This is a genomic window from Chryseobacterium sp. A301, from assembly GCF_054489425.1.
Genome location: NZ_JBTMWY010000002.1, coordinates 345588 through 460930, shown reverse-complemented (window position 1 = coordinate 460930; position 115343 = coordinate 345588). Strand labels below are relative to the sequence as shown.

The window sequence follows — 115343 nt, the reverse complement described above, 5'->3', positions numbered from 1 at the left end:
TCATATGAACCAACCGCCCGAAATTATTCCGGACACCATTTCTTATCTGTTGGTAATGGCCTTTACGATCCTTCCTTTTATGGCCTTCCAAACTCTACGTGAAGTTTCAGAAGGGCTCGGATACACCATTGGGGTCACCAAGGCCACGATCATTGCGAATGTGATCAACATTGCCTTGAACTATGTCTTTATCAAGGGTATGTTTTTCTTCCCTGAGATGGGCGTAAAAGGCTCAGCACTAGCCACGCTAATTGCAAGGATTTTCATGATGGTGTTCTTATATTATGTTCTCTTAAAACATTCTACCACGAAACGCTATATCAAGGATTTTAGAATTAAGTTAAGTGAACTTAAAACCACGATGTTTCAAAAAATGCTTAAAATCGGTCTGCCGACCGCTTTTCAAATGTTTTTCGAAATCACCGCCTTTGCGGGTGCTGCGTTTATTTGCGGGCTAGTGAGTGCAAAAGACATTGCTTCCCACCAAATTGCCTTAAGCATGGCTTCCTTTACCTTCAACCTTTGTATTGGGTTTTCGGTCGCCTCTACGATCCTCGTAGGACGTAAGTTTGGGGAGAGAAAATTTGTAGAGCTACGCGCCGTAGGAATCAACAATCTCAAACTCTCTTTCCTTTTCATGCTCCTTTGTGGACTTTTCTTTGTGGTTGGACGAGATGTGTTGCCTACCTTTTTCACAAAGAAGGAAGATGTCGAAGTTATTCAACTTGCCTCTAAGCTTATGATTATTGCGGCTCTCTTCCAACTCTCCGATGGAGTTCAAGTCACGGCACTTGGTATTTTAAGAGGGATACAAGATGTGAAAATCCCAAGCTATCTTACCTTCTTCGCTTACTGGATTCTTACCATTCCCCTGGGATACTTTTTATGTGTGACTCTTAACATGGGCGCATGGGGTATGTGGATCGCTCTTGGGTTTGGTCTCACCGTCTCGGCCGTTCTCTTAGTGTACCGATTCTTAAAGCTCTCGCAAAATAGGATTTCTCACTAAGCCCTACTTTGCAAAAGAACGGGTCTTAATTTCCACTTCGCTTGTTCGTAGAGAATAGGCGGCATATTTTTTGTAAATTTCAGCCAAATAATTCACCATGCAAGTTGACATTCGAAGATTAAATGTAGACGATTACGATAGCTTAATAGAGGTAATGAAAAAGTCTTATCCTGAAATGCGGGACGATGTTTGGGACAAGCGAAACATTCAAAAATTAACCTCCATCTTTCCTGACGGTCAGCTCTGCGTGACGGTCAATGGTAAAGTAGCTGCCGCCAGCCTTTCGATTATCGTACAATACGAGCTCTATGGCGATGACCATACCTATGCGGAAATCACAGGCAACTCTAGCTTCAACACGCACTACAATTCAGGTAATGTCCTGTATGGAATTGAAATGTTTGTAGATCCCGAGTACCGATCCTTGCGACTAGGAAGAAGGCTGTACGATGCCAGAAAAGAACTCTGTGAAAACCTGAACTTAAAATCCATTGTCATTGGAGGAAGAATTCCGAACTACCATGAGCACATGAAGGAGCTCACTCCAAGACAGTACATACAAAAGGTTCGTAAGAAAGAAATCTACGATCCTGTACTTACCTTTCAGCTCTCCAATAGTTTTCAGCCGATCCGCATTCTTAAGAATTACTTGCCAGGAGACAGTTCCTCGCAAGACAATGCAGTCCTATTAGAATGGAGCAATATCTATTACAGCAAAAGGCCGAACACGATGCAAGACAGCGTGGTAAGACTGGGCCTTGTCCAGTGGCAAATGCGCCATTTCCCTACCATTGAAGCGTTCTACGAACAAGTGGAATTCTTTGTCAATGTCATGGGCGATTACAAATCGGATTTCGTGCTGTTTCCTGAACTTTTCAATACCCCTCTGCTCGCTCCTTTCAACCATCTCTCAGAAAGGGAAAGTATGCTTGAACTTGCCAAACTCACAGAAGAAATCAAAAAACGAATTTCCGAGTTTGCCATTAGTTATAATGTCAATATTATTGCGGGGAGTATGCCCTTAGAAGAGAACGGAGAGATCTACAATGTATCCTATTTGCTTCATCGCGATGGGAAAGTGGATGAGTATAGAAAGATCCACATCACACCCAACGAAAAAAGGTGCTACGGAATGAAAGGCGGAAACGAAATAAAAGTCTTTGACACTGATTGTGGAAAGATTGGACTTGCCCTCTGCTACGACGTAGAGTTCCCAGAACTCCCAAGGCTTTTAGCCGATATGGGCATGAAAATCCTTTTTGTCCCTTACCTTACCGATACGCAAAATGCCTACACCCGTGTAAGGCACTGCGCGGCCGCTAGGGCGATTGAAAACGAATGCTATGTGGCCATCGCGGGATGCGTTGGAAATTTACCGAAGGTAAACAACATGGACATCCAATACGGAAAAGCGGCCGTGTTTACCCCTTCCGATTTCCAGTTCCCTTCGAACGCGCTTAAAGGAGAAGCAACCGCCAATACAGAAATGACCTTGATTGTAGATGTGGATCTAAATCTTTTAAAAGAACTGCATCACAACGGAGCCGTGCGCACATTAACCGATCGAAGACAGGATCTCTACCAAGTGAATTTAACTAAAAATCCAGAGTCCTTGTAAACCAAGAACCCTGGATTCGTTTCTTGACTTCCGAACTTTTTTTAATCGTTCTTGTAACTATCTTATTTCGTGCTTATTGTTGAATTTTTCATCACCAATTTGGGTGACGCAAGGCGCTTTTTTAGGTATATTTGTGAATGATTATATGGAAAAAGAAGACACCTTATTTATATCGGAAAATTTTTTAGCATCTTCTTTATAAATAATAGGCTTAAACTTTTCTTTATTTAACGGATAGTCCTCTAACAAATATTTTCTATTAATAGGATTAGAAGACCCATAACCGTAAGTAGGTTCTTTACTCAATAAGATGTGGTAATTTATCACTATAACATACCGTAAGATAACCAAGGTTTGATTCAAATAAACCGGTTTTAGGTTTTGTCATCCCATAATATTTACCGGGTATTAGATACATTGGTTGATTTGAAAAAGGAATGGTTTTGTTCAAACTCTATAAACAAGCGTACTATAGCACATTCCACTACAATCAGTATTTTTAAATAGATTTCCTATATAATCTATGTTTTTTAGGACCTCTTAATGGATCTGATGATTAAAGTTTGTAAACTTCAACACGTCTATTCGTGTAGTTTTTATATCCAAGAGAATGTCCTGCTCGTTACTATCACCGATGTATTACAGTGACTAAACATCATTTCAATTTCGTTAGTAGGAATCTTCAAAGTCGCTTAGATAGCCCGTTGTGCGACATTGATCATTTTACTTGCATGAGGTCGATATGATAAGAATATAATTATATTCAGGTATATGTATTGTGAATATTAAATAATTTGTAGATTTACCTTGCATATTTCAATTTAGCGGTCGCTTTTAAAAACTATCCGTGAGCTTCTTCAATATGGGACACGATGCTTTAAAGAATTTTGTAGAAAAACAAAAAACACCATAATGAAAAAGATATTATTATTGTTATTGTTAAATTTTTGTTTATTTAGCTGTTACTCTCAAAAATCGAATTCAGATATAGTATATTTTTTGCCCAGTTCTGTCAATGATATACTTAATGGAGAACTTCAAAAAAGAACCATCAATAAAAGAGAAATTTATTTAGTTTTAGATAAAGAAGATGCAGATACTTACATAATATATCTAAATGAACTCTCGAATTCCTCAGAAAACATTTGGGTTGAATATAGTAATAGATCTGTTTTTTTACAAGGAAAATCAATCCCACTTTATTTTTATTCTGATGAATATTTTTCGTTTGCGGAACGAGGGGATAAAGTTTTAAAAAAACTTGGAACGGAAGAAACTATAAAGAAAAGCATAAGTAATAGAGAGAATTCTTTTAGAGTCAAATTTAAACTTAACGGAGAAATCGTAAAATAATAACAAAGAAGCCACTCAATGAGTGGCTTCTTTGTTATTACAGTTAAAAAGAGGCTTAAAGAATCGCTTCTCTCACTCGTGTAAGTCTTTCTAAAAGTCCATCGAGCAAATCCAATTGAAGCATGTTGGCTCCATCCGATTTGGCTACGCTTGGATTTTTATGCGTTTCAATAAAGATTCCGTCTGCGCCCACCGCAATTCCTGCTTTGGCAATTGTTTCGATGAGTTCGGGACGTCCTCCGGTCACTCCTGAACTTTGGTTGGGCTGTTGAAGGGAATGCGTTACGTCCAAAATCACGGGTGCGTAGTTTTGCATCACGGGAATTCCACGGAAATCCACCACCAAATCTGAATACCCAAAAGAGTTTCCTCTTTCAATGATGGCCATTTTTTCATTTCCAGACTCTTTTACTTTGTCCACCGCAAATTTCATGCTCTCTGGAGATAAGAATTGACCTTTTTTAAGCGTGACACATTTTCCCGTCTTGGCGGCTGCCACGACAAGATCCGTTTGTCTTACTAGAAAAGCCGGAATCTGTAATACATCCACATACTTCGCGGCAAGGCTCGCATGGTCAATCTCATGAATATCCGTGGTGGTAGGGATCTTATAGTGGTCTCCTACTTTTTTGATGATTTCAAGCGCTTTTTCATCGCCGATTCCTGTAAATGAATCGATACGGCTACGGTTTGCTTTCTTGAAACTCCCTTTAAAAATATAAGGAATTTTATACTTATCACTGAGTTCCATAACTCTCTCTGCGATTTCAAAGGCCATCTCTTCTCCTTCGATGGCACAAGGACCTGCGATGAGAAAAAAGTTTTTTGAATCTTTATGCTTGATCGTACCTAAAAATTGAATCATAGGGTGTGTTTATTTCATTTTTGGAGCGCTTATCTTAGGGCTCTATTGTCGTTAATTGTTTACTTATCTTCTCTATTGTACTTCGATTTCTTGTCGTAACCAGCGTCTTTATAGCGCGCCTCGCAAGACTTTTGGACACTCTCGAATCGACGGTTGAATTCTTAGGAACCTGCCAATACAAGTGATTGCGCGATACCTGAAGGGTTTCCCCTTCTAAAAGGGTTTGGTCCTTCACCTGCCCCAAAAGCCACTCTCCACTTTCTTCACTCAAAACCATATAGGTATGGAGCTGTTCACTTGGTTCCAGCGGATCGCTTTGAAGGAGAGAGTCAATTTCCTGTTTTGTGTAGAGAAACACCTCGGTTTGAAAATCAAAATTTTCTTTAAGGCGGTTTTCCAAAAAGCTCTTTAGCTCTGATTTAGGCAGTGAACTTAAAAACAGTACGTTACCTGAGGCCAATACGGCTTTCACATTCCTCACGTGCTCTGCTTCAAAAGCTTGAACCAACGCCTGCATTTTTATCCTTGAACCCTGCACATTAATGGCTCGAAGAAAGGCGCAGTATGGAACAAGAGATTTCATCAGAAGTTTTAAAAGTTAGGCATCAAAGTTTATACCCTGCAAAAATAAGGCTAATTTTGGAAAGTGACGCTAAGGAGCCCAAAATAGAAATTGCCCAATTGAAAACACATTTCAAATTGGGCAACTTCCTAAGTAAGTCAATTGAATTTAGGGCGCTATTACTGGGTTAATTGCATAAGCTGCGTTTCAATTTGTTTCAATTTTTCAGGACCATAGGTCGAGTCATAAGGCTTAAAAGCCTCAAATAGATAGTGGTAGAAAGGAATTATATTCTGAAGCTTATCCGCTTCACTGTACGCTTTCTCTTTCCCCATGGCTTCTAAATTTTTCATAAGAGCCGAGTAACGCTTATCGATTGGCGTAAGCCCTTTAACCAAATTGTCATAGGCTTTTTTACTCTCACCCCTCGCTTCGTAGGCTTCGCTGACTGCGCTCACAACCATCGAATATTCCAAAGGTTTGGTACGCAAAGAACGGCCTGCAAAACGCTGTTCCTCTTTAGAAAGACGGGTATAGTAATCGTATTCTTCAAAAATTCCTTTGATTAAGTCCTGAGCTAGGGAGAGTCCCTTTTGGTCTTGTCCTGCGAGAATATACCCGTAGACTAACGTACTTAATGAACGTGGATCGTTATACTTTTGAACTGGAATTTCCGCTGAAGCGAGATCGAGTAGTTCAATCGCTTTGGCTTTTTGTCCCGAATTCACAAGCGCTTCTGAGGCCCGACCCACAGAATTTCTGTAGCCTATGATATTCTGCGTGCAAGTCTCATCAAAATGCACGGAGAGATCTTTGAAGTTCCCCCAACGGTAATTTTTGACAATGGAATAAAGGGACTCACCATCTACTCTACCAATCTCACCCGTTCCACTTTCAGGTGTATGTATAGGAACCAATCGATAGGAGAATCCGTCGTATTGCAAATACTCATTTAAATAGAATATGTTTTCATTGTCATATACGCCTCCTGTGGAGAAATTGATTGGACGCTTCCAATCAAAATTGGCAAGGATATCCAGCATCATCAAATTGTTTTTAAACAAATTGGTTCGCGTATAATCGATTGTAATCTCACTCACGATTTTGTCCTGATCCTGAGGCTTTACAATCCCACTTTTCAGTACGTTTTGTTTGTTCACTGGAATCACCAATTTAGAAACCGGAAGGATATTGAATCTTTCGTATTTGCTTTCTCCAAAAAGAAGTTTCAAGATCGCCTCTTTTCCAGGGGATTTTTGTTTTAAAAAGGCAAGCGCCTCTTTAATAGGCATGGAGTCCATGTCTTTGAATTTCTGAAACTCTTGCATCTCAGCGCTCGAAAGTCCTCTGGCTCCGGGATCGCTCAGCAAATCTTGCCACATGTCTTTGCGCATGACATAGATTTGATCGTTTACGCCTTCGCGGTACTCCGCATGGGTCAGAGTAGAGGGAATCGGCATCGAGTTGTAGGTTCTTCTTTTGACTTGGTCAATATTCCAGGGAGTCGAAAGCAAGGTGAAATTAACCACTTTCACATCGTCTCTAAAGCGTTCAGTTTCTTGGATTGCCCACACAGGATAGGTATCGTTGTCACCATAGACAAACAGAAGTCCATTGTCTGGGAGACTCTTCAGGGTGGAATAGGCAAAGTCATACGCCGCGGAACGACCGCTTCGGTCGTGAGATGCATAATTCTGGAATCCCATCATTGCCGGAACTCCTAACAAAACCACGCCCCCTACGAGCACGGCAGCTTTGGATTTAACTCTCTTTTGCAATTCAAAAAGAATCGCTCCTGCGCCCAGACCAATCCAAATGGCAAAGGCAAAGAAAGACCCGACCATGGCGTAGTCCCTTTCTCTTGGTTCAAAAGGTTTCACCCCGGTATAAAATATAATGCCCACGCTTGTTAAAATGAAAAGCGCAAGAATGGCATAAAAGCGACCAAAATCCTTATTCAATTGAAAATACATCCCTAGCAGTCCTAGAAGAAGAGGCAAGAAATAAAATGCCACTGTACTTTCGTTTTTGTATTTCGCAGGCACTTGGTCTTGGCTTCCCCAAAGTGCATTGTCAATAAAGGAGATACCGGAGATCCAGTTTCCTCGGTTGTTCTCCATATGGCCTTCAAGATCATTCTGACGACCTACAAAATTCCACATTAAGTAACGAACAAAATAGAATCCATTTTGAAAAGTGACAAAATAATCAAGATTTTGGGCAAACGAAGGTCTTTGCACATTGATTAGGTTATAAGGCTTAATTTGAAGATAGTCGTCTACCGTGATTTCGCCACTATCGTACTTCGCTCTTAGCTCGTCAAAAATCTGATGGGCTTCTTGAGAATCCGCGTAATCAGGATTGTCGAAATTAAAAGTAAAGTCTGGCGCTCCGTACATGGAGATATAATTAGCCATGACATCCTTATCGTCGTTAAACATACGAGGCATAAGGGAGATATGATCGGGAGAATACACGTAATTAAAACGTTCCCCTACTTTTCTATAGGAATTTGTGGATTCATCTTTTTCATAAACGTCTCCCGTTTTGTTTTGCTTGTAAGACCCGTCCTCATTTTTGGCCATGCCATCAAAATCAAGTGCTTGGGTGTAATTTTGCCCTTTGAATAGAGGCCAATCGCCGTACTGTACTCGGTTGTAATAATCGAGCATTCCAATGGCGTTGTCAGGATTGTTTAGATTCATGGGCGGGTTCGCGTTGGCACGAATTGGAATTACAAGCCAGCAAGAAAAACCAACAATCATGAAAACCACCGATAGCGCAGTGGTTTGAACGAGCGAGGATGTTTTTCTCGCAAACTTTACGACAAAATAGCCTCCTCCGAGCAAAAGCAAAAACGCAATCAGTGTACCGGAGTGAAAAGGAAGTCCAAGTCCGTTCACTGTGAAGATTTCAATTTTTCCGAAAAGACTCATCACCGCAGGGAAAATCAGCTTAAACACGAAAATAAGCACCCCTAGAGTGATTAAATTGGCGTAGAGAAAACTCTTCCAGGTGAACTCATAGTTTCTCGTATAGTAAATAAGGCAGACGGCAGGAATCACGAGCATGGCCATCATATGCACACCCACGGACAGCCCAACGGTAAAGGCAATTAAAATGAGCCATCGCTCATTTCCTTTCTCGCCATACTGAGACTCCCACTTGGTGATCAACCATAAAATCAGGGCTAAAAAGAGAGAAGCCATCGAATAAACCTCTCCTTCGACCGCTGAAAACCAAAACGTATCGGAAAAAGCAAAAGCTAAAGAGCCTACAAGTCCAGAGAAAAGGATGGTGATTTGCTGATTGAGTGAAAGAGTGGCGTTCTCTTTGCTTATAATTCGACTGAGCAAATGAGTCACAGTCCAGAAAAGGAAAAGAATGGTAAGGGCTGAGAAAAGAGCAGACATCGCATTAATAACGAGAGAATAATTGGCTCCATCCCCTAAGGCGAACATCGCGAAGACCGCTCCTACCAATTGAAAGAGTGCAGCTCCCGGTGCGTGGGTTACTTCTAGTTTCACAGCGGAAGAAATGTATTCTCCTGTGTCCCAAAAGCTAAACTTTCTCTCCATTGTAAGAAAGTAAGTAAGTAAAGATACCCCAAATACACCCCATCCTAAGACCGTATTCCAAGTCTTAAACGTCCAGTTTTTCATTCTTATATATTAATGATGCGAAAATAGGATTTTTTATCTTAAAAGCGTGAGTTCTTGCTCCCTAAATTTATGTCTATAAGCGATTCTTAAGACTTCTATTCTCTCGTATACATCCTGTCAAGTGCATAGGTTTGCTTGGGAAAAGAAAGGACAACGTTCCCCTAAATCAATAATTTTTCGTATTTTTGCCCATGCTTTTTAGCACCATTTAAAATGACAAAAGTTTACAATAACATTCTGGAGCTGATTGGGAAAACACCCTTGGTGAAACTTAATCATGTGACTGAAAACACGCAGGCTACTGTCTATGCAAAGATTGAAGCTTTCAATCCGGGACATAGTGCAAAAGACCGCATTGCGCTTCATATCATTGAGAACGCAGAAAAGAAAGGACTTCTAAAAGAAGGATCTATTATTGTGGAAACAACCTCCGGAAACACGGGATTTTCCGTAGCCATGGTAAGTGTCGTGAAAGGATACAAGTGTATTCTTGCCGTGAGTGACAAAACCAAACCTGAAAAAATCGCATTTCTTAAGTCCCTAGGGGCCGAAGTACACATTTGCCCTGCAAATGTCGCTCCTGAGGATCCAAGATCGTATTATGAAGTGGCCAAACGCATTGCGAAAGCCACTCCGAATTCTATATACATAAATCAGTATTTTAACGAACTCAACACAGAGGCACATTACCTCACTACCGGTCCTGAAATTTGGGAACAAACCCAAGGAAAGATCACGCATCTTTTTGCTTGTACTGGAACAGGAGGCACCTTAACGGGTACGGGAAAATATTTGAAAGAACAAAATCCAAACATCAAGGTAATTGGTGTGGATGCTGTAGGCTCTATTTTAAAAGGCTATTTTGATACAGGGAAAATAAACCCTGAAGAGATTGGTCCCTATCAAATTGAAGGTATGGGAAAAAATTTAATTCCCGGCGCTCTCCTTTTTGATCAAATTGATTCCTATGTTCGCGTCAACGATGAGGACTCTGCGTACCGCACGCGAGAGATTGCTCTGCGTGAAGGCATTATGGGAGGCTATACCACGGGAGCCGTAACGCAAGGCTTTTTGCAGTATTGTGAGGAGAATGATTTACGCTCTACGGATCTTGCCGTTCTAATATTTCCAGACCACGGTTCTCGCTACATGACCAAAGTTTATAGCGACGAGTGGATGCTTGAGCAAGGCTTTCAAACTACGCTTGAGACCAGTGCCGATTCTCCCCTTGCACCGGAATGTGCAGACTAAGAGAAAAACGGGGTTAACTCTCAGGTCTTTGCCCTAGCAAAAGACCAAAAAATATGTAAATTTTCAGTAACTTTGAAACTTAATAAATTACTCAATTAATGGTAGATATATTTGATCGCATCGAGCAGAATCCTGGACCTCTAGGACAATTTGCAGATTATGCAGAAGGATACTTTATTTTCCCAAGACTAGAAGGGCCGATTGGACCTAGAATGAAATTTCAAGGACGGGAAGTTATTTTTTGGTCGGCGAACGACTATTTAGGACTTTGTAACCATCCCGAAGTTTTGGAGGCAGATGCAAAAGCAGCTGCACAATACGGAATGTTTTACCCAATGGGCGCTAGAGCCATGTCTGGGGAAACAGATCAACACTTAGAATTAGAAAGAGAACTTGCTTCTTTCATTAAGAAGGAATCCGCTTACTTATTAAACTTCGGATACCAAGGAATGGTTTCCACGATTGATGCTCTTTTATCAAGACACGATGTTGTCGTATACGACGCTGATTCTCATGCCTGCATCGTAGACGGTGTGAGACTTCACATGGGGAAAAGTTTTACCTTTAAGCACAACGATATGGCAAGCTTAGAGAAAAACCTAGCCAGAGCTACGAAAGTGGCCGAAGAGCAAGGCGGTGGAGTTCTTGTCATTACGGAAGGTGTTTTTGGAATGAGAGGACAGCAAGGAAAACTAAAAGAAATATGCGCTCTAAAAGAAAAGTTCAGCTTTAGACTCTTGGTTGACGATGCTCACGGGTTCGGAACCTTAGGGGCTACCGGAGCGGGAGCGGGCGAAGAACAGGGATGTCAAGATCAAATTGATGTGTACTTCTCTACCTTTGCTAAGTCAATGGCAGGATTCGGCGCTTTTATTGGAGGGAATAAAGAAATCATCCGTTACCTTAAATTCAACCTTAGATCTCAAATCTTTGCAAAATCCCTGACCATGCCTATGGTTATTGGTGGACTTAAGCGTTTAGAACTTTTGAGAACGAGACCGGAAATTAAAGCGAAATTATGGGAAAACGTAATCAAACTTCAAACGGGTCTTAAAGAAAGAGGATTCAATATTGGAGAAACCAACACTTGCGTAACTCCCGTAATGATGCAAGGTTCCACAGTAGAGGCTACTCTACTAGTGAAAGACTTAAGAGAAAATTTCGGAATTTTCACTTCCGTAGTAATCTACCCTGTAATTCCAAAAGGAATGATTCTTTTAAGATTAATTCCAACTGCATCTCATACAGATGCTGAAATCAATGAAACACTTGCTGCATTTGAAGCCATCCATAGCAAACTAACCGACGGATACTACAAACAAAAAGCAGAATTAATAGAGAAGCAAAACTTATAGTTTTAAACCTTGTAAACTTTTTTAAAGTACTATACAAAACCGTTTGAAACTATTCAAACGGTTTTTTTACGTCTATAAACCAAAACCAAATTAATATGAACAATCTAATTGTAAACAAAAACGACTATGCAAAGATTTTCCAATGCATCAGTTCTGCAAAACAAGACGGCAGCATAAAACCAGCGGAAGCAGAACAACTATCCAAGGAACTAAAATCTGCAAAACTTGTAGATCCCAAGGATGTTCCATCGGATGTGATCACGATGAACTCTGTAGTGAAATTCCATTTTGCAAATGCAAAAACGCAAAACGAAATCAAACTCGTCTATCCAAGTCAAGCCAATATAAAAGAAAAGAAAATTTCTATTTTCTCAGCTGTAGCCATCGCACTGATCGGATACAAAGTAGGCGATGAAATCGATTGGCAGCTTCCTTCAGGATCCACTAAGATTATCATTGATCAAATTATTTACCAACCGGAAGCGGAGGGTGATTACGAAGCGTAAACTTCGAGTTAGAAAATCACCTAGCTTTCACATAGCAAAAGACCCCTACAATAAGTAGAGGTCTTTTTTGTGTTTATACTCTTTTAAGCTTAGTCAGCTAGAATAATTCCTTTTTCATGATTGAATTCCACGACACCGCTCTTGATCTCGTAAGAGAAGACAGAGTCTTTCTCATTCTCTTTCGTGAAATATTTAGCAAACTCATCGCTAATTTCATTCGTATAAAGTTTGATCTTACCAAACCCTAAAGAAGAAACGATGGCTGCGTGATTCTTCATGATATGAAACTCACCTGCTTTTCCAGGAAGTAAAACGGATTTCACTTCTCCTTCAAATACAACGAACTCTGGAGTTAAAATTTTAATATTCATACGTTTTTGCTTTGGGCTTTAAGCTTTAGGCATAAAGCGCTTTTAACTTCTTACGCTTCTGCAAGCATTTTCTGACCTGCTTCGATCGCTTCCTCGATGGTTCCTTTAAGGTTAAAGGCCGCTTCTGGATATTGATCTAACTCTCCATCAATAATCATATTGAATCCTTTGATGGTGTCTTTGATGTCTACAAGAGCTCCTTTAAGACCTGTAAACTGTTCTGCTACGTGGAAAGGTTGAGATAAGAATCTCTGAACTTTTCTTGCACGGTTTACAGAAAGTTTATCTTCTTCTGAAAGTTCTTCCATCCCAAGAATTGCAATAATATCTTGAAGTGCTTTGTATTTCTGTAGAATTTCTTTTACTCTTTGTGCACAATCGTAATGCTCAGCTCCTAAGATCTCAGGAGTTAAGATTCTTGAGGTAGAAGCAAGTGGATCAACCGCTGGATAAATACCAAGGGAAGCAATTTTTCTATCAAGTACGGTGGTTGCATCAAGGTGGGCAAACGTTGTTGCCGGAGCCGGGTCGGTAAGGTCATCCGCAGGTACGTAAACCGCTTGTACAGAAGTAATCGATCCGTTTTTAGTAGAAGTAATTCTCTCTTGCATCGCACCCATTTCAGATGCTAAGGTCGGTTGGTATCCTACCGCAGACGGCATACGTCCTAGAAGGGCAGAAACTTCGGAACCTGCTTGAGTGAATCGGAAAATGTTGTCTACGAAGAAAAGTACGTCTCTTCCTTGACCTTCTCCATCTCCATCTCTAAAGTACTCAGCAATGGTAAGACCCGAAAGCGCTACACGAGCTCTTGCTCCTGGAGGTTCGTTCATCTGACCAAAAACGAAAGTACATTTTGAATCTTTCATTTCTTCCAGATTCGCTTTGGATAGATCCCATCCGCCTTCTTCCATAGAATGCATGAAATCGTCTCCGTATTTTATAATGCCTGATTCTAACATCTCTCTAAGCAAGTCGTTCCCTTCACGGGTTCTTTCTCCTACTCCAGCAAAAACGGAAAGTCCTCCGTGTCCTTTTGCGATGTTATTAATTAATTCCTGAATTAGTACGGTTTTCCCTACTCCAGCACCACCAAAGAGTCCAATTTTACCCCCCTTTGCATAAGGCTCTACAAGGTCAATAACTTTAATCCCTGTAAATAGTACTTCTGCAGAAGTGGTCAATTGGTCAAATTTAGGAGCTTCTCGGTGAATTGGAAGTCCGCCTTCTTTTGAAAGGGAAGGAAGTCCATCAATGGCGTTACCCACCACGTTGAAAAGTCGACCGTATACCCCTTCGCCTGTCGGCATGGTAATTTGATTTCCTAGGGCGATCACTTCCTGTCCTCTTTGAAGACCGTCCGTAGCATCCATTGCGATGCATCGTACAGAATCTTCACCGATGTGTTGCTCTACCTCTAGAATCAACTTTTCACCGTTTGAATAGGTCACCTCCAGCGCGTCATAAATATTGGGAAGCTCTTGAGCATCTCCAAAAACAACGTCGATTACCGGACCAATAATTTGAGAAATTTTTCCTTTAATTTGGTTTGCCATTGCTAAATTTTTTCTTGAGTGCAAATATAATGATATTTAACAGATTTGCAATTTCAATTTCCAAGATTTTTATCATGATTTTTATCTGCTCCTTCTTTTCTTAAAAAGCAAAAAATCAAAGTACTGACGATTTTGCCTGGGTCTTCCAACGGGTCTCGCGCATTCATGGTTTGAAGCTCATTTCAATTTATTACTTTTGCACCTAAATTAAATCGCTTGGAAGTATACCAAAATATAAAGGAGAATATGAGCAGTGGCCCTGTGGCACTCTCTCTTGGCATGTTTGATGGAGTTCATTTAGGGCATCAGTCCATTATAAAGAAACTTCAAGAACGCGCCGAGTCTCGCCAATTAAGAACTGGTATTCTCACATTTTGGCCGCACCCAAGACTCGTTTTTAATCCCAATGATTCTTTAAAACTGCTTAGCACCTTGGAGGAAAAATGCCATCGATTCGAAACTCTAGGGATTGATTTTCTCCAAATCCAAGACTTTTCTCCGGAATTTAGAAACCTAAGCGGTACCGAATTTGTCGAGGAAATCCTCGTGAAACGGTTAAAAGTGAAACATCTTATCGTCGGATACGACCATGTCTTTGGAAAAAACCGCAGCGGAAATTTTCAACTTCTTGAATCGCTCGCTCCGAAATTAGGTTTTGAAGTCGAACAAATGGAAGCCGTAAACCTTCATTTGGAAACGATTTCTTCGACTAAAATTAGGGAAGCATTAGAAGAAGGAAAAATTGGGCAGGCCAATGCCATGCTAGGGTATGACTACAGTCTCACGGGAACTGTGGTTCATGGAAAAAAACTAGGACGTACCCTTGGCTACCCTACTGCAAATTTCGAGGTGAGTCCCCTAAAACTCCTTCCCCAAAAAGGCGCCTACATTGTCGAGGTTTTCCATAAAGGAATACCGCACAAAGGAATGCTCAGCATCGGAACGAACCCTACGGTTGGAGGAGAGCGTCTCACAGTGGAGGTCAATCTGCTTGACTTTAACCAAGATCTTTACGGACAGCAACTGGAAGTGCATTTTAAAGAATTTCTTCACGAAGAAATAAAATTTGAAGGCCTTGAGTCACTAGTAGAAAAACTAAAAGAGGACGAACGTAAAACCAGAGATTTTTTCCTGGATTAAAAGGTTTTATTTAATTCCAGTACAACATGCCTTGGTAGCAGCTTTTGCGTATAAAGACTTTCACTTATTTTGGTTAAGGAGTAACGCTGAATCTCGTTTGTATTTAAAAGATTGTTTCCTCTTAAAAACAGATTCAGTTAATCCCTTACCCTTCTAAAATCCCTTCCCTGTCCTTACGGCTTAGCGAATTGAAAATCAACTCATAAGAATGGTCTATTAATTTAAATAACAGGTCGCTTGGGACGCCTTCTGGCTCTACAGAATTCCAATGGGTCTTGTTCATATGGTAGGCCCCCTTAATCTGACTATAAGATTCCCGTAGCTGCTCGCTCCAATCTGGAGCGGTCTTAACCGCAAAGCTTAAAGGAACGGCATCAAGTGAAAGAAGCAAAAACATTTTTGTTCCGACTTTAAAGACTAAAGTGGTTTGATTAAAAGGAAAACTTTCGCTGACTCCCTTTTTTCCGAGACAATACGTGCGAATCTGTTCTGCATCCATAGTGACGTAATTTTGAAATTATAGTTTAAGGGCAGTGGCTCAAAATGTAATTCAAAAGTAGTAAATTCGGTACTTATACCAAGAAAAAAATGAAAGCACTTGTAATCGGCGCCACGGGCGCGACCGGTAAAGATTTAGTGGAGCAGCTACTAAGAGATCCTGATTTTGATTCCGTCCATGTTTTTTCTAGAAGACCTTTAGACTATACGGATCCAAAACTCCATGTAGAGATCGTTGACTTTGAAAAACCACAAGCTTGGAAGTCCCTACTTCAGGGCGAAGTGGCGTTCTCCTGTCTTGGTACTACACTTAAGGCTGCAGGAGGAAAACAGGCGCAACGTAAGGTCGATTTTGAATATCAACTCAACTTTGCAAAAGGATGCAGAGAAAACCACGTCCCACACTTTGTTTTAATCTCTTCGTACGGAGCGAATGAAAATTCAAAACTTTTCTATTCAAAAATGAAAGGGGAATTGGAACAGGAAATCCGCTCTTTACACTTTGAAAAACTTACCGTTTTTCAACCGGGCATGCTAGAGCGTAAAAAGAGCGATAGACCCAGTGAAGTTTTGGGTGCCACGGTTCTTAAATTTCTCAATCGATTGCATTTACTGCAAAAGCTAAGACCCTTAAAAACAAGCACCCTTGCACAAGCGATGGTTCATAGCACCAAAATAAAATCCAGTGGAGAATCGGTCATCTCTCTAGGATCCATATTTAGCTTTGCTAAAAAGCCATAAAAAAGCCTTCCATTTTTTGGAAGGCTCTTAGTATAGATAGACAAAGTGCTCTATTATAAGTGCTTCGTAATCGCCTGGTCCGTAGGTTTGGTCGTACTAATATAAGTATCCACTAGTTTTCCATTTTCGTCTAGTAAGAATTTTGTAAAATTCCATAGAATGGTGGTATTCTTTACCCCATTGAGTTCTTTTTCCGTCAGGTATTTAAAGATAGGGGCTGTGTCGTCTCCTTTTACAGAAACCTTGGCAGCCATTGGAAAGGTTACTCCAAAATTCTTTTCGCAAAATGCACCAATTTCTTCGTTCGTTCCGGGCTCTTGAGAACCGAAATTATTTGCTGGAAATCCTACCACCACAAGTTTATCCCCATAGGTTTTGCTTAAGGTTTCTAGATCGGCATACTGAGGCGTAAATCCACACTCAGAGGCCGTATTGACAATCAGAATATTTTTGCCTTTAAAATCAGCAAAATTAATCTCACCTCCGTCAAGGCTCTCTACTTTAAAGTCATATATTGTTTTTCCCATCTGCTCTTTGGTTTTTTCCTTTGATGTTTCGCTTTTCTGGTTCATGCACGACTGCACAATACTCAAGGCGGACAACAATAAAATAAATACTTTTTTCATCGTTTCCTTATTTTTAGGTTTCTACTAATCCGTTTTGAATTAGAATTTAAATGCAGAGGCTGGAATCTCCTTATTCACCTCTATTTTTGTAATGAGCATTACATAATCAGACTGCTCACCTTCGGTTTCACTCGCAATACGATGTGCAAACAGCAAATTGCCTACCTTTTCATAATCCGAATACAAAAGAGTTTCGTCTTTCTTTTCTTCTTTTAAAAGCATGTAGGTTTTCGTATCAAAATAATACACCGTGCGGTTCACATTCTTCAGTAGCTCGACTTTATAACAGTACTTATCCCCTACCTTTTCTTTCCCTAAATACTTGGCTTGAAACCCCTTGTTTTCAAAATCAATAAAATCATTATCAAAACTCTCAGGGCTATAGCTTGGATACTTCTGAAGCTTGTTTGCCGCGTAATTCATCGCATACCCGTCCTTTCCGTCGTACCCTTCAATGGCCATGTTCTTCTTACCAATGGTAATCATGGTTTTGGTTAAATTGGGTCTCTGTTGATAGATCCGAATCGGATACTCATCTTTGATTCCTAAGGTGACTTTTCCAGAAAGGATCACAGAGTTCAATAACTTCCAATTGCGAAGACCTCCGGAGAGCTCAATATTTTTTTCAATAATTTCCTTGCCTGTTTGTGAAAACGCAAATTGTGAGAAACTCACAAAGAGAACAAAGAGTATTTTATAGAGTACTTTCATATTTGATTAATGACCAAAGATAAAATATTTTATTTAAAACGGGTTGTTTTCCTTCCTAGAACTTAAGAGGGCTCTCGCTTTTTCTAAGTCCTCAGGTACGTCAATCCCGACGCCTACAAAATCGGTTTCTACCATCTTTATTTTCATACCGTGTTCAAGGTACCGAAGACACTCGATTTTTTCTGAAATTTCAAGGGGTTTCTGCTCCAGCGAGGCAAAGGACAGAAGCGCCTGTTTTCGAAAGGCATACACCCCTACGTGCTTGTAATAATGGACTTTTTCACTTCGTTCTCTTGGAAACGGAAGAACCGACCGACTAAAGTAAAGGGCGTACCCTTTTTCATCCGTAATGACCTTCACATGGTTTGGATTTTCAATATCCTCCCACTCTTTCATCTCAATTTTTAGCGAAGCTAAAGAGATTTCTTTATTCGCATCCTTCTCAAAAACAGAAATGAGTTGTTCAAGAGGACCTGCTTTCAAAAAGGGTTCATCACCCTGCACATTGATCACAATATCACAGTCTAAATCCTTAATCGCTTCTGCAATGCGATCACTACCGGTTTCATGCTCCCCTGTGAGCACCGCATTTCCTCCGTGGGAAACAATTTCCTCATAGATAAGGGGGCTGTCCGTGGCCACATGAACCTGATCAAACAGTCCTGTCTCCACCACGTTCTGATAGGTCGTTAAAATAACAGACCGATCGCCTAGTTTTTCTAAGAGTTTGCCTGGAAAACGGCTCGCCTCATAGCGAGCGGGGATCACTGCAATGGTTTTCATAAATAGAAATTTTAAAATAGGGTGCGCACTTTGCGCACGATCGATTGAATATAAACTTAGCTCAATTTAGAAAGTGCCGCTTCCAATCGAGGAAAGAGCTCTTTAATTTGCTCAAGGCTTAGCCCTCCAACCGAGGCTCTAAACCAGGGCATCTCAGGGCTCGCGCCAAAGGCGGAGAAAGGAACCAAGGCTACGCCTGCGTTTTCTATTAGATAGAAAACCAAATCGCTGGAAGATTCAATCAAACTACCGCTAGGCTGCTTCATTCCTATATAATCAAGCTTCACTGTTAGGTACAAAGCTCCCATCGGCTCAATACTGTCCGTCGAAAATCCTTTTTCTTTAAGCGTTTGAATTCCCCCGTGAAGCGTTTTAAGACTTTCATTTAATTTGCCCTTATACTCCTCTACATAGGTATCTACTTTTTCACTTTCATTTAGAAACTCACCCACCGCTTTCTGTTCAGGTTTAGGTGCCCAAGCTCCCACGTGACCTAACAGAGCTTTCATTTTGGAAATGACTTCGCTCGGACCAAAGCCCCATCCCACGCGAAGTCCAGTGGCGGCAAAGCATTTGGAACTCCCATCAATAAAAACGGTGTACGCACGCATTTTTGGATTGAGCGATACAGGGTTAAAATGAGTTTTATCAAACGTGAGAAGGGCATAAATCTGATCGTACAAAAGATAAAGAGGCTTTTGATCTGAAGATCTTGATTCGTTTTCTTTCACGACCAACTCACAAATTTCTTCCAATTGTGATTTCGAAAACATAGTTCCTGTCGGGTTCAATGGAGAACAAAGTGCTAAAAGGGTCGCGCCTTTTAAATGCGGCTCTAGCTCACTCGCGGTAGGGAGAAAGAAATTTTCTTCTGAGGTTTGAATTTCAATTTTTTCCGCCTGGGAAAGGTAAGAATAATGATTGTTGTTCCAGGAAGGAACCGGATAGACCACCTTATCCCCTGGATCTACTAACGTTTGAAACGCTGCATAAATTAAAGGTCTTGACCCTCCGGCCACTAGAATATCCTCTGGACTGTAGTCTAACCCATAACGAGAATCTAAATCTCCAGAAATGGCCTCTCGGAGCTCCTTTACTCCGTTTGCAGGAGGATAGTTTGTCAAATTATGATCGTACGCAATTTCAATCCTTTCTTTTAAAAAACTAGGAATGGGATACAAATCCGAATTAAGGTCTCCAATCGTTAAATTGGCGATATCGGCCCCTTGGGCTTTCATTTCATTCACTTGATTTCCAATCTTAATGATTTCCGAGCCGATCAAATGGGCGGCGAGTCGAGATACTTTCACTTCTTTAGGGATTTTGTTTTGTACTACTTTCTATCTTTTGACTAACACGTTTACTTTTTACTCTCTTCATTCTGAAATTCTAAAAAAGGCAGGTTAAGCCCTATCCTATTCTAAATCAATTGATTAATCTATAAATTTCAGGCTTTCAAAAATACAAAAATAATTCTGAACCGAGAGGTCATTCCTAGTGTTTAGCCCTCAGATTTATCAAAAAAATACGGTCTTCAGTTAAGAAGACCGCTCTTTTAAAAATCATTTACAGATTTAAGTCTGTTTTTATTTCTTGCAATTTAAGTTCTAAATTTTCTATTTTAGAGTTAAATTCTTCTTTCTTATCCAAGGTATCTTTTAGCGAAACATAGAACTTAATTTTAGGTTCGGTTCCTGAAGGTCTCACGCAGACTTTGGTTCCGTCCATCGTATAATAGATAAGTACATTGCTCTTTGGAATCCCGTCCATTGGACCGGTTTTCCCAGTGGATACCCGAGTGCAGCTCTGAGACTGAAAGTCTTTTATTTCTTCCACAGGAGAACCGGCAAGCGTTTTTGGAGGATTCTCACGGAACTCACGCATCATTTCTTGAATTTCTAAGGCTCCTTGTTGCCCCTTCTTTACAACGTTTATTAGTCCTTCGTAGTAAAGGCCAAGATCCTCATAAATTTCAATTAGGTATTCGAACATTGTGGTCCCTCTCGATTTGCACCAAGCGGCAATTTCACAGGCCAAAAGGATGGATCCACAGGAATCTTTGTCTCTAACAAAGTCCCCCGTCATAAAGCCGAAACTCTCTTCGCCTCCACAAATAAATTTCTCCTCTCCCTCGTGATCCCGAATCATTTTTCCAATCCATTTGAATCCGGTGAGTCCCACTTTGCAGTCCACTCCAAATTTCTCTGCAATGTCAAAGAAAATATCCGAGGTTACAATGGTGGAACCAATGAATTCTTTGCCTTTAATCTTGCCCTTCTTTTTCCATTGTTCTAGGATGTAATAAGTAAGGATTGTATTGCATTGGTTGCCATTGAGAAGTTGCATTTCTCCTTCTAAATTTCGAACGGCAATGCCTAATCGGTCTCCATCCGGATCCGTTCCAATGACGATGTCTGCATTGGTCAATTTCGCTAAATCTAAAGCCATTTCTAAGGCTGCAGGTTCTTCAGGATTTGGACTTTTCACCGTTGGGAAATTCCCACTAGGAATCATCTGTTCTTTGACTAGGTCTACTTTCTTGAATCCCACCTTCTCTAAGGCTTGGGGAACGGTTGTATAGGTCGTTCCATGGATAGAAGTAAAGACGATGTTTAAATCTTCAAAGCCTACTTTTTGGTAAATGGAATTCTCTATACAGGCCTTTATATAAGCCTCGTCCGCGGTTTCATCTTGCCATTCAATTAAGGCGTCGTTTCCACCAAACTTGATTTCATCAAATTTCACAGAGTAAACTTCTCTTATAATCGCTTCGTCATGCGGAGGTACGATTTGAGCTCCGTCATTCCAATATACTTTGTAGCCGTTGTATTCAGGAGGATTGTGCGAAGCGGTAAGTACGATACCTGCATTACAGTTCTTATTTCTTACCGTAAAGGAAAGCTCAGGTGTCGGTCTGTGCTCTTTGAACAAAAGCACTTTAATTCGGTTGGCCGTTAAAACATCCGCTACGAGTTTTGCAAATTCTTTTGATTTGTGACGTACGTCGTACGCAATCGCTACTTTGATTTCTTCCGAAGGAAATTGCTCGTGCAGGTAATTGGCAAGACCCTGTGTGGCCTGCCCAAGCGTATAGCGGTTGAGACGATTGGTCCCTACCCCCATGATACCTCTCATGCCTCCGGTTCCAAATTCTAACTCTCTATAAAAACTATCTTCTAAATCCGGAGAATTGGAATCAATAAGTGCCTGTACGAGTCCTTGGGTCTGAGCATCAAAAGGATCGCTCAGCCATAATTTTGCTTTTTCCAATGTTGTCATATCACTTGGTTTTTTAATTTAACTGCTTTTGCTCTACTTGAACCGTGGATTCTTTCTTCAAGGCTGTGGTAGGCGTATTGTAATACAAAAGCTTTGTCGTGTTTTTAATCTCCCCTTTCAAGGTATCCACAGCGTGCACCTCGACATAAGGACCGTTTTGAGCCTCTAGTTTTAGCGTACCAATTTCAAAATAAGGAGCAATGATGTGAGCCGTATCTTGAATCTTAATTTGCGCTAAATTCGAGGAACCTGAGAAATTGGCTCTCGCCAAACTGCTCATATCAATAGAAGTATTTGAAAATTCCAGCGCTCCAATAAATTTGGCTTGGTCTTTTAATTTCAGCGCTAAGGACTCCCCCTTGATGGCGCCTGAAATGGAAAGCTCCACTTGATCTCCCACTTCAATAGAGGTTGGCACAGAGGACGAAAAGATCGTTATATTGTAAAAGTCTCCTCCTTTTGTTTCTCTCTTTTCTTTGATGGAGAGCGCCCCGTCGTTTTGACTAATGTCTAAGTTTTTGATGAAGTTCCCGTAGGTTTCAATATAGATTTCATTCGCGCTGTTTCGAACATAAAACACACGAAATTTCCCATCCAATTCAAGTGTTTTAAAACTTTCGATTGGAACTTCTTTACTTTCTAAATCGCCTTTCGGTGAAACCTCTCCACAGGCGCTTAGAAGTAGCAGTAGGATCAGATAAAATGGACTGTTTTTCATTTTAGATTACATCTTCAATATGGTAATTTTCGTGATCTCGGTTGGTTCGGATCAAAAGTTCGCCAAGGAAACCTCCAATAAAAAGTAAGGTTCCTAAAGTCATCATGGTAAGGGAAATATAAAACCATGGATTTTGGGCAATTAAGCTCCCATAAATTCCTTTGGAAACATTAATCAATTTGGAGATACCTAGCCCTAAAGCGCTAAGCAGTCCCACCACAAACATTAGAGTTCCCAAGGCTCCGAAAAAGTGCATCGGTCTTGCTCCAAATCGACTCATAAACCATAAGGTGATTAAGTCCAAAAAGCCTCGAATGAAACGTTCGGTCCCAAATTTAGAGACTCCGTAAGGCCGAGCTTGGTGCTGAACCGGTTTTTCCGTAATGTTCCTAAACCCTGCATTGGCTGCGAGGACCGGAATGTACCTGTGCATATCTCCATGCACGTCAATGGTTTTCACTACTTTTTTTCGATAGGCTTTTAATCCGCAATTAAAATCATGCAAATTGACGCCTGACACTTTTCTTGCCGCCGCATTAAAAAGCTTGGAAGGCAGATTTTTAGTCATCACGTTGTCGAACCTCTTTTTCTTCCAGCCGGAAACAATATCGTATCCCCCTTCGAGAACCATTCGGTAGAGTTCCGGAATTTCCTCAGGGAAATCTTGCAAATCCGCATCCATGGTGATCACGACATCCCCTTCGACCCTTTGAAAAGCCGCATGCAAAGCCTGCGATTTTCCATAGTTTTTGGCAAAACGGATTCCGTGCACCTGGGGGTGCTGTATTTTAATATTTTCAATAATGCTCCACGAAAGATCCGTGCTTCCGTCGTCTACAAACCACAGTTCATAGCTAAGATTTTCAGTGCGGCAGACCGTGTCGATCCGTGTAAAGAGTTCCTCTAGGGAATCTTCTTCATTGAGTAGCGGAATTACTAGAGACAGATTCAAACGATAATATTTAGAATTTAACAAGCGATTAAAAAACTTGACTTACGCAAATTTACGCATAAGTTCTCGTTCTGAAAAAAGATCCAAAAAATAAAGAAAACAAAAGGAAAAAGGCGCAGTAGCCAGCAAAAACATACCCAAAGTATTTCATGGAGAACATATCTTCCCCTACTTGTCTTTTGTTTTCAATCCGCTCTTTCCCTTGAGCGTACTTCTTTTCAATGTCTTTCATCTCCTCACTCTCGGGTTTAAAGACATTCTTTCCTTTGTTGTATTCTTCATCGAGTGAGCGTTCAAAGCTCTCGATGTATTGGTAATTTAAAAGATCCTTACTGTCTTTATCCACATAATTTAAGTACACAAAAATAGAGGCAATGGAAAGCAGACCGCCTACGAACATAGGCATGAAGGCTCTTCCATAGGCTTCCTTAAAACTTACCTTCTCTGAGTTTTTCACAAAGGTAGTGACGGAGAAAAAGGCCCCTAAAGCAAAGACAAAGGGTAAGAAAAAAGCACTAAGTGTGATCGAAGTTCGGTAGTAATTGATGTCTCGAAAAAATATATTGGTAATGAAAAAACCGATCATGACGACGATAAAGAGCATGAATCCAGTGGTATAAACATTTTTGAACATAAAGTGATATAAGAATTGATTAATAATTTTGAATGGATATTTTGAATTTTAAATAATTGCCTTATCTTTGCACTCGGCAAGTCCTACACAACCAGCTCCTGAGAATCCTCCAGGGCGGGAACGCAGCAAAGGTAATTGGTTGTAGCGGTGTGATGTAGATCGCTTGCCGTTTTTTTATGCCTATACCTCAAAACTTTCCCCTACTTTAGGCAAAATAAGTTCCACCCCTTTTTCTTTGAAACTAGCCTGAGCCGACTCATGGTTAATTTTAATTGCATCAAACGTATCAAAATGACATCCGATCACTCGGGGCGTATTTAAGAGTTCTGACGCAGCAAAACTAGCTTTGTTCGCGCACATGGTATAATGCGACCCAATCGGAAGAATAGCGGCTGTAATCGCTCCGAACTCTCTTGGGAAGATGGCCATATCTGCCATCACGCCCGTATCGCCCGCAAAATATAGATTTTTGCCTTCGTATCGGAACATATACCCACAAGGTACTCCTCCATACGATCCGTCCGGAAACGAGCTCGTATGCTGCGCAGGAAGCATCGTGATCTTTAGATCTTCCAGCTTTGCAGAACCGCCCAAATTGATGTCAATTTGGTTTTTGCTTTTGAAATAATCGCAAATTTCAGGTTGTCCTATGACCACAGCCTCAGGATACGCCTTTAAAACTTTGTCTACATCCGCGATATGGTCCCCATGCGCATGGGTAATTAAAATGTAATCGATTTTTTGGTTCTCAAGTTGAAAACCTGAGAGCTTCTCTTGAAACGAATAAAAAGGATCGCTTAAAATTACTTGGTCTTTGTAGGTAAACAAAAAGCAATTTTGTCCTAAAAATTGTATTTTCATTGTATTTATTTTTAGTTCACTCCCTTGATTTTAAAAGCCAAAAAAGTGAACGCAGTATTAATTAAAAAAGGTGAGCCCTGCCGCTAGTAAAATACTTACGGTTAGGGTCTGAATGCCCAATTGTTTTAGGAACGGATCAAGTTCCTCTGGGGATTTGGTTTGCAAAATGCGTCGTCGTAAGGCCGCCATAGGAAAGAGCATAATCATGACGATAAATGCATAATATTGGCCTTTTTCGTGGAATTGATTGAGCATCAAAAACACCAAAATAAGAATAATTGGCAGTTGCAAAAGAACCATTTCGTAGACCATTGCGTAGCGATACCCAATCTTCTGAGCAAAGGTCTTTTTTCCTGAAGCTTTGTCGCTCTCAAAATCCCGCATGTTATTTAAATTCAATACCCCTGTGGCAAGCAGGCCAATGGCCGCTGCAGGCACAAGTACATCGTAGTCAAAGGATTTGGTGAAAAGGAAGTAACTTCCCATTACGGCCACAAGTCCAAAAAACAAAAAGACCATCAGATCCCCAAGTCCTAAATATCCGTAAGGCTTCTTGCCTACTGTATATCCGATGGCAGCAAGTATAGAGGCCACTCCAAGTCCCAAAAAGGTATAGAACTCTTGGTTGAGTCCATAGCGCCAAAAGGCCTGATATAAGAGTGCTAGCGTCGCCAAAAGCGAAAGTGCCGCCAAGACGATCACCGCTTTTTTCATTTGGTCGGCTGTAATTTTTCCCGAACCTACAGCCCTTGCTTCTGCTTTCGAAGAGCGAAGTGCATCGGTTCCCTTGATGCCATCGCCGTAGTCGTTGGCAAAATTCGATAGAATTTGATAAAGGAGTGTGACGAGTAGTGCAAGTGCAAACAGGCTCCAATCCCAAAACTCTCCTCTTTCTTCCAAACGCCATTTGGCGATAAACGAGCCCACGATAATTCCACTCACCGACAAAGGAAGTGTTCTTAGACGTGCAGCTTTAATCCATTCTGTCATTCTTGTATTCTCTACTTAAAAAGTTTTTTTTATGAAATCCATTGGTCTTTACCAAAGTCAGGATCTCTTTTTTCTAAAAAGGCATTTCTTCCCTCCTTGGCCTCATCGGTCATGTATGCAAGACGTGTGGCTTCGCCAGCGAATACCTGCTGTCCCACCATCCCATCGTCCGTTAAGTTCATTGCAAACTTAAGCATGCGAATCGACATTGGGGATTTTCCTAAAATCTCTTGAGCCCACTCATAGGCTGTAGTTTCAAGCTCAGCATGAGGAATCACCTTATTCACCATACCCATTTCAAAAGCTTCCTTAGCACTGTAATTGCGTCCAAGGAAAAAGATTTCTCGGGCTTTCTTTTGACCTACCATTTTAGCTAGGTAAGCCGAACCGTACCCTCCATCAAAACTAGTCACATCGGCATCGGTTTGTTTAAAAATAGCATGCTCTTCACTCGCCAGCGTTAAATCGCAAACCACGTGCAAAGAGTGCCCTCCTCCTACGGCCCAGCCGTTGACCACAGCGATCACGACTTTGGGCATAAAACGAATAAGTCGTTGTACTTCTAAAATATTGAGTCGGTGTCTACCGTCTTCTCCTACATAGCCTTTTTGGCCTCTGGCTTTTTGATCTCCTCCACTGCAAAATGCATGGCCTCCGTCTTTGGGACTGGGACCTTCTCCAGTGAGCAAAACGACTCCGATAGACGGGTCTTCTGAGGCATCAAAGAACGCCTCATAAAGCTCTGAGGTCGTTTTTGGTCGGAAGGCATTGCGAACCTCTGGTCTGTTAAAAGCAATGCGGGCTACCCCACCGCTTTTCTTATACGTGATGTCCTCAAACTCCTTCACAGTTTTCCAATTCGTCATGTCGATAAATTTTTGGTAAAAATAGGCAAAAGAAGACCAATTTAAAAGAAGAAATCCATGCAAAAGAGCTTCGCAAAAGAAAAAAGCCTTAGAACGATAGCTCGTAAGGCTTTCTATATGGAGAATCCCACTTAACCATGGACTAAGACCTTTACTTTCCTGAGAACTCTATTGAGTGCGTAAAAAAGGGCCTATTCCTACCCAAAGGAAGGGATTCGAAGGCAGAGCGCGCCTTAAGGGCAGCTCCTATTTGGATTTTTTTCGATTCACAAAATAATACACAGGCAGACCTGCTAAAATGAGCAAAAATCCGGGCCATGTATACTGAGGTTTATAGAGGATAAGTAAGATACAGAATGCAGATCCAATCAAGAGGTAGAGAATCGGAGTTACGGGGTAAAGCCAGGCTTTGTATGGACGTGGAAGTTCTGGTTTTTTATAGCGAAGGTAAATGACCCCAAAGACCGTAATCATATAGAACAGCACAATGACAAACGAAATCATATCAAGAAGATCCCCATACTGCCCCGAGAGGGCAAGCACAGAGGCCCAGGCACCTTGCATCCACAACGATTTGCCCGGAACATCAAAACGGTTGTTTTCTTTCGCAGATTTGAAGAAAAGACCGTCTCTTGCCATGGATTGATACACCCGCGCACCTGCGAGCACAAGTCCATTAATGCATCCAAAGGTGGAAATCATGACCAAAAGGGCCATGACCACAGTTCCGCCGGTTCCAAGCATGACTTCAGCCACGGCGACAGCAGGTCTATTTTTATCCGCAAAGGCCATTCCATCGCGGTCTAATGCATTTAAGTACACAAAATTCACAAGCAAATAAAGCACCATCACTGCGCTGGTTCCAATCACCATCGAGCGTACTATATTCACCTTTGGGTTTTTCATCTCCCCCGACATAAACGTTACGTTTTCCCAAGCAACCGAACTAAAGACTGAGCCTACCATTGCAGCTGCAATTGCGCCCATTAAAGCCATTCCGCTAATGGGTTTCCAGTTTGTGGAAATTAAATCGTTTCCAACCTGCTCTCCTAAATTTTGAAAGGCATTCCATCCCATACTCAGGTTTTCCGTCCAATGGGAGTTTTTAATAAGCAAGAACCCAAAAATAATGATTCCCACCAGGGCTAAAATTTTACTCGCGGTAAATACATTTTGCAGAAGCTTTCCGTTCTTTACGCCTCGCGTATTGATATAAGTAAGAAATAAAATGACGACGATCGCAAGAATTTGAACGTAAGTAATTCGAAAGGTTCCACTTTGAAACAAAGGATCAGAATCGTTCAGTGCCGGAATTAAATAAGCGGTAAATTTTCCAAAAGCCATGGCCACTGCAGCAATCGTACCGGTTTGAATCACGGTAAAAAGACCCCATCCGTACAAGAATCCCGTCCTTTTGCCAAAAGTTTCCGTCATGTAGGTGTACTGCCCGCCCGCTTTAGGAAACATAGAAGAAAGCTCTCCGTAAGAGATTGCAGCCGAGATGGTCATGATCCCCGTAATCACCCATACGACGAGAAGCCAATAGCCGGAACCCAAATTTCTCATCATATCGGAACTGACGATAAAAATCCCACTCCCGATCATAGACCCCATCACGAGCATGATTCCGTCCCACAGCTTTAATTGTTTTTTCATAAAATTAGTTTGGAGACGTAAATATATCAAATAATTAAAAAAATAGGCATGGTGACTTCTAAAAATTTAACTATTTTTGCCCCACCATGAAATATATTGAAAGTAAACTAATCATTTTACTCTTGGGCCTGAGTACCTTTGTACTTGCGCAAAAGGTGGATTCTTCCAATTTAATTCCCTCCAAATCAGTACAAAAAGGCCAAACTTTTGGTGAAAAAGTAGGTTCTTCTCCTCGTACGCAATCCTTAAACTCTATTCAACAAACGGTTAAAGACGGAAAATCCAGCAAAAAAATAACCCTTCAGGGTGAAGTCACTCAGGTTTGTGAAAACAAAGGGTGTTGGATCGTCATTAAAACTCCAAAAAATGAAAAATTCTTAGTCCAGATGAAAGATTATGGTTTTTTCGTGCCTCAAGACATTCAGGGTAAACAGGTCTTATTAGAAGGAATTGCACAAGAGAGACAGCGCACGAAAGAAAGTGCTAAATCCAGCGACTCTACGCAAATCCGAATCCTGGCTAGCGGCATTGAAGTCGTCGACTAACCGATTCATTCTTTAGATGATTTCAAAATCCATTGGCTCGTCTAACTTCGGGTACTTTCGAGAACTTTTGAATTTCTTCCCTGTGCAATCGATTTCCACCCATCCCTTTTTCGAACTGCAATCTCCCACTTCTACTACGATGGGAACAAACGAAATATCTGGATTCTCTTCCTTTTTGACTTCTCGGTATTGAACTGCAATGTCGAGTATGCACTCGTAAGAGGTCTCTAATTTCACATTTCGATAGATAAGGTCATAGTGGGACTCTTTATTCTCTGGAAGCTCAAAATATGCTTCATATCCTTCTGTACTCCCTTTTAATTCCGCTATGAGTTGTAAAGCATAATAGAGGGCGATGGTATAATACTTTCTCGTTTCTTTTCTTAAGTAATCTCCCTGAAAATGTCCTCCTTCAAACAAGATCGTAGGAAGCCCCATCTTAGTGAAATTATCCCCCGTGGAACTCGGATAAAATTCATCGTTGTAGCGTGCCACTTGATTAGGAAGTAATCCTTGCATTAACTTTCCAAGTTCTGCGATGACCGCCATGGCCTTTTTTCTTGTAGGAGTAACCTCTCTTTCTTTATTCTCTGCAGGTGCAAGAAAACTTAGGGTTGCGGGGTGCACTCCGTCTGTGGAAAATAGGGTTCTTTGTTCATGTAGATTGAGTCCATAATCATAGGATCCGCTTTGCGCAATCATGCGCAAAATAGGAAACTCAAGACTTGAGTTGTATAAATAATCTCTATTTAGATCAATATCGAGTGCATTTCGTCGTGTCCAACGCAAAGATCCGTCAGGATTTAGCATCACGATGAAATCTAAGGTAATTCGAGAAAAAAGATCCTGTTTGAGGGCAGGAAGCTCCTGTAAAGTAAAAAGCATATCAAACAGCGCATGCGTTGAATTGCTCTCATTTCCATGCATTTGCGACCAAGCAAGCACACGAGTTCTTCCGGTTCCTAAGGAAACTTTATATATCGCTCTTCCCTCATGCGAGACTCCCACCTTCGATCGTAAACCGCTCAGATTCTCCTGTAGGAATTTTTCTACACTCTCGGGCGATATATAGCGATTAGGGAAATTAGGACAGGGGCGATAAAAGGATTCAAAACTCATGGTCATTCAATTTACAAAAATCAAAAATAGATTTTTTTTAAGTTTCCACAATGATTAACATTCCTAAATTAATCAAACAGGTCAAAATGTCAGAATGTCTGTGGATAATTTTGTGGATTGCATTAAATTCAATTCAACATTATCAATCTATTTAATTTCAAATAGTTACATTCTTCTATTAAATACTTACTTCATATTTACTTTAAGTGTTTATAACTTGTATTCTCCCCGTTTTGGAGTTATTAATTTAAACGTGCAAGCTTGTAAACTCCCTTAGTACTTCGATACTGTGTACATTTGTAAATTATTATAAAACTGAGTTTTTCAGTATCTTTGCCGTTATAATTAATTCTATGAACAACGAACTTTTATTTCTGGGAGGATTTCTTCTCTTCATTTTATTTATTCTAGCCATTGACCTAAACATGGGTCGTAAATCAGAAGGAATCGTCACGATGAAAAAAGCGGGTCTTATGAGCTTTTTCGTTGTGCTTCTTTCTATGGGGTTCTATTTTCTATTGACCACATACGGTCACCTACTCCACGGCATTGATTCCATGCAACAATTGCAAGAAGTCATTATAAAGCATAAACATCCCATTAAAATCATTCCGGGCAATTTTGAGCATTCCTTACAGCTCTACAATCAAAACCTAGGCTTAGAGTATCTAACAGGGTACATTGTGGAATACGCCCTTTCTGTAGATAATATATTTGTGATGATCCTAATTTTCTCCGCCTTTGGTGTAGCAGAAAAGAACTACCACCGTGTTTTGTTCTGGGGCATCTTAGGAGCTATTGTCCTACGTTTCATCTTTATCTTCATCGGAGCAGCGCTTATCGCCAAGTTCGGATGGATTATGTACGTATTTGGGGCCTTCCTTGTGATCACAGGAGTGAAGATGTTCTTAGAGAAAGACCAAGAGGATAAAATCGACCCTGAAAAGCACCCTGTGGTTAAATTCGCCAACAAGTATTTTAAGGTTCACAATCAGTTTGTAGGGCATAATTTCTTTGTCGTAATCGATGGAGTTAAGAAAATGACTCCCCTATTCCTGGTTCTATTAATCATAGAAGCCACCGATTTAATCTTCGCTGTGGATAGTATCCCTGCGATCTTCTCAGTAACCCACGACCCGTACATCGTGTTCTTTTCGAATATATTCGCCATTATAGGACTTCGATCTATGTTCTTCCTTCTAGCTGGAATTATCGACAAATTCAGATTCTTAAAAGTAGGACTCTCTTTCCTATTAACCTTTATTGGACTCAAGATGATCTTTCATCATACGCTTGAAGAATGGGGCTTCCAAACCTTCCATTCCTTAATCATTATCGTCTCGATTCTAGCGTTAAGCATACTTGCATCTCTGATATTCCCAGACCAGAAAAAGCAGCGTAAACTTAAGTACGATCCAGAGAATGATGAGAATTTCCGCCACTAATTTACAATTACAGATTACGTAAATATAGTAAAACCAATGCTTTAAGCGTTGGTTTTACTTTTGTAACTTGTGAATCTCTCCACCTGATTACATTTGTATTTTAATATTGTAAAAGATTGTTTTACATTTGTAATTAGTAAAAAAGCAATTGTTATGAGCTTAAATGAGAGAATTTCTGAAATTATTGAGTACACTCAGCTTTCTCCTTCTGAATTTGCAGATGCCGTGGAAGTTCAACGCTCCTCCATTTCCCACATTACCTCGGGACGAAACAAACCCTCACTCGACTTCTTAATGAAGGTGAGAGAAAAATACCCGGAACTCCAATGGGAATGGCTCATACTGGGCGAAGGCGAGATGCTCGCCCCTACGAAACCAGAGCAAGATCAAGGCGAGATTGAGGCCCCTTCAACCCCATCGATGCCTGATTTATTTGCTTTAATTAATGATGAAAACTTTGGAGTGACCGAGTCTGAAGACCGTATTTTGCCCTCGTCCTTTCCAAACCCTCAAGTAGAGAGAGCGCCAGAATCGCCTAAATCGCCTACTAGTTCACTCGGTTCCCTTTTAAACGATTCTCAGCCATTAGACGAGAAGCCTCGTGAAAACGAAGCGCAACCCTCTAATAATGAACCAAATAGAGTTAAAAGAATTGTGCTATTCTATGAAAATGGAAAATTTGAGAGTTTTGAGCCGTAAGTTAGGCTGCTTTTTTACACTCTCTTTTCTAAGGAAATACCTAAATATAAAATAGACCAAGTTTTCACTTGGCCTATTTTTAATCTGCTTTCACAGAGCTTTATGATCTAGATTTGTGTTTCTTCTATTTTGAGTTAGTCGAACTGCATCTCTGGAACGTCTCCTTTGATGATTAGCTTCGCCTCAGTGGCTGCAATCACTTCCTCCACTGACACCCCAGGAGCTCTTTCTAAGAGCACAAGTCCCTCGGAAGTCACTTCCATCACTGCTAGGTTAGAAACAATCTTTTTCACGCATCTTACGCCGGTAAGGGGCAGTGTACAATTCTTTAGTACCTTACTCTCTCCTGCTTTGTTAGTGTGCATCATCGCTACGATAATGTTCTCGGCGGAAGCCACCAAATCCATGGCACCTCCCATTCCTTTAACCATTTTCCCAGGAATTTTCCAATTGGCTATATCCCCCGTTTCTGAGACTTCCATAGCCCCCAAAATTGTTAAATCAACCTTTTGACTTCGGATCATTCCAAAACTAAAAGCGGAATCAAAAAACGAGGCTCCAGGAAGCGTAGTAATGGTCTGTTTTCCCGCATTAATTAAATCCGCATCTTCTTCCCCTTCTCTTGGAAAAGGGCCCATTCCTAGGACTCCATTCTCACTTTGAAATTCAACATTCAGATCTTTAGGGACATAGTTTGCCACTAGGGTTGGAATTCCAATGCCTAGGTTGACATAGTATCTATCTTCTACCTCTTTCGAGATTCGTTGTGCAATTTGTTCTTTTGTAAGCATTAGACCTAATCTTTTCGGGTGGTACGTTGTTCGATTCTTTTCTCAAATTGAGCTCCTTGGAAGATCCTTTGAACCATAATTCCTGGAATGTGAATCTCATTGGGATCTAGTTCACCAGGCTCCACAAGCTCTTCCACTTCGGCAATGGTAATCTTCCCGGCACCGGCCATTGGAAAATTAAAATTACGAGCGGTTCCTTTAAAGATAAGGTTTCCTGCATGGTCTCCTTTCCAAGCTTTCACAATGGAAAAATCCGCTTCAAACGCATGCTCTAAGATATGCATTTTACCATTAAACTCTTGGACCTGTTTCCCCTCAGCTACTTCCGTACCGTAGCCGGCAGGTGTATAAAAGGCAGGAATTCCGGCTTGAGCCGCTCTGCATTTTTCAGCAAGAGTTCCCTGTGGAGTGAGTTCTACATCCAATTCTCCACTTAGCATCTGACGCTCAAACTCTGCGTTTTCTCCTACATAGGAGGCTATCATCTTTTTAATTTGTTTTTTCTGCAGCAGTAAGCCTAATCCAAAATCATCAACCCCAGCATTGTTTGAAATGCAGGTTAAATCTTTAATACCCGATTCCACTAAGGCGGCTATGCTATTCTCTGGAATGCCGCACAGTCCAAAGCCTCCTAGCATGAGGGTCATACCGCTTTGGATATCCGCCGTGGCCTCTTTTGCATTGTTAACTCGTTTATCAATCATTGTCTTTACTTTTATTGTGCACTCCAGCGGCCATCTAAGGTAAAGGCCGATCAGGAAACTGCACTTGCGTTATCTGTTGCTAAAAATACGCATAAGTCTGCAATTTTCTCTATAGGAACGAAACTTTTTACAGCTTGCTTCTTTAGCATGATCTCTTCTACCACCTTGGCCTCGGACATTTCGTGGGGTTTTACTTGGTCTTTTATCTGCCCTTCCACTTAAGGAGTTTATGCATACCCAGGGCAAATGGCATTTGCCGTCATCTTGTAATTTACTCCCTCCATAGCCCATGTACTGACGATAGATTGATAAAGCGTACCAACTCTTGGGCTTTCTTCGCTGCTGTAAGTAGCTATGTTGAACAAGAAAATACCACTGTAGTGACCGAAAAGTGGTTCGTTCCATTTTGGAACTAACCACTCAACACGGTGCTATTAAGGAACAAAGTTGACAATCCTGCCTAGGGTTTAAAGCGTAGTTTGAAAGAAAGTTTTCTTAATAGAAAAGGTATATAACCAAACTCCTTATTTCAAAAAAAATGCTACAATATTGAATTAAAGAATTTTATTTAGGACATGATTGAAATTAAAACGAATAAATATAAGTAGACTCACAATAAATAGTTGCAGAATTAAAATTTTGTTGTATTTTTGCAACCTGTTAACCAACCTCTGACGAAGGACGTGCATGTTGCTTAGCTTTGACATATTTTTTTTATTAAAAAATGGATTTATTACAGTACGTACAAGACAAGTACATTACAAAAAAAGAATTCCCAGAATTCAAAGCCGGTGACACCATCACTGTGTATTACGAAATTAGAGAGGGTGCTAAAACAAGAACTCAGTTCTTCAAAGGAACCGTAATTCAATTAAGAGGAACCGGAGGTACCAAAACATTTACCATTCGTAAGATGAGTGGTGAGGTTGGAGTAGAGAGAGTTTTCCCACTTAACCTTCCTGCACTTCAAAAAATTGAAGTAGACCGTAGAGGTAAAGTAAGAAGAGCTAGAATCTTTTACTTCAGAGATCTTAGAGGTAAAAAAGCGAGAATTAAAGACGCTTCTTACAAAAAGAAATAAGGTAATTCAGACTACAACGATAGAAAAACCACCTAAGCTTCACGCTTTGGTGGTTTTTCGTTTAATAGTACTCTGGAAGTTTCCACAAATAAAAAGTCGCCCAAAAATAGGCGACTTTCTATATATAGTTTAGAGAAAAGGTCTTAGATCGGTTTCACCATTTCTAGGAACCACTCTTTTACTTCTCCATTTAGATGGGAAGAGAGTTTTTTAGAAACCCATCTATGGTACTCATTTAACCACTCAATTTCCTCCTGAGCCAATAGATCTTTTTGAATCGCACTGGTAAAGAAAGGACAAATCGTAAGAGTTTCAAACTCGTAAAACTCTCCAAAGGCGGTTGTTTCGGATTTCTTCACTGCAATTAGGTTTTCATGACGAATCCCGTACTCATTCTCAATATAGAGTCCCGGTTCGTTTGACACGACCATTCCTGGAATTAGATCTTGAAAATTCATATCCTTACGGATGTTTTGAGGACCCTCATGAACATTCATGAAACTTCCAACTCCGTGTCCGGTACCGTGGTTGTACTCCTTCCCTTCCATCCATAATGGAAGTCTTGCAATGGCATCCAAATGCACGCCTTTCGTTCCTTTTGGGAATTTCACGCGAGAGAGTCGGATCATTCCTTTTAGCACAAGAGTACTGTCTCGTTTGTACTGCTCACTTACCTCTCCTAAAGGAAATGTCCTAGTAATGTCCGTGGTTCCTTCTAAGTACTGACCTCCGGAATCAACTAAAATACTTCCTTTGGCCTCTACAATCTCACTTGCAGTTTCAGAAGGTGCATAATGTGGAATGGCGTCATTGCCTTTGTATCCCACAATACTTCCAAAACTAATTCCCACAAAATTCTCCCCTTCACTACGGAAACCTTGTAGTTTTTGAGCAATCGAATATTCACTCATTACCTCTGTTCCTACAGACGTTGTAAGCCAGTGTAAGAACTTAACCATCGCCACACCGTCTCGAACCATCACGGTTCTAAACCCTTCTAGTTCGGTTTCATTCTTGATGGCCTTCATTAAGTTTCCAGGAACTGGAGCTTTAAGGATTTCATTTCCTTCTAAGGCCACAAAAATAGCTTGGTTGCTGTTTGGAGAAACCAAAACCGATTTCCCTTTTTGTGACTTTAAGTACGGATAAAATTCTTCGTAAGGTTTAATCTCTACTGAAGCTGCTTGCAGGTGGTTTCTTACTTCCTGATCCACTTTCGATTCGTCTACAAATAGATAAGCGGAGTCTAGAGAAATCACAACGTATCCTAGGAAAACAGGATTGCATTCTACATCACTTCCTCTTAAGTTTAAGGTCCAAGCCACATCGTCCAAACTGGAAATCACATGCAGATTTGCATTTTGCGTTTCCATTTTCTGACGAATCGCGCTCAATTTATCTTCTACACTTTGGCCTGCGCGCTCTAAAGGATGCACAAAAACGGGGTTTTTGATTTCTTCTCCTCGCTCGGTCCAAACGGCATCTAACAAAGGAAGGTCCACAAGGGTAATTCCTTTGTCTTTTAAGCCTTGGCTCATTTCCTCCCAGCTGCTATTGGCGGCTGCAAAGGCGTTCGTGGCAACCACTCCTCCTTCTTTCACTTCCTGTTTAAGCCACGTAACATAATCGGGAACTCCATCCGCTCCCATTTTCATCAATTCAAAATCAGATCCTTTCAGCTCCTTAGGGGCTTGGATAAAATAACGTCCGTCCGTCCAAACACCTGCCTTGTCTCTAGTAAGAACCGCAAATCCTGCGGATCCTGTAAACCCAGTGAGCCATGCACGTTCTTTCCACTGCTCAGGCAAATATTCGCTCATGTGTGGATCTGCGGAAAACACCACAAAGGCATCGATATTTTTGGCTTCCATCTCCTTGCGAAGCAAAGCCACTTTTTCTTTTGAAGTCATATTCTTTAAGTATTAAAACGTTAAAGTTACGGAATTTAGTTTTTTTAATCCTTTTCAAGAAGACCTTTTTTCACAAAGCATGGAGATGAATTCAAAAAGCAAATTGCGTAAAAGCTCGACTACAAGCGCAGTGTAAGGGTTTTATTTCAAATATTTTTAATATCTTCATCAAAAATTTAATTAATGAGGAATTTTACACGAATTATGACGGTTTCCCTATCGCTTACGGTAGGCCTCGTAGCAGCTCAGAATCAGCAGGCTATGGTGGATCAAATCATGAAAGAAACCTATGAAAACTCTCAACTTGAACCCCTTGCGTTTGAGTTACTAGACGGGATCGGCCCTAGACTTGTGGGAAGTCCAAAAATGCAACAAGCCCACGACTGGGCAGTAGCCAAGTTCAAGACTTGGGGCATTGAGGCTAAAAATGAGCAGTGGGGAGAATGGAAATCATGGGAAAGAGGAACTTCCTCTGCTACGATGGTGTATCCCTACACAAAATCTCTAGAAGCTATGCAGCTGGCTTTCAGCCCTGCAACCAGCTCAAAAGGAGTGACTGCGGAAGTCATCATGCTTCCTGTATTCAAAACCAAAGCGGAATTCGAAAAATGGCTTCCCCAAGTAAAAGGAAAACTTGTGATGGTATCTCAATACCAATCAAGCGGTAGACCCGATTACAATTGGAAAGAATTTGCAACCGAAGAATCTTACAAGGCTTACCAAGAAAGAACTCGCGCAGAAAGCAAAGCATGGAACGAAAGTCTTGCGGTTTTAGGACTCTCATGGAGAAGTCTTAACAAGCCTTTTGAAGAGGCTGGTGCTGCAGGTCTTGTGTGGAGCAATTGGAGCCGCGGATTTGGGGTGAATAAAATATTCTCAGCAGGAACGAAAAAAATCCCTGTAGTAGACGTCTCTTTAGAAGATTACGGACAACTTTACCGTATGCTTCAAAATGGGATTACTCCAAAACTTAACATCGTAACTTCAAGCAAAGACCACGGAATGGCACCGACATTCAACACCGTGGCTGAAATTAAAGGAAGTGAAAAACCAAATGAATATGTGATTCTTTCTGCCCATTTTGACTCTTGGGACGGAGGAACTGGAGCGACCGACAACGGTACGGGTACCATTACTATGATGGAGGTAGCCCGTATTCTTAAAAAATACTACCCGAACCCAAAACGTACCATTATCGTAGGATTATGGGGAAGTGAAGAACAAGGCCTTAATGGATCAAGAGGCTATGTATCGATGCACAAAGACAAAATGGACGGTATCCAAGCGGTGTTCAACCAAGACAACGGAACGGGAAGAGTTCAAAACGTAAGTGGACAAGGTTTCTTAAATGCTTACGATTATTTAGGACGTTGGTTTAGTGCAGCGCCTTCCAAATTGACCCGAGACATTAACTTTACCTTCCCAGGAACTCCCGGCGGCGGAGGAAGTGACCACGCTTCTTTCGTAGCGGCTGGCGCCCCTGCTTTTATGCTAGGATCTCTTAACTGGGCGTATGGAAGTTACACTTGGCATACGCAAAGAGACACGTACGACAAGATCGTATTTGACGACATCAAAAACAACGTCGCTCTAATCGCAATTTTGACTTACATGGCAAGCGAGGATCCTGAAAAGTCTTCCAACCAAAAAATCAACCTTCCAGTGAACCCTAGAACTGGGAAACAAATGGAATGGCCAAAAGTATCAGAACCTACCCGCAAAGGAGGTCTTGACTAAATTTAAATTTTCTATAGGTCCGTCTGGTTTTTAAACTAGGCGGATTTTTTTGTTTTACCCCGCACGGGATATAAAAAAGCAAGGCCATTCACGGCGTTTCTCATCCGTAGAAACTTTGTCTTTCCACTTAAATCCCTTAACTTTGTACATACTCAAATTTTAATCTAAAAATCAATAAAAATATGTCTAAAGCTATTTCTCAGGTGCCATTCGCAGTGAATGAACCGGTAAGAACTTACGAACCGGGTTCTCCGGAAGTAAAATCACTCATTGCTACCTACAAAAAAATGTGGAAAGAAAAAGTGGCAATTCCAATGATTATTGGTGGAAAAGAAGTGACTACCAAAACCGAGGTAAAAATCTCTTCTCCTCAAGACCATAAGCACAATCTTGGATTCTACTATGAGGGGAACATGAAGCATGTAGACAGTGCCATTAAAGCAGCTCTTGATGCGAAAGAAAAATGGAATGCTCTAGGGTGGGAACACCGCGCAGCGATCTTCTTAAAAGCAGCCGATTTACTTGCAGGACCTTACCGCGATAAATTGAATGCAGCGACCATGATTGGTCAAGGTAAAAACGTACACCAAGCGGAAATTGATGCGGCTTGTGAATTTATTGACTTCCTACGTTTCAACGTAGAATTCATGACTGAACTCTACAGCGAACAGCCTGTTTCTGACGAAGGAATTTGGAACCGTTCTGAATACAGACCGTTGGAAGGATTTTGTTTTGCAATTACTCCTTTTAACTTTACTGCTATCGCTGGGAACCTTCCAACCTGTATGGCTCTAATGGGAAATGTAGTGGTCTGGAAACCTTCCAACATGCAAATCTATTCTGCAAAAGTAATTATGGAGGTGCTTACGGAAGCTGGTCTACCTGCTGGAGTAATCAACATGGTCTTTGCAGACGGAGCAGATACCGCTAAACGCGTTCTTTCTCACCCAGACTTTGCTGGACTTCATTTCACTGGATCCACGCCTGTTTTCCAAAGCATGTGGAAAATGATTGGGGAAAACATCCACCAATACAAAACCTACCCTAGAATCGTAGGAGAAACCGGAGGGAAAGACTTTGTAATGGTTCACCCTTCTGCCAATGTAGAAGCCGTGGCAACAGCCCTTGTAAGAGGTGCTTTCGAATACCAAGGTCAAAAATGTTCAGCTGCTTCACGAGCGTACCTTCCTAAATCTTTGTGGAAAGACGTGAAAAAAGTAATGGACGCTCAATTAAAGACTATCAAAGTGGGATCTCCAGAAGATCCATCGAACTTTGTCAATGCAGTGATTGATAAAAAATCCTTTGACAAATGTGAAGGGTATATTGAGAGAGCTAAAAAATCAAAAGATTCAAAAGTTATTTTCGGAGGGAAATGCGATGGTAAGAAAGGATGGTTTGTAGAACCTACCGTGATCGAAACCACCAATCCTCAGTACGAAAGTATCTGCGAAGAAATCTTTGGCCCTATTCTTACGGTTTATGTATACGAAGACAAAGCTTGGGATGAAACCTTAGAGTTAGTAGATCAAACCTCTCCTTACTCTCTAACTGGGTCCATTTTCGCTCAAGACCGTTACGCGATTGCAGAGGCATACACTGCACTTGAAAATGCATCCGGTAACTTCTATATTAACGACAAACCTACGGGTGCCGTTGTAGGACAACAACCTTTTGGAGGGGCTAGAGCCTCAGGAACCAATGACAAAGCAGGATCTAAAATGAACCTTCTTCGTTGGGTTTCTGTTCGTTCAATCAAAGAAACCTTTGTTTCTCCAAAAGACTACAAATACCCTTTCTTAGGCTAAGCCAAAGAAGAATTAATTCTTAGAAAGACCTCGCGCAAAGCGGGGTCTTTTGTTTTACCCACTTCTTGCAAGACTGAATAAGCAAAATAGCAAGAACACGGGAAATGCACTGCGCTTTTAAAATGCAAATAAAAGCACCCGCACAAGGCCTTTAGCACAATTTTTGAATCTATACCTTCAAATAAACAAGATGAAAAAACCGATTATACTTTCTGCAGCATTCTTACTCTTTCAAGGTTCTTGCCAGAAAAAACAAACCGAGACGACTACAAACCCAGCGGATACCATTACCATAGCCTCGCTAGAGGATTCCACAAGTGCACAAGAGATTCCTACTGGAGATACCACGCAGAACTCTTTAGATTGGCAAGGCACCTATAAAGGCACACTTCCGTGCGCTTCTTGTAGCGGAATTGAAACGACTCTTACTTTAAATATGGACGGTAAGTACACCTTAAATCAAGTGTATGAAGGGGCAGATCCAAAGGATGGGGCAGAATTTAAGGAAGAAGGCACATTTCAGTTTAGTAAAGACGGGTCCTACATTAGCCTCAAGGCAAACGAAAAGGACAATACGCCTACTCCCTCTGTGTACTTTGTCGCGGAAGGACACCTATTTCAAGTAACCCAAGTTGGGGATCGAACCTTCAACCCGCAATACAAACTAATGAAAAAGTAATTCTTCAAATAGACACGTCTATACAAAAAAGACTACTTGAAAATGAATCAAGTAGTCTTTTTTTAAATTGTATTTTCTTCTAATATTCAAACAAGACACTTCCCCATGTGAAGCCACTTCCAAAAGCAGAAAGTAGCACAAGGTCTCCCCTGTTTACCTTTCCTTTTTCCACAGCCTCTGCAAACGCTAAAGGGATTGAAGCGGCAGTGGTATTTCCAAATCGCTCAATATTGTTGTAAACCTGATCGTCTTTTAAACCCAATTTCTTTTGAACAAACTGCGCAATTCTTAAATTCGCTTGATGCGGGATGAATACATCTAGATCCTCTACCGTTTTACCTGCCTCAGCAAGGGCTTCCAGCATCGTTTCAGGGAACCTTGTGACGGCATGCTTGAATACGAAATTTCCATTCATGTAGGGATATATTTCAGTGCTTGTAACCGCCTCTGGCTCAAGTCTCATTCGATCGCTCCATCCGTACTTAGATCCTGGAAATTTCGTGCACAGCTCCTCGGCATATTTCCCCTCAGAGTGCATGTTGAAGGAGAGAATGTCTCCTTTCTCGTCTTCACTAGCACGAGAAAGAACCACGGCTCCCGCACCGTCACCAAAGATGACCGAAACCCCTCGACCCTCGTCGGAAAAATCAAGTCCAAAGGAATGCACCTCTGCTCCTACCACCAAAATGTTTTTGTACGTACCTGATTTAATAAAAGCATTTGCAACACTTAATGCGTAAACAAAGCCTGAGCATTGGTTTCTAACATCGAGTGCACCGATGGTAGCACAGCCTAGTTGTTCTTGCAGCAAGACTCCACATCCTGGAAAAAAATAATCCGGTGAGAGCGTTGCAAAAACGATGAAATCAAGGTCTTTCGCCTCTAATTTTGCATTCTCTAAGGCCATTTGACTTGCTTTTAGCCCTAAATAGGAAGTCGTTTCTTCGGCATCGTTACGCTCCTTTCGGTGATGACGCTGTTTAATCCCAGTTCTCTCTGTGATCCATTCATCGTTTGTGGTCATTAACTTTGACAAATCGTCATTCGTAACGACATTCTCGGGAACATAGTATCCAGTCCCTTTGATGATACTTCTTATCATAATTCGTATTCGTTTATCGTTTTGCTTTTCTTTCTTTTTCTAAGTAAGTAAGTTGATTCTTAAGACCCCTTACAAATTACAGTAAATATAAGAAAAAGAGTGAGAATGGGTTTTTTTTCAACTCTTTCTTATGAATTTTCACGACGTGCAAAGCGTGGGCGACGGGTAAACGCATTGCGAGGGAATCGCTCAAGTTCGAAAAAAGACAGTATAAATTTACACATTGCAATCTCTTATGTTAAAATTTGTACTAAATTCGTTATCTAAACTTGCAGCACCTCCAACCTATTCCCCTTTAAGATGCCCTTAGAAACCCTTTATCAAAATGACCAGTGCCAATGGCTAGATCTGGAAAAACCGAGTGCAGAGGACTTAGAAAATCTCCACAAGGAACATAAGATTGGACGACTTCTCTTAGAAGACGTCGTCGATCCCAATCACCTACCGAAATACGAAAAAGACGAAAATCTCGAATTCTTCCTTGTTCGGGAAAGCACAGGTTCAACCCAAGGTGCGCACAATGCGATAAGCGACATCTCGACAAAAATTGGTGTTTTTTTAATGGGTTCGAAAATCATTACGGTTCACCGACTTCCCAACACAAGCATACAAAAAGCAAAAGAGCATCTGCACTCCAAAAAGAACCCCCTCCGCGCGGAGGATATTCTCCTTAGGATTGCTCTAGAAGTCATTCAAACCTTTGATCAAGAATCTCAGGATATTTTTGAAATCTTAAACAAAAAAGAGGAGCAAATCTTTTTGAAGAAAGGGGACCGAGCCAACCAACTTCGAGGACTCTACAAACTAAAGAGAAAAATCGGACTCTCGATCCGTATCCTTAACAATTCCTCTCAGTGGGTTGAAAAGTTTGCGCATCTTGAGCTGTCCAGTACACAATCGACCGACCTACATGATAAATACGTTGATGTCATGACCGATTATGAGCATATGCTCTCTCAAATCACAAATTTGATTTCCCTGTTCTTGGCCATTTCGGACCAGAAAGCCAACTATGTGATGAAGGTTCTTGCCATCTATTCTATGTACTTTTTACCCCTTAGCTTTATCGTGGGACTTTACGGAATGAATTTTCAACACATGCCCGAGCTAAGTAGCCCGTACGGGTACATTGGGGTGCTACTTGTCATGGCCACCATTGTGATTGTCACATACATTTATGTAAAACGGCGAAAATGGTAAGCATTATTTTGGAGTACGTCCTTTGAATTCATTCATGGTGTCGTAAATCCCAAATACATCACGCATAACCCATTGGTATACTTTAGCAGGTAAAATCCCTTGCGTAAGCCTTATGAACCAATAAGGAAGCGGGAGTGCTAGTAATCCGGAATGCTTTTCAATGGCTCTCATAATTTTTTCGGAGGTTTTTTCCGGATCCAAAATCGGAAGTAGCTTCGATTTTACGCCGTCAAACATTCCCGTATTTATGAAAAAGGGCATAACGGTTGTGACATGCACCTCTTTTTTGAGCTCCTCCATCTCCAGACGAAGACTGTCACTCCAGCCGGTTAACGCCCACTTAGAGGCCGCATAGACCGCCATTTTCGGATTTGAAATCAGTCCTGCCGAAGAGGCAATATTACAGATGGAGCCGCTGTTCTTAGCCATCATCGGTCCTAGAAACTCTTTCGCAATTAGCATAGGGCCGGTGGAATTAACCCGAAGGGACTGCTCAATCTGAAAACCCGAGTTTTCATGAAAATAGCCTTTAAAAACAACGCCTGCATTGTTAATCAAAACGTCCACTGCGCCGTGCTTTTCAAAAACCTGCTTTGCTGCCTGCGTAATTTCCTCGCTTTTAGAAACATCTACCCTATAGATATCCACGCTTCCGCCTAGACTTTCAAATTCTTGCGAAACCGCCTCAAGGGCCTCCAGGTTTAGATCCCATAGCAAAAGGGATTTACAGCCCCTTTCAAGGCTTTTTCTAGCCATAATTTTTCCGATGCCAGAGGCACCTCCCGTAATCAGGACGGTTTTATGTTGAAAGTTCATATAAATTCCTTTTTCTAAGTTTCCTTTAATGAATTTAAAAAGTGCTAATTTTACAAATAAGCAATTAAATATAATGAACTTTCAAGATATAATCTCTACCCAGAGAACCTTTTTTCAGTCGCATAAGACCAAAGATTTAAAATTCAGAAGAATTCAATTAGAACTTCTCAATTCTACGCTCAAGAAAAATGAAAATCTACTCTATGAAGCGCTTGAGAAAGATTTGGGTAAGTCCCGATTCGACACGTATGCAACCGAACTTTCTATGGTTTATAGTGAACTGGGTTACTATTTGAAGAATCTCCGTTCTTTATCTCAGCCTAAGAGAGTAAGAACCAACCTTGCAAACCTTCCAGGACAAAGCCGCATCTATCTAGAGCCTTTAGGCTCAGTTTTGGTCATGGCTCCATGGAACTATCCGCTTCAACTCTCCTTATGCCCTGCAATCGCTGCCCTTGCGGCTGGGAATACGGTGATTCTAAAACCGAGTGAACATGCACCTCACACGATGGCACTCCTCACTAGTCTAATCAACTCCACATTTTCATCTCATTCCTTTTACTGCGCAAAGGGAGGACAAGAAGTTGCAAGTGAACTACTAAAATACAAATGGGATAAGATCTTTTTCACAGGAAGCACCAAAGTCGGGAAAATCGTTTACGAAGCTGCCGCGAAACATTTGACCCCTGTCACTCTCGAACTTGGAGGGAAGTCTCCTGCGATCGTTACGCGTTCTGCCGATCTAAAAACAGCAGCCAAAAGAATCGTGTGGGGAAAATTTCTAAATGCGGGACAAACCTGCGTGGCACCGGATTATGTATTAATAGACTCTGCAATTGAATCCGAGTTTTTGTCGCACGTGACACATTACCTTAAGAAGTTTCGATACGAAGCCCAAAGTACGCATTACGCGAAGATCGTCACCCCTTCTCATTTCGAAAGGCTGGAAGGCCTCTTAGAGGGAGAGGATCCCTATTATGGGGGCAATCGAAATAAAGAAACCCTTTATTTTGAACCTACCGTCATTCGCGGCGTCACTAGGGAGAGTCCGTTAATGCAAGAAGAAATATTTGGACCTATTTTACCGATCCTCTCATACAGCTCTTTTTCACAGGCTCTTCAGAGCGTACTTCACGACGAAAAACCTCTAGCGGCCTATCTTTTCTCAAATCGAAATGTGGAAAAAGAGGCCTTTTTAACTCAGCTTTCCTTTGGTGGGGGCTGCATAAACGATGTCGTTATGCATCTCACCAATCCGAGTTTACCCTTTGGCGGAGTGGGCTCTTCAGGAATGGGCAGTTACCATGGAGAAAAGGGCTTTCTCACTTTTTCCCATGAAAAATCAATACTTAAGCGAACCACTTGGGGAGAGCCCTCAATTAAATATCCTCCCTACTCGAAGTCCAAATTAAAATGGATTAAAAGACTTATGTCAATTTGAGTGTGCGCCGTAGCTTAGGATTCTGCTACCGAAATGGCATCCTTTGAATACGACCTAAAATTTAATTTGGGAAGTAATGCCTACTCTTTTTTCTAAACCGAAACTATAAATTCGCCTTTTGTACTGGATAAGAAAGCAAAAGGGCTCGCTTTACAGCTGAGCCCTAGACGAATCTTTCTTGTTTCCGTTGCCGCTTATGCCTTTGGCTTCCACGCATTGAAAAATGCTTTCACCTTCTCTAGGCTGTAGCCCTTATCCTGCTCTAAACTTCCACTCTCTTGGGTGTGAATTTGCTTTCCGTTTTTATCAAGGACGATAAAAACAGGATAGCCGAACTCATCCCCAGGATTCCCATAGCTTGCAAAAACTTTTTCGTTTTTGTTCTTTGGCGAATAATTCAAATGGTAATAAAGGTAATTCTGATCAATTATTTCTTTTAACTCTGGCGTGGTTTGTACGTACTGATTAAATCGCAAACACCAAATACACCAGTTCCCACCGGCTTGAAGTATAATGTTCTTGTTTTCTTTTTGAGCTTGCACCACGAGTTCTTTAATTTTGGCTTCTGCATCTTCTGTCTCACTATAGGGCTTGGGAAGAGCGGCCTTTTCTTTTTCTTGATCCGCTTTCTTCTTCGCAGCAATTGCCGCACTATCCTGCACTTCAACTAATGTAGAGTCCACTGTCGTCTTGCCCGTTTCACTTTTCTTTGCACAAGAAAAAAGGGTTAAAGAAAAGACGGCGAGGGCTAAAATTTTGATTTTTTTCATCTTAATAAGTTCAAATTGGAATCAAAAATACAGCTTTTATTTTACTCTTTACTTTGTCTCGGGATTTAATTCTTAAATTTGTACACTTTATGAAGGTACTCTTACGCTTATTCCTTTGGATCTCAAAACTTCCCTTGTGGTTGCATTACGGCATGTCTGATATTCTGTACTTTCTAAATTATTATTTGATCGGGTACCGAAAAAAAGTAGTGAGAACCAATCTTCAGAATGCCTTTCCAGAAAAAAGCAAAGAAGAAATCTCGAAAATTCAAAAAGAATTCTATCGAAATTTTACGGATTATCTTGTGGAAACTGTAAAGCTTTGGAGCATTACAGAGCGAGAATTGAGAGTACGTGTACAGCATATCAATCAGAACTTATTTCAAGAAGCAAAAGAGGAAGGGAAAAACGTCATCCTTTTAGCGGGTCATGTCTTTAACTGGGAGTGGATTTCTGCATTAGCCACCTCGCTTCCTCAATCCCACTCCTATCCGGTTTATCGAAAAATCAACAATTCGTTTTGGGATCAGCAGATCTTGAAAATCCGAAACCGATTTCAAAACCAGTCTCTTGAAGATAAAGACGTCATAAAACATATTTTAAGTCATCCCAATGACGGGGACTCCGTCTATATGTTTGTCGCGGATCAATCCCCCCACCACATGAATGTAGACAAAGGTCTTGATTTTTTAAATCAAGAGACCCCGGTGTTTATTGGGTACGATAAACTCGCCACACGAAAGGATCTTATCTTCATTTATTGCGAGATGAAAAAGGTAAAACGTGGCTATTACCAAATTAACTACAAAAGAATTTACCCTGAACAGGAGCACTTTGTTCCTTTCGAAGTGGTACAAAAATTCCATCATCTTTTAGAAAATACAATTCAAAAAAGACCTGCAAATTACCTTTGGTCCCACCGCAGGTGGAAATACCAAAAGCAGATTAAAAGTCTACTTCCGCCCCTATAATGCTTTGATTCCTATGACTTCAACTCCTGATTTAGCCATTGCCATTTTGAATTGGAACGGAAAAAAATGGCTCGAAAAATTTCTTCCCTCGGTTGCAATGCACTCAGAAGGTGCCCAAATCTATGTGATCGACAACGCCTCGAGCGACGATTCGATTGACTTTTTGAACGAGAATTACCCTCAAGTTCAAATCGTGGTCAATGCGCAAAATCATGGCTTTGCCGCAGGATATAACGAAGGGTTAAAAAAGATCAAAGCGAAATTCTATTGTCTTTTAAATTCCGACGTAGAAGTGACTGCAGACTGGCTTTCTGCGCCACTTGAACTCTTCTACGCGCGTCCTGACATTGCCGCAATTCAGCCCAAAATCCTTAGCTATTCGCAAAAGGATACCTTTGAATTTGCAGGTGCTGCAGGCGGACTGATTGACAATTTAGGCTATCCTTATTGCCGTGGAAGAAAATTTGACACCCTTGAAAAAGACCTAGGACAATACAACGACCAAACGGAAATATTCTGGGCCTCTGGCTGCTGTCTTTTTATTCGAAGCAAAGATTTCTGGGTACAAGGGGGATTTGACGAGCGGTTTTTCGCCCATCAGGAAGAAATTGACCTATGCTGGAGACTCAAAAATTCGGGGAGAAAAATTTTCTATACGGGATTTTCGAGCGTGTACCATGTGGGGGGTGGAACCCTAAATAAGCAAAGTCCACAAAAGACCTATCTAAACTTCCGCAACAACCTATCCATGCTGCTTAAGAACCTTCCTTTCCCTTCTTTACTAGGCCTGATTTTTCTTCGCCTTTGTCTGGATGGAATTGCAGGCATTCGTTTTGGAATCCAAAACGGACTGCCTCACCTTTGGGCCGTGGTACGAGCGCACTTTGCATTCTATAAAGAGGCCAAAGAAACCTGGAAGAGAAGAGGAGCCTACCAAATGAAAAAATACTACCAAAGCAAATGGCTTATTTTCAGACATTTTCTTTTGAAATAACGCTCGGAATTAAGTAAATTGAACTCATAATTCCAAACCGATGAGATGTTTTCGCTCTTTTGTTAGCCTTTCCCTTTTCCTCTGTCTAACGCTAATTGCCGCCCAAAAAAGGGCACCCAACTACCAGCCTAAACCCTATGTAGAGCTAAACACTCCTTCGTGGGTTAAAAACGCTACACTGTACGAACTCAACGTAAGACAATTCTCGAAAGAAGGCAATTTTAAAGCGGTTCAAAAAGCACTGCCCGAGTTAAAAGCAATGGGTATTGACATTCTTTGGCTCATGCCGATTCACCCTATTGGAGAAAAAAACCGCAAAGGAACCTTAGGGAGCTACTATTCGGTGAAAGACTATTACGGAGTCAATCCCGAGTTTGGAACCAAAGAAGATTTCAAAGAATTGGTCGAGGCCATTCATGCCCAAGGAATGCATGTCATTCTCGATTGGGTGGCAAACCACAGCAGTTGGGACAATGCTCTTGTGACGGACCACCCGGATTGGTATTTGCGCAATTCTAGGGGAGAGTTTCAGCCTACACCTTGGCGAGATTATGACGATATAATTGATTTTGATTATTCAAAACCTGCTTTAAGAGAATACATGACTAAAGCCCTTGCCTACTGGGTCGAGGAGTTTGATATCGACGGCTATCGATGTGACATGGCTAGTTTCGTTCCTCTTGAGTTTTGGGAAAATGCAAGAGCAGAACTAGAAGAAATAAAGCCGGTATTTCTTCTCGCGGAAGCGCAGGACAAGGAGCTCCATCGCCATGCGTTTGATGCCACCTACGCATGGGAGCTCTACAATGTACTTCATCAGATTGCAACCAAGCATACGCCTATCTTTCCGCTCACGGAAGGGTATATTGCAGAACATGTGTCTATCTTTCCCAGAGAAGCCATCCGACTTCAATTCACGGACAACCACGACAAAAATTCATGGGAAGGCAATCAAAACCTCAATTTCAAAAAAGCACTTAAAGCATCGATGGTGCTCATGACCACCCTCGATGGAATGCCCCTAGTTTATAATGGACAAGAAGCAGGACTTTCTCGTTCTCTTGATTTTTTTGAGAAAGATCCGATCTCGTGGCAAGCGCATGAGAACCGCGCTATTTACACCACGCTATTTCGATTGAAACATCAAAACCAAGCCTTATGGAATGGCAAATGGGGCGGAGAAATGCAGCGCATTACCAACTCAAAAAAAGACCACGTACTTAGTTTTGTCCGAGAAAAAAACGGAGACAAAGTCCTTACAGTTGTAAATCTAAGCCCTACAGCTCAAAATTTCACGTTAGATCTACGCGAGCATAGCGGAGAGTACGAAAATGTGTTTGAGGGCAAAAAACAAACCCTAAGGCCTAACCAAAGCCTAGTTTTAGAACCTTGGGCCTATGTAGTGCTCAGTCAAATAAACTCGAAGCCATGATTGATTTTTGCGCCATCGATTTTGAAACGGCGACCCATGAAAGAAGTTCCGCTTGTGAGCTTGGGGTCACCGTAGTGGAACAAGGAAAAATTGTACACACCAAAACCTGGCTTATTAAACCGCCCAGTTTTCCGTATTTCCATCCCCGTAACATTGAAGTGCATGGAATTGAGCCTCATGACGTCGCACACGCTCCAACCTTTGCAGAGATCTGGGATGAGATATACGACCTGCTTTATGGAAACCTTATTCTAGCGCACAATGCGGGCTTTGATGCAGGCGTATTAAGAGCGAGTCTAGAACACTACGGTCTCTTTACTCCCAAATTAAATTACCTATGTTCCATTCAAGTGGCCAAACGTTCATGGAAAGGTTTAGCAAGTTATAGTTTAAAGAATTTAGCCCTTGCACATCAGTTGGAGTTTAAACACCACCGTGCGGGCGAGGATGCTGAAGTTTGCGCTAAATTAGCGCTGCTCGGCTTTGAGAGACTTATCATTACCTCGACCGAGGAAATCCTGCCTGTGTTTCAAAAGCAGATTAAAAAGCTTTAGCTCTTTTAATTGCACAGAACCAAGGAATGCAATTTGAACTTTGGAATTTCGACGTGGATAAGTTCCTGAGTGAGTAAGTTTCGAAATTGATACTCACCTGTCATATACCCTACACCAGAGCTTAAGAGTACATTGGAAAAATAGTCAAAATCATGCCCTGGTAAAATTACAGGCGTAAGTCCGATGACCCCTTCTCCTTTCACCTCGGTAAATCCGAAACCTAAATCGTAAATCAACCATTCCCTTCTTAGCAATTGAATGGGAATTTTGCTCAGATTTTCGATGGTAATATCGTACCGAAAAACAAATCGATTCTCGAGTGGATAGCTGTTTTTGCTGTCGTATACAGGGCGCGCGGTTACCTTAATATTGAAACTCGTTTTAGACTCCATGCCAGGTTTTTGTTCAATGGCTGCAAAAAGGTTGCCTAAGTCGATATCGAACCCAAAAAAAATCCTACAAACTAATTAGCTGCAGGATTTTCTATTTATTAAAAAAAAGGAAAAATTAGAGTTCTAGTCCTTTGCGTTCGTCTCCGCCGAGTAGGAATTCCAACGGATTGTCAATGGCTTCTTTCACCGCCACAAGGAACCCTACGGACTCTTTTCCATCAATGATACGGTGGTCGTAAGACATTGCCAGGTACATCATCGGACGAATTTCCACTTGTCCGTTAATGGCAACAGGTCTTTGAAGTATGTTGTGCATTCCTAAGATCGCAGATTGAGGTGGGTTAATAATTGGTGTCGAAAGCATCGATCCAAATACACCTCCATTGGTAATGGTAAAAGTACCTCCTGTCATTTCGTCTACACTAATGCTTCCTTCACGTACTTTGTCTGCAAGAGATTTAATGTTTGCCTCTACGCCTCTAAAACTCATGTTCTCTGCATTTCTTAGTACAGGGACCATCAGTCCTTTTGGACCTGAAACGGCAATCGAAATGTCTGCAAAATCGTAATTGATTTTGTAATCTCCGTCGATCGAAGCGTTCACGTCAGGATACATTTCTAAGGCTCTTGTAACTGCTTTCGTAAAGAAAGACATGAATCCAAGTCCTATACCATGCTTCGCTGTGAATTCTTCTTTGTGCGCTTTGCGAATTCTAAAAATTTCAGACATGTCTACTTCGTTAAAAGTAGTTAGCATTGCGGTTTCATTCTTCACAGAAACGAGTCTACTAGCCACTTTTCTTCTAAGCATAGAGAGTTTCGTCGTGGTCATTTCTCTTGAACCTGAAGTTGCGGATACAGCTCCAAAAGAAGGGTTTGCGTTTACCGCATCTTCTTTTGTAATTCTAGCATCACGTCCAGTTCCAGATACTGTAGAGGGGTCAATTCCCTTTTCGTCTAGTACTTTTTTAGCGGCCGGAGAAGGCGTACCTGCTGCGTAAGAATCCGATTTAGGTGCTTCTTGTTTCGGTGCTGCGGGTGCCGGAGCTTCTTGTTTTGGTGCCTCCGCTTTTGGTGCTTCTGCTTTTGGAGCCTCTGCACCTGCCTGCGGTTTTTGTCCCGATCGGTCGATAAGACATACCACTTGACCCACTTCTACCAAATCACCTTCTTCTGCTTTCAAGGTAATAATCCCACTTTCCTCTGCAGGAAGTTCTAGGGTCGCTTTGTCAGAATCTACTTCGGCAATTGGCTGGTCTTTTTCTACGTAGTCACCGTCTTTCACTAACCAGGTTGCAATTTCAACCTCTGTAATGGATTCGCCCGGTGAAGGAACTTTCATTTCTAGAATTGACATATTTGAATGTTTTTTTTCGTTAATTATTTTATTGATTTTCTAAAGACGGTACTTTTTAATTTAAGCCGAAGTAAACACGCGCTGAAGGATATCGGCTTGGTTATTGTCGTACATCTTATGGCTACCCGGTGCAGGCGATCCACTTGCAATCGGAGCGACCACTTCAATATTTTCCTTGCGGAAATTTCGAAGAATGTAAGACCATGCTCCCATGTTCTCTGGTTCTTCCTGAGCCCAAACAAGCTCTGTTCTTGAGCTATATTTCTGAAGAATTTCTTGCATTTTATCCTCTTGAATTGGGTAAATCTGTTCCAAACGAACAATCGCAACATCCTCTCTTCCGAGTTCTTCTTGTTTAGCCAAAAGCTCGAAGTATAGTTTTCCACTGCAAAGCACTACTTTTTTCACCTTCTCGGCTTTCGCGATCGGATCGTCTAAAATAGGCTGGAATCCACCTTGCGCAAAATCTTCTAATTTCGAAACCACTTTCGGGTGACGTAACAGAGATTTTGGAGACATGACAATTAAAGGCTTTCTAAAGTTCCACTTTAATTGACGTCTTAATAAGTGGAAGAAATTGGCAGGTGAAGTAATGTTGGCGACCACCATGTTTTCATTCGCAGCCAATCCTAAGAATCTCTCAAGTCTTGCAGAGGAATGCTCCGCCCCTTGGCCTTCGGATCCGTGTGGAAGTAACATCACGAGGCCGTTTTGTGTTTTCCACTTTTCTTCAGCCGCCGCTAAATACTGGTCAATAATAATTTGGGCACCGTTGACAAAGTCACCAAACTGCGCCTCCCAAATGGTAAGGGTGTTTGGAGAAGCCATGGCATATCCGTAATCAAATCCTAGAACTCCGTACTCAGAAAGGTGGGAATTGTAGATTTGGAAGGAGGTATCTCCTAAATGATCTAACGGGATGTATTCTTCTTCCGTGTCCTCTGTTTTTACGATTGCATGACGGTGCGAGAAAGTTCCTCTCTCTACGTCTTCCCCTGAAATTCGAATGTCATGGCCTTCGTTAAGTAAGGTTGCATAGGCAAGCCACTCTCCCATCGCCCAATCTAAGGAATCCGTTTCAATCATCTTAAGTCGCTGATCAAAAAGACGCGTAATTTTCTTAATGAAATTTTTATCTTTCGGAAGACTTACCATTTTTACGGCTAAGTCTTTTAAAGTCTCTAAATTAAAACTGGTATTCACCGGCTCTTGTAGACCCCCTCTTTTCCCCAGAGGGAATTTTTTCCAAGCTTCGCTCATGAAAATGTCCATGACGTTCTTCTCGATTTGTTTTGAGGCATCAAAATCCTCATCAAGTAGGGCTTTAAAGTCCGTTTCCATCGCTTTAAGTACCTCTTCCGAAACCACATTTTCTTTCACAAGTTGAGTCTTGTAAATTTCACGTGGATTGGGGTGTTTTGAGATGGCCTTATAGAGATTCGGTTGGGTGAAACGAGGTTCATCCCCTTCGTTATGTCCGTATTTACGGTATCCTAGTAAGTCAATGTATACATCTTTTCCAAATTTCGCTCTAAATTCTGCCGCAAAGCGAATGGCATGCACGACCGATTCCACATTGTCTGCATTGACATGCATCACCGGGGAACTCGTTACTTTCGCAATGTCCGTACAGTAGTTGGACGATCTGGCATCCACATAGTTCGTGGTGAAGGAAACTTGGTTATTCACGACAATATGAACACTTCCTCCTGTCTTGTATCCTTCAAGTGACATCATCTGTGCAACTTCGTATACGATTCCTTGCGCGGCAATCGCACCGTCTCCATGAATTACGATAGGAAGTACTTTGGAGAAATCGCCCCCGTACAAATGATCCACTTTCGCACGGCAAATACCCATGACAAGGGATCCTACAGTTTCAAGGTGGGACGGGTTTGGAGTTAGGTTAATGGAAACCTCTTCTCCGTTTGCCGTCACAATTCGTTTGGACGAACCTAAATGGTATTTTACGTCTCCTGAAAAAACATCCTCTTCAAATTCTTTTCCTTCAAATTCAGAAAAGATTTGTTTGTAGGATTTTCCAAATATATTCGTGAGTACATTTAATCTTCCTCGGTGAGCCATCCCTAGTACGACTTCGTCCACACCGAGTTGAGAGGAACGTGTAATGAGTTGATCTAAAGCAGGAATTAGAGATTCTCCTCCTTCTAAGGAAAACCTTTTTTGCCCTACGAATTTCGTGTGAAGGTAATTCTCGAAGGCAACTGCTTGGTTTAATTTTTGCAAAATTTCGACCTTTTCGTCCGCAGAAAGCGTCGGATGGTTTTCATTGACTTGCAACCATTGTTGAACAAAGCTCTTTTCCTCTACATTGTCTAAATGCATATACTCCACTCCGATGGAATCGCAGTAAATTTTCTGTAAATGCGTAAGAATGTCTTGAAGAGTGGCTGCGCTAGGCATCCCGGTTTGGGTGGCGCAATTAAACTTTAAAGACAAATCCCCCTGGCTAAGGCCAAAGTTCTCAATCGCTAAAGTCGGCTCAAAATGGCGACGTTCACGAATGGGGTTGGTTTGTGTAAAAAGATGCCCTCGTAATCGGTACGCATTTATCAAATCCAAAACCTTAAATTCTTTGACAATTTCTTCAGGAATTTCTCCCTGACCCACCGCCGGATTTGAACTTACAGCTCTTTGAGTCGTATTAAGTGAGGAGGAACTAGAAACTACCGGGGGCCCATCTTCCCCATAATTCTCTAAGGCAAAGTCAAAACCTTGAAAAAAGGCCTTCCAAGAAGGCTCCAAAGAATCCGGGTATTTTAAATATTTTTGGTACAAATCCTCAATGAGTTGAGAATGTGCTGCGTTTAGAAAGGAAAATCGATCCATTATTTACAGTTTCTGTTCAATAAAAATGTTAGTTTACAAATTTAATAAATTTCTATGACCCAAAGGGAATGAAAGCGCTAAAATAATTATGCGTGAATTCCCATTTTTTCGCCTTAGCGAAAAACGGGTAGTGACAATTTTAAATTCACCTCTGCGTTTTCTTTCGGCGCTTGAAAAAATCGCTGCGAGAGTTCCCCATAACGAAGGGAGTCTGCCTTTGCTTTTGCCACTAATTTCGCCACAGCCCTTTGTCTTTTTTCAAAAGGTCCTTTGTAATAAAGCACATAGGTTTTCGCGGCATTAAGCGTTTTAAAACTAAAACTATTGTCGGAAAGCGCACTGCGTTTTGACACCGGAAACCCATAAAAGTACGAGACTTCGCTCGATTTTGTATTCTGAGCCTGCGAAACTAAGATTGGAAAGCCAAATTCTTCCTCGTCTTTGCCCAAATCGGTAGTAATGTAATTAAAGACTTTGTTGTGATTCAAAACAATGTTTTTAAACAGGGCGTCGCCATGGTTGGAAGTACTCACGTTGACGCCCACCAATAAGGCTCCCTGCTGCTCCTCTACCATAAGAGAATCGTAGGTGATTTTGGAGAGCAATTGGTCCCTATCTACGCGATTACTCAAAACCGAAGAAAGCGTCAGTACGCTTTGGTCCACGATCTTTCTAAATTCTTCTTCGTTCCATCGGCTAAGTGAACTTTTAAAAACAGACCGACTCGGGGTCTTGACGCTCCAACGAATTTTGGTTTGATTTGGACCCAATTCTTTGAACTTTAAATCGATCAGATAGGGAAGACTCTCCGTCCCTTCAAAAAGTTGGTAGCGAAGGGTGGAATTGGGATTTTCGTAACGAAGAAACATTTCCATCGTATGGTTGTTTTTCGGATCAAAATAATGAAGCGAGGCGCCTTTCCCCTCGTAAGGACGAAAAAAATGAATCTGTGAGGACTCTGAGCCTTTTACTAAAACGTTCCATCTTGCAAATTGCTTTAAGTCTCGAAACATCGGAAACACTTTCTCAAGGGGATAGTCGACATTTTTTTCAATCGTATACTGTGTGCTGCCTTTCTCAAAAAGAAGAGACAGGCCGTATCCTAGCAAAATAAGAGCCGCAAAAATAAAGGCAAATCGAATCCAACGCATGGGCAAAAATAACAATTCGCTAGCGAGTGAGCAACTCCTGCCCCCCGCTAACGAAAAATAATTGTGTAACTAATTTTTAAATCAACCAATCTGAGTTCCTTCTGGAATCACAGCACCTTTCTTAATCACCACAACACCGTCTTTAATGGAATGCGTATGAAAATCTCCGTCTTGGAGGTGCTTCCCTCCAATGATCTTCACGTGGTTACCAATGCGCGCATTTTTATCAATGATCGCGCGGTCTATATAGCAGTATTTTCCAATGCCAAGATTGGGTTCACCCGTGCGGTCATTTTCTACAATATCCATCGTAGATTGGTAAAAATCCGATCCCATCATATAGGAATTTAGAACCGTACTTCCCTTGTCGACTCTTGTTCGGTTTCCAATGACGGAATTCTCAATCTTATCGGCCATAATAATGCACCCATCCGCAAAGACAGCGCGCTGCACATAGGAGCCTAAAATTTTGGTAGGTGGTAGCATTCTCGCTCTTGAATAAATCGGTTTGCTACTAAAGAGATTGAATTTTGGAAAATCCTGTGCGAGATCAATGTTGGCCTCGTAGAAAGATTCAATGGTACCTATGTCGGTCCAATACCCGTCATATTGAAAACTAAGGGTTTTGTATCCCTTTGCAATGGCATTCGGTATTAAGTCCTTTCCAAAATCATCGCCGGGATCCTCTTCAAACATTTTTCTAATAATGCCTTTGTTGAAGACATAGATCCCCATCGAGGCTAAATAATGGTTTCCTTTGTTTTTATTTTGTTCAGAGACTTCGCTTCTCCATTCGGACAGTTCCTCCTCACTGGGTTTCTCTACAAACGAATCAATGGCACTATCCTCATTAGATTTTAAAATTCCAAAACCAGGCGCATCTTTTGCGTTCACCGGTATGGTTGCAATTGTAATGTCTCCTTTTTGTGCGATATGAAAATCAATCATCTCTCTAAAATCCATTTGATACAGCTGATCTCCGGAAAGAATGAGCACGTAATCAAAATCGTACTTTTCCAGGTGCCGCATACTTTGACGCACCGCATCGGCGGTGCCCTGAAACCACTCTTCGCTATCCATATTTTGTTCCGCCGCCAGAATATCCACAAAACCTCGACTAAAGATATCGAAGTGATAGGAATTCTTAATATGAGAGTTTAAGGAGGCCGAATTAAATTGAGTAAGCACCATAATTCGGTTAAATCCCGAATTCAAACAATTGGAAATCGGAATGTCCACGAGACGGTATTTCCCTGCGATAGGAACGGCAGGCTTACTTCTGGATTGCGTCAATGGAAAGAGGCGACTTCCGCGCCCACCGCCCAAAACAATGGAAATTACATTCGGTTTCATAGGGTATACTTTTGTGTAAAGGTTTTAAAAAACTTGGGTGTCGTTTGTGCTCGTAAAAATCCACAATTAATTGCATTTTACGCTTCAAATTTCTGATATAAAGTTACATAATTATGTGCGGAACGCTCCCATGAAAAATCAAAATTCATGTTTGCGTAAACCAGCAACTCCATCGTTCGAGAATCTTGGTAGAGACTTAAGGCTCTCATCATCGCATCCACACAGGCCTCTGCGCTCGCATAAGTGAAATTCAATCCTGCTCCTCCTGTACTCACGTCCTGAACGGTATCTTTTAACCCCCCGGTGTAGCGAACAATCGGTACGGTACCGTAGCGCATTGCGTACATTTGATTCAGCCCACAGGGTTCTACTCTTGAGGGCATGAGCAGGAAATCACAAGACGCATAAATTTGATGGGAAAGTCCTTCATTGTACCCAAGTCCAAGAGCCAAATTAGAAAACTTCTCATTTAACTCTGCAAGGGAATGCTCTAAAGCTTTGTCTCCTGAGCCCAATACGATAATATTAAGCGCTCCATACGTTTTCACAATGCTTTCTACGATGATTTCGGGTAGAAAATCCGCTCCTTTTTCACCCGCAAAACGCCCAATGAACCCAAAGAGTGGAAGCTCAGGATTCAGACCAAACTCTTCACAAATTTTGGCTTTGTTTTTTGCTTTGCCTTTAAGGGCATTTTCTTTGGAAAACGTATAAGGCAAATAAGGATCTGTTTGCGAATCCCAAAGCTCCGTATCAATGCCATTGATAATCCCAAACGCTTTGGATTTTTCCGCTCGAATTAAATGCTCTAAGCCTTTAAACTCCGAGAGCAATTCTTCCATATACCCGCTCGAAACCGCATTAAAGGCATGGGCACATTTGATCATGGATGCAAGGGGATTAATTTTCCCATCCCAATCTAAGAGTCCCAAGTGAGATCGGTCGCGAACCAAAGGAAAGTAAGAAAGCATCTCCCAATGCATTTGTCCTTGGTATTCTCCATTGTGAATGGTTCCAAAGGTAAGGACTCCCCGAAGCGCTTCAAATTCAGGGCAGTGCTCCACCATAAAGGGGATAAGACCTGTGTGGTAATCGTGGCAATGCAGTACGTCCACTTTTTCGCCACTTTCACATAAATAATGAAGGGCCGCATGCTGAAATGCTAAAAATTGCTGACTCTCATCCCAATACCCGTAGGGATTCTCTCGGTCCAAAAGACCGGGAATTCGAACAAGGTATAGTTCAAAACCAAGAGTACACTCTTTTTGTTTTAAAACCTCAAAAAAATACCCCTTCTGATTCTGATGAATCCATCCTTCAAAGACCAATTCAAACGCATGGCTGTGGACATAGTCTCGGTTGTACCAGGGCATAATTACGCGGGCCTCTATTCCTGGAATTTTATTTTGGTATTTTGGAAGTGCCCCAACGACATCTCCCAAGCCGCCTACTTTGGCGACTGGGTAACATTCCATTGAAAGATGGTAAATTCTCATACCTTATTTCTTTATAGTTGAATACTGCATGCTTTCACTTTCGAAAAGCAGGGAGAGCCTACTGCTTTATTATTGGCGCTTAAACTTGTTTTAACACGACAGCACTTAAAGGAGGAAGACTAATTTTAAAACTCTCCTTTTGGTTCTTCCAATCGTGGGACTCTACGTTCGAGAACTTCACTTTTTGTCCGCTTCCTCCATATCTAGGATCGTCCGAATTCAGTAAAACCTCCCACGAAGTTCCATAATCTGCTCCCAAACGGTACTCTAGGACATTAGGTTTAAGATTCAAAATCACGAGGATCTGCTCATACTCCTTGGTTTCTGAGAACGTTTTCCTAAGATAAGCAAAAACTGAATTCTCAAGATCGTCTGCCTCTACCCATTCAAAGCCCTCAGGACTAAACTGCGCTTCGAAGAGCGCTCTTTGACTCCTGTACAGCATATTTAAATCCTTCACGAGAAACTGAAGCCCCTGATGAACCTTGTGCTCTAACAAGGACCAATCTAAACTTTGGGAAAAATCCCACTCACTCGTTTGCCCAAATTCTCCACCCATAAAAAGTAGTTTTGCACCCGGATGCGTAAACATATAGGTGTAGAGCGCCCTTAGGTTTGCAAACTTTTGCCATTCGTCTCCCGGCATTTTGTAGATCAGGGGACTTTTTCCGTGCACCACCTCATCGTGCGAAAGGGGCATCATGTACCTTTCGTTGTCCTTATAGACACTTGAAAAAGTAAGTTTATGATGCAATTCTTTTCGAGCGAAAAACTCACTCGAAAAATAGCTAAGTGTATCGTGCATCCATCCCATCATCCATTTCATATGAAAGCCTACGCCTCCCTCTGAAACCGGTTTTGTGAGCTGAGGAAAATCGGAACTTTCTTCTGCTATTGTAAGGGTGTGGGGAAAATACGCTCCCACAGCCGTATTAAATTCTTCTAAAAAGGTTTTGGCCTCTAAATTCACATTGCCTCCGTGCTCGTTGGGTATCCACTCACCCTCTTCTCTTGCATAATCCAAGTAAAGCATGGAAGTGACCGCATCCACGCGAAGTCCATCTACATGGTACCGATCTAGCCAAAACAGGGCATTGGAAATCAAAAAGGACTTAACCTCAGGTCTTCCGTAATTAAACAAATGAGAATTCCACTGGGGATGAAATCCTTTGCGAGGATCCTCATGTTCGTACAGGTAAGTACCGTCAAAGTAATGAAGTCCATTGGCATCGCCCGGAAAATGGGAAGGCACCCAATCCAAAAGGACTCCGATTCCATTTTGATGCAGCGTTTCAATTAAATGCATTAAATCTTGAGGTGAACCAAAGCGAGAGTTGGCCGCAAAAAAACCCGTGATTTGATAGCCCCAACTCGGTTCGTAAGGGTGCTCCATCACAGGCATAAATTCGACATGGGTAAAGCCCATTTCGAGAATATAGGGTACGAGAGATTCTTCAATCTCTTTATAGCTTAAAAAGCGAGAAGGACTACTGGGATCTCGCTTCCAAGATCCTAAATGCAGTTCATAGACAGAGAGTGGTGCCTTTAGACTGTTTATCTCCCCACGCCTGTCCATCCACGCTTTATCCTTCCATTCGTACCAGGTACTTGAAATCAAGGAAGAGGCCTGTAGATTTTGCTCCCAACTAAGGGCAAAAGGATCGCTTTTTTCTAAGAGTTCTTCTTTCGAGGTCCGAATCGCATACTTATAGAGTGTACCCCAAGAGAGGCCCTCAATAAATCCTTCCCAAATCCCCGATCCATCCCAACGTGGGAAAAGTGCATGGGACTCCGAATGCCACGAATTAAAATTTCCAATGACAGAAACTTTTTTTGCATGGGGCGCCCAAACGGCAAAATAAGTACCTTTTTTGCCCTCGTGCTCAAGGGTATGTGCCCCAAACTTTTCATAAAGGCGATAATGCTTTCCTTGGCGAAAAAGATAAACATCCTCGTCTGAAAATAAAGAATAAACTTTGACTGGTCCCATATCGCTCAAATCGCATTAATAATAAGACTCTAATTTACGAATATATCGCACTTATGGAGACAAAAAAGAAAAAAAGATTTTGGGGATCAAAAAGAAAGTATTTTCTCGATCGTGGCTTGGAAATTAGAAAGAAAATCGGCCAGGCACAGAATTCCCCGAATTCGACTTTGCCAAACAAGGGAAAAGCAATACCTTAGCTTTACACGAACCTTTAGGGCTCCGCACGGGTCCCATTAGAGCACAAAGAATGAAGAAAATAGGAATATTGTTTGGGATGGAAGATTCTTTCCCCTGGGCATTTCTCGAGCGAATCAAAACACTTTCCAAGGGGGAAGTCCTTGCCGAACCTGTAAAAATAGACCAGTTAGAACAAGGAAAGGACTATGGCTACAGCGTCATTGTAGATCGCATTTCCCACGATGTACCCTTCTACAAAGCCTATTTAAAAAATGCAGCTGCCTTAGGCACCTACGTCATCAACAATCCTTTTTGGAGCAGTGCCGATGAAAAATTTTTCAACAATACGCTTATGACCACTCTCTCTATTCCTGTGCCTAAAACCATGCTGCTCCCCTCCCACAAAAGACCGGTAAACACCTCAGAAACCTCCTTTCGGAATTTATCCTATCCTCTAGATTGGGAGAGCATTTTCAATCGCATTGGCTTTCCTTGCTACTTAAAACCCCATGATGGCGGGGGTTGGAGAAACGTTTATCGCCTGGAATCCAGAGAAGAGTTTTGGACCCTTTATGGCCAAACCGGTGAACTGGTGATGATGCTTCAAGAAGAAATTGAATTTGATTCTTATTTTCGAGTGTATTGTGTAGGGCAAACCTATGTTCACATTATGCCTTACGAACCTAGAAACGAGCCTTCTTCCCGCTATCTAACCCACCAAGTCTTCTCTAAAGACACCCACCCCGAACTTTATGCTCAACTCGTTGATTTAACCTTGCGAATAAATCGAGCTTTAGGGTATGATTTTAACACCGTTGAATTTGCAATCAGGGATGGGATTCCCTATGCCATCGACTTTTGCAACCCCGCACCGGATGCGGATCAAACAAGCGTAGGAGATCAAAACTTTGAGTGGGTTGTGGAGCACGTAGCAAAGTTTGCCCTTGAAAAAGCGAATTTGCATAGGGAAGGAAAACCCTTTATCCCTTGGGGTGAATTTGTGAAGGATTCTTTAAAAGACTTTTAATAACTTTATCGCCCAAAGCATGCATACCTTTACCATTGGCATAGAAGAAGAGTACCAGATCATTGACAAAGAAAGTCGAGATCTGATTTCTCATGTCTCAAAAATCATTGAGGGTGGAAAGGCCACTCTGCAAGAGCACCTAAAACACGAGATGCACGAATCCGTCGTAGAAATGGAAACCGGCATTTGTGAAGGTATAAAACAGGCCAAAGCAGAACTCTACGATTTACGCTATAAGCTTATTAAAACTGCTTACGAACAAGATTTACGAGTTTGCGGAGGCGGAACCCATCCCTTTTCACAATGGCGAGCTAGCACCATTACAAGTCAGGTTCGTTACGATAAGATTGTGGAAGACATGGGCGATGTGGCGCGAAGCAACCTGATTTTCGGGCTGCATGTGCACATCGGTATACCTTCCCGAAGCGAAGGGCTCAAAATCCAAAATGCAATGCGGTACTTTCTACCGCACATTTATGCTCTGTCCACAAGCTCTCCGTTTTGGATTGGCAGAAATACAGGCTTTAAATCCTATCGACAAGAAGTCTTCGCAAAATTTCCCAGAACCGGGATACCCAGTTATTTCCACTCTATCGCAGAACTTGATGAGTACATTGAACTCATGATAAAAACGGGAGCCATCGATAACGCAAAAAAAATATGGTGGGATTTAAGAGTTCATCCCGTTTATCCTACCATTGAATTTCGCATTTGCGATATGCCCCTTCGTGTGGAGGAAACGGTTTGTTTGGCCGCCATCATGCAGGCCCTCACCGTAAAGCTTTACAAACTGCATCAGCAGAATATTACCTTTCGAACCTACCGCCGTCTGCTCATAAGTGAAAACAAATGGCGCGCTGCTAAAGAAGGAATTCACAGCGAACTCATTGACTTTGGGAAGGAATCCGCCGTTCCTTACGAACTGCTTCTAGAGGAACTTTTAGAATTCATCGACGATGTCGTTGATGAACTCGGTTCTAGAGAGGAGGTTGAGTACGCTCGAGAAATTCTCAGGCATGGAACAGGAGCCGATCGAATCTTGCAGGTGTATAAAGAGACAAACGATTTAAAAAAAGTGGTGGATTATATGATTGAAGAAACCCAGATTGGCATTCCCACGCCCCTAGACATCCCCATTTCAAGTACCGAGTAGAACCTTGCAATCCCGTACAGATGAAACCCATAAGAATCGCCCTGCTTGATTTAAACAACCAAATCCCTAACCAAGGGATCAAAAACGTAGTAGACCTCATTCAAAAATTTGAGTTGTCCTGTTCTCGGGAGATTCAAGTAGAAACTTTTGAAGTACGAGTCGAAAAGCAGCTACCTCGCGTAGAGGATTTTGACATCTTCCTCTCTTCAGGTGGACCTGGAAGTCCACATCCAAGTGGAGAAGCTTGGGAGGCTCCTTATTTTCAGTTTTTAGATGAGATTTGGAATCACAACCAAAACCAGAAAACGAAAAAGTTTCTCTTTTTAATTTGCTACTCCTTCCAATTGGCCATTTTGCATTGGGAACTAGGAACGATCAGCAAAAGACATTCTTATGGCTTTGGAATCATGCCTGTACACAAAACAGAAAAGGGAGACAAAGAGCCCCTTTTCGCTTACCTACCTGATCCTTTTTATGCAGTTGATTCCAGAGGCTATCAATTTATTGAACCGAACTACCCTGTTCTAGAAGCACGGGGAGTTGAAATCCTTGCCCTGGAAAAGATTCGTCCCCACGTCGATTTCGAACGCGCTGTGATGGCGGCTCGATTCTCCCCTCATATTGTAGGGACGCAGTTTCATCCAGAAGCCGAGGATAAAGCGATACTCGAGGTTTTAAAGGATCAAGAAAACAGAAAGGCCATGATTGAAAATTTCGGACAGGAAAAATTAGACCTGACTCTTGAGCAGGCACAGGATCCCGATAAAATCAAACTCACCCAAAGCACACTTTTGCCCCAGTTTTTAAGTGATAGTATCAAAGACTTAACGAAAGAATCGGAAAGCCACTACGATTCCTAAACTTGCTGAAAAATGATTGAGCACTTACGAAATAGATTCAATTCCGCCTACAGCAAGGAATCTGAGGCGCGCGTGCTAGAGGAACTTCAACAACGTGCGAAGCAGTCTGCTTCTTTTCGAATTTCGGAAACCCCCATATTTCTACCCCTTTCATTTAAGGACCAATTAAGGTCCACCTGTGAGTCGATCTTAGCTCAGATCAAGCATTTCTCTAAGGAATCGCTCGAGCAGGCGATACCCGAAGAGCTCAAAGTTCCGAATTGCAATTCATTCTCTCATTTTCTGGCCATTGACTTTGCAATCTGTCAAAACAAAAAGGGAGAACTAGAGCCGCAGCTAATTGAGTTGCAAGGATTTCCTTCTTTGCTTTCTTTTCAATACGAGTTAACCGGGGCCTATGAACGCACCTACCCTTTTTTAAAAAGTTTAGAAAAATCCACCGATGTAGAAGATCCTCTTGCTCTTTTAAAATCAGTACTTTTGGGTCCACATGACCCGAGGGAGGTTGTCCTCTTAGAGATGTATCCTGAAAATCAGAAAACGAATATTGATTTTGCTCTTACTCAAAAGCATTTTGGTTTTCCCACGATTTGCATCACGAAAGTAAAGAAAGAAGGAAAAAATTTATTCTATGAAAGCAAGGGCGAGAAAATTCCAATTCGACGTATTTACAACCGCGTGATTTTTGATGAACTTGCTAAGCATAAGGGGTTACCGCTAGAATTTCAATTCCAAGAGGAACTAGACGTAGAATGGGTGACCCACCCCAACTGGTTTTTCATGATTTCTAAAATTTTACTTCCTAGGCTAAGAGATCGCTACATTCCCAAGAGCTACTTTGCTCGTGATTTTCCATCGCACGAATCCCTTTCTGATTTCGTTTTAAAACCCCTTTATTCCTTCGCAGGTGCAGGGGTGAATTTAACGCCCAGCCCAGCAGACCTTTTGGAGATTCGGGATCCTGAAAATTACATTCTGCAGAAAAAAGTAACGTACGCGGATCTTTTCAAAGATTTAGACGGAGGCTTTTCAAAAGCGGAAATCAGGCTCCTGTACCTCTGCCCTTCCCAAGAGGAAAGACCCGTTTTGTGGGATACGCTTGTACGCATGACCAAAAGCCCGATGGCCGGCATGAGCTTTGCCAAAAAAGAGGACTCTTGGATCGGAAGTTCCGCTGCTTTTTTCGAACCTTAAATTCCTTTGAAAAAAGCCGGCAAGAGATTTTTATATAGGATAAATTATCCTTAATTTGCCTAGGTGAACTACAAAGCGGAATTACAAAAATTTTTATTCTCTCAATATCTCTACGCAGGGACAAGAATGGCACTTGCCATCGTTATTCCCAGCCTCATTCTGGCCTACTTTGGTCTCTTGAAAGACTATTTTTTATTCCCACTTGCCACGAGTTTCATCGGCTTTGCAGACCAACCAGGCCCTTTCATCCGTCGTCGAAACTCCCTTATTTTAGCCGTTTTGGCCTTTAGTGTAGCAGCCTTACTTGCCTCTATTTTTAAAAGCCATCCGTCTCTTGCACTCGTCGGAATTGTAATCCTAGGTCTTGCCTTTTCCATTGTGGGCATCTACGGACAGCGACTAATGGCCATTGGGAGTTTATCCCTTGTGGTCTTCTCGATCTTCCTCGATGGACATCTCATTGGGGAGAACCTACTAAAAAGCATCCTCATCTACACCCTAGGCAGTCTATGGTTTGTGCTCGTCTTTCTTGTGATGAGCAAACTTCAACCCTATAAACTCGCGGGGCAAATGATTGGAGAAAACTATTTGCAGCTTGCGGAATACTTGCAAATTAGAGCCAAATTCTACCTTCCTCTTCCCAACTATGAGTCGCTCTATAGCGAGGTCATTACCAAACAGATCGAAATCAAAAATTTGCAGGAGGAAACCCGAGAACTTGTTTTTAAGACCCGAACGATGGTGAACGAATCCACGACCACAAGCCGTGTACTTATGCTTGTTTTCTTAAATTCGATCGATCTCTACGAGAAGCTCTTTACGACAGACCAAAACTACGAGAAGATTCAAAAGCAGTTCCACGATGAAAACATCCTCCCCTACATTCGTCATTATTTAATGGGACTGTCTGAGGAAATAACCAACATTGGACTTGCGCTTCAAAGTGGAATTAAAACCCATCCTATCCACGACATTGAACACGAGCATGATCTGGTGTATAACGCGTATTTCGAGCTGCGAAACCAGAAATTGACCGCCCAGAATCTGTCTCAGTTCATGGCGCTTCGTCTCATTCTAAAACGACTTACAGAATTAAAAGACCAGATCAAAACGATTTATCGAGTTCTTGAACAAGACACCAAAATTGCCAAGAGTTTATCTTCGGGTCTGGATTTAGAGAAATTTGTGCCGAAAGAAGCTCCTTTAAAACTTAGTATTCTAAGGGACAACCTCTCTTTAAAATCGGCTCACTTTCGGCATTCAATTCGTCTTACGGTCGCACTTGTCCTTGGCTATTTAGTCTCTCAATTTTCCTTTCTCGGCATTGGACACTCCTACTGGATTTTAATTACGATTCTTGCGATAATGCGTCCTGCCTATAGCGCCACAAAACACCGAAACCTTCGCAGATTGTACGGCACCATACTCGGAGCCATCACGGCTTATGTTCTTCTTCAGTTTGTGGTATCTCCTGGCGTTTTACTTGCCCTTATGCTAGGATGCATGATTTTATGCTTTGCTCTTTTAAAAGGAAAATATTCATGGGCCGTCTTCTTTATGACGGTGTACATCTTTATTGCCTTTAATTTTTTAAATCCTGGCAATGTAAATGGAATCTTCAAAGACCGTATTTTGGATACGGCCATTGGAGCTTTACTCGTTTTTTTGGTTTCTTATTTTGTTTTGCCTCTTTGGGAGCATACGCAGAATTTAGATTTGATGCAAAAACTAAGTCGCTCCAACAAAGCTTATTTCTCGAACGTAGTCGACGTACTAAAAAAAGGACAAACCAATGTTCACCTCTACAAATTGAGACGAAAGGAGGCTATGATTGACCTTGCAAATCTCTCGGATAATTTTCAGCGAATGCTTTCCGATCCGAAAAAAGAACAGCACAAACTTCAAAAAGTGCATCAATTTGTGACCACCTCACATCTGCTGACGGCCTATACAGCTTCCTTAGCCCAATACGCGGCGCAGGAGCCTCAGTTTTCTGAAATTGATTTTGAGAATTGGCACAAACGAATCGTGTTTGAACTAGAAATGACGGAATGGCTTTTAAAGGGAGATTCTTTAGCCCACGCCCCCACTCCAGTTCAAGATCCTAAACCCCGAGATCCTGTAAAACCCTTACTCGAAAAAAGACAATCTGAAATTCAAGAAAAAGAATTTCACAACCTGAGAGACCCTCAAAAAATCACCTACTTAACGCAGTTAAGCAGCATTCAAGAAATTCTAGAACTTATTTACGACGTTGCGCACGAACAGAAAAAAACGATTGAATTGTATTTGAAAATCAATTAAAACAGCGCATTGGGTTTTAACGGAAAATTCAGCTCGTGGTGCTCTTCAATGATGGCAAAATAATAGTCCTCTATTTTTTGCACCCTTGCTATGTACGAGTCTTTAAAATGCGTATCGAAGACCTCACAGCGAACCTTCGATAAATCCTCAAGGGAAAACGGTTCGACTCGATAGTATTTCTTTAAAGACCAATATTTGGACGGATGCAGCTTGTAAAGCGCTTCTTTAATCACCCAAATCACCGTTAAGAATTCCACTTGAAACTCCCCTCGAGTCCAAGAAATCTCCGAATCGTGCAAAAATTTATGCTCAATTCGTTTGATTTTAGGCATAATCTGTTCAATATCAATCCCTACACGCCTTTGCGATATCGCCAAGGCCGCAAAAGGAAACGAATGGGTGATGGACACAAAAGCATCTTTTGGATCGAGATAAGGCTGTCCTATGCTTTTGTATAAAATGCGATGCCCGGGACGGTTTAATTTTAGCATTTGTCTCACCATTAGGTATTCCAATCGTTTCTTCGGGTGGTAATTCTCTACCTGCTGTTGAGTTTCTCGACCCAGAAGACTAGGAAGATCGAACGCATCGGTAGGTTCATACTTCCAAAAAAGAATTTGAGCATCCTCGGTGGTGAAATCCTGATAAAATGGCATATTTTGCTGCGCGAGATTTAGTTCGTAAATTTGCAAAAAATATTCGAGATAATGAGTACGGAAACTAAATACGTCCCTTACAAAGTTAAGGACATTTCCCTAGCAGAGTGGGGTCGCAAAGAAATTCAATTGGCAGAGGCAGAGATGCCCGGATTAATGGCTCTTCGTAAAGAATACGGTGAGCAGCAGCCTTTAAAAGGAGCTCGCATCGCAGGATGTCTACACATGACCATCCAAACTGCGGTTTTAATTGAGACCCTAGTGGCCTTAGGAGCGGAAGTGACTTGGTCCTCTTGTAATATCTTCTCTACTCAAGACCATGCTGCCGCCGCAATTGCTGCTGCTGGAATTCCTGTTTATGCTTGGAAAGGCCTAAGCGAAGAAGATTTCAACTGGTGTATTGAGCAGACTTTGTTCTTTGGAGAAGACCGCAAACCGTTAAACCTTATTTTGGACGATGGAGGAGATTTAACCAATATGGTTTTCGATCAGTATCCTGAGCTAGCTAAAGGAGTCAAAGGTCTTTCTGAAGAAACGACTACAGGAGTTCATAGACTTTACGAGAGAATGAAAAACGGAACCCTTGTCATGCCCGCCATTAACGTGAACGATTCTGTAACTAAATCTAAATTTGATAACAAATACGGATGTAGAGAATCGGCTGTCGATGCCATTCGTAGAGCGACCGATGTCATGCTTGCCGGAAAACGTGTCGTGGTTTGTGGCTACGGTGACGTAGGAAAAGGAACCGCAGCTTCTTTCCGTGGAGCGGGATCCATTGTGACGGTTACGGAAATCGATCCTATTTGTGCCCTTCAAGCGGCGATGGACGGATACGAAGTGAAAAGACTTGAAACTGTAGCTCCGGTTGCAGACATCGTGATCACCACTACAGGAAACTTCAACATCGTTCGTGAAGAGCACTTTAGAGCCATGAAAGACAAAACCATCGTGTGTAACATTGGTCACTTTGACAATGAATTAGACATGGCTTGGTTAAACAAAAACTACGGACACACAAAATCCACCGTAAAACCTCAAGTAGACATTTATAATGTGGATGGAACTGAGTTAATTCTTTTAGCAGAAGGTCGTTTGGTGAATTTAGGATGTGCCACAGGCCATCCAAGTTTTGTAATGAGCAATTCATTTACAAACCAAACCCTAGCTCAAATTGAACTTTGGCTACATAGCGATCGTTATGGAAACGAGGTTTACATGCTTCCTAAACATCTAGACGAAAAAGTAGCTGCACTCCACCTAGATAAATTAGGAGTAGAACTAGAGACTTTAAGCAAAGAGCAAGCCGATTACATTGGTGTAGAAGTAGAGGGACCCTTCAAACCAGAATACTACCGCTACTAAGATACCTAGGTAACTTTTATAACTTATATAACGAAGCGATTTCAAAAAATGAAATCGCTTTTTTTAGTAAGAATCAGAAACGGCCTAGGGACCGAAGTGGAAGCCTCCTTTGCTCCAAATCCATTCTCTAGTTCCTAGTAAATAATACGAAAACTCTATCATTCCTTGGAATTATTTTGTAATTTCAAAGAATGAAATGGATTCGTTTGCTTTTTCTGCTCCTTGCAAGCACTTTGTTTTCGCAAAGTCATTTTCAGTTATTGGGTGGGAAATCCAAAATTGAGATTCCCTTTCAACTCATTAACAACCTTATTTTCATTCCCGTGACCGTGAACGGAGTGGAGCTCACTTTCCTTCTCGATTCGGGCATAAACGAGACTCTATTGTTTAGTTTAGAAAATAAGGATGTGGACTTTAACCAGGTGGAAAAAATGAGATTTTCAGGACTTGGAGACAATGTCCAAATCGAAGGCTTACTGGCGGTAAACAACCGCGTACAAATTGGAGAAAACTTAGTCGACCTTCGGCATAGGATCTATTTGATTCTAGACGAAGAATTCAATTTTTCCTCACATGTAGGAATTCCCGTCAATGGAATCATAGGCTACCATTTCTTTAAGGACCATGTGGTTAAAATTGATTACGTTCGAAAAAAAATAACGCTTTACGACCCTAGCGATCCTCCAAAATTGAATCGAAGATACTCGAGCCTCGATTTAAGTATTGAACTAAACAAGCCGTATGTGCAGGCAGGCATCGAGCAAACCCGCGAACTTACCGATTCAAAAATGCTGATCGATTTAGGCAACAGTGATGCCCTATGGCTATTCCCAAGTGTCATTCCGGGGTTTGAGTACAACCGACCAAACATCGATGATTTTTTAGGACGAGGCTTTAGTGGAGACATTTATGGAAAACGAAGTCGCATCCACCGTTTAGTTTTAGCAGGCCATGAACTGCTCTACCCTCTCACAGCCATGCCCGATGAGTTCTCCATTCAACATTTAAAATTAGTAGCCGACCGCAAAGGATCCGTCGGAAGTGAAACCCTAAGGAGATTTACCGTGGTACTCAATTACCCTGAAAAAACGATTTCTCTCAAGAGAAACAAGTTCTTCTCCGATCCTTTTCATTTTAACATGAGTGGACTCGACATTAAGCACGACGGAATGTTTTGGGGTGAGGATTTGGTTAAAGTGGAAAGCCAGCAAAAGCCCACTTCCAGTTCGCGTGGGGATCGAGTCTATACCGCTCCCTCTGCTTTTCAATATCGCTTTGTTTTAAAACCTGAGTACTCGATTTCAGGATCTCGCCCCGATTCACCTGCCTATATCGCAGGCCTTCGAAAAGGAGATAAAATACTTTCTATCAATGGGAAAAAAGCAAGTACCTATTCCCTTAAACAAATCTTTGAAGTTCTAAAATCCGAAGCGGGTCGCAAAATCACCTTTGAAATTGAGCGAGACTACCAGGTTCAAACGATCTTCTTCTATTTGGAAGACCCCATCCCCTATAGAGAGTGATGGAGTCTTATTTAAATTCTTTGCTTTCTATATCTTAGCTTCTCTTTCCTCACGAACTTTGAGTCGATTCTCTTGGGAGGAAAGAATGTCCTCTAAAAAGGGGGAGATTTCGTCTGCCAATTGCTTCTCGGATACTTCGTTCGAGCCAGGATCCTCCACAAGGTTGAGCCAAGGTCTAGTCTTAAAATCCGTATCTCCATATACAATCACAGGCGTACCGTTTGCAACCACCTCGGATCCGTCAGGAGTAATCACCCACATATCCGCCCATGAGTACATCCACTTCGCATCTTCTTCTAACAAACGAAGGCACGAGTGCGAGGCGTGAAAACCCGGCAAGTCATATTGATGCCATCCGATACCAAGGGTATTGTGAATATTGAAATTCCAACGCAGTTTCCAGCTAGAGTCCACTGTACTAATGGCCACTTCTTTCTTCCAATTCGTGAACATAAGCCCCTTTTTGGTGGGGGCCCGCTTTGTTCCCATACTGGAGGGGCCCCATTTGACAAGTTTGCCGTGTTCATAAAGGGCGTAGGCCATAAGAGGATATGAAAACAGAGCTATTTTATCCACTTTTTTCAACAGTTCCACTTCTAATGGAAATGGAGTGTACTTCAGATAATCACTCTCTATGCTTTTGGGAATAATAAGCGAGTCTGCTCGCCATTTGTTTTTTAAATCCAAACGGTTTAACGCTAAGATGGTATGCTGCTGAGATTTGTCGTAGGTTTGGGTAAAAACGGCCATCGCTGAATCTTTTGCATGCTTTGACTTGGGAAAAACAAAACTCGTATAGTTCATTAATTCCTTTTCTTTCTTTTTTGGTACGGGCGTCTCTTTCTTGGGCTCTGGTTTCGGGAGCTCTTGCGTCTTCTTTTTGCAACCGATAAGCGTGACACAAAGTCCTAAAATAAGGGCTCCGATGGCGAAAAGTTTTTTCCTATGATTCATCTATTTCCGTTTCGAATCATGGTTTCAATTTTGATACCAAACCTACCTCAAAACGCCTTTACGAGGACAAAAAAACAAATCCTTCGAAAAACTTCAAAGGATTTATTTAATTTTAAATTATTGTTTCAGAATTACTCCCATTCAATGGTCGCAGGCGGTTTGCTCGAGATATCGTACGCAATCCGATTGATTCCTTTTACTTCGTTGATGATTCGGTTGGAAACGTTCTCTAAAAAGTCCCATGGGAGTTTACTAAAGGTTGCCGTCATAAAATCAATCGTGTTTGCAGAGCGAACGACCGCGGTATATTCATACGTTCGTTCGTCTCCCATTACTCCGACCGATTTCACCGGAAGAAGCACCACAAAGGCCTGAGATACTTTCTCGTAAAGATCTGCTTTGTAGAGTTCTTCAATAAATATATCATCCGCCTTTTGCAAGATAGAAACCTTCTCTGAATCGACAGCCCCAAGAATCCGGATTCCTAATCCCGGTCCTGGAAACGGGTGACGGTACACCAAATGGTGCGGAATGCCGAGCTCCTCACCTACTTTCCTTACTTCGTCCTTAAAGAGTTCACGAAGGGGCTCTAAAAGCTGTAATTTCATTTCTTCTGGTAGTCCTCCCACGTTGTGGTGAGATTTAATGACCGAGGAAGGTCCATTGACAGACTGACTCTCTATGACATCGGGATAGATGGTTCCTTGCGCCAAGAAGCTAGCTCCTTCAAATTTTTTAGCCTCTTCGTCGAATACGGCTACAAATTCATTTCCAATGACCTTACGTTTCGCTTCTGGATCCGAAACGCCTTCCAATTTGGATAAAAAGCGCTCGGAGGCGTCCACCATATCAATCTTCATTTGAAAATGGGCACCGTAGTTTTCCATGACCTTTTTCCCTTCGTCTAGTCGCAAAAGTCCGGTATCGACAAAAATACATTGAAGTTGATCGCCAATCGCTTTGTGAATAAGGACCGCAGCTACGGAGGAATCGACTCCTCCCGAAAGACCTAAAATCACTTTTTGATCCCCTACTTTTTGCTTAATGTCTTGAATGGTGCGTTCAATGTAGCCCGTAAGTTTCCAATTCTGTTTGGCTTTGCATATTTGAAAAACAAAGTTCTCAAGCATTCTTGCTCCCTCCTCTGTATGGGTTACTTCCGGATGAAATTGAATGGCAAAAATGTTTTTCTTTTCGTTTGCCATCGCGGCAATCACGCCACTTCGGCCTGAGATTTCAAATCCTTCTGGCACCTCTTCTACTTCATCAAAGTGACTCATCCACACAGTGGATCTTCTTGAAATGCCTGTGAAAAGGGGGCTACTTCGAATGATTTCGAACTCACTTTTCCCATATTCCGCCTTCTCTCCCTTGGTTACTTTCCCTCCTAGAAGGTGCGTAGTAAGCTGCATTCCGTAGCAAATTCCAAGAATCGGAATACCTGCATCGAAAAGAGCCTTGTCAATCAAATGCGCTTCTTTTGAATTCACGGAACTAGGTCCTCCCGAAAGAATAATTCCCACTGGGTTTTTCTCAAGAATGGTTTCGATTGGCGTATAGTAAGGGATAATTTCCGAATAGACTTCCATCTCCCGGATTCGACGTCCAATTAACTGATTGTACTGGCTTCCAAAATCCAGAATAAGAATACCATTTTTCATAGGTAAAAGTTGGTGATTTATAAAGAAGAATCCTTAGGAGTCCCTCGATTGGAACTCCTAAGAATCCTTAAAATTAAAATTTAGCGATGTCCTCACGGTAAAAACCGTAATCAAAGTTTACAGGCAAGGCATCTTTATATACTTTGTTTCTTGCTTCCTCATACGTATCTCCTGTGGCAACAAGGTTTAAAACTCGACCTCCCGTGGTAACCACTCGGTCCGCATGACGCGCTGCCCCTGCAAAAAGAACTTGGCTGTCTTTCACATGGTCTAACCCGTGAATTTCAAAACCGGTCTCAATGTTTCGAGGATAGCCCCCTGAACACATCACAAGGCATACCGCTTTTTTATCAGAGAATTTAAGTTCCACTTCTTTTCCTGCAAGACAGTCCTGGATCACATCAAGTAATTTGTTTTCCATAAGGGGTAAAATCACTTGCGTTTCTGGATCTCCCATACGCATGTTGTATTCTAGAAGATAGCATCCTTTTTTCGTGATCATAAGACCAAAGAAGATAAATCCTTTAAAATCCAAAAGCTCTGCTTTTAATCCCTCCATCGTAGGGGCTAGAATTAACTCTTCAAAGTCTTTCTGATGCTGAGCTGTAAATTGAGGACTTGGAGCTACGCTTCCCATTCCTCCGGTGTTAGCACCGCGATCTCCGTCTGCCACTTTTTTGTAATCTTTTACAGGGATGCAAGTAAAAATTTTACTTCCGTTGGAAAAACCAATAATAGAGGCTTCGAAGCCTTCTAGGTATTCTTCAATGACCAGCTGAATTCCTGCATCTCCGTAAATTCTACGGATCATAAAGTCATGAATCGTTGCTTGCGCTTCTTCCAAAGTATCGCAAATTACAACACCTTTCCCTCCGGCAAGTCCACTGGCTTTGATCACGAGGGGATACGCATGCTTCTCAATCGCCGTTTTCGCAGCTTCATAGGAATCCACTATTTGAGCGGAGGCTGTTTTAATTCCATAGGTTTGCATGAATTTCTTAGAGAAAGCCTTGCTTCCTTCCAAATGGGCAGCCCTTTGCTTGGCTCCGAAAATCGCTAATCCGTGCGCTCTAAATTCATCCACAATTCCCTCCACTAAGGGAGCCTCAGGTCCTACAATCGTAAGATCAATTTGTTCTTTTATGGCTAAGTTTCGTAGTTCAACGACACTGGATTCAGGAACGTTTTTTCCTAAAGCATCGGTCGTTGCGTTGCCTTTCGCAAAGAACATTTTGGTGACTCTTGGATCGGCTTTTAATTTTACTGCGAGGGCAGATTCTCTACCGCCTTCTCCTACTATTAGTACTCTCATAGTGTTATTGTATTCATTTTTGCGTAAGACAAACTTACGGATTTTGTTGTTTTATCTGGAAAGCTTAATGCAAAAAGTGGCGCATTTTTGTAAACACCATCGGAATGCTATGTTCATTGGCAGCCTCGATGCTTTCTTCATCTCTCAAACTTCCACCCGGTTGAATCATCGCTTTAATATCCATCTTAGCGCAGTAATCTACGACATCTCTAAAAGGGAAAAAGGCGTCCGAAGCCAAAACAAGTTCTCCGTCGAATTTTTCTTTCGCTCTCGTGATTGCCTGTTCTGTCGCCCAGATTCGATTCACTTGCCCGCCGCCAATGCCTAAGGCCTGGGTTCCGTTCGAAACCACAATCGCATTGGATTTTACATACTTAACCACTCTTTGAGCAAAAAGAAGTGCTTTCTTCTGCTCCTCTGAGGGCTTAAATACAGTCACTACCTCTAAATCCTGAGAGAAGCTGGAATCGGTGTCTTGTATTAACATTCCTCCGTCGATCTTCACCCATGTTTTTTGATCCACAAGTGGATTGGTAATTTGAATGACTCTTAAATTTTTCTTTTGATTTAAAACCTCAAGTGCATCTGAGTCAAACTCAGGGGCCATCACGATTTCTAAAAAGGTCTTATTAAGTTCCTCTGCTGTGGCTTTATCCACTTTGTAATTCATGGCCACAATCCCTCCAAAAATGGAAACAGGATCGCATTCAAAGGCTTTCTTATACGTATCCACTGCCGACTCTCCTACAGCCACCCCGCAAGGAGTGGAATGTTTTACGGCGCAGCACGCTTTCTCGTCCTTGAATTCCTGAACGACTTTCCAACAAAGATCCATGTCGCGCAGATTGTTAAACGAAAGTTCTTTTCCTCCCAACTGCTTAAAATCTTTCATCGCCCCATTTTCAAAGGTCGACACATAATAGGCCGCCGCTTGGTGAGGGTTTTCTCCGTAGCGAAGATCGGCTACTTTTTGATAGGATGCATTTAAATAAGCTGGGGACGGGTCGTCCAGTAGCATACTTGCGATGGCTGCATCGTACGCAGAGGTTAAATTAAACACCTTTCCTGCCAATTCTTTTCTCGTGTCTTGCGTGGTATTTCCCTTAGAAGCAATTTGCTCCATTACCCTTGCGTAATCCGCAGTGTCCGTCAAAACCGTCACACTGTCGAAGTTTTTCGCAGCCGAACGAAGCATAGAGGGACCTCCAATATCAATAAATTCTACTTTCTCTGCTAGAGAAATGTCCTTGTTTACATTTTGAAAAAACGGATACAAATTCACTACCACGAGGTCGATCAGACCAATTTCATGGTCGATCACCGTTTGCATATGTTCTTTGTTGTCACGAACCGCGAGTAGGCCTCCGTGAACTTTAGGATGCAGAGTTTTGACTCTTCCGTCTAGCATTTCAGGGAAATCGGTCACCTCTTCAATGCCGATCGGATGAAGTCCTGCCTCACTCAAAAATTTAAAAGTTCCTCCTGTGGAAATAAGTTCGTACTGGTTCGCCTCTAGAAATTGAGCAAGCTCTACGAGTCCCCCTTTGTCTGAGACGCTTAATAACGCGCGTTTTTTCATTCGATTCAATATTTACTTTTAATAAGATAGTTTCTCTATTTTACTTTCGTTCTTGGTTTAAAACCTTTTGAATGGCCAAAGGAAAGATTCGGTACTCAACCGCATGTACTTTCTCAGCCAAAGATTCAGGAGTCTCTCCCTGCTCCAGAGCAAAGGCTTCTTGTAGAATGACTTCTCCTAGATCGACCTCTGGGCTCACGTAATGAACAGAGGCCCCACTTTCTTTGTCGCCAGATTCTAGGACAGACCGATGTACTTTTGGCCCCCACATACCTGCGCCTCCATGCCTAGGCAAAAGGGAGGGATGAAGATTGATGATGCGCCTTTCAAAACGCTCGCAAAATTCTTTGCTCAGTATGGACAAGAACCCTGCCAATACAATAAGATCCGTCTTTTCAGGAATGAGTTCACTCACTCTTTCGCTGAGTTCTTCTCCGCGCGGTACAATAAAGGATTCTATTCCCCATTTTTCCGCTCTTTTTAATGCGTAGCAGTCCCGGTCCGCAATCACACGACTCACTCTTGCCCCTGAAATTTCACCCGTTTCAATGCATTTAAGAATTTGCTCTAAATTGGTTCCTCCTCCAGAGACCAGTACGATTATATTTTTCATTATGCCTTTTGGTTTCCAAAAACCAAATCAATTTTTTCAGTGCCTTCTGTGATGTCTCCAATTGTGTACGAATCGGGAAGGAGTTCAAGCACCTTCGATTCTAAACTAGGATCCACTACAACGACCATGCCCACTCCCATATTAAAGGTACCGTGCATTTCTAGGCGCTCAATTCCGCCTCGTTTTTCTAACTCTAACATTACGCTTGGCACTTGGATCAAATTCTCCTCAATGCGAGCGCACAATCCTTCTGGAATGATGCGAGGTACGTTTTCAATAAGTCCCCCACCGGTAATGTGAGCGATTCCACATAACGCAAGTTCAGAGCGAAGGGTCTTGATGGATTGGTAATAAAGTTTGGTTGGGACTAGAAGTGTCTCATGCAAAGGCTTCCCTTCAAAGGTTTCATGGAAGTCTGGAAATACTTTTCGAACGAGTGAAAACCCATTGCTATGAAATCCTGAACTCGGCAAGGCAATAATTTTATCCCCACGCTTAATAGCGGAGCCGTCAATAATTTCATCTTTTTCCACAATCCCTACACAGAATCCTGCTACGTCGTAGTCTCCTACTTGGTACATACCTGGCATTTCTGCGGTTTCTCCTCCAATTAGGGAACATTCATTGTCTTTGCAAGCATGGACCATTCCCATGACAATTTCTGCAGCTACCTCCGAGTCGAGCTTCCCACAAGCGAGGTAATCGAGAAAAAACAAAGGTTTCGCACCGTGGCATACAATATCGTTTGCACACATCGCGAAACAATCAATGCCGATGGAACTGTACTGTTTTGTATCTAAGGCCACTTTTAATTTGGTTCCGACTCCGTCGGTACCCGATACTAAGACTGGATTTTTATACCCGGCAATTTCATAAAACGCTCCAAAACTTCCTAAATTGTTAAGGACATTTTTATTGTGGGTACTTGCGACTGCAGACTTAATCTTATCTACTGTTTTATACCCTTCCTCTTTGTCTACACCTGCGGATTTGTACGTATTGCTCATATTAAATGCTCATTTTCTCGCCTTTGCTTTTTTGAAAGGACGCATTAAAGTTACTAAATTCATCTAAAATCAGGATTCTTGAACCTGCCCTGTGTTCAGGTACCTTAAATAAAAAAGCCGACTATCCTAAGACCATCGGCGTCATTTTTTACTCAGCACATATGCATGACTCATTCGTATGGAATTTCACCGACTGAAAATAGCATGGAGACTGATTCAAAACTCTTAAATTTTACTTCTGCGAAAATAAGGGTTTTTAGGCTCATTAAAAAATAATTACGGCAATTAATCCACTTTGAATTTGGAACCCTGGATTTTAGAAGTGTTTTGCGAGGTTTTGTAAACTAATTTCCCAAGAAAAAGTTATTTTTGCACATATTCAAATTTATGGCATCCGGATTTTTCGCAATACTTGACGATATCGCAGCATTAATGGACGACGTGGCCGTCGCCTCCAAAGTAGCAACCAAACAAACCGCAGGAATCCTTGGCGATGACTTAGCGGTCAATGCAGAAAAGGCAACGGGATTCCTCTCCTCACGGGAGGTGCCTGTACTCCTTTCTATTATGAAAGGATCCTTTGTGAACAAACTCATTATTGTTCCCATTGCTTTTGTCCTTCAAGCACTTTACCCTCCTGCTATCACCGTGATCCTCATTTTTGGAGGGCTCTATCTTGCCTACGAAGGAATGGAGAAAATTGTAGAGTTTCTTTTTCACCGATCTAAAAAGGCTGTGGAGGTCATCGAGGAACAAGACGCGAGCAACTCTGAGAACGAAAAAGCGAAAATCAAATCGGCAGTATCTACAGACTTTATATTGTCGATTGAAATTGTCATAATTGCACTAGGAACGGTCTTACATCAGTCCTTAATGATTCAAATCATCACGGTTTCCGTTGTTGCCATTATAGCGACCCTTGGCGTGTACGGCATCGTGGCTGTGATTGTCAGAATGGATGATGTGGGCTACAAGCTGATCAAAAGATCGGAGGGCGAAGGAATCTTTAAAACATTCGGTGAAATTTTAGTCAAAGCTCTACCCATCGTAATCAAGGCACTTGGTATCATTGGAACCATTGCCTTACTGCTTGTTTCTGGAGGAATCTTCGATCACAATGTGGAATTTATCCACCACCTCTTTCCAGAGATACCGGCCATGATAAAGCAATTTCTATTGGGGATTGTAGCGGGAACCCTAATGGTCCTCGTTCTCGGATTTGGAAAAAAGCTTTTTCCAAAAAAGAAGGCTTAAGACTACTCTAATGCGAAGCTAAAGTAATAAGCCGTCCCGATTACGTATCGAGACGGCTTATTATTTAGTCACTAGTTTGTGATTTAACTCCTATTAGAATTGCATAGGTACTTCCATTAGAAGGATTTCTGAATCCACAAGTGCTTCCAATTCAAAATCAAGTAAAGATTCTAGTCCTACGGCATCTCTTTCTAAAAGTTCGATATCTCCAATCTTCGCACTTCCTTTGAGCACAAAGACAAAAACGCCGTTTCCTTCTTTGTTTAAGGTGTACTTTCTAGAAGTTCCACTTGAAAATTTTGCAAGATTGAACCAAGCATCTTGGTGAAGCCAAACCCCCGCGTCCTCTGGACTTGGAGAAAGAATTTGTTGAAATTCATTCGGCGTTGCCTCTTTCTCAATGTTGATTTGATCGTATCGAGGAGTCACCCCCATCTTATTAGGTACGATCCAAATTTGAAGGAATTTAACAGGTTGGTTTGCATTTTTATTGTACTCACTGTGCATTATTCCCGTCCCGGCACTCATCACCTGAATTTCACCTTTGCGAATAACCGCCTTGGTTCCCATCGAGTCTTTGTGCTCAAGATCTCCTTCTAAAGGAATGGAAATAATTTCCATATCGCGGTGCGGGTGAGTTCCAAAACCCATCCCTTGAGTTACGGTATCGTCATTGAGTACGCGCAAAGCGCCAAAACTCATTCTCTCTGGATTGTAGTAATTCGCAAAACTGAACGTATGAAAACTCTTAAGCCATCCGTGGTCAGCCATTCCTCTAGAGTCTGCTTTAAAAATTGTTGATTTCATTATGTATGTATATAGGTTAATTTGGTACTGCAAAGATGCGCATTAGATCCCTGCGGTGCATTGACCTACGATAAGAAAGCACGGTCGTAATCCCCCCTTTTAAAATCAAAATCGTAACTTTCGTAAAGAAAACCGCTAAGGGTAAGAAAAAATGAAAATAAGAACCAAACGAACCTATGACGATGTCGAACCGCAGGATGAGTTTCGGGTGCTGGCGGATCGATTGTGGCCTCGAGGCCTCAAAAAATCCGATGCCCAAATTGATTACTGGGCCAAAGAAATTTCTCCTACGACCGCCTTAAGGCAGTCCTACCATAAGGAGGAAGTTTCTTATGAAGAGTTCTCGATGCTATACCGGGAGGAGTTAGAAGCGAATCCTAATTCTCTTCCCTTTTTAGACCTACTTAAAGCCCACGATACAATCACGCTACTTACTTCGAGAAAACCGATTGAAAAAAGTGAACTTCCGACCTTAAAGGAGTTTATTGAAAAATACCAGTGAATTTCTTTAAAGATATAAAAGAATCTAAAAATCACATTCTCCGGAGAAGGCAAAAGCCTTTCCTGAGAATGTGATTTAAGCTTTAAAGAGCGGTATACCCGCCGTCAATTGCATAATACCCTGCATTGATGTTCGTGGCAAGATCGGAACTTAAAAACAGTACAAATTGGGCCACTTCCTGCGCATTCCCTAAACGACCTAGAGGATGCTTCTCTACGAGCAGGGCTTTGGTCTGTGAATCTAGAGAATCCAAAAGCGGCGTATCAATGTACCCTGGGCCCACTGCATTAATTCGAATATTTTTCGAGGCATATTCAGAACCTGCGCTTCGGGTAAGGCCTAAGACTCCATGCTTAGCCGCTGCATAAGCGCTCGATCCCAAAACACCCGTAATACTATGGATGGATCCCATGTTCACAATGGCTCCTCCTCCGTTCTTAAGCATCTGATTAATCTGGAATTTAGTTCCGTAAAACACACCGTTTAGATTGATGTCAATGACTTTTTTCCAACCCTCTAAACTCAAATCCCCTGTAGGGTTTAGTTCGCCACCGATTCCCGCATTGTTGCAAGCAATATCAAGACGACCAAAATGTTGCACTGTTTTTTCAACAAGCTGCTCAACCTCACCTGCGTCCGCCGTGTTGGCCTTCACAAATAAGGCCTCAGCCCCTTGGGCCTTTAATTCTTCCACAAAGGTCTCTCCACTTCTGGAATCAATGTCAGAGACCACTACTTTCGCACCGTTTTTGGCGTAAATTTCTGCAATTGCTTTTCCAATTCCAGAGGCTGCGCCCGTCACAAGCGCTACTTTTCCACCTAATAAACTCATACCTTTGATTTTAATTGTTAAACTCTATCTACTTCCCCTCCCAGACCCCCTAAAACAAGGGATTGTCTTATCGAAAGGAACATAGGAAAGTTACGACCGATTTCACTCAAAACCAAAGAAATACCGGAGTTTAACAAATCTTATGAGTACGAAAAAAGGGAGCTTTTTCTCTTAGGAAAGCTCTACAGAATTCTCAATTTCCCCTTCCTTTCCTACTCCTTTTAAGCTTAAGGAACAAGCGGCGGCAACGAACATCGCAATCCCTCCCACCATTAGATAGCCCATGGTATGGTTTCCAAAAAACGAGCTCACAATCGGTCCACCAATAATTCCGTTCACGATCTGAGGAAGGACAATGAAAAAATTGAAGATTCCCATATACACACCCATTTTGTGCTGCGGAATGGCATGAATAAGCATCGAGTAAGGCATAGCCAAAATACTTGCCCAAGCAAACCCGATCCCAATCATGGAAATCCACAAATACCCTGGGTCTTTAATGAAATACATGGAGATAAGTCCTAATCCTCCAAAAAACAGGGCAAGGGCATGGGTTTGCTTCTTCCCAATTTTCCTTGCCAGTGGAGTGAGTAAAAAAGCAAATCCAATGGCAAATAGATTGTAATACCCAAAGAGTACCCCTACTAAATTCCCAGCCTCATTAAACTCGGCAGACGAGGCATCAGAGGGCGAAAGCCCAAAATGATGAGTGGCAATGGAACTTGTCGTATAAACCCACATCGTAAAGAGCGCAAACCAGGAAAAGAACTGAACGAGTCCAAGTTTTCTCATGAGAGGAGGAATTTTTGTAAAATCCTTCACGATATCTGAAAATTTAGGTTTTTCCAGCGAAACCTCAACCTCTTTCGAAAAGGAAGCGAACTCCTTTGGGGAGTATTCTTTTGTGGTAAAAATGGTATAGAGAATGGTAAGAATGAGAATAACCGCTCCTACATAAAAGGAGTAGATTACAGAATTAGGAACAAATCCTTCTGCAGCGACATTGGAAACCCCCAGTTTTGTTAACCATAAGGGCATGTTAGAGCCAATCACAGCACCAATTCCAATCAAAATGGTTTGAACCGAAAAGCCAATGGTTCCTTGGTGCTTGGGAAGCATATCGCCTACCAAAGCTCTAAAGGGTTCCATCGCCACGTTAATGGATGCATCCATTAGTGCGAGGAAGAGAACCGCAAAAAGCAGCACTCCTGCTGCTAAAAACACCCCTACAGAAGCGGAATTAGGAAGTAAGACAAGTCCTACGGCAGTCAAAATGGCTCCTATTAAGAAATAGGGTTTGCGTCTGCCCCATTTTTCGCTCCAAGTATGGTCGCCCATATGGCCAATGATGGGTTGAACAATTAAGCCCGTAATCGGAGCGACTAGCCAGAACCAGGACAAATGGTGCACATCCGCACCAAAGCTTTGTAGAATACGACTGGCATTTCCATTTTGAAGGCCGAAGGCCATTTGGATTCCTAAGAATCCCATACTCATGTTAATAATCTGAGCAAGGGACAGGTTTGGTTTTATAGATTTGGACATAAAGACTAATTATTATCATTGACTAAGGAAGTCAAATTTACTTAAGTTTTTCCTTTTGCAGCGCTTCTTGTGACGATTTTATTTCCACCACTTGATCGGCCACCGAATTAGGCACGGTCAAACTAAGCACATACTGACGAAGTTTCCACTCCCCCTGTTGCCATTCCAAGACCCCTGAACCTCGGCAGAGCCCATAGTGACTCTCGAGCACCTCACTAAACCAAGCCCACGTGGAATCTTCACTTAGGTGTATCGTTCGTTTAAGGGGAAAATAGCTCCATCCTCTGCCCTTATCAAAATAAGGCTTCGCATAGGCCATAAATTCCTCTTTGTTCCAGGTTTCTAGGGCGTCTGTACCGATAAACTCAGAGTCCTTAGCAAAGAGTTTAAAGTACTCCTGAAAATTCGCCTCTGCTGCCATTTTATGAAAGCGGTCCAAAAGGACTCCCACTTCTTTTTCTTTTTGTGCTTCTTTACTTATAGAAGACTGAGCGCTAAGCGTGGAACTTAGAAAAAGGATAAGGATAAAACAAAAGGGTTTCATAAGCTCTAGTTTAGTTCTAATATAAGCGCGTTTTTAGCAGGGGCCGTAAGGGTTTGATCAGGAGAAATGGAGAAGGTTTTTTCAGAAAGCACATCCTTTCCGCTACGAATCCCCTCGAGACTTTCCTTAAAGCGCGCTAAGGATAAATCGACAGGTTTTTCGTTGTTATTTAGTACCACCATTACTTTCTTGTTATCCGTATACCGGAAATAGACATAAACCTCTTCCGTAGGCATATAATGCGTGGTTTTTCCGGAATGAATCACCTCGGCGGATTTACGCCAATTGAGAAGCTTTTTGGTAAATGCGTAGTATTCCTTTTGCTCGGGTGTCTGTGTAGATTCCGTAAAGGCATTTTGCGTATCGCTCGCCCATCCGCCAGGGAAATCACGACGAATGTCCGCATCTCCTTTTGATTTTTCTCCGCGCATCCCTATTTCAGAACCGTAGTAAATTTGAGGAATTCCTCGAACGGTTGAAATGAGACTTAAGGCAAGTTTATAATAGGCGGGATCTCCACCGAAAATTTCATTAAGTCTTTCCGTATCGTGGTTTTCAAAAAAGACCAAAAGGTTATTTACATCGGGATAAAGAAAATCATTGCTTAAGGAATTGTAAATCTGCATCATTCCTTTGTCCCATGACGCCGGTCCTTTCAAAGCAGAAGGCAGCTCTGTATAAAGAGCGAAATCCATTACGGAGGGTAAATAGGAATTGTACTGGTCAATTTCCCCTACTTTGGAATCCTTCTGCCAATACGCAATGTGCGCTGGCGATTGCATCCAGGCCTCTCCTACAATGTTAAGGTTTGGATATTCGTCCGTGAGAGCTTTTGCCCAGTTCGCCATCGCTTCTTTGTTATTGTAGGGATAGGTATCCACTCGAAGTCCTCCTAGTTCTGCATATTCGATCCACCAAATGGCATTCTGCGTCAAATAAGTTAGCAATCGGGGGTTTGCTTGATTTAAATCGGGCATTGTGGTATCAAACCACCCGTTGAGAGCCCCATTGCGGTCCACTTCCGATGCGTTCCCATCCATTTGAGAGGTAATTCGGTAGTTGGAACGCTTAAATCCATAGCGTCCTTCTCCGTCTTTAAACTGATGAATCCAAGTTTGTTCCGGTAGGTCTTGAATCATCCAATGAGAAATTCCCCAGTGGTTGGTCACGTAATCCTGAATGAGCATCATCCCGCGTTTGTTAAGTTCCTGAGAGAGTTTTTTGTACTCCTCGTTACTCCCGTAGCGAGCGTCAATCTTATAAAGGTCCGTTTGAGCGTATCCATGGTAAGAATACCCTTTCTCATTGTCCTGATTCACAGGCGTCAGCCAAAGGGCGCTCACGCCTAGGTTTTCTAAATAATCGAGTTGGTTTAGAATGCCTTTTAAATCCCCACCGTGACGTCCGCCAGGAGCATTGCGATTGCTTTTTTCAATCAAATCCTTTTGCGAATCGTTGGAAGGATCGCCATTTGCGAATCGATCCGGCATAATCAAATACATCACATCTGCAGAGGTATAGGATTTGCGCATTTTTGAGCCTTCTTTTCGGGTCTTCAGTTCGTAATTGTACGTACTTTTTACTTTCCCGTTTTCTTTCAAGGTAATCTTAAAGTCCTCTCCTTTAACCTCTTTTGTATCAATTGTGACAAATAGGTAGTTAGGGTTTTCGACTTTCTCAACCGCTTTTGGTTTTAAACCGCCTGAAAGTTCAAGGGTTTGGTTCGCTATGGAAGGGCCATAAAGGAGAATCTGCAGGTCTGTGTTTTCCATGCCCTTCCACCAAAAAGCGGGTTCCACTTTTTTGAGTTGAGCCAGGGTAAGGCTACAGGAAAGCAAAAGAAAAAGGAGGGATAATTTTTTCATAATCTAAATCGGAATTAAAAAATGAAAGACGCTACTTACGGCGCCTTTCATTGCAAAATGGAATTTATTGAATCGGATTCACAGAAATGGCATATCCGCCACTTCTCACCAAATGAATAGGAAGTTTTGTCTTGCTTGTGACTGTTTTTTTCACAATCTCATAGCTTTGGGGATTCGTAATGTAATCCGCATCTTTTCCATCCTTGTAGATAACCGCTTCGTATTTCTTGTTCTTAGGAAGAAAAGAGAAATCCACAGTGAAGGTTCTTGCGTTTTCGTCTGTTACCCCTCCGACAAACCACTGGTCTTTTCCTTTGGTTTTTCTAGCCGTGTGGATATAATCTCCCGGCTCTGCCGATAGAATTTTCGTATCGTCCCAATCCGCAGCTACATCTTTTATAAACTGGAATGCATCGAGGTGTCTTTCATAATTTTCCGGTAAATCCGCTGCCATTTGTAGGGGAGAATACATCACCACATAAAGTGCTAATTGCTTGGCCAACGTGGTTTTTACAAAACGGGAATCGTTTGGAAAATAGTAATTAAGTTGCGTTTGGAAGATTCCTGGCGTGTAATCCATCGGCCCTCCCATGAAACGAGTGAACGGCAAAATGGTTTGGTGCTCAGGATCGTTTCCACCGAAAGCCTCATACTCAGTTCCTCGAGCAGCCTCAGCAGCCACCCAGTTCGGATAGGTACGGCTTTGTCCCGAAGGGCGTACACTTTCGTGTGAATTCACCATGATTTTATATTCGTTTGCCTTCTCCGCAATTCGAATGTAATGATTGTTGGTCCATTGAGAATAATGATGCTCTCCACGTGGAATAATATCGCCCACGTACCCTGTTTTCACAGAAGGATAATCGTATTTGTTCATAAGGGCGAAAGCCTTGTCTGCCCAACGTTCATAATTCGTAGCGGAACCTGAAGTTTCATGGTGCATCATAAGCTTCATGCCTTTTTTATGGGCATACGAATTAAGCTCGTCAATGTCAAAATCAGGATAAGGAGTAATGAAATCAAAAACATATTCTTTAGAATTTCCAAACCAATCTTCCCATCCTTCGTTCCAACCTTCAATCAAAAGGGCATCAAATCCATGTTTGGAAGCAAAATCAATGTACTCTTTCACTTTCGTGGTGTTGGCTGCATGGTTGCCATTCGGCGTCAATTTAGAGAAATCGGTTTTACCTAAATGAACATTTTTAGCCGTGGAATACGCCCAGTTGGACTTTCCAATAATCATTTCCCACCATACACCCATGTACTTCGTAGGTTTGATATAAGAGGTATCGGTATACGAGGTAGGTTCGTTTAAATTGAAAAGCATTTTCGATTCTAAAACCTCTTCTGCTTTATCCGAGACAATCACCGTTCTCCAAGGAGAAACAGCCGGGGTCTGTAAATACCCTTTGACGCCTTGCGCATCTGGAGTTAAATGGGTTTTGAATTTAAATTCATTTGCGTCTACTTCCAAATGGGAAGCGGCATAGTTGATCACCGCAGCTTCAGCAATGTTTAAATAAAGTGGATTTTTTCCTTCTTTTTTCAACATGACCGGAGACTGAACCGAGTTTTCCACCGGTTTTTGTGACGCATTGCTATCAAAAGAAGTCGCCCAACGAGCTGGAATCTCTGAGAGTTTGGTGGTCATGTATTTGTATTCTTGAGAATCGTAATCTCCCGTAATCCACCACGTTTTGGTATCCCACGGAAGGTCGAACTCACTGTCTTCTTCTTTTAGACGGAAATAATTTAGATTTTCCTGTTCTGGAAACTCATAACGGAATCCGAGTCCGTCGTTAAAAAGTCTAAACTTTACCACGATGTGGCGTTTGTTTGCAGGTTGATCCAGCGTAACGGCAAGTTCATTGTAATGGTTCACATACTCCTTTTTCTCTCCAAGAATAGGCTTCCATACTTCGTTTTTCGAATCCGTTTTTTCTGCCGTTTTCTCGAAGCCACTTAGAAGGTCCGTGGGACTAGAAGAATTCTTATCAATTGCACTTGCAAATTCAATTCCTTTGTCATCGAAAAGTCTGAGTCCTAATTTTGAATCTTCAACGACCGTCTCCCCTTTGTATTTTAAATGGTAATAAGGCACACCTTCTTTCAGCTTGAAATTCATTTCAAACTCTCCGTTTGGTGATTTAAGTGTTTGAGCATTAAGGGATATGCCTCCAATAAGCAAAGCCACGATGCTCAGATTTAATTTATGCATTATAGATTTTTTAATGAACATGAAAGATAAAAAAAACTGCTGCTAAAAGCAACAGTTTTTCATTTTTAACAGAAAGATTTCTCCCCTATTTTTTGATAAGTATATATCGACCGTCTAAGTCATTGAAAAAGATGTCATAGACGCCCGCTTCGTTCACAGGAATGTTCGGTCCTCCATAAAGACCTTCGCCCGAGATCGGGTTAGAACTTCCCCAACTATCATCCCACTTGTCGTTCGCTCTGAATTTGATTTCACCTACAGAAAGACTTACATCGGTAAGGCTCCACTGGTGTACATCAAACGTAGAGTTAACCATCGCGGTTTGCGCGTCCCAACCTAGAGGCGTACTGTTTCCAATAACCCCCATAACAGGATAGGTTTTCTGAGCGCCTGTGTACGCTTCAATGCTATAGGTTTTCTCAAGAATATCAAGCTCAAACGTATAGAATCCAGCCGTAGGAATCACGAAGGTTCCAGGCTCATTGGTAGCATCTGGGTTGCTCGCATGAACCACTCCATTGGTTACTCCCCACTGAGGATGCCAAGTATTGTCTCCTAACTGCTCAAGAACTTTAAATCCACCGGCATTAAAATACCCTGTGTAATAAAATTTATTTGTGTTCTGTGAATCTCTATAAAGTGGGTGGTTGTTATTGTTTGTGCTCCATCCTGCCTCTACGGCTTCTCCCACAAAGAATAAATCTTTATAAGCTACGTACGGAGTTACAGTAATCCCCACCGGAGCGGAGACTGCAAGTAAAGTTCCCCCTACAGAGCTTGTGTTCGCAGATACGCGAAGCTCTACCTCTGCGGCTACGTCTGGAGACAGTCCTAACTTCATTAAGGCATCGTTTAGCACCTTGTTGGTCAGATCTAAACTCGTCGCATCAGCCACCGTTCCAGCCGCTACATAGTCCGTAGAACCCGCAAGGGCCACTTCCACTAGGTAGTCTACTTTGGTACCGTAGGCATAATCACTCCAAGTAACCGTCGTTGCGATTTCTTCGGGAGCTTTTATATCCAGTACAAATTCAGCTCCTGCACTAGGACTTGTAATGACGGGTTTCGCAGTGGGATAGGTGGTAAGGTCCGTTGAAATCACATTGGACACATTCGATCCAGAAACCACTCTAAAGAACACTTTCTGACTTTCGTACGGGTGTAAACCTGCTCCAATTGCAGCTTCGTTTAAGGCTCCAATCGTAGTGGTTAAACTCGTGGTATCAGAACTTCCTAATTCTACTTTTGTACTAAAGTCCTCCACACTGGAAAGTTCTACTACGTAGCTATTTCCACCGCCTAAACTGTTGTCCCAAACCAAACGGAAACTGTTATTTTCCATGGTAGGGTACAAAACATTGCTCGCTAGGGTTGTATTGTAGAGCTCAAAACTAGGCTCTTTCTCGCCCAGGGTGAACTCATCGTCCCGACACGCCTGAAAGACGATTGGAAATACCAAAGCGAGAATTATAAATTTAAATATCGTTTTCATATTGTTCTTCTCTATTTATTATTTAGCAACAATTGTATAGGTACCTGCTTTAAGGTTCACAGTGATCGTATGCTCTGCGCCACCACCAGAGAACTGGACATTTCCATTGTCTCCTTTCGGTCCTAGGAATCCAGAGTGTCCCGCATTGTCCTTAAGGATGTTTGCCCACTCTAAATCACCCCAAGATTTTTGGCCGAGGAATTTAAATTCTTCGTTGTCTGCAAGCGTGATGTCAATTGAATAAACACCGGCAGAAACTTTCGCCATAGGAAGTGCAGTTTCTGCAGTCCATGCATTTACACTACCTACTAAATAAATTTCTGGGAAATCGAATCCGGCTACAGGAGAGGCTTCAACGGTAAGGGACTGAACCCCTGTTGCAGCGTCGATCTCTACTTTGTAAATCCCAGTTTCCTGCGTGAATTTCATGTTTTCTTCACCGTCTTGTACGATGTTATCGGATACTTGTTTAAAGTAACGATATCCTTCTTTGGTTCCGGCTAAATCAATACTATAATTTATTGGGTTCCAGTCTTTCTGAGCTAAGAAACGGAAGCCTTTGTCTTTTTCCATGTAGGTATAGATAATCGACTTGCTTTCCGATTTGTAAAGCTCCTGCGCATCGCCTGCATTCCATCCCACATACGAAGCATCTCCAACGAGGTAGAAGGTTGGATACACCAAATTATACGGCGTAATCGTGAGTTGCGTCACGTTAGAAAGTACAGATAGGTATTCACCACCCTCTCCAATGTAAGAAGACACTCTTAAATACAGAGGTCCTTCTTCTCCGGCTGGAATCCCTAGGGTTTGAGCCGCTTTGTTCATTTCTGACACCGTGTAGGTTACAGTTCGGATAGATCCGGTCACCGTTCCAAGGGTATAGGCCTCCTCAAACCCTTCTGTAGTCGAAGCCTCAATTTTGTATTTCACTTCGGTAGGTTGCGTATATTTCGCTTGTTGCCAAGAAACGTTGAGCGCCGGATTGTCTGGGAAATTCTGATCTAAAAATAAAGATTCAGAACTCAGGTCCATCAATATGGCTGGCGTTTCATTGCTTATGTTGAGTTCCTCTCGGTCCTGGCAGGCCATTAGGCCTAACAGCATCACTAATGCGAGTAACCCCTTTTGTATTATCGTTTGTTTTTTCATTGTAACTATCGTTTGGGTTCGAATTAATAACCGTCGTTTTGAATAAGATTCGAGTTGGCAATCACGTCGTTCGTTGGAATCGGATACAGTTTTCTGTAATCCGCTACGGAAGCTCCCTCTTTCGAGCCGCCTTTCCATTGCCAAAGCATACTAGAACCTGTGAATTTACCAAAACGGATAAGGTCGGATCTACGCGTCATTTCCCAAGAAAGCTCGCGGGCACGTTCGGCTAGTAAGAAATCTAAGTTAAGACTTACCACAGGAGTAGCTCCTGCTCTTGTGCGTAACTGATTCACATATTCTTTTGCAAGACCGATGTTTCCATTTCCTCCTCTTACGGTGGCTTCTGCATACATTAAGTATACATCACCAAGACGGTAAAGGGGCAGATCCGCATCTACGAAATCACCTCCCGTATCCGATCCAGCAGATCCGTCAGAGAAATTGATATTTTTGTATTTGATAAAAGCGTATCCTTGTTTGAAATCGCTTATCTCAGAAATGTCAAGAGATTGTCCGTTTGTATAGAAACGACCTCTTCTGTCCGATCCATCCTCTGGGAATAACCCGACAAATTGTTTGGTCACACGAAGACCTCCCCAACCTCCGTTCACACCGAAGTCAGATGCAGGCATCGATCCCCCAATGGCAGCATGCACTAAAAAAGTAGTTCCTCCAAAGGTTCTGGTTTTGTTTCCATCGTAGTTAATCGCAAAAATCACCTCTGGGTTGTTCAAATGGTTGTCCGCCATAAAGAGATTTTGGTATCCGTAATCCACTGCATCCACAACATCTTTCTTCAAAGAGTACCCTGCATTTATGATCTTTTCTGTATACGTAATGACATCGTCATAACGAGGGGTTCCCTTATAGACTTCTGCATTTAAGTAAAGTCTAGCAAGAACAGCCCAAGCTGCTGCTTTGTCTACTCTTCCGTACACATTGCTTCTTGGCTCCTTAAGGTCATTTTGAACCGCTAGAAGTTCGCTCTCTACCCAATCAAACAAAGCAGCTCTTTCGATTCTTGCTGGTTTTTCTGGGCCACCGGACATGTAGTTTTCGTCCACAAAAGGAACGTTTCCATAAAGGTCTAGGGCGTGGTAGTAAGATTGAGCTCTTAGGAAACGTGCTTCTGCACGCATCGTTTTCGCTTCCTCTAGATCCGCGCCTGTAATTCCGTTTGCGGCTAATCTTTCATCCGTTGTATTGCGAATAAACTCATTGGTAAAGGCAATCTCACCGTAGATACGGTAGTACAATGCGGCTACAAATTCATTGGACGCAGTCCAAGTCTGTGTATTCATCTGAGGCAAAGTTCCATCTTGCCAAGCTATTTTCGCTTCGTCTGTGGGAAGCACTTGGTGGTAGAACATTTGACGCATGTAGCTGGAGAATCCTCCATCAATCCCGCCAATATCTGAATTTCCATCACCTCCTTCTTGTCCCCCTACAGCTAGACCGCCATAAAGTTTCGCAAGAAGACTATGGTAATTGTTAAAGTCGGTATATAAGTTCGTAGAAGAAGGATCTGTGATAGGTTCCCTTTCCAAATCTTTCATACAAGACGCTGCGGAAAAGGCCAGCAAAAGACCTAGAGCTCCTACTACGATACGTTTGGCTTTTATATTAAAAAGTTTCATCTGTCTGTAAATTAATTAAAATTGAAAATTAAGTCCTAGTGAATACACTTTCGGTCTTTGGTAGAATCCATTGTCGATGTTCCCGAAAATTTCAGGATCTACTCCTGTATAATCCGAAATCACAAAGACATTCTGTGCCATACCATAAACACGAAGACTACTACGGTTGCCAAATACTTCACCAAAGTTATACCCTAAAGTAAGATTGTCCATTCTTAAGAAGGAAGCATCCTCCACAAAGGTATCAGACCAAAGGTTTAATTGTGGGAATTGATAATCCACCGTAGAGCTATACACGTTTTGCAAATAGCCATTGGTTCTAAGTGAAGCCATGGAACTATTGGAAGCCGCGTTGTTATACACGTAATTTCCAAGTACAGCGCGAAGCGAAGTACTTAAATCCCAGTTTCCAACCGCAAGTCTTGTGGAGAATCCCAACTGCGCATCCGGCGTAGTGGATTTGTAAAAATACTTATCACTATCGTTGATAACTCCGTCTTGGTTTATGTCAACATAGGCTCCAGGAACAGGTTTTCCTTGGTCGTTGTAAAGTTGTTTGAAGACGTAGAAAGAATACGGTGCGCGACCTACACTGTGCGCTTGAATGTTGTTTCCAACTCCGCCGGAAAGTCCTCCCACTTGGATTTTGAAATCCGCAGCCACTTGGTCTGAAAGACTCGTAATCTCTGAAGTGTAATGCGTTGCATTCACACTCACATCCCAAGTTACATTTTCCGTTTTCACTGGCGTGAAGTTTAGAATTACCTCCACCCCTTCGTTGGTCATATCTCCCACGTTTTTGGTGTTGTAATTACTAAGTCCACCCGCAGCCTCTGGAACATAAGCGATCAAATCTTCTGTGTCTTTCTGGAATACATCTACCGAACCGCTAATGCGGTTGTTTAAGAATCCGAAATCAAGACCAATGTTCTTTGTTAAAGTTTTCTCCCAAGTTAAGTACGGGTTGTATTGTTGTGGACGGTACATTGGGTAGAATGCATCTCCAAATAAATACTCCGCCGTATCGTTACTTAAATTGTAACGAGCGAATGCAGGATAAGAACCTCCTACTTCCTGCTGACCTGTCACCCCGTATCCTAATCTTAATTTCAAATTAGAAACGACTTTCGACTCATTAAGGAAATTTTCTTCGTTAATTTTCCATGCAAAAGCAGCCGCTGGGAAATTCCCCCATAAATTGTCCGTCGTTCCGTTGTAGAAACGAGAAGAAGCATCGCGACGAATGGATCCCGTTACGATATACTTATCGGAGATCGTAAAGATGGCACGACCAAAGAAGGAAAGTAGTGTCAGTTGATCTGCATACTCTCTAAAAGGAGTTAATTCGGCTACTCCTGTTTCCACGTTAGTTCTCACAGAAACCCCTGCAGGATTTTCACGATAGAAATCTTGGTAGGAATACCCTGCCATTAAATCGATGTTGGTATCAAGAGACGTAATGGTTTTAACGTAGTTAAGGTAAGTCTCTAGTAATTTGTTTTTCTTTTCTTGTTCGTAAGGACCTACACTGTCAAATCCACGACCGGCTCCACTTAAACCTGCGGTACGGTTAGTTCCGTATCCTTTTGAATAATCGTACGCTAAATTCACGTTCCATCGCAAATCAGGAAGGAAGTGAAATTTATAGTCTAATTGAATACTTGGCATTAGTCGATACACTGATCCCTTATTTACCGTCGCATTTAATTGACTCACTGGGTTGCTATTCGATACCGTGTTAAGTCCACCGTCCGCATTCAGCCATTCGAAATAGCCTCCAAAACGAGGATCGTCCATGTAGACCGACTGCGTAGGGTCAAAATAGATCGCGTTGTTAATCGCTCCTCCGTTTGGAAAACGGTTGTCTGTGAAGGATCCTTTAATACTTGCATTCACGGTTAAGTGATTGTCAAAGAATTTTGGGTTTAAATTCAACCCGACGGACGTTCTTCTAAACTCGTTGGTTTTCACAATCCCGTTCTGCTCATTGTATCCAATGGACAAACGGTACGGAAGTCCTTTAATACCTCCCGAAATTGCAAGGTTATTGTCGGTTCCCCATGCAGACTGATAGATTAGGTCTTGCCAATTCGTATTAGCCGTTCCCAGCAAAGCTTTCGCTGCATCTGATCCTACTTGATTTACGAAGGTTCTGTACTCATCTGCACTTAGTACATCCGCATTCCCCATTTTGGTTGATACGGAGGCCATTGTGGAGAAATTGATTCGAAGTGCACCCCCTCTTCCTTTTTTGGTTGTAATTAAAATAACCCCGTTGGATGCACGGTTCCCATAAATGGCCGCTGCCGAAGCATCTTTCAAGATATCAAAGGTCTCGATATCGTTCGGGTTAATTAAAGAAAGTGGATCCGAGGCACCAGACACTCCGTTAAAGTCCTGTGGCACACCGTCTATCACTATTAATGGAGAACTGTTTGCATTAAGGGAAGCTCCCCCTCGAATACGAATGGTAGAACCAGCCCCTGGTGCTCCACTGTTTCCAGTAATTGCAACACCGGGCGCTTTTCCCTGAATTAATTGTTCAGGTGAAGTAGCACCTCCATTAAAATCTTTCTCGGATACAGAAACAATCGATCCTGTCAGATCTGATTTTTTTCGTTGTCCGTAACCAATCAAAACAACCTCCTCAATGGCGGTCTCACGATCCCCTTTCAAGGTATCGGTTGTTTGTCCTTGTAGCATTGTTCCAGCAAGCAAAAATGCGGGCGCAATTTTCAAAACTGTACTATAGTTTCTCACAAATATAAAGTTTAAGGATTAATATTCTATTGTTTTTCATCTCGTGAATCATGGTTGGGTCATGTATGAAATCTGAATACATAGGAATCAGTGGTCTAATTTAATCAAAATTACATTAACAAATCATTAATATAAATAAAGTTAAAAAATTATGATAATTATCTGTTTTTTGTCAATAATATAAAATTAAAAGATTGATATTTAATATTTTACAAAATATCGTATTTTTAGCATAATATTTACCATATAGAAAAACATTAAACAAACATTTAACCAAAACTTAACGTTACTTGGGAAAAATAGCACTACTCTGTTAAAAAAAAAAATTAAGAGTCTTCTATTTGAAAATTTTAAAACCGTCTTAAGATACCTTATCTTTGCCTGAAATACGAAAATCGCATGTCGCAAAGAAAACTTATTACCGCTGCTCTCCCTTATGCCAATGGACCATTGCATATTGGACATTTGGCAGGTGTTTACATACCCGCGGACGTCTATGCAAGGTTTCAACGAAACCAAGGAAAAGAAGTGGCCTTTATAGGGGGAAGTGATGAACACGGAATCCCTATTACCATACGCGCAAAAAAAGAAGGCATTACGCCTCAAGACGTCGTGGACAAATACCATGAGATTTTGAAAAGCTCTTTGGAGCAATTAGGAATCTCTTTTGATTACTACTCAAGAACCACGTCTCCAAAACACATTGAAGTAAGTCAAGGTTTTTTCACGACACTATATAATAAGGACAAGTTTCAAGAAGAAACCTCCGAGCAATATTACGACCTCCAAGCAGGAGAGTTTCTTGCCGATCGATACATCGTGGGCACCTGTCCCAATTGCGGACAAGAAGGCGCTTATGGAGACCAATGTGAAAAATGCGGGTCCACGCTTTCCCCTCGTGAGCTTTTAGATCCAAAATCCATGCTTTCAGGCGAAGTTCCGGTTTTAAAAGAAACAAAAAACTGGTACCTTCCTTTGGAAGAATACCAAGATTTTTTGGATGAGTGGATCTTAAAAGGGCATAAGTCCGATTGGAAATCCAACGTATACGGTCAAGTAAAATCTTGGCTCGATCAAGGTCTTCGTCCAAGAGCCATGACCCGAGATTTAGACTGGGGAGTCCCCGTCCCTTTAGAAGGAGCGGAAGGGAAAGTTCTCTACGTCTGGTTTGACGCGCCTATTGGGTACATCTCATTTACCCAAGAATGGGCGAATGAGAGAGGGAAAAACTGGAAAGACTATTGGCAAAGTGAGCAAAGTGACCTGGTGCACTTTATTGGAAAAGACAACATCGTTTTTCACTGCATCATTTTCCCTTCCATGCTTAAAGCGCACGGGGATTACATCCTTCCCACCAATGTCCCTGCTTTTGAATTCCTTAATTTAGAAAACGAAAAGATATCCACTTCCCGAAATTGGGCGGTGTGGGCGCATGAATACTTAGAGGATTTTAAAGACCAGCAAGACACCCTTCGCTATGCCCTTTTATCGTCAGCTCCAGAGACCAAAGACAACAACTTCACGTGGAAAGAATTTCAAACGAAAAACAATTCAGAACTAGTCGGCATCTTTGGAAATTTCATTAACCGAGTTGCGGTTCTGGTCCATAAATATTACGAAGGCAAAATTCCTGCTTACGAACCGAAAACAGAGGAACTTCAAGAGATTGAAAAAGCGAAATCAGAAATTTCAAATTTCTTAGAAAATTACGAGTTCCGTAATGCACTAAGCGCCCTTATGAATCTCGCTCGCTTTGGAAATCAATATCTTCAAACGAACGAACCTTGGAAAACCATTAAAACGGACGAGGAAAAAACGGCGCAAACTCTTTTCGTCTCTAGCCAGATTGCGGCTGCTCTTGCGCACCTTTCAGAACCCTTCCTTCCTTTCACTTCCCAGAAGCTACTCTCTCAATTCAATTTAGAGAAGTTGCCATGGCAGGAGCTACCTTCCGTACTATTAGAGAAGGGACACGAAATAGGTGAGCCCGCACTTCTCTTCTCAAAAATAGAAGACGAAGCCATAGAGGCGCAAATGCAGAAGCTTCAGAATACCAAAAAAGGCAATACCAAAACCAACCCTAACGCAAGTGCTATGAAAGAAGAAATCTCATACGACGATTTTGTCAAAATGGACATTCGTACCGCCACTATTTTGGAGGCAGAGAAAGTGGAGAAAGCAGACAAACTTTTAAAATTTAAGGTCGATACAGGAATTGACATCCGTACGGTCGTTTCTGGAGTCGCGGAAAGCTTTACACCGGAAGAATGTGTTGGAAAACAAGTAAGCATCCTCCTGAATCTAGCGCCTCGTAAGATCCGCGGTATCGAAAGCCAGGGAATGCTACTGCTCACGCAAAAGCCTGATGGGAAGCTTACTTTTGTAAACCCTGAAATCGAGGTTGACAACGGAGTAGAGATCAATTAAGCGACCTCAATTCCTATACCAAGAACAAAAAACTCCAGCGTGACTGGAGTTTTTTTTGTGTTTATAAGGAAAGAAACTTTACCACTCGGTGGTGTTTTTGATTCCCAACTTCTTAGGATCAAAGACAGGATCTTTTCCTTCTTTCTTCTGTTTTTCATAGTCCTTGAGAGTCACAAAGGCTTTTTTCTGTAGAATAAGGATGGCGATAATGTTTAACCATGCCATGATTCCAACACCGATATCCCCAAGACCCCAGGCGGTACCCCCGCTGGTTACCGCTCCATAAAGAACACTACCAAAGAATAAGATTCTAAGACCCCATAAGAGCACTTTGCTCATTTTCTTTTTTCGAAGATAATAGAGATTGGACTCTGCGATAAAGTAATAGGCAAGCACAGTAGTGAATGCAAAAAACAGTAGAGCAATCGCCACAAAAGCATGCCCTATCTTTGGGAAATAAGAAGAAATCGCAGCCTGCGTAAAGAGCGGTCCTTCTTCCACGCCTGGAAGGTTATTTACTAAAAACCCACCTGCTCCATCTCCTACGTTGTATAGCCCCGAAAAGAGGATAATAAAGGCAGTAGCCGTACAGACAAATAAAGTATCGATGTAAACGGAAAATGCTTGAAGGATTCCTTGTTTGGCAGGATGGGAGGTGGCAGCGCTCGCAGCCGCGTGCGGTGCGGTCCCTTGCCCTGCTTCATTGGAATACAGCCCTCTCTTCACTCCCCAAACCACGGCGGATCCTACAATCCCTCCAAAGGTAGCCTCAGTTCCAAAAGCAGAACTGAAAATAAGGTTAAAAACTTCTGGAATTCTTTCAAAATTTAATCCAATGATGACCACAGCCATTAAGATATAGGCCCCTGCCATAAAAGGCACCGTAATTTCTGCAAACTTTCCAATACGTTTCACATCTCCAATCACAATTAATACGAGTCCAAAAACGACCGCAAGCCCGACCCAAAATTTATCAACGCCAAAGGCGCTGGACATACTCTCTGCAATACTATTGGATTGAACCCCGGGAAGAAAAAATGCGCACGCAAAGATGGTACTGATGGCAAAAAGCACAGCATACCATTTCTTACCGATTCCCTTTTCAATATAAAAGGCAGGTCCCCCTCGATAGTGTCCATTTTTTTCTTCTTTATAGATTTGACCTAGAACTGCTTCCACAAAGGCGGTTGCACTGCCTAAAAACGCAATCATCCACATCCAAAACACGGCGCCCGGACCTCCCATTGCAATCGCTGTCGCGACCCCTGCAATGTTTCCGGTTCCGACTCGACCTGCAATGGCGATGGAAAAAGCTTGAAAAGGAGAGACTCCTTTTTCGTTCGAATTTTCTTTAAACAATTGACCAATCATATCTCGCAAAAATCGAACTTGAACAAATCCAGTTCGAATGCTAAAATAAAGTCCTGTGCCAATGCATAATAGAATGAAAGCGTAAGACCAAATTACATCGTTGGTCCAGACAATTGCCTTTTCAAAAAAGGTGGGCGTAAGTAGAGTGTATATCATAAATTAAAAAACGGCGAAAAAATACAAAAAAAAATTCTATTTTTATCCAATGCGAACATTGACTCTATTTTTCTTCGGACTTTTCTTTTTAATCCCCTTCCCAATGGAGGCTCAAACTACTAACAGTGAAAACCTTAGAAATTCCTATTTGCAACGATGGGAAGCTCTACTTACGACTGATTATTTGCCCCTTCGCAAAAGCATTCCTCTTTCTGTGGAACTCCAAAAAGAGCTCCAAGGATTAAAAACAGCGTATCTTAAAGAACTAAACCTCCAAAAAACACCCGATCTCGCCAAACAAAAGGCTTTTCGAATGTATCCGCATATTGCTCAGGTTTTACTAAATAAATCCACTTTAACCGAATCGCAGGTTAAGACCTATTCAGAGCAGGTGGTAAACGTATGGAAGAAAATGCCTAATTCCGTGTTTAGTCCTGTGGCCAAGATTACAGACGCCCTGAAAAGAGATCAATTTCATCTCACCTTTCCATACCCCTACCAAACGTTTAACGATTTGATTGATTCTTCTCCTCGCCAACGGGATCAGGTACTCAATTTCCTCCTTTGGAATCCTTAAATCAGACTCTAGCTGTTATGAATTTTTCAAAAAAAATGAAAACAGATAGTTAATAAATCATTTATTTTTTTACTTTTGTAGATGTAACACAATTAAAAAAGAAATAAACTATGGGATTTGTACAAGAATTTAAAGCTTTTGCATTCAAGGGTAATGTGATTGATTTGGCCGTTGCGGTGATCATTGGAGCTGCATTTGGAAAGATAGTTTCTTCCTTAGTGGATGACGTAATCACGCCACTACTTCTTAACCCTGCACTCAAGGCAGCAGGAGCGGAAAACATTGCATCGCTTAGTTGGAATGGTGTAACCTATGGGAACTTCCTATCGGCTGTCATCAGCTTCTTATGTATAGCACTGGTTCTTTTCTGGATCATCAAAGGGGCAAACAAACTGCAAAAACCAGAAGAAGCGGCTGCTCCTGCTGGTCCAACGCAAGAAGAACTGCTGATCGAGATTAGAGATCTATTAAGACAAAAAGCTTAATCTAGAATCAACCAAGTAAAAATATCGAAACCGCCTAAATATAGGCGGTTTCGATATTTTAACATAAGCTGTATTTTTTGCTCTGTACTTCCTCAAAAGGAATCACAACCCAGAGAAATCACTCTTGGAATGCAAAAAAACGAACGTTGACTACCCTTCCGTTTGCAAGATGCTCCAGATTTGTTCTGCCAAAGAAAGACCAATTCGATCTTGCGCTTCCAAGGTAGAGGCACCTGTATGGGGCGTTAAAGAAATCTTCGGATGGGTTAGAATTTCTTTAGAAGGTGTAGGTTCGTTTTCAAATACATCCAATCCTGCAAACAGGACCTTTCCTGTATTCAAAGCTTCGATTAAGGCGTTCTCATCAATAATTCCCCCTCTAGAACAATTGACAATGGCCACTCCGGTCTTCATTTTGGCAAATTCATTTGCTCCAATCATATATCCTTCTTTTTGAGAAGGTACATGGAAGGTAATGAAATCCGAATGTTCAAGAACCGATTCTAAAGGTTCGGTTTCAATGTCCACGTTAATGTATTGATTGTTGTAGAACTTCACTTTGATCGATGCGCGGCCCACATTGTTGTCGGCTGCAACCACGCGCATACCCATTCCTAGTGCAATCTTAGCTACTTCTTGTCCAATTCGGCCCATGCCGATAATTCCAATGGTTTTTCCTCTTAGTTCGATCCCTTTCGCATACGCTTTCTTTAGCTCCGCAAATTTCGTATCTCCATACACAGGCATTTGACGGTTGCTATCTTCGAGGAAACGCGCACCCGAAAACAGGTGTGCAAATACAAGTTCTGCCACAGAGGCGGACGAGGCCGAGGGCGTATTAATCACATGAATGTTCTTGGAACGCGCATAATCCACATCGATATTGTCCATTCCAACTCCCCCTCGTCCAATGATCTCCAAACCCTCGCACTGATCAATCAGCGGTTGTCTTACTTTGGTGGCACTTCGCACCAGAAGTACTTTAATATCGTTATCGTTGATATATTCTATCAGCTTATCTTGTTCTACTTTTTGGGTTAGGACTGTAAATCCTTTGGCCTGTAAGGCCTGAACCCCAGACGGATCAAGGCCGTCGTTTGCTAATATCTTCATTAATTTCTAGTCTTTAAATACTTGAATTTTTACTTCTTTTTCGACAAAATCCGTGAATTTGCCTTCGTAGCGCGTCGCGCGAACAATATGGTTGTCCACCCAATGGTAATTGCCTCCTCGAGGCTTTCCACAAAGGATGGAATGGTATTTAAACCCATGGCGATCGAGCCACTCTTTTGTAATTTCTTTTTGATCCTCCGTTCGAGAGGTAAAAAAGCATATTTGATGCCCCTCTTCGAACCAACGGTTAATCTGCTCCACCGCATCGGGAAAAGGCTCGCACGTGGTCATTCTTTCTGGCTGTTCGTTTGGTATATCCTCGGTAATGGTACCGTCAATATCAATCAAATAATTTTTTACTCCCTCCCTTAGACTTGGGCTTACATCCGCTTTAAAATTGAGATTCATAACAACCAGGGTTTAAGGGGGCAAAATTACAAAAATCACACGGGGCGAGAAAATCCATCGCCCCTCAATTCCAATAAGTTTTCCCTACCCCTCTAAATGAACCTATAAATCTCATTTCTGAAGGGTATTATTTCATTTATTTGTCTCTCACTTATGCCTCTTTGCCTTCTTTCAAACTAGGGCAAGCAGAAAAATTTGTGTAAATTTGTGCGGTATGGAAGAATTCGTTGTACTCATCACTCCAGAGGATGAGGTTATTGGTCAGATGGAAAAATTAAAAGCTCATCAGCAGGGCATTTTGCATCGTGCATTTTCTGTGTTTTTATTTGACGATCAAAACCGGATGCTGCTTCAAAAAAGAGCGCTTACCAAATACCATTCGCCTGGTCAATGGACCAATGCTTGCTGCTCGCACCCTCGCGTAGGAGAAACCTATGAAGAGGCGGCCAAAAGAAGATTGGTGGAGGAACTAGGAATTGAGGTTCCTATTGAACCCAAATTTCACTTCTTATACAAAGCGAACGTAGGGGGTGATCTCACTGAGCATGAATTGGACCATGTCTTCTTCGGCACTTACGAGGGTGAATTTAAGTTAAATAAAGAAGAAGTAGACTCTGTTCGTTATGTAAGTTTGGAAGATTTAGACAAGGAGCTTCAGGATCATCCCGATCACTTTACGCCTTGGTTTAAAATCATTCTAAACGAATACAAGGAACATCTTGCGTAAAAAAGCAGCTTTCTAAAGAAAATATCTAAAATCAAATACTAAAAATGAAAAGAACTCCCCTATTTGACACCCATGTTTCGCTTGGTGCGAAGATGGTTCCCTTTGCTGGATTTGAAATGCCCGTGCAATATTCGGGTCTTACCCAAGAACACTTTGCTGTAAGAGAAAGTGTGGGACTGTTTGATGTTTCTCACATGGGTCAATTTTTCGTGGAAGGGAAAGAGGCGAAAGACCTACTTCAAAAAGTAACCACGAACAACCTCGAGCTTATTGAAAACGGAAAAGCGCAGTACACCTGTCTTCCGAATGCAGAAGGTGGAATTATAGACGACCTTATTGTCTATAAAATGAACGACGAAAAGTACTTTGTGGTAGTGAACGCTTCCAATATTGAAAAAGACTTTGAACACATTCAATCACACAATCAGTTTGAAGCTACTCTTACCAATGCTTCAGATCAGATGGCACTCATCGCCATCCAAGGTCCTAAAGCAAAAGAGACGTTGCAGAAGGTAACAGGAGTAGATCTCTCTACGCTACCTTACTATAGTTTTACACAGGGAGAAGTAGCCGGCGTGAAAGACGTCATTATTTCCAATACAGGATACACCGGAAGCGGTGGATATGAACTTTATTTCCAAAACAAAGACGCAGTTGCTCTATGGACCGCTTTAAGCGAAGCCGGAAGCGAATTTGGAATCCTACCTTGCGGTCTTGGTGCGAGAGATACCCTAAGACTAGAAAAAGGTTTTTGTCTTTACGGAAACGACATTGACGATACCACCTCCCCTCTAGAAGCCGGTCTAGGTTGGATTACAAAACTAGACAAAGGAGATTTCGTGGCAAAAGACAAAATTGCAGCACTTAAAGCAAATGGAATCACTCGCAAACTCGTGGGTTTTGAAATGCAAGAAAAAGCCATCCCACGACATGACTACCCTGTGGTTGACAAGGATGGAAATACCATTGGCAAAGTAACCTCAGGTACGATGTCTCCTATGAAAAAAGTAGGAATCGGACTGGCTTACGTAGAGATTGCTCATTCCAAAATCGATTCTGAAATCTTCATTCAGATTCGAAACAAATCGGTAAGCGCAAAAGTAGTTAAAACTCCTTTCGTTTAAAGGCACTACCCATACCAAACAAAGCTCGGATCCCTTTAAAGAGATCCGAGCTTTTCAATTATTGATTTAATTTAATATGAAAAATGATTTGGCTTTATTTAATTTCGATTTGCGAAGCCTCAATTTTTGCAGGCTGTTTCTTTTCAATGGCAATGGTTAGAATCCCATTTTCATAAGAAGCCTGGATATCCTCTTTCGTGGTTGATTTCGGAAGGGTAAAATTGCGCTTAAAGGATGCGTATGTAAACTCTTGGAGTGTGTAACGCTCTGCACTCAAGTTTTCAGTTTCTTCCACTTCTCTTGCAATGGACAACTGTCCCTGCTTAAAATCAAGTTTAAAATCTTCTTTCTTAAGACCGGGTGCAGCCAATTGAATGGTGTACTGAGTATCGCTTTCCAAAATATTTACTTTCGGCATTGAAGAAGTTCTCTTCACGTTACGTTCGTTCTCAAACCAATCTTTGGTGAAAAAATCGTCGAATAAAAAATGCGGTTTTGTAATGTTTGACATTTTATTTTGTTTTATGGGTTGTTTCTCTCCCAATACACACAAATAAAAGACCCTTTCGCATTTGGAGGCAAAATCGCCGTTTTTACATTATTTTAATGCCGTTTTGTCTTAAAATACAAACCATACTCTTTTTAAGTCGGCCATTTTGACCTAAACTAGACTGGGCTGAAACTTACTCTTTATCAAAATAAGCATTTAAAGCTTCTAAATTACCCTTGTCTGTCCCTACAAATAACTGTGAGTCCGAATCAAACACGGGACGCTTTAAAAAGCTATAGTGGTCCAGTAGAAGCTCTTTAAAGTCCTTTTCTTTTAAAGTACTAAGATCGATCCCTCGAGCTTTAATTTGAGTGGATTTCCGACTAAACAAAGCCTCATAGGATCCCGCTTTCTTTTTAAGTTCTTCTAATTCTTGCTTGGTGATCGGATCGGACTTAATTTCTCTAAGCTTCCAATCCTTCAAATCTAGCGCTGACATAATGCGCTTGTTTGTACTACACGTTTTTAAATAATAGACGGTCTTCATAGTTCAAAGATACGATAACGTTTTGCAAAAAGAAAGCTCCTTTCTTTGCCTTAAGAAAACCTACAAAAAAGCCACTTAATCTTAAGATCAAGTGGCCATCTGTAATTTATTTCTTTAAAACTTTATCTTGCAATGTTCACCGCTCGGGTTTCCCGAATCACCGTGACACGCACCTGGCCTGGATAGGTCAGTTCGTTTTGAATTTTCTCTGAGATATCGTAAGAAAGCTGCGAAGCAACCTCGTCGTTTACTTTTCCACTTTCTACCATCACTCTAAGTTCCCGACCCGCTTGAATTGCATAGGCGCTAGAAACGCCATCAAAACTAAGTGCGGCCGCTTCTAGATCCTTTAATCGTTGGATATAAGATTCTAGTACCTGACGTCTTGCCCCTGGTCTTGCCCCTGAGATCGCATCGGCTACCTGAATGATTGGGGAAAGAAGAGAGACCATCTCGATCTCATCGTGGTGAGCTCCAATTGCGTTTACAACCTCTGCATTCTCTCCGTATTTCTCCGCCCATTGCATTCCTAGTAGTGCGTGAGGAAGTTCGGATTCTTGTTCTGGAACTTTCCCGATGTCATGCAGCAAACCGGCTCGTTTCGCTAGTTTCACATTCAATCCTAACTCCGCCGCCATCGTGGCTGCAATATTGGCTACTTCACGCGAGTGCTGAAGAAGGTTCTGACCGTAAGAAGAACGATACTTCATACGTCCTATTATTTTCACAAGTTCAGGATGAAGACCATGGATTCCAAGCTCCATAATGGTACGCTTACCAATCTCAATAATTTCTTCTTCAATTTGTTTTTTGGTTTTCTCTACAACCTCCTCAATTCTGGCCGGGTGAATTCTTCCGTCCGTCACGAGTCGATGTAAAGACAATTTTGCGACTTCTCTACGTACAGGATCGAAACAAGAAAGTAGAATCGCCTCTGGGGTATCGTCTACAATGATCTCCACTCCTGTGGCTGCTTCTAAAGCTCTAATGTTACGCCCTTCTCTACCGATGATACGTCCTTTAATTTCATCCGATTCAATGTTGAATACAGACACCGAGTTTTCAATAGCCTGCTCTGTACCAATCCTTTGAATGGTTTGAATCACAATCTTTCTCGCTTCGTTTTTCGCATTTAACTGCGCCTCCTCCATAATTCCTTGCACGTGTGCACGCGCTTTGGTCTTCGCTTCCGCTTTCAAGGCCTCTACAAGTTCTGTTTTTGCATCTTCTGCACTAAAGCCAGAGATTCTCTCTAAGATCTCTACTTTTTGCGCAGTGATGGCATCTAGCTCTTGTTGCTTGCGATCAAGGACTTCGGTTTTTTTCGCGTAGTCATTGATTTGACGGTCTAGGTCTTTCTCTAATTTACCCGTTTTGTGTAAATCGTCGTTTAGCTTTCCTTCTTTGTCCTTGATTCTCTTTTCAACCTCTTGCATCTTCTTTTCGCGACCCTGAATGTCTTGGTCGTGTTGAGACTTAAGTTCTAGAAATTTTTCTTTGGCTTGAAGTTGCTTTTCTTTCTTCACGGACTCCGCCTGCACCTTTGCCTTCTCGAGAAGATTCTCTGCATTTTTCCTTGCATCCTCTATAATGAACTTAGCTTTCGAGTTTAAGGCGCTTTTTGATAATAACATTCCCACAACCGCTCCTATCACCAGACAAACTAGGCCAATTCCTAATGTTAGTATATCCATAGTATATTTAAAATTATAATGTTCTTAAAACCAAAAAAAACCTACAATAGTCCACGGATTGAGAGTAAACTCCTAATCAACACGATTTGGACTGTTTTTTACGGTCTGTAATCCGCCCCAGGGGGCGGCGCGCCATTCCGTAAACATTCGCCCGGTATTTATTTAGCGTTGAGTTTACCTTAAATGTGTTAGAACTATTGTAGGCAGTCTATTTGGAAATGAAAAATCTACATTTCCTTTTCGTCAAGCAAATCGCACATATCTTTTACTTTCTGTGTCGAACTTGCTATATTTCTTTCGTTACTCTGTTGAAAAACTTCGGCGTTGGTTCCCATCTTTAATGCGCACATGGCAAGAGCATCTTGCTTATCACGCACATCAAAACTGGCTTCAAAATCTTTAATCATCGTCTCAATCTGTTTTCCTACCCGTCGCAGTGTTTCCTCCTCAGAAGAAGGCACATTTAGGGGGTAAGTTCTCCCGGCAATATTGATCGTAATTCGTCTTACTTCCATTATAAACCGCTATTTTGAAGTTGTGCAATACACTGGTCCACTTCTTTCACAAGGCGATTGATGTGATTTTTCATCAAACGATTGTGTTCGGGATTGCCTGAGATTGCGGAATGAAGTTTTATCTTTTTATATTCTTCTGCTAATTCCTGATTTACTTTTCGTTCCGATTCGAAACGCAGCTTCAAATCCTCATACTCTTTAGAAAGTGTCACATGGTGTTCACTTAGGGTCTGATAGTCTTTTTTGAGCATCAGAATCTTTTTTTCCAACAGCGAAAAATTGCTTTCTAAATCTTTGAGCATTTTCAGGTATCAATTCTAACTATTGCAAAAATATAAAAAATTAATAGGAATTAGTCATAATGTGCAGGCTATTTTAATCGGATTTAAAACAATAAGGAGGAAACCTTGAGATTTCCCCCTATAAGCCATATCAAATCAAGGCCTTACGAATTAAAAATTCGCCTGTTTAAATAGCACTCCTCAGGGCTATTTTGTCGCTTTGTAAATCGTTGCAATTCCTAGCGAAAGTGTCTTATATTCTACTTTAGAATACCCCGCTTCAAGAAGAACCGTTTTCATTTTCTCTCCGTAGGGAAATGCATTCACGGAATCCGGAAGGTAGGTATACGCACGGTTGTCTTTAGAGACAAGTCGGCCGATTAGTGGAAGAATGTTTTTGAAATAAAACATGTAGATCGGACCTAAAATCCCTTCTACTTTCGAGAATTCAAGTATGTAAGCACTGCTTCCCGGTTTAATAACACGTCGCATTTCGGAGAGACCCTTAGGTAAATTCTCGAAATTACGAACACCAAAAGCCACACTAAGTGCATCAAAACGATTGTCCTCAAAGTCTAAGTCTTCTGCATCTCCTTTCTGCATGGAAATCTGCGAATCCAACCCTAGTTTTTTGATTTTTTCAATCCCTACATTAAGCATTTGTTGAGAAAGGTCCATGCCTACGATTCGCGCTTTCGTGCCTTTGTGGACCGCAATGGCTAAATCCCCTGTTCCAGTGGCCACATCGAGTACCTCCTTGGGCTGATCCTGACGCATCCACTTGACTAACTTTTCGCGCCATAAAACATCAATTTTCATTGACAAAACATGGTTCAAAAGGTCGTATTTGGGAGCAATGTTATCAAACATGTCCTCCACTTGGTTTTTCTTACTCTCTTTAGAGTGGTAGGGGGTAACGTTTTTCAAAATTAAAAATTGTAATAGTTCTTATAGTAATTTAAGAAATCTTGTTTTCGGAAGATTTTCACGCGGCTTTCCACTTTGTCTATATTTTTAATAACCTCGTCGTAGTCTTCATCAATATTGTAGTAGAAATCTTCGCTGTACAGGGAACTAAATTTTTTAGCGCCGCCGTAAAACTGTTTTCCATCAATTTGCGTTTGAGGAAGCGTTGCGATGAGAGAATCTTTATTCAAGTTATAGCCATAGTATTGACGATGGATGTAATAATCGCTATGCGTAATATTGACCAATCCACGCACTTTGTTTACCGTAAAGGTAGAATCGTACATAAGCTCCTTTTCGTGATTTTTCACCTCAATTCGGTTGGTTCCTTGCTTAAGATCGACATTCAAAAACTGTCCGGAGGTAAGAATCTTTTCCTCGGACCCATTAATTTTAAAATAAAAGGTGTCGGGCGTAGGGTTGTCAACCAGGTAGGTGTTGGTTTTTGCCAAAAAGAAAAAATAAATTCCAAAAGCCACCGCAAAGGAAGCTAGGGCAAAAATGAGTCCGTAAAGAGCAGGGTTTTTTTTCATATCGAAGCTTAGCGCACTGCAAATTTAATAATAATTTTGATTCTCACTCGGATTGCGTATTAATTCTTAACTTTGCACCATTGAGAATTAACTAACCGTATAGCCTTATGCCAAACACCCTAATCGTAGGTACAGGAAGTTACCTTCCTAGTCGCGTGATTGACGGCAGTCACTTTAAAGACTCTGCCTTTTACGACGATAATTATGAGCCCATTACCAAACCCAACGAGGAGATTATTTCTAAATTCGTTGAGATTACTGAAATTGAAAGAAGGCGCTATATAGAAGACGACGAGCTAAATTCAGACATAGCCGCAAGGGCTGCCCAGATTGCCATTGACGATTCGAAAATCGACAAAGAATCCCTCGATTACATCATTAGTGCTACGAACTTTGGAGACGTTGATCTGCATGGTCAGCAAAGCTTTATGCCTTCGCTTTCCGCCATTATAAAGAACAAATTAGGAATCCAAAATCCCAAATGCATCAATTACGATATGATTTTCGGATGTCCAGGATGGATTGAGGCCTTAAATTTAGCGGATATCCTAATTAAATCTGGAAAAGCCAAAAACATTCTTGTGGTCGGATCTGAGACGCTTAGCCGCGTCACCGATCCTTACGATCGCAACAAAATGATTTTTGCGGATGGTGCGGGCGCCGTAGTAGTGACTGCCACCGAGGACGAAACCGTAGGAATAATCAACACCAATACACTTTGTTTTAACGGAGAGGAACTGCAGTATTTAGAGAACTCTCACAGTCTTAACCCAGAGGCTGACCAAAACAAAAAATACATCCGCATGCGCGGTCGTAAAATCTACGAGTTTGCACTTACCCAAGTGCCTGCCGCCATGAAAAACACCATTGACCAGGCCGGATTAAGCATTGAAGATATTGACAAAATTCTTCTTCACCAGGCCAATGCCAAAATGGATCATGCCATTATTGCAAGGCTGTTCAAGCTATACGGTCATTCTAAATACGAAGAAAGTGTCGCTCCTATGACCATTCAAGAATTCGGAAATTCTTCCGTCGCCACGGTTCCTACCATGCTCGATTTAATTCGAAAAGGAAACTTCAAGGGGCATGAACTAAAAGAAAATTCTTATCTACTTTTCGCCTCCGTAGGAGCCGGAATGAACATCAATGCAATTGTCTACAAATTGCCTTAAGCTCGTTCTTTTGAAGACTTATCACATACAAACACAGACTTTCATTACTAGTCTGTGTTTTTCGATTTTATATACGTAAGCCCATGCAGCGATTTTTTTTACTTTTTACCATACTTTTCTTTATTTTAGAGATCTATCTCTATCAAGCGGTCCGAACTGTGACGAATAGTTCGTTAGTCCGAGGTCTGTACATTGGAATATCGCTCAGTATATACCTTTATTTATTTTACCAATATTTCCTATTTTCTCAAAAGAGCCTAAGTACGCTGCAACTTCAAATAATAGTGACCCTCTTTATAGCCATGCTACTCCCAAAACTATTAATTGCAGTGTATCTGCTTATTGACGATGTACTGCGACTCGGAGAATTTTCTTATCGCTCACTACACCCCACGGCTGAGGTCTTCTATCCCGAAAGACGAAAACTCCTTAGTTATATAGGAATCGCCAGTGCGGCTGCCCTTAGCATCCTCTTTCTAGATGGAGTCATTAATGGAAAGTATCGACACCGGGTCCGAAAAGTAAAATTGAAATTTAAAAATTTACCAAAAGAATTTGAAGGCTATCGCATTGTGCAAATCTCCGATCTCCATTCGGGAAGCTTTTTAAATCCTGAGAAATTAAGACCCGCTTTTGAACTCATTAATGCTCAAAAGCCCGATTTAATTCTCTTCACCGGAGACGCTGTCAACAATTTAGCCAGCGAATTTGAACCTTTCAAAGCTCTTTTTCAAACCCTTCGATCTACGGATGGTCTGTATTCCGTATTAGGAAATCACGACTACGGACAGTACCATCAGTGGAACAGCAAGGAAGAAGAACTAGAAAATCTTGCGCGTCTAATCCAGGACCAGAAAGAAGCAGGATTAACCCTTTTGCGAAATGAAAACCGAGAAATCAAAAGAGGCGCTTCTTCCCTTTACCTCTTGGGCGTTGAAAATTGGGGAGAAAAACCCTTTCCGCAATTAGGCGATTTAGACTTGGCTGCAAAAGGAGTTCCTAGGGAAAGTTTCAAGGTTCTAATGAGTCACGACCCTACGCACTTTGACCATGTAGTACAATCCCATCCTTCGAATGTACAGCTAACCCTTTCGGGCCACACCCACGGTATGCAGTTTGGCCTCGATTTAAAAAACCTCAAATGGTCGCCTGTCCAGTATCGTTACAAAAAATGGGCTGACCTATACCAAGTAGGCAGCAAATACTTATATGTCAACCGAGGATTTGGTGTGATAGGATATCCGGGTAGAGTGGGAATTAACCCAGAAATAACCCTGATAGAGCTAAGTAGCGCGAAGTAAATCTGGATAGTCTAGGAAATCACCGATTTACAAGTAAGCTTTAATTTCTTGCAAAAGAGTCGATTAATTTAACTAATTTTATCTTCTCTATGCTTGTGCTGTGTAGAGCTTAATAGTGCAAATTAGAACCCCACATTATCCCAATGGATGCCAATTTCAAACCCTCTTTGGTTGGAAACAACAACTCTAACCCAAGTCCTCTAGACCTTACCAATCTCTGCGCCGATCCGCGCTTAGAAACCATCTGTAAGGCCACTGCTAGTCTAACGGACATTTCTGCATGTGCCATTGTACTCGATATGGGAAATACAACGCGCACTTTGCAAAGCACCGGACTTTCGATTGAGGATTGGGATATTCTATTAAATGGGATGCTTATTCTTACAAAAAACTCCATAGAGGAAGGCTTCACCAGAGTTCAAATAAAGCACAATGAGCACGAAAAAGGTCCCATATTTAAAGAAATTCAAGGCATCTTAATTTCAGAAATTCACGATTTCAACCGCCGCACCATCGGATGGCTTATGCTAGCGGGCACTGAATCCCAAGTCCAAGCAGAAAACGTCCAAATAACTCTTGCGGAAATGGCAAGCATCGTGAGTGATCTCGCGACTCAAGAACACAACAAAATTCAAAGCCATTATTTTCGAACCATCCTCAACGTGACAAAAAATGCGGTCGTGGTTGTCGATAAGAATTTTCGCATAAAAAATTCGAATCCATGTTTTGAATCCATTTTCTATAAAGCCGACAAGAAGGAATTAAATAGGGATCTACTCGATCTTCTCCAAATTCAAAATCGGGAAAAGTTCTGCAAAGAATTCAGTGCACAAAAGAGCGATTTTCAGTTTACGGCCCAGCCCGTTATTGAAGGAAAGGTTTTAACCTACGAATGGGACATTACTGAAAATATTGAGCAGCAAGAATACTTTTGTTTTGGAAAAGATCTCACGCAAATTAGTGAAGAAAAAAAGAAATCGTCTATTTCAGCCAAACGATTCGATGATTTGTTTGAACATGCGATGGGACTTATAAGCATGCACGATCTAGAAGGCAATATCCTGGAGGTCAACCGAAAAGGTCGAGAAATTTTAAATTATGAATCTTCAGAAGTTCGTAAATTAAATCTAAGAGACTTATTTCCAAAAGAAAATCATGCCCGTATTGCTCCCTACTTAGAACGCATAAAGAACCTTAAAGAAGACACAGGCCAGATGGTACTTGTTTCTAAAGAGGGAGAGCACATCACGTGGTTGTATCAAAATATTTTAGAGCATGATGACAGGGGCAATGCATTTGTTCTTTGTATGGCGGTTAATATGACCGAACACATGGCGCTCGAGAAAGATCTTCGACTTACGAAAGAAATGCTTATGCAGACCAATGAAATTGCGCGAGTTGGGTCTTGGCAATTAGACATCAAATCCCAAAAGCTAAGCTGGTCTGAGATTACAAAAGAAATACATGGCGTAAGCCAAAACTACAACCCTACTTTGGAGCAAGCGCTAGAATTCTACCCTATGAATCAGCGTGAAGAAGTAGAAGAATTAGTGAAACGTGCCATAGAACAGCACGAAAATTACGATGCAGAAGTGAATCTTGTTCGTGAGGACGGCTCCCGCATTTGGGTTCGACTTAAAGGAAGGGCCGTTATTGAAGAAGGACAAAGCGTGGGAATTTTCGGTGTTATTCAAGACATAAGTAAAGAAAAACAGATTGTAACTGAACTCGAAGAAAAACAGGCAATGCTCTCTTCTTTTATTCGACACGCACCTGTGGCCATCGTCATGTTGGATAAAGAGTTAAATTATCTAATAGCCACGGAACGATGGGGTCAGGAATTTGGATTAGGATCCCACGAACTAATTGGAAAAAATCTTCTGGAGATTTACCCCAACATCCCTCAGGAGCGAAAAAAGATTTATCTTGATGCCACGAAAGGAATCACTTATAAGGAGGAAAATGTACGGGTTCAACTCGAGGGCAAATCAAACGCACAAACCTTCGGTCTGATTGTGACACCTTGGATGTATCAAAATAAGGAAATTGCGGGGGTCATGATTTCGGCACAAAACAATACAGATTCAGTGAAAACGAGCGAAGAACTGAAAGAGTCCAAGGTATTGGCAGAACGAGCAAGTAAAGCCAAATCGGAGTTCTTGGCCAATATGAGTCATGAAATACGAACCCCACTCAACGGGGTGATCGGATTCTCCGACTTACTACTCCAAACGCCGCTAAATGAGATTCAATCTCAGTATCTAAAATACATTAACGAATCAGGAGAGACCTTATTGAATTTGATAAATGATATATTGGATTTTTCAAAAATAGAATCTGGAAAAATGGAGTTGTTCATCGAAAAATTCGAACTTCAATCTCTTACGAGCCAGGTTATTAACATCATTCTTTATCAAGCGCAAAAGAAAAACCTTGAACTACTTCTTAATATCGAGCCCACGCTTCCACACACGGTATTCCTCGACGTAGCACGAACAAAACAAGTTTTGATCAATTTGCTTGGAAATGCCCTTAAATTCACGGAAGAAGGAGAAATCGAGCTCAAACTTGAGCAAAAAGAAATAGACGACACACATCTCACCATCCGTTTTTCCGTACGCGATTCAGGAATTGGAATTCCCATTGAAAAACAGCAACGAATTTTTGATGCCTTTACCCAGGAGGACAGTTCTGTAAGTAAAAAGTACGGCGGTACCGGCCTTGGCCTAACCATATCCAATAATATATTGGGCTATATGGACAGTCATCTTTCGCTCGAAAGTACTTTAGGGGAAGGATCAACCTTCAGTTTTGATCTAAAGGTTCCCTTTATAGCCCAACACGAGCAACCAGAATTGATTGAATTCAAGTCCGCTTTAATTGTAGATGATAATGAAAACAACCGTATCATTCTCCAGCATATGCTTTCCTTTAAAAATATCAGTTCTGTGCAAGCCAGTCACGGCATGGAAGCCTTGCAAATCGTCATGGAAGGAGCAGAATTTGACGTAATTCTAATGGATTACCACATGCCCATACTTTCAGGAGTGGAAACCATCGAGAAAATAAAAGAGTGGTATGCCACGCAAAATAAAGAAATGCCTGTTGTCGTTCTACAAACGTCTTCAGAAGAACACCACATTCTAACAAAACTTCAAAAAGACCGAGACTTCCTCTATTTGTTAAAACCTATAAAATCCGACGAACTCTATTCCACACTTCGGAAAGCAACACAAACAGAAATAGAAGCAGAAACACAAATAATCCAGCCCATAGAGTCTGAGCCCATACCCGATAGCATAGCAGTTCGCATCCTAATTGTCGATGACAATCCTGTGAATATGATTTTAGCACAGAATTATACCCGCGCGCTTTATCCTACTGCCGAAATCAAAGAAGCCGTCAATGGTTTGCTTGCTGTGGAGCTCTGTGAGGAGCAAAAATTCGATATTATTCTAATGGATGTGCAAATGCCCGTAATGGACGGCATAGAGGCCACAATGCAAATCCGAAAGGGTGTGCGTAACGGCGAAACCCCCATTATCGGGGTCACAGCGGGAAATACGGTAAGGGAAAAACAAAAATGCCTTGAGGCAGGGATGAATGAATTCTTGCCAAAACCACTTCGCAACACCGAACTAGAAAAATGCATTCAAAAGTACTTAAATGCTGCGATTTCTACCGATTCCGAGACGAAAGACTCAACGGATGAACTCCCTTTTGTGGATATGAAGAAATTAGACCTTCAAGTAGCTGATGATCCGGAATTCCGTGATATTTTCCTTACTTTAGTGGTCAAAGAATTGAACAAAGCACTTGAGGAACTGAAAATGAAAGATCCTGTCATAGAAACTTTCGGCCCCCTCCTTCATAAATTGAAAGGCACAGCAGGAACCGCTGGCCTCGCACGGTTGGCTGCCCTTGCCCACCGATACGATACCGAATTTAGCACAGGTTTATATGATGAGAATTTGATACAAGATTTAGTGCATGAAATTGAGCAAACCCTAATTGCGGTGGTTCAAATGCAAAATCCAAAATAGTACTGAACGATTAAAAAATGCAGTTATGCGAATATTGATTGCCGAGGATGACGAATTAATACAAAAGACCGTCGAACACCGCCTCAAAAGAGAAGGCTGGGAGGTCTATGTAAGTAGCAATGGGAAAGAAGCCATTGAAATGATTAGAATCCTTGATCTGGATTTAATTATTAGTGATATTATGATGCCTTTTGCTTCGGGATTAGAAATTCTGACTGCACTACAAGAAATGGGCAAAACCGTTCCCGTTATTATGCTCTCCGCCTTGGGTCAAGAAGATGTGGTTTTGAATGCATTTTCGTTAGGTGCATCCGATTTTATTATTAAACCTTTTAGTCCAAATGAGTTGCTATTGCGAGTCAAAAGATTCCAGAAATAGATATAAGTATGATTGAAGGAAACGTTTACTATTACGTTGTTACTTTTTTCACTATACTCGTTTTGGTATTGGTGCTAATTGC

At 41.7% G+C, this 115343-nt stretch carries 100 protein-coding genes and 1 other RNA gene (2 of these 101 cut by a window edge); 41 read left to right on the top strand and 60 right to left on the bottom strand.

Annotated features, from left to right (window positions below; genetic code table 11):
* From ACX3PU_RS05405 to ACX3PU_RS05395, 3 genes are all read left to right on the top strand, one after another.
* Positions 1–1009 carry the 3' portion of an MATE family efflux transporter gene (locus tag ACX3PU_RS05405; protein ID WP_459083903.1) on the top strand. 347 nt of this gene lie to the left of the window's left edge, so 1009 of the gene's 1356 nt are visible here — the last part of the coding sequence; its start codon lies off the left edge, out of view; the stop codon is at positions 1007–1009.
* Positions 1010–1106: 97 nt separating this feature from the next.
* Positions 1107–2627 carry a GNAT family N-acetyltransferase gene (locus ACX3PU_RS05400; RefSeq protein ID WP_459083902.1) on the top strand — a complete coding sequence of 507 codons (1521 nt, stop codon included), beginning with the start codon at positions 1107–1109 and terminating at the stop codon, positions 2625–2627.
* Between the two features lie 912 nt (positions 2628–3539).
* Positions 3540–3980 carry a hypothetical protein gene (locus ACX3PU_RS05395; protein WP_459083901.1) on the top strand — a complete coding sequence of 147 codons (441 nt, stop codon included), beginning with the start codon at positions 3540–3542 and terminating at the stop codon, positions 3978–3980.
* Positions 3981–4035: 55 nt separating this feature from the next.
* On the opposite strand, the gene kdsA is transcribed toward ACX3PU_RS05395, so the two are convergent.
* From kdsA to ACX3PU_RS05380, 3 genes are all read right to left on the bottom strand, one after another.
* On the bottom strand, positions 4036–4845 hold the full coding sequence (gene kdsA / locus ACX3PU_RS05390; RefSeq protein WP_459083900.1) for a 3-deoxy-8-phosphooctulonate synthase: 810 nt from the start codon (positions 4843–4845) through the stop codon (positions 4036–4038).
* Between the two features lie 34 nt (positions 4846–4879).
* Positions 4880–5428, bottom strand: a complete 549-nt coding sequence (locus tag ACX3PU_RS05385; RefSeq protein WP_459083899.1) for a DUF1697 domain-containing protein — start codon at positions 5426–5428, stop codon at positions 4880–4882.
* 158 nt (positions 5429–5586) lie between these two features.
* A complete protein-coding gene (locus ACX3PU_RS05380) occupies positions 5587–9069 on the bottom strand; it encodes a glycosyltransferase family 117 protein (RefSeq protein ID WP_459083898.1) in 3483 nt (1160 codons plus the stop codon).
* 213 nt (positions 9070–9282) lie between these two features.
* On the opposite strand from ACX3PU_RS05380, the gene ACX3PU_RS05375 reads away from it, so the two are divergent.
* The 3 genes from ACX3PU_RS05375 to rnk all read left to right on the top strand — a co-directional run bounded on the left by ACX3PU_RS05375 (position 9283) and on the right by rnk (position 12181).
* A complete protein-coding gene (locus tag ACX3PU_RS05375) occupies positions 9283–10320 on the top strand; it encodes a PLP-dependent cysteine synthase family protein (RefSeq protein ID WP_459083897.1) in 1038 nt (345 codons plus the stop codon).
* A 98-nt stretch (positions 10321–10418) separates the two neighbouring features.
* Positions 10419–11675 (top strand): aminotransferase class I/II-fold pyridoxal phosphate-dependent enzyme, encoded by a 1257-nt coding sequence (locus ACX3PU_RS05370; RefSeq protein WP_459083896.1) that lies wholly within the window; start codon positions 10419–10421, stop codon positions 11673–11675.
* 95 nt (positions 11676–11770) lie between these two features.
* On the top strand, positions 11771–12181 hold the full coding sequence (rnk, locus tag ACX3PU_RS05365) for a nucleoside diphosphate kinase regulator (protein ID WP_459083895.1): 411 nt from the start codon (positions 11771–11773) through the stop codon (positions 12179–12181).
* An 89-nt stretch (positions 12182–12270) separates the two neighbouring features.
* Here rnk and ACX3PU_RS05360 read toward each other — a convergent pair whose 3' ends face one another.
* Positions 12271–12552, bottom strand: coding sequence for a FoF1 ATP synthase subunit delta/epsilon (locus tag ACX3PU_RS05360; RefSeq protein ID WP_459083893.1), 282 nt, complete (start codon positions 12550–12552; stop codon positions 12271–12273).
* Between the two features lie 50 nt (positions 12553–12602).
* The gene (gene atpD / locus ACX3PU_RS05355; protein WP_459083892.1) at positions 12603–14108 is read right to left on the bottom strand and encodes a F0F1 ATP synthase subunit beta; all 1506 of its coding nucleotides are present in this window, start codon (positions 14106–14108) and stop codon (positions 12603–12605) included.
* 216 nt (positions 14109–14324) lie between these two features.
* On the opposite strand from atpD, the gene ACX3PU_RS05350 reads away from it, so the two are divergent.
* Complete coding sequence (locus tag ACX3PU_RS05350; RefSeq protein ID WP_459083891.1) at positions 14325–15248, top strand: bifunctional riboflavin kinase/FAD synthetase; 924 nt, start codon at positions 14325–14327, stop codon at positions 15246–15248.
* A gap of 145 nt (positions 15249–15393) precedes the next feature.
* Here ACX3PU_RS05350 and ACX3PU_RS05345 read toward each other — a convergent pair whose 3' ends face one another.
* Positions 15394–15747 (bottom strand): MmcQ/YjbR family DNA-binding protein, encoded by a 354-nt coding sequence (locus ACX3PU_RS05345; protein ID WP_459083890.1) that lies wholly within the window; start codon positions 15745–15747, stop codon positions 15394–15396.
* 89 nt (positions 15748–15836) lie between these two features.
* On the opposite strand from ACX3PU_RS05345, the gene ACX3PU_RS05340 reads away from it, so the two are divergent.
* Positions 15837–16487 (top strand): NAD(P)H-binding protein, encoded by a 651-nt coding sequence (locus ACX3PU_RS05340; protein WP_459083889.1) that lies wholly within the window; start codon positions 15837–15839, stop codon positions 16485–16487.
* 53 nt (positions 16488–16540) lie between these two features.
* Here ACX3PU_RS05340 and ACX3PU_RS05335 read toward each other — a convergent pair whose 3' ends face one another.
* The 8 genes from ACX3PU_RS05335 to ACX3PU_RS05300 form a co-directional block, all read right to left on the bottom strand.
* A complete protein-coding gene (locus ACX3PU_RS05335) occupies positions 16541–17113 on the bottom strand; it encodes a glutathione peroxidase (RefSeq protein WP_459083888.1) in 573 nt (190 codons plus the stop codon).
* A gap of 39 nt (positions 17114–17152) precedes the next feature.
* The gene (locus tag ACX3PU_RS05330; RefSeq protein ID WP_459083887.1) at positions 17153–17824 is read right to left on the bottom strand and encodes a LolA-like protein; all 672 of its coding nucleotides are present in this window, start codon (positions 17822–17824) and stop codon (positions 17153–17155) included.
* Positions 17825–17857: 33 nt separating this feature from the next.
* Entirely contained in the window at positions 17858–18607 is a 750-nt protein-coding gene (kdsB, locus tag ACX3PU_RS05325; RefSeq protein ID WP_459083886.1) for a 3-deoxy-manno-octulosonate cytidylyltransferase, read from the bottom strand.
* Between the two features lie 56 nt (positions 18608–18663).
* Positions 18664–19917 carry a pyridoxal phosphate-dependent aminotransferase gene (locus tag ACX3PU_RS05320; protein WP_459083885.1) on the bottom strand — a complete coding sequence of 418 codons (1254 nt, stop codon included), beginning with the start codon at positions 19915–19917 and terminating at the stop codon, positions 18664–18666.
* Between the two features lie 256 nt (positions 19918–20173).
* Positions 20174–21886 carry a phospho-sugar mutase gene (locus ACX3PU_RS05315; RefSeq protein WP_459083884.1) on the bottom strand — a complete coding sequence of 571 codons (1713 nt, stop codon included), beginning with the start codon at positions 21884–21886 and terminating at the stop codon, positions 20174–20176.
* A 13-nt stretch (positions 21887–21899) separates the two neighbouring features.
* Complete coding sequence (locus ACX3PU_RS05310) at positions 21900–22604, bottom strand: GIN domain-containing protein (protein WP_459083883.1); 705 nt, start codon at positions 22602–22604, stop codon at positions 21900–21902.
* A gap of 1 nt (position 22605) precedes the next feature.
* Positions 22606–23556, bottom strand: coding sequence for a glycosyltransferase family 2 protein (locus ACX3PU_RS05305; RefSeq protein WP_459083882.1), 951 nt, complete (start codon positions 23554–23556; stop codon positions 22606–22608).
* Positions 23557–23608: 52 nt separating this feature from the next.
* The gene (locus ACX3PU_RS05300) at positions 23609–24190 is read right to left on the bottom strand and encodes a DUF4199 family protein (RefSeq protein WP_459083881.1); all 582 of its coding nucleotides are present in this window, start codon (positions 24188–24190) and stop codon (positions 23609–23611) included.
* A gap of 74 nt (positions 24191–24264) precedes the next feature.
* On the opposite strand from ACX3PU_RS05300, the gene ffs reads away from it, so the two are divergent.
* Positions 24265–24362: signal recognition particle sRNA small type (gene ffs, locus ACX3PU_RS05295), an RNA gene on the top strand.
* Positions 24363–24370: 8 nt separating this feature from the next.
* On the opposite strand, the gene ACX3PU_RS05290 is transcribed toward ffs, so the two are convergent.
* The 4 genes from ACX3PU_RS05290 to ACX3PU_RS05275 all read right to left on the bottom strand — a co-directional run bounded on the left by ACX3PU_RS05290 (position 24371) and on the right by ACX3PU_RS05275 (position 28563).
* Complete coding sequence (locus tag ACX3PU_RS05290; RefSeq protein ID WP_459083880.1) at positions 24371–25051, bottom strand: metal-dependent hydrolase; 681 nt, start codon at positions 25049–25051, stop codon at positions 24371–24373.
* A 57-nt stretch (positions 25052–25108) separates the two neighbouring features.
* On the bottom strand, positions 25109–26041 hold the full coding sequence (gene menA, locus ACX3PU_RS05285; protein WP_459083879.1) for a 1,4-dihydroxy-2-naphthoate octaprenyltransferase: 933 nt from the start codon (positions 26039–26041) through the stop codon (positions 25109–25111).
* Between the two features lie 29 nt (positions 26042–26070).
* Complete coding sequence (locus ACX3PU_RS05280) at positions 26071–26907, bottom strand: 1,4-dihydroxy-2-naphthoyl-CoA synthase (RefSeq protein WP_459083878.1); 837 nt, start codon at positions 26905–26907, stop codon at positions 26071–26073.
* Positions 26908–27153: 246 nt separating this feature from the next.
* On the bottom strand, positions 27154–28563 hold the full coding sequence (locus tag ACX3PU_RS05275; RefSeq protein ID WP_459083877.1) for an APC family permease: 1410 nt from the start codon (positions 28561–28563) through the stop codon (positions 27154–27156).
* A gap of 86 nt (positions 28564–28649) precedes the next feature.
* Here ACX3PU_RS05275 and ACX3PU_RS05270 point away from each other — a divergent pair, with 86 nt between their 5' ends.
* Positions 28650–29108 (top strand): DUF4920 domain-containing protein, encoded by a 459-nt coding sequence (locus ACX3PU_RS05270; RefSeq protein ID WP_459083876.1) that lies wholly within the window; start codon positions 28650–28652, stop codon positions 29106–29108.
* A gap of 12 nt (positions 29109–29120) precedes the next feature.
* Here the strand turns inward: ACX3PU_RS05270 and ACX3PU_RS05265 are convergent, their stop codons facing one another.
* Positions 29121–30227, bottom strand: a complete 1107-nt coding sequence (locus tag ACX3PU_RS05265; protein WP_459083875.1) for a M14 family zinc carboxypeptidase — start codon at positions 30225–30227, stop codon at positions 29121–29123.
* Between the two features lie 353 nt (positions 30228–30580).
* Between ACX3PU_RS05265 and ACX3PU_RS05260 the strand changes: the two genes are divergently transcribed.
* Together ACX3PU_RS05260 and ACX3PU_RS05255 are read left to right on the top strand one after the other, a co-directional pair.
* Positions 30581–31672: a TerC/Alx family metal homeostasis membrane protein gene (locus tag ACX3PU_RS05260; protein WP_459083874.1), complete on the top strand. Its 1092-nt coding sequence runs from the start codon at positions 30581–30583 to the stop codon at positions 31670–31672.
* A gap of 153 nt (positions 31673–31825) precedes the next feature.
* Entirely contained in the window at positions 31826–32371 is a 546-nt protein-coding gene (locus ACX3PU_RS05255) for a helix-turn-helix domain-containing protein (RefSeq protein WP_459083873.1), read from the top strand.
* A 134-nt stretch (positions 32372–32505) separates the two neighbouring features.
* On the opposite strand, the gene ACX3PU_RS05250 is transcribed toward ACX3PU_RS05255, so the two are convergent.
* The 3 genes from ACX3PU_RS05250 to ACX3PU_RS05240 are packed head-to-tail and all read right to left on the bottom strand — an operon-like array spanning position 32506 to position 34084.
* On the bottom strand, positions 32506–33162 hold the full coding sequence (locus ACX3PU_RS05250) for a CoA transferase subunit B (protein WP_459083872.1): 657 nt from the start codon (positions 33160–33162) through the stop codon (positions 32506–32508).
* A 5-nt stretch (positions 33163–33167) separates the two neighbouring features.
* Entirely contained in the window at positions 33168–33866 is a 699-nt protein-coding gene (locus ACX3PU_RS05245; protein ID WP_459083871.1) for a CoA transferase subunit A, read from the bottom strand.
* A 50-nt stretch (positions 33867–33916) separates the two neighbouring features.
* Entirely contained in the window at positions 33917–34084 is a 168-nt protein-coding gene (locus ACX3PU_RS05240) for a hypothetical protein (protein ID WP_459083870.1), read from the bottom strand.
* Between the two features lie 506 nt (positions 34085–34590).
* Between ACX3PU_RS05240 and rplS the strand changes: the two genes are divergently transcribed.
* Positions 34591–34947: a 50S ribosomal protein L19 gene (rplS, locus tag ACX3PU_RS05235; protein ID WP_459083869.1), complete on the top strand. Its 357-nt coding sequence runs from the start codon at positions 34591–34593 to the stop codon at positions 34945–34947.
* Between the two features lie 143 nt (positions 34948–35090).
* Here the strand turns inward: rplS and ACX3PU_RS05230 are convergent, their stop codons facing one another.
* Positions 35091–36857 (bottom strand): aminopeptidase P family protein, encoded by a 1767-nt coding sequence (locus ACX3PU_RS05230; RefSeq protein WP_459083868.1) that lies wholly within the window; start codon positions 36855–36857, stop codon positions 35091–35093.
* A 183-nt stretch (positions 36858–37040) separates the two neighbouring features.
* Between ACX3PU_RS05230 and ACX3PU_RS05225 the strand changes: the two genes are divergently transcribed.
* From ACX3PU_RS05225 to ACX3PU_RS05215, 3 genes are all read left to right on the top strand, one after another.
* On the top strand, positions 37041–38594 hold the full coding sequence (locus ACX3PU_RS05225; protein ID WP_459083867.1) for a M20/M25/M40 family metallo-hydrolase: 1554 nt from the start codon (positions 37041–37043) through the stop codon (positions 38592–38594).
* 182 nt (positions 38595–38776) lie between these two features.
* Positions 38777–40402 (top strand): L-glutamate gamma-semialdehyde dehydrogenase, encoded by a 1626-nt coding sequence (pruA, locus tag ACX3PU_RS05220; RefSeq protein ID WP_459083866.1) that lies wholly within the window; start codon positions 38777–38779, stop codon positions 40400–40402.
* A 190-nt stretch (positions 40403–40592) separates the two neighbouring features.
* Positions 40593–41081: a copper resistance protein NlpE gene (locus ACX3PU_RS05215; protein ID WP_459083865.1), complete on the top strand. Its 489-nt coding sequence runs from the start codon at positions 40593–40595 to the stop codon at positions 41079–41081.
* A 79-nt stretch (positions 41082–41160) separates the two neighbouring features.
* Here ACX3PU_RS05215 and ACX3PU_RS05210 read toward each other — a convergent pair whose 3' ends face one another.
* Positions 41161–42183 carry a 3-oxoacyl-ACP synthase III family protein gene (locus ACX3PU_RS05210; RefSeq protein WP_459083864.1) on the bottom strand — a complete coding sequence of 341 codons (1023 nt, stop codon included), beginning with the start codon at positions 42181–42183 and terminating at the stop codon, positions 41161–41163.
* A gap of 300 nt (positions 42184–42483) precedes the next feature.
* Here ACX3PU_RS05210 and ACX3PU_RS05205 point away from each other — a divergent pair, with 300 nt between their 5' ends.
* On the top strand, positions 42484–43383 hold the full coding sequence (locus ACX3PU_RS05205; protein WP_459083863.1) for a CorA family divalent cation transporter: 900 nt from the start codon (positions 42484–42486) through the stop codon (positions 43381–43383).
* A gap of 3 nt (positions 43384–43386) precedes the next feature.
* Here the strand turns inward: ACX3PU_RS05205 and ACX3PU_RS05200 are convergent, their stop codons facing one another.
* Positions 43387–44199 (bottom strand): SDR family oxidoreductase, encoded by an 813-nt coding sequence (locus ACX3PU_RS05200; protein WP_459083862.1) that lies wholly within the window; start codon positions 44197–44199, stop codon positions 43387–43389.
* 73 nt (positions 44200–44272) lie between these two features.
* On the opposite strand from ACX3PU_RS05200, the gene ACX3PU_RS05195 reads away from it, so the two are divergent.
* Positions 44273–45640 carry an aldehyde dehydrogenase family protein gene (locus ACX3PU_RS05195; protein ID WP_459083861.1) on the top strand — a complete coding sequence of 456 codons (1368 nt, stop codon included), beginning with the start codon at positions 44273–44275 and terminating at the stop codon, positions 45638–45640.
* A gap of 194 nt (positions 45641–45834) precedes the next feature.
* Here ACX3PU_RS05195 and ACX3PU_RS05190 read toward each other — a convergent pair whose 3' ends face one another.
* On the bottom strand, positions 45835–46410 hold the full coding sequence (locus tag ACX3PU_RS05190; protein WP_459083860.1) for a thioredoxin family protein: 576 nt from the start codon (positions 46408–46410) through the stop codon (positions 45835–45837).
* 89 nt (positions 46411–46499) lie between these two features.
* On the opposite strand from ACX3PU_RS05190, the gene ACX3PU_RS05185 reads away from it, so the two are divergent.
* The 4 genes from ACX3PU_RS05185 to ACX3PU_RS05170 are packed head-to-tail and all read left to right on the top strand — an operon-like array spanning position 46500 to position 50361.
* Positions 46500–47381 carry a lysophospholipid acyltransferase family protein gene (locus ACX3PU_RS05185; protein ID WP_459083859.1) on the top strand — a complete coding sequence of 294 codons (882 nt, stop codon included), beginning with the start codon at positions 46500–46502 and terminating at the stop codon, positions 47379–47381.
* Positions 47382–47394: 13 nt separating this feature from the next.
* Positions 47395–48375, top strand: coding sequence for a glycosyltransferase family 2 protein (locus tag ACX3PU_RS05180; protein ID WP_459083858.1), 981 nt, complete (start codon positions 47395–47397; stop codon positions 48373–48375).
* A 40-nt stretch (positions 48376–48415) separates the two neighbouring features.
* Positions 48416–49807: an alpha-amylase family glycosyl hydrolase gene (locus tag ACX3PU_RS05175; protein WP_459083857.1), complete on the top strand. Its 1392-nt coding sequence runs from the start codon at positions 48416–48418 to the stop codon at positions 49805–49807.
* Positions 49804–50361 carry a 3'-5' exonuclease gene (locus ACX3PU_RS05170; RefSeq protein ID WP_459083856.1) on the top strand — a complete coding sequence of 186 codons (558 nt, stop codon included), beginning with the start codon at positions 49804–49806 and terminating at the stop codon, positions 50359–50361. Before ACX3PU_RS05175 ends, ACX3PU_RS05170 begins: the two co-directional genes overlap by 4 nt.
* A gap of 5 nt (positions 50362–50366) precedes the next feature.
* Here the strand turns inward: ACX3PU_RS05170 and apaG are convergent, their stop codons facing one another.
* The 7 genes from apaG to glgB all read right to left on the bottom strand — a co-directional run bounded on the left by apaG (position 50367) and on the right by glgB (position 60950).
* On the bottom strand, positions 50367–50753 hold the full coding sequence (apaG, locus tag ACX3PU_RS05165) for a Co2+/Mg2+ efflux protein ApaG (protein WP_459083855.1): 387 nt from the start codon (positions 50751–50753) through the stop codon (positions 50367–50369).
* 115 nt (positions 50754–50868) lie between these two features.
* On the bottom strand, positions 50869–52110 hold the full coding sequence (gene odhB / locus ACX3PU_RS05160) for a 2-oxoglutarate dehydrogenase complex dihydrolipoyllysine-residue succinyltransferase (RefSeq protein ID WP_459083853.1): 1242 nt from the start codon (positions 52108–52110) through the stop codon (positions 50869–50871).
* 60 nt (positions 52111–52170) lie between these two features.
* Positions 52171–54960, bottom strand: coding sequence for a 2-oxoglutarate dehydrogenase E1 component (locus ACX3PU_RS05155; RefSeq protein WP_459083851.1), 2790 nt, complete (start codon positions 54958–54960; stop codon positions 52171–52173).
* A gap of 113 nt (positions 54961–55073) precedes the next feature.
* The gene (locus ACX3PU_RS05150; RefSeq protein WP_459083850.1) at positions 55074–56111 is read right to left on the bottom strand and encodes an SRPBCC family protein; all 1038 of its coding nucleotides are present in this window, start codon (positions 56109–56111) and stop codon (positions 55074–55076) included.
* An 81-nt stretch (positions 56112–56192) separates the two neighbouring features.
* A complete protein-coding gene (locus ACX3PU_RS05145; protein WP_459083849.1) occupies positions 56193–57464 on the bottom strand; it encodes a glucose-1-phosphate adenylyltransferase in 1272 nt (423 codons plus the stop codon).
* 77 nt (positions 57465–57541) lie between these two features.
* On the bottom strand, positions 57542–58960 hold the full coding sequence (locus tag ACX3PU_RS05140) for a glycogen synthase (protein WP_459083848.1): 1419 nt from the start codon (positions 58958–58960) through the stop codon (positions 57542–57544).
* Positions 58961–59039: 79 nt separating this feature from the next.
* Positions 59040–60950 carry a 1,4-alpha-glucan branching protein GlgB gene (gene glgB, locus ACX3PU_RS05135; RefSeq protein WP_459083847.1) on the bottom strand — a complete coding sequence of 637 codons (1911 nt, stop codon included), beginning with the start codon at positions 60948–60950 and terminating at the stop codon, positions 59040–59042.
* Between the two features lie 247 nt (positions 60951–61197).
* Between glgB and ACX3PU_RS05130 the strand changes: the two genes are divergently transcribed.
* The 5 genes from ACX3PU_RS05130 to ACX3PU_RS05110 all read left to right on the top strand — a co-directional run bounded on the left by ACX3PU_RS05130 (position 61198) and on the right by ACX3PU_RS05110 (position 67665).
* Positions 61198–62154 carry an ATP-grasp domain-containing protein gene (locus ACX3PU_RS05130; protein ID WP_459083845.1) on the top strand — a complete coding sequence of 319 codons (957 nt, stop codon included), beginning with the start codon at positions 61198–61200 and terminating at the stop codon, positions 62152–62154.
* A gap of 19 nt (positions 62155–62173) precedes the next feature.
* A complete protein-coding gene (locus ACX3PU_RS05125) occupies positions 62174–63307 on the top strand; it encodes a carboxylate-amine ligase (protein ID WP_459083844.1) in 1134 nt (377 codons plus the stop codon).
* A 20-nt stretch (positions 63308–63327) separates the two neighbouring features.
* Positions 63328–64167 carry a type 1 glutamine amidotransferase gene (locus tag ACX3PU_RS05120; protein ID WP_459083843.1) on the top strand — a complete coding sequence of 280 codons (840 nt, stop codon included), beginning with the start codon at positions 63328–63330 and terminating at the stop codon, positions 64165–64167.
* A 12-nt stretch (positions 64168–64179) separates the two neighbouring features.
* Positions 64180–65361 carry a hypothetical protein gene (locus ACX3PU_RS05115; RefSeq protein ID WP_459083841.1) on the top strand — a complete coding sequence of 394 codons (1182 nt, stop codon included), beginning with the start codon at positions 64180–64182 and terminating at the stop codon, positions 65359–65361.
* Positions 65362–65424: 63 nt separating this feature from the next.
* Positions 65425–67665, top strand: a complete 2241-nt coding sequence (locus ACX3PU_RS05110) for an FUSC family protein (protein ID WP_459083840.1) — start codon at positions 65425–65427, stop codon at positions 67663–67665.
* Here ACX3PU_RS05110 and ACX3PU_RS05105 read toward each other — a convergent pair.
* A complete protein-coding gene (locus ACX3PU_RS05105; RefSeq protein WP_459083839.1) occupies positions 67662–68321 on the bottom strand; it encodes a 4'-phosphopantetheinyl transferase family protein in 660 nt (219 codons plus the stop codon). The genes ACX3PU_RS05110 and ACX3PU_RS05105 overlap by 4 nt on opposite strands.
* Positions 68322–68372: 51 nt before the next feature.
* On the opposite strand from ACX3PU_RS05105, the gene ahcY reads away from it, so the two are divergent.
* Positions 68373–69686 carry an adenosylhomocysteinase gene (ahcY, locus tag ACX3PU_RS05100; protein WP_459083838.1) on the top strand — a complete coding sequence of 438 codons (1314 nt, stop codon included), beginning with the start codon at positions 68373–68375 and terminating at the stop codon, positions 69684–69686.
* A 191-nt stretch (positions 69687–69877) separates the two neighbouring features.
* Entirely contained in the window at positions 69878–71209 is a 1332-nt protein-coding gene (locus ACX3PU_RS05095) for a PDZ domain-containing protein (protein ID WP_459083837.1), read from the top strand.
* A 27-nt stretch (positions 71210–71236) separates the two neighbouring features.
* Here ACX3PU_RS05095 and ACX3PU_RS05090 read toward each other — a convergent pair whose 3' ends face one another.
* The 6 genes from ACX3PU_RS05090 to purM form a co-directional block, all read right to left on the bottom strand.
* Positions 71237–72163: a L,D-transpeptidase gene (locus ACX3PU_RS05090; RefSeq protein ID WP_459083836.1), complete on the bottom strand. Its 927-nt coding sequence runs from the start codon at positions 72161–72163 to the stop codon at positions 71237–71239.
* Between the two features lie 131 nt (positions 72164–72294).
* The gene (guaA, locus tag ACX3PU_RS05085) at positions 72295–73824 is read right to left on the bottom strand and encodes a glutamine-hydrolyzing GMP synthase (RefSeq protein WP_459083835.1); all 1530 of its coding nucleotides are present in this window, start codon (positions 73822–73824) and stop codon (positions 72295–72297) included.
* 73 nt (positions 73825–73897) lie between these two features.
* Positions 73898–75136 (bottom strand): phosphoribosylamine--glycine ligase, encoded by a 1239-nt coding sequence (gene purD / locus ACX3PU_RS05080; protein ID WP_459083834.1) that lies wholly within the window; start codon positions 75134–75136, stop codon positions 73898–73900.
* Between the two features lie 64 nt (positions 75137–75200).
* A complete protein-coding gene (gene purH / locus ACX3PU_RS05075) occupies positions 75201–76715 on the bottom strand; it encodes a bifunctional phosphoribosylaminoimidazolecarboxamide formyltransferase/IMP cyclohydrolase (RefSeq protein WP_459083833.1) in 1515 nt (504 codons plus the stop codon).
* Positions 76716–76755: 40 nt separating this feature from the next.
* Positions 76756–77328 carry a phosphoribosylglycinamide formyltransferase gene (gene purN, locus ACX3PU_RS05070; protein ID WP_459083832.1) on the bottom strand — a complete coding sequence of 191 codons (573 nt, stop codon included), beginning with the start codon at positions 77326–77328 and terminating at the stop codon, positions 76756–76758.
* The gene (purM, locus tag ACX3PU_RS05065) at positions 77328–78335 is read right to left on the bottom strand and encodes a phosphoribosylformylglycinamidine cyclo-ligase (RefSeq protein ID WP_459083831.1); all 1008 of its coding nucleotides are present in this window, start codon (positions 78333–78335) and stop codon (positions 77328–77330) included. The genes purN and purM overlap by 1 nt, the downstream gene beginning before the upstream one ends.
* A gap of 387 nt (positions 78336–78722) precedes the next feature.
* Here purM and ACX3PU_RS05060 point away from each other — a divergent pair, with 387 nt between their 5' ends.
* Positions 78723–79589, top strand: a complete 867-nt coding sequence (locus ACX3PU_RS05060) for a DUF808 domain-containing protein (protein ID WP_459083830.1) — start codon at positions 78723–78725, stop codon at positions 79587–79589.
* 93 nt (positions 79590–79682) lie between these two features.
* Here the strand turns inward: ACX3PU_RS05060 and ACX3PU_RS05055 are convergent, their stop codons facing one another.
* Positions 79683–80396: a pirin family protein gene (locus tag ACX3PU_RS05055; RefSeq protein ID WP_459083829.1), complete on the bottom strand. Its 714-nt coding sequence runs from the start codon at positions 80394–80396 to the stop codon at positions 79683–79685.
* Positions 80397–80547: 151 nt separating this feature from the next.
* Here ACX3PU_RS05055 and ACX3PU_RS05050 point away from each other — a divergent pair, with 151 nt between their 5' ends.
* A complete protein-coding gene (locus tag ACX3PU_RS05050; protein ID WP_459083828.1) occupies positions 80548–80898 on the top strand; it encodes a DUF488 domain-containing protein in 351 nt (116 codons plus the stop codon).
* 82 nt (positions 80899–80980) lie between these two features.
* Here the strand turns inward: ACX3PU_RS05050 and ACX3PU_RS05045 are convergent, their stop codons facing one another.
* The 9 genes from ACX3PU_RS05045 to ACX3PU_RS05005 all read right to left on the bottom strand — a co-directional run bounded on the left by ACX3PU_RS05045 (position 80981) and on the right by ACX3PU_RS05005 (position 94949).
* On the bottom strand, positions 80981–81730 hold the full coding sequence (locus ACX3PU_RS05045; RefSeq protein ID WP_459083827.1) for an SDR family NAD(P)-dependent oxidoreductase: 750 nt from the start codon (positions 81728–81730) through the stop codon (positions 80981–80983).
* Positions 81731–81901: 171 nt separating this feature from the next.
* Positions 81902–83275: an MFS transporter gene (locus tag ACX3PU_RS05040; protein WP_459083826.1), complete on the bottom strand. Its 1374-nt coding sequence runs from the start codon at positions 83273–83275 to the stop codon at positions 81902–81904.
* Between the two features lie 37 nt (positions 83276–83312).
* On the bottom strand, positions 83313–83819 hold the full coding sequence (locus tag ACX3PU_RS05035; protein ID WP_459083825.1) for a nuclear transport factor 2 family protein: 507 nt from the start codon (positions 83817–83819) through the stop codon (positions 83313–83315).
* Positions 83820–83824: 5 nt separating this feature from the next.
* Complete coding sequence (locus tag ACX3PU_RS05030) at positions 83825–85684, bottom strand: glycoside hydrolase family 13 protein (protein WP_459083824.1); 1860 nt, start codon at positions 85682–85684, stop codon at positions 83825–83827.
* 64 nt (positions 85685–85748) lie between these two features.
* A complete protein-coding gene (locus ACX3PU_RS05025) occupies positions 85749–87905 on the bottom strand; it encodes a glycoside hydrolase family 97 protein (protein WP_459083823.1) in 2157 nt (718 codons plus the stop codon).
* A gap of 85 nt (positions 87906–87990) precedes the next feature.
* The gene (locus tag ACX3PU_RS05020; protein WP_459083822.1) at positions 87991–89397 is read right to left on the bottom strand and encodes a SusE domain-containing protein; all 1407 of its coding nucleotides are present in this window, start codon (positions 89395–89397) and stop codon (positions 87991–87993) included.
* Positions 89398–89415: 18 nt separating this feature from the next.
* A complete protein-coding gene (locus tag ACX3PU_RS05015) occupies positions 89416–90549 on the bottom strand; it encodes a SusE domain-containing protein (protein WP_459083821.1) in 1134 nt (377 codons plus the stop codon).
* 23 nt (positions 90550–90572) lie between these two features.
* Positions 90573–92189, bottom strand: a complete 1617-nt coding sequence (locus ACX3PU_RS05010; protein ID WP_459083820.1) for a RagB/SusD family nutrient uptake outer membrane protein — start codon at positions 92187–92189, stop codon at positions 90573–90575.
* 15 nt (positions 92190–92204) lie between these two features.
* Positions 92205–94949 carry a SusC/RagA family TonB-linked outer membrane protein gene (locus tag ACX3PU_RS05005; RefSeq protein ID WP_459083819.1) on the bottom strand — a complete coding sequence of 915 codons (2745 nt, stop codon included), beginning with the start codon at positions 94947–94949 and terminating at the stop codon, positions 92205–92207.
* 399 nt (positions 94950–95348) lie between these two features.
* Between ACX3PU_RS05005 and metG the strand changes: the two genes are divergently transcribed.
* On the top strand, positions 95349–97376 hold the full coding sequence (gene metG / locus ACX3PU_RS05000; RefSeq protein WP_459083818.1) for a methionine--tRNA ligase: 2028 nt from the start codon (positions 95349–95351) through the stop codon (positions 97374–97376).
* 78 nt (positions 97377–97454) lie between these two features.
* Here metG and ACX3PU_RS04995 read toward each other — a convergent pair whose 3' ends face one another.
* The gene (locus ACX3PU_RS04995; protein ID WP_459083817.1) at positions 97455–98903 is read right to left on the bottom strand and encodes an alanine/glycine:cation symporter family protein; all 1449 of its coding nucleotides are present in this window, start codon (positions 98901–98903) and stop codon (positions 97455–97457) included.
* Between the two features lie 49 nt (positions 98904–98952).
* On the opposite strand from ACX3PU_RS04995, the gene ACX3PU_RS04990 reads away from it, so the two are divergent.
* Together ACX3PU_RS04990 and mscL are read left to right on the top strand one after the other, a co-directional pair.
* The gene (locus ACX3PU_RS04990) at positions 98953–99480 is read left to right on the top strand and encodes a hypothetical protein (protein WP_459083816.1); all 528 of its coding nucleotides are present in this window, start codon (positions 98953–98955) and stop codon (positions 99478–99480) included.
* A 110-nt stretch (positions 99481–99590) separates the two neighbouring features.
* Entirely contained in the window at positions 99591–99965 is a 375-nt protein-coding gene (mscL, locus tag ACX3PU_RS04985) for a large conductance mechanosensitive channel protein MscL (RefSeq protein ID WP_459083815.1), read from the top strand.
* A 150-nt stretch (positions 99966–100115) separates the two neighbouring features.
* Here mscL and ACX3PU_RS04980 read toward each other — a convergent pair whose 3' ends face one another.
* Positions 100116–101078, bottom strand: coding sequence for a D-2-hydroxyacid dehydrogenase (locus ACX3PU_RS04980; RefSeq protein WP_459083814.1), 963 nt, complete (start codon positions 101076–101078; stop codon positions 100116–100118).
* A 6-nt stretch (positions 101079–101084) separates the two neighbouring features.
* Positions 101085–101486 carry an LNS2 domain-containing protein gene (locus ACX3PU_RS04975; protein WP_459083813.1) on the bottom strand — a complete coding sequence of 134 codons (402 nt, stop codon included), beginning with the start codon at positions 101484–101486 and terminating at the stop codon, positions 101085–101087.
* 214 nt (positions 101487–101700) lie between these two features.
* Between ACX3PU_RS04975 and idi the strand changes: the two genes are divergently transcribed.
* Positions 101701–102213, top strand: coding sequence for an isopentenyl-diphosphate Delta-isomerase (idi, locus tag ACX3PU_RS04970; RefSeq protein WP_459083812.1), 513 nt, complete (start codon positions 101701–101703; stop codon positions 102211–102213).
* A gap of 44 nt (positions 102214–102257) precedes the next feature.
* Positions 102258–103337, top strand: a complete 1080-nt coding sequence (gcvT, locus tag ACX3PU_RS04965; protein ID WP_459083811.1) for a glycine cleavage system aminomethyltransferase GcvT — start codon at positions 102258–102260, stop codon at positions 103335–103337.
* A gap of 94 nt (positions 103338–103431) precedes the next feature.
* On the opposite strand, the gene ACX3PU_RS04960 is transcribed toward gcvT, so the two are convergent.
* From ACX3PU_RS04960 to ACX3PU_RS04930, 7 genes are all read right to left on the bottom strand, one after another.
* Positions 103432–103848, bottom strand: a complete 417-nt coding sequence (locus ACX3PU_RS04960; RefSeq protein ID WP_459083810.1) for an Hsp20/alpha crystallin family protein — start codon at positions 103846–103848, stop codon at positions 103432–103434.
* 172 nt (positions 103849–104020) lie between these two features.
* Positions 104021–104374: an arsenate reductase family protein gene (locus tag ACX3PU_RS04955; protein WP_459083809.1), complete on the bottom strand. Its 354-nt coding sequence runs from the start codon at positions 104372–104374 to the stop codon at positions 104021–104023.
* A 122-nt stretch (positions 104375–104496) separates the two neighbouring features.
* Positions 104497–106068: a ribonuclease Y gene (gene rny / locus ACX3PU_RS04950; RefSeq protein ID WP_459083808.1), complete on the bottom strand. Its 1572-nt coding sequence runs from the start codon at positions 106066–106068 to the stop codon at positions 104497–104499.
* A gap of 227 nt (positions 106069–106295) precedes the next feature.
* The gene (locus ACX3PU_RS04945; RefSeq protein WP_459083807.1) at positions 106296–106583 is read right to left on the bottom strand and encodes a cell division protein ZapA; all 288 of its coding nucleotides are present in this window, start codon (positions 106581–106583) and stop codon (positions 106296–106298) included.
* Positions 106583–106885 (bottom strand): hypothetical protein, encoded by a 303-nt coding sequence (locus ACX3PU_RS04940; RefSeq protein WP_459083806.1) that lies wholly within the window; start codon positions 106883–106885, stop codon positions 106583–106585. Before ACX3PU_RS04940 ends, ACX3PU_RS04945 begins: the two co-directional genes overlap by 1 nt.
* A gap of 186 nt (positions 106886–107071) precedes the next feature.
* Positions 107072–107791 (bottom strand): bifunctional demethylmenaquinone methyltransferase/2-methoxy-6-polyprenyl-1,4-benzoquinol methylase UbiE, encoded by a 720-nt coding sequence (gene ubiE / locus ACX3PU_RS04935; protein ID WP_459083805.1) that lies wholly within the window; start codon positions 107789–107791, stop codon positions 107072–107074.
* 2 nt (positions 107792–107793) lie between these two features.
* The gene (locus tag ACX3PU_RS04930) at positions 107794–108363 is read right to left on the bottom strand and encodes a hypothetical protein (protein ID WP_459083804.1); all 570 of its coding nucleotides are present in this window, start codon (positions 108361–108363) and stop codon (positions 107794–107796) included.
* A 107-nt stretch (positions 108364–108470) separates the two neighbouring features.
* On the opposite strand from ACX3PU_RS04930, the gene ACX3PU_RS04925 reads away from it, so the two are divergent.
* The 5 genes from ACX3PU_RS04925 to ACX3PU_RS04905 form a co-directional block, all read left to right on the top strand.
* Positions 108471–109538: a 3-oxoacyl-ACP synthase III family protein gene (locus tag ACX3PU_RS04925; protein ID WP_459083803.1), complete on the top strand. Its 1068-nt coding sequence runs from the start codon at positions 108471–108473 to the stop codon at positions 109536–109538.
* A gap of 83 nt (positions 109539–109621) precedes the next feature.
* Entirely contained in the window at positions 109622–110839 is a 1218-nt protein-coding gene (locus tag ACX3PU_RS04920; RefSeq protein ID WP_459083802.1) for a metallophosphoesterase, read from the top strand.
* Between the two features lie 143 nt (positions 110840–110982).
* Positions 110983–114882 carry a PAS domain-containing hybrid sensor histidine kinase/response regulator gene (locus tag ACX3PU_RS04915; RefSeq protein ID WP_459083801.1) on the top strand — a complete coding sequence of 1300 codons (3900 nt, stop codon included), beginning with the start codon at positions 110983–110985 and terminating at the stop codon, positions 114880–114882.
* A gap of 25 nt (positions 114883–114907) precedes the next feature.
* A complete protein-coding gene (locus ACX3PU_RS04910) occupies positions 114908–115261 on the top strand; it encodes a response regulator transcription factor (protein ID WP_459083800.1) in 354 nt (117 codons plus the stop codon).
* Positions 115262–115269: 8 nt separating this feature from the next.
* Positions 115270–115343 carry the 5' portion of a HEAT repeat domain-containing protein gene (locus ACX3PU_RS04905; protein ID WP_459083799.1) on the top strand. It continues 994 nt past the right edge of the window, so 74 of the gene's 1068 nt are visible here — the first part of the coding sequence; the start codon lies at positions 115270–115272; its stop codon lies beyond the right edge, outside the window.

Bases quoted from the DNA above. Each gene is read 5' to 3' on its own strand.
- ACX3PU_RS05400 (WP_459083902.1), top strand. From the start codon at position 1,107: ATGCAAGTTGACATTCGAAGATTAAATGTAGACGATTACGATAGCTTA.
- ACX3PU_RS05395 (WP_459083901.1), top strand. From the start codon at position 3,540: ATGAAAAAGATATTATTATTGTTATTGTTAAATTTTTGTTTATTTAGC.
- kdsA (WP_459083900.1), bottom strand. From the start codon at position 4,845: ATGATTCAATTTTTAGGTACGATCAAGCATAAAGATTCAAAAAACTTT.
- ACX3PU_RS05385 (WP_459083899.1), bottom strand. From the start codon at position 5,428: ATGAAATCTCTTGTTCCATACTGCGCCTTTCTTCGAGCCATTAATGTG.
- ACX3PU_RS05380 (WP_459083898.1), bottom strand. From the start codon at position 9,069: ATGAAAAACTGGACGTTTAAGACTTGGAATACGGTCTTAGGATGGGGT.
- ACX3PU_RS05375 (WP_459083897.1), top strand. From the start codon at position 9,283: ATGACAAAAGTTTACAATAACATTCTGGAGCTGATTGGGAAAACACCC.
- ACX3PU_RS05370 (WP_459083896.1), top strand. From the start codon at position 10,419: ATGGTAGATATATTTGATCGCATCGAGCAGAATCCTGGACCTCTAGGA.
- rnk (WP_459083895.1), top strand. From the start codon at position 11,771: ATGAACAATCTAATTGTAAACAAAAACGACTATGCAAAGATTTTCCAA.
- ACX3PU_RS05360 (WP_459083893.1), bottom strand. From the start codon at position 12,552: ATGAATATTAAAATTTTAACTCCAGAGTTCGTTGTATTTGAAGGAGAA.
- atpD (WP_459083892.1), bottom strand. From the start codon at position 14,108: ATGGCAAACCAAATTAAAGGAAAAATTTCTCAAATTATTGGTCCGGTA.
- ACX3PU_RS05345 (WP_459083890.1), bottom strand. From the start codon at position 15,747: ATGGATGCAGAACAGATTCGCACGTATTGTCTCGGAAAAAAGGGAGTC.
- ACX3PU_RS05340 (WP_459083889.1), top strand. From the start codon at position 15,837: ATGAAAGCACTTGTAATCGGCGCCACGGGCGCGACCGGTAAAGATTTA.
- ACX3PU_RS05335 (WP_459083888.1), bottom strand. From the start codon at position 17,113: ATGAAAAAAGTATTTATTTTATTGTTGTCCGCCTTGAGTATTGTGCAG.
- ACX3PU_RS05330 (WP_459083887.1), bottom strand. From the start codon at position 17,824: ATGAAAGTACTCTATAAAATACTCTTTGTTCTCTTTGTGAGTTTCTCA.
- kdsB (WP_459083886.1), bottom strand. From the start codon at position 18,607: ATGAAAACCATTGCAGTGATCCCCGCTCGCTATGAGGCGAGCCGTTTT.
- ACX3PU_RS05315 (WP_459083884.1), bottom strand. From the start codon at position 21,886: ATGACAACATTGGAAAAAGCAAAATTATGGCTGAGCGATCCTTTTGAT.
- ACX3PU_RS05310 (WP_459083883.1), bottom strand. From the start codon at position 22,604: ATGAAAAACAGTCCATTTTATCTGATCCTACTGCTACTTCTAAGCGCC.
- ACX3PU_RS05300 (WP_459083881.1), bottom strand. From the start codon at position 24,190: ATGTTCAAAAATGTTTATACCACTGGATTCATGCTCTTTATCGTCGTC.
- ACX3PU_RS05290 (WP_459083880.1), bottom strand. From the start codon at position 25,051: ATGAAAATACAATTTTTAGGACAAAATTGCTTTTTGTTTACCTACAAA.
- menA (WP_459083879.1), bottom strand. From the start codon at position 26,041: ATGACAGAATGGATTAAAGCTGCACGTCTAAGAACACTTCCTTTGTCG.
- ACX3PU_RS05280 (WP_459083878.1), bottom strand. From the start codon at position 26,907: ATGACGAATTGGAAAACTGTGAAGGAGTTTGAGGACATCACGTATAAG.
- ACX3PU_RS05275 (WP_459083877.1), bottom strand. From the start codon at position 28,563: ATGAAAAAACAATTAAAGCTGTGGGACGGAATCATGCTCGTGATGGGG.
- ACX3PU_RS05270 (WP_459083876.1), top strand. From the start codon at position 28,650: ATGAAATATATTGAAAGTAAACTAATCATTTTACTCTTGGGCCTGAGT.
- ACX3PU_RS05265 (WP_459083875.1), bottom strand. From the start codon at position 30,227: ATGAGTTTTGAATCCTTTTATCGCCCCTGTCCTAATTTCCCTAATCGC.
- ACX3PU_RS05260 (WP_459083874.1), top strand. From the start codon at position 30,581: ATGAACAACGAACTTTTATTTCTGGGAGGATTTCTTCTCTTCATTTTA.
- ACX3PU_RS05255 (WP_459083873.1), top strand. From the start codon at position 31,826: ATGAGCTTAAATGAGAGAATTTCTGAAATTATTGAGTACACTCAGCTT.
- ACX3PU_RS05250 (WP_459083872.1), bottom strand. From the start codon at position 33,162: ATGCTTACAAAAGAACAAATTGCACAACGAATCTCGAAAGAGGTAGAA.
- ACX3PU_RS05245 (WP_459083871.1), bottom strand. From the start codon at position 33,866: ATGATTGATAAACGAGTTAACAATGCAAAAGAGGCCACGGCGGATATC.
- rplS (WP_459083869.1), top strand. From the start codon at position 34,591: ATGGATTTATTACAGTACGTACAAGACAAGTACATTACAAAAAAAGAA.
- ACX3PU_RS05230 (WP_459083868.1), bottom strand. From the start codon at position 36,857: ATGACTTCAAAAGAAAAAGTGGCTTTGCTTCGCAAGGAGATGGAAGCC.
- ACX3PU_RS05225 (WP_459083867.1), top strand. From the start codon at position 37,041: ATGAGGAATTTTACACGAATTATGACGGTTTCCCTATCGCTTACGGTA.
- pruA (WP_459083866.1), top strand. From the start codon at position 38,777: ATGTCTAAAGCTATTTCTCAGGTGCCATTCGCAGTGAATGAACCGGTA.
- ACX3PU_RS05215 (WP_459083865.1), top strand. From the start codon at position 40,593: ATGAAAAAACCGATTATACTTTCTGCAGCATTCTTACTCTTTCAAGGT.
- ACX3PU_RS05210 (WP_459083864.1), bottom strand. From the start codon at position 42,183: ATGATAAGAAGTATCATCAAAGGGACTGGATACTATGTTCCCGAGAAT.
- ACX3PU_RS05205 (WP_459083863.1), top strand. From the start codon at position 42,484: ATGCCCTTAGAAACCCTTTATCAAAATGACCAGTGCCAATGGCTAGAT.
- ACX3PU_RS05200 (WP_459083862.1), bottom strand. From the start codon at position 44,199: ATGAACTTTCAACATAAAACCGTCCTGATTACGGGAGGTGCCTCTGGC.
- ACX3PU_RS05195 (WP_459083861.1), top strand. From the start codon at position 44,273: ATGAACTTTCAAGATATAATCTCTACCCAGAGAACCTTTTTTCAGTCG.
- ACX3PU_RS05190 (WP_459083860.1), bottom strand. From the start codon at position 46,410: ATGAAAAAAATCAAAATTTTAGCCCTCGCCGTCTTTTCTTTAACCCTT.
- ACX3PU_RS05185 (WP_459083859.1), top strand. From the start codon at position 46,500: ATGAAGGTACTCTTACGCTTATTCCTTTGGATCTCAAAACTTCCCTTG.
- ACX3PU_RS05180 (WP_459083858.1), top strand. From the start codon at position 47,395: ATGACTTCAACTCCTGATTTAGCCATTGCCATTTTGAATTGGAACGGA.
- ACX3PU_RS05175 (WP_459083857.1), top strand. From the start codon at position 48,416: ATGAGATGTTTTCGCTCTTTTGTTAGCCTTTCCCTTTTCCTCTGTCTA.
- ACX3PU_RS05170 (WP_459083856.1), top strand. From the start codon at position 49,804: ATGATTGATTTTTGCGCCATCGATTTTGAAACGGCGACCCATGAAAGA.
- apaG (WP_459083855.1), bottom strand. From the start codon at position 50,753: ATGGAGTCTAAAACGAGTTTCAATATTAAGGTAACCGCGCGCCCTGTA.
- odhB (WP_459083853.1), bottom strand. From the start codon at position 52,110: ATGTCAATTCTAGAAATGAAAGTTCCTTCACCGGGCGAATCCATTACA.
- ACX3PU_RS05155 (WP_459083851.1), bottom strand. From the start codon at position 54,960: ATGGATCGATTTTCCTTTCTAAACGCAGCACATTCTCAACTCATTGAG.
- ACX3PU_RS05150 (WP_459083850.1), bottom strand. From the start codon at position 56,111: ATGCGTTGGATTCGATTTGCCTTTATTTTTGCGGCTCTTATTTTGCTA.
- ACX3PU_RS05145 (WP_459083849.1), bottom strand. From the start codon at position 57,464: ATGAAACCGAATGTAATTTCCATTGTTTTGGGCGGTGGGCGCGGAAGT.
- ACX3PU_RS05140 (WP_459083848.1), bottom strand. From the start codon at position 58,960: ATGAGAATTTACCATCTTTCAATGGAATGTTACCCAGTCGCCAAAGTA.
- glgB (WP_459083847.1), bottom strand. From the start codon at position 60,950: ATGGGACCAGTCAAAGTTTATTCTTTATTTTCAGACGAGGATGTTTAT.
- ACX3PU_RS05130 (WP_459083845.1), top strand. From the start codon at position 61,198: ATGAAGAAAATAGGAATATTGTTTGGGATGGAAGATTCTTTCCCCTGG.
- ACX3PU_RS05125 (WP_459083844.1), top strand. From the start codon at position 62,174: ATGCATACCTTTACCATTGGCATAGAAGAAGAGTACCAGATCATTGAC.
- ACX3PU_RS05120 (WP_459083843.1), top strand. From the start codon at position 63,328: ATGAAACCCATAAGAATCGCCCTGCTTGATTTAAACAACCAAATCCCT.
- ACX3PU_RS05115 (WP_459083841.1), top strand. From the start codon at position 64,180: ATGATTGAGCACTTACGAAATAGATTCAATTCCGCCTACAGCAAGGAA.
- ACX3PU_RS05105 (WP_459083839.1), bottom strand. From the start codon at position 68,321: ATGCCATTTTATCAGGATTTCACCACCGAGGATGCTCAAATTCTTTTT.
- ahcY (WP_459083838.1), top strand. From the start codon at position 68,373: ATGAGTACGGAAACTAAATACGTCCCTTACAAAGTTAAGGACATTTCC.
- ACX3PU_RS05095 (WP_459083837.1), top strand. From the start codon at position 69,878: ATGAAATGGATTCGTTTGCTTTTTCTGCTCCTTGCAAGCACTTTGTTT.
- ACX3PU_RS05090 (WP_459083836.1), bottom strand. From the start codon at position 72,163: ATGAATCATAGGAAAAAACTTTTCGCCATCGGAGCCCTTATTTTAGGA.
- guaA (WP_459083835.1), bottom strand. From the start codon at position 73,824: ATGAAAAATGGTATTCTTATTCTGGATTTTGGAAGCCAGTACAATCAG.
- purD (WP_459083834.1), bottom strand. From the start codon at position 75,136: ATGAGAGTACTAATAGTAGGAGAAGGCGGTAGAGAATCTGCCCTCGCA.
- purH (WP_459083833.1), bottom strand. From the start codon at position 76,715: ATGAAAAAACGCGCGTTATTAAGCGTCTCAGACAAAGGGGGACTCGTA.
- purN (WP_459083832.1), bottom strand. From the start codon at position 77,328: ATGAAAAATATAATCGTACTGGTCTCTGGAGGAGGAACCAATTTAGAG.
- purM (WP_459083831.1), bottom strand. From the start codon at position 78,335: ATGAGCAATACGTACAAATCCGCAGGTGTAGACAAAGAGGAAGGGTAT.
- ACX3PU_RS05060 (WP_459083830.1), top strand. From the start codon at position 78,723: ATGGCATCCGGATTTTTCGCAATACTTGACGATATCGCAGCATTAATG.
- ACX3PU_RS05055 (WP_459083829.1), bottom strand. From the start codon at position 80,396: ATGAAATCAACAATTTTTAAAGCAGACTCTAGAGGAATGGCTGACCAC.
- ACX3PU_RS05050 (WP_459083828.1), top strand. From the start codon at position 80,548: ATGAAAATAAGAACCAAACGAACCTATGACGATGTCGAACCGCAGGAT.
- ACX3PU_RS05045 (WP_459083827.1), bottom strand. From the start codon at position 81,730: ATGAGTTTATTAGGTGGAAAAGTAGCGCTTGTGACGGGCGCAGCCTCT.
- ACX3PU_RS05040 (WP_459083826.1), bottom strand. From the start codon at position 83,275: ATGTCCAAATCTATAAAACCAAACCTGTCCCTTGCTCAGATTATTAAC.
- ACX3PU_RS05035 (WP_459083825.1), bottom strand. From the start codon at position 83,819: ATGAAACCCTTTTGTTTTATCCTTATCCTTTTTCTAAGTTCCACGCTT.
- ACX3PU_RS05030 (WP_459083824.1), bottom strand. From the start codon at position 85,684: ATGAAAAAATTATCCCTCCTTTTTCTTTTGCTTTCCTGTAGCCTTACC.
- ACX3PU_RS05025 (WP_459083823.1), bottom strand. From the start codon at position 87,905: ATGCATAAATTAAATCTGAGCATCGTGGCTTTGCTTATTGGAGGCATA.
- ACX3PU_RS05020 (WP_459083822.1), bottom strand. From the start codon at position 89,397: ATGAAAACGATATTTAAATTTATAATTCTCGCTTTGGTATTTCCAATC.
- ACX3PU_RS05015 (WP_459083821.1), bottom strand. From the start codon at position 90,549: ATGAAAAAACAAACGATAATACAAAAGGGGTTACTCGCATTAGTGATG.
- ACX3PU_RS05010 (WP_459083820.1), bottom strand. From the start codon at position 92,189: ATGAAACTTTTTAATATAAAAGCCAAACGTATCGTAGTAGGAGCTCTA.
- metG (WP_459083818.1), top strand. From the start codon at position 95,349: ATGTCGCAAAGAAAACTTATTACCGCTGCTCTCCCTTATGCCAATGGA.
- ACX3PU_RS04995 (WP_459083817.1), bottom strand. From the start codon at position 98,903: ATGATATACACTCTACTTACGCCCACCTTTTTTGAAAAGGCAATTGTC.
- ACX3PU_RS04990 (WP_459083816.1), top strand. From the start codon at position 98,953: ATGCGAACATTGACTCTATTTTTCTTCGGACTTTTCTTTTTAATCCCC.
- mscL (WP_459083815.1), top strand. From the start codon at position 99,591: ATGGGATTTGTACAAGAATTTAAAGCTTTTGCATTCAAGGGTAATGTG.
- ACX3PU_RS04980 (WP_459083814.1), bottom strand. From the start codon at position 101,078: ATGAAGATATTAGCAAACGACGGCCTTGATCCGTCTGGGGTTCAGGCC.
- ACX3PU_RS04975 (WP_459083813.1), bottom strand. From the start codon at position 101,486: ATGAATCTCAATTTTAAAGCGGATGTAAGCCCAAGTCTAAGGGAGGGA.
- idi (WP_459083812.1), top strand. From the start codon at position 101,701: ATGGAAGAATTCGTTGTACTCATCACTCCAGAGGATGAGGTTATTGGT.
- gcvT (WP_459083811.1), top strand. From the start codon at position 102,258: ATGAAAAGAACTCCCCTATTTGACACCCATGTTTCGCTTGGTGCGAAG.
- ACX3PU_RS04960 (WP_459083810.1), bottom strand. From the start codon at position 103,848: ATGTCAAACATTACAAAACCGCATTTTTTATTCGACGATTTTTTCACC.
- ACX3PU_RS04955 (WP_459083809.1), bottom strand. From the start codon at position 104,374: ATGAAGACCGTCTATTATTTAAAAACGTGTAGTACAAACAAGCGCATT.
- rny (WP_459083808.1), bottom strand. From the start codon at position 106,068: ATGGATATACTAACATTAGGAATTGGCCTAGTTTGTCTGGTGATAGGA.
- ACX3PU_RS04945 (WP_459083807.1), bottom strand. From the start codon at position 106,583: ATGGAAGTAAGACGAATTACGATCAATATTGCCGGGAGAACTTACCCC.
- ACX3PU_RS04940 (WP_459083806.1), bottom strand. From the start codon at position 106,885: ATGCTCAAAGATTTAGAAAGCAATTTTTCGCTGTTGGAAAAAAAGATT.
- ACX3PU_RS04930 (WP_459083804.1), bottom strand. From the start codon at position 108,363: ATGAAAAAAAACCCTGCTCTTTACGGACTCATTTTTGCCCTAGCTTCC.
- ACX3PU_RS04925 (WP_459083803.1), top strand. From the start codon at position 108,471: ATGCCAAACACCCTAATCGTAGGTACAGGAAGTTACCTTCCTAGTCGC.
- ACX3PU_RS04920 (WP_459083802.1), top strand. From the start codon at position 109,622: ATGCAGCGATTTTTTTTACTTTTTACCATACTTTTCTTTATTTTAGAG.
- ACX3PU_RS04915 (WP_459083801.1), top strand. From the start codon at position 110,983: ATGGATGCCAATTTCAAACCCTCTTTGGTTGGAAACAACAACTCTAAC.
- ACX3PU_RS04910 (WP_459083800.1), top strand. From the start codon at position 114,908: ATGCGAATATTGATTGCCGAGGATGACGAATTAATACAAAAGACCGTC.